This window comes from Enterococcus mundtii, from assembly GCF_013394305.1.
Lineage (GTDB): Bacteria > Bacillota > Bacilli > Lactobacillales > Enterococcaceae > Enterococcus_B > Enterococcus_B pernyi.
On sequence record NZ_AP019810.1, the window covers coordinates 1342501 to 1457843 of the forward strand.

The window sequence follows — 115343 nt, forward strand, 5'->3', positions numbered from 1 at the left end:
TAACATCCTATAAAAGATGCTGGGTTCCCCCATTCGGAAATCTCTGGATCATAGCTTACGTACAGCTCCCCAAAGCATATCGGTGTTAGTCCCGTCCTTCATCGGCTCCTAGTGCCAAGGCATCCACCGTGCGCCCTTATTCACTTAACCTTATCAACCTTACGGTTGGGTTTTGATCTTTCTTCTAGCGATAGAAGTCCAATCAAGAAAAATAAGCAATTGAACTTATTAAAAAACTCATTCAACGCGGTGTTCTCGGTTTGTATTACTTACATTTTTACTTCAATATCCAGTTTTCAATGAACAAAATTTTGAGAGTAGACCTCTCAAAACTGAACAAAGTATCGACAAACGTGTGTAGTCTCCGTGATATTCCTTAGAAAGGAGGTGATCCAGCCGCACCTTCCGATACGGCTACCTTGTTACGACTTCACCCCAATCATCTATCCCACCTTAGGCGGCTGGCTCCAAAAAGGTTACCTCACCGACTTCGGGTGTTACAAACTCTCGTGGTGTGACGGGCGGTGTGTACAAGGCCCGGGAACGTATTCACCGCGGCGTGCTGATCCGCGATTACTAGCGATTCCGGCTTCATGTAGGCGAGTTGCAGCCTACAATCCGAACTGAGAGAAGCTTTAAGAGATTAGCTTAGCCTCGCGACTTCGCGACTCGTTGTACTTCCCATTGTAGCACGTGTGTAGCCCAGGTCATAAGGGGCATGATGATTTGACGTCATCCCCACCTTCCTCCGGTTTGTCACCGGCAGTCTTGCTAGAGTGCCCAACTAAATGATGGCAACTAACAATAAGGGTTGCGCTCGTTGCGGGACTTAACCCAACATCTCACGACACGAGCTGACGACAACCATGCACCACCTGTCACTTTGCCCCCGAAGGGGAAGCTCTATCTCTAGAGTGGTCAAAGGATGTCAAGACCTGGTAAGGTTCTTCGCGTTGCTTCGAATTAAACCACATGCTCCACCGCTTGTGCGGGCCCCCGTCAATTCCTTTGAGTTTCAACCTTGCGGTCGTACTCCCCAGGCGGAGTGCTTAATGCGTTAGCTGCAGCACTGAAGGGCGGAAACCCTCCAACACTTAGCACTCATCGTTTACGGCGTGGACTACCAGGGTATCTAATCCTGTTTGCTCCCCACGCTTTCGAGCCTCAGCGTCAGTTACAGACCAGAGAGCCGCCTTCGCCACTGGTGTTCCTCCATATATCTACGCATTTCACCGCTACACATGGAATTCCACTCTCCTCTTCTGCACTCAAGTCTCCCAGTTTCCAATGACCCTCCCCGGTTGAGCCGGGGGCTTTCACATCAGACTTAAGAAACCGCCTGCGCTCGCTTTACGCCCAATAAATCCGGACAACGCTTGCCACCTACGTATTACCGCGGCTGCTGGCACGTAGTTAGCCGTGGCTTTCTGGTTAGATACCGTCAAGGGGTGAACAGTTACTCTCACCCTTGTTCTTCTCTAACAACAGAGTTTTACGATCCGAAAACCTTCTTCACTCACGCGGCGTTGCTCGGTCAGACTTCCGTCCATTGCCGAAGATTCCCTACTGCTGCCTCCCGTAGGAGTTTGGGCCGTGTCTCAGTCCCAATGTGGCCGATCACCCTCTCAGGTCGGCTATGCATCGTGGCCTTGGTGAGCCGTTACCTCACCAACTAGCTAATGCACCGCGGGTCCATCCATCAGCGGCACCGTAAAGCGCCTTTCAAAACGAAACCATGCGGTTTCGATTGTTATACGGTATTAGCACCTGTTTCCAAGTGTTATCCCCTTCTGATGGGCAGGTTACCCACGTGTTACTCACCCGTTCGCCACTCCTCTTTTCCCGGTGGAGCAAGCTCCGGTGGGAAAAGAAGCGTTCGACTTGCATGTATTAGGCACGCCGCCAGCGTTCGTCCTGAGCCAGGATCAAACTCTCATAATATGCTAGTTCCTCACAGCGAAAGCTGATGTGGAACTGTAGTTCGAAATTTACTTTCGAACATCATATAGTTCATTTGTTAAGCTCAATTGTTTGCTAGCATATTGCTTGCTTGTTAAAAATGTTTGTTGTCTTGAATTGAATCAAGACGCCCTACACATTTGGTTTGTCTTACTTTGTTCAGTTTTCAAAGGTCTACGTGATAATTGAAACACAACTGTCTCAGCTTATCATTTGTGATTGCCGTAGCAACTTTTATATCTTAGCAAACTCTCGGATGATTGTCAACTATTTTTTAAAAGTTTTTTTGAACTCGTTTTTCACGAGGTCGTTTTAGCAACTCACTTATCATAACTCATCGTTTGTTATTTGTCAACAGTTAATTTTGTTTTTTTCTTTGCGAAATCAACGTTTATCTATTGTCGTTCACAAGCGACTTGGTTATCTTATCATGTGTTGTCCCACACGTCAAGAACTTTTTTATGATCATTCAGAAGTTATGAAACTTAACTTTTGAACAAATAATAATATACCAACTAAAATCTTATTGGTCAACGAATTTTTTTGTGTTTTTTCAAGTTTTTTAGTTATACGATTAATATGATAAAAAGCGATATAAACATTCGTTTTTTACATGGTATAAAGAGATTGAAAACCTTTATCTATATAAATCATTCGCCATTGCAACTGTGCTGAAACTTCTATAAAGCAGACCCATTTCTAATGGTTCCGTTTTCTTTTTTTATAGCTATCTTATCCCTTGCCATAACTTTCTCTGAATTGGTTCATTGATACGCATTTACTTAAAAATTAGTTTCAATAAAGTCTTAAATATAGAACCAGATTTCAAGCAAAGTTATCTCATTTTTTCTCTAAAAAATAAACCGACAGCAGCTAGAAATAAAAATCATTTCTGGCTATTGTCGGTTTGGTTCCCTGAACAGGTTGTTTCTATTTATGTCTCAGATTTAACGCATGGTTGGGAACAGTAATACGTCACGGATCGATTGAGCATCGGTCAATAGCATGACTAGACGGTCGATTCCGATACCTAGTCCGCCAGTTGGTGGCATACCATATTCTAGCGCTTCTAAGAAGTCTTCGTCTAAACCATGTGCTTCATCGTTTCCAAGCTCGCGTTCTTTTTCTTGCGCTTCAAAACGTTCTCTTTGATCGATTGGATCATTCAGCTCAGTAAAGGCATTAGCAAATTCTTTACCTGTGATGAACAATTCGAAACGGTCAGTAAAACGTGGGTCTTCAGGATTTTTCTTCGCCAATGGAGAAACTTCTACTGGATGTCCATAGACAAAAGTAGGTTGCACTAAGGTTTCTTCCACAAACGCTTCAAAGAATTCATTGATGACGTGACCAACACCCATTGCTTCTGTCACTTCAACTTGGTGTTCTTTTGCAATCGCTAGTGCTTCTTCTAAGGTCATTTCTTTCCAGAAATCAACACCTGTATGCTCTTTGATTGCATCGACCATATGCACACGTTTGAAATCATTCTCTAAGTCAACTGCTTGACCTGCATAAGTGATTTTAGCTGTTCCTAATACTTTTTCAGCTGCATTACGGATGATACCTTCTGTCAAGTTCATCACATCTTGAAAATCAGTATATGCAGTGTATGCTTCAAGCATCGTGAACTCAGGGTTATGGGTCGTATCGATTCCTTCATTACGGAATACACGGCCGATCTCATAAACTTTTTCCATACCACCAACGATCAGACGTTTCAAATGAAGTTCTAGCGCAATACGTAGATATAGATCCATATCTAACGCATTGTGATGTGTGATAAACGGACGTGCTGCTGCTCCACCGGCTTCATTATGCAAGACTGGTGTTTCAACTTCGATATAGCCGTTCCCATCTAAATAGCGACGGATCTCACTAATGATTTGACTGCGTTTCATGAAGCGGTCAAAACTATCTCTATTACTTACTAAATCAAGGTAACGCTGTCTGTATCGTTGCTCGATGTTCGTTAATCCATGATATTTATCTGGTAATGGACGAAGTGCTTTTGATAAGATGACGATTTCAGAGGCTTTGATCGATACCTCACCTGTATCAGTTTTCATGATTTCTCCAGTTACGCCAAAGAAATCTCCTAAGTCAGCATGTTTGAATACTTCATAAGCTTCTTCACCTACTCGGTCTTTGCGTACGTAGATTTGGATTTGGCCTTCTCTGTCTTGCAGATGGGCAAATCCAGCTTTACCTTTTCCACGGCGTGTCATCATACGGCCAGCAACACTCGCTGTCAATGCCATCTCCGCCAATTCTTCTTTTGTACGTGGATCAAATAATTCGTGCAATTCTTGGGAATTATGTGTACGCTCAAATCGCTTACCAAATGGATCGATCCCATTTTCTCTCAATTGCTCCATTTTTTCACGACGAACAATCATTTGATCGTTTAAATCTTCTAATTGATTTTGTTGTTCCTCAGTCACAAAAGTTCCTCCATTCTCATCTTATTCTCTTCCTTATAATGCCAATGAAACGCAAAAAAAGCAAGCCGAACTTAGTGTTTCGGCTTGAATTTCGCAAAAAACTTAGAATAACTTCCTAAGATTGAAGTGATAATTTTTCACTTTTTTCAACCAATTGGTCAAGCAGTTCATTGATTTCATGCTGTTTCTCAGTCTTATTGATCGCTAATTTGATCTTGGCTGCACGTGAGATACCTTTTAGATAGTAGGAAGCGTGAGTCCGAAACTCACGACAGGCGATGGTTTCTCCTTTTAAATCAACTAAACGTTCTAGATGTAATTTTGCAGTAGCGATTTTTTCGCGTGCGGTTGGTTCCGGAATCAGCTCTCCAGTTTCTAAATAATGTTGTGTCCGATGGATCATCCAAGGATTCCCTAAAGCAGCGCGGCCGATCATGACGCCATCGGCACCCACGTATTCCAACATGCGTTTTGCATCTTCTGGCGTTTTGACGTCCCCGTTCCCCATAAAAGGGATCGTTAGATGTTTTTTGACTTCCTTTAACACTTCCCAATTGGCTTTTCCTTCATACATTTGCACACGTGTTCGTCCGTGCATGGCTACTGCACCGGCTCCAGCTGCTTGAGCGGCTAATGCGTTTTCGACAGCAAAAACATGTTCTTCGTCCCAACCAATACGCATTTTCACAGTAACTGGCACATCAACTGCCGATGCAACTGCATGAACCATTTCATAGACTTTATCAGGATCTAATAACCATTTTGCACCTGCTTCAGCTTTGATGATTTTATTGACTGGGCATCCCATATTGATATCAATGATATCTGCTGTAGTATGTTTCTCAACAAACTGTGCTGCTTCTACTAGTGTGTCTTTGTTCCCACCAAATATTTGCAAACTTAATGGATGCTCTGTTTCGTCGATATGCAGCATTTCCAATGTTTTTTTGTTGCGGAAATGAATACCTTGGTCACTGATCATCTCGCAAACGACCATTCCTGCACCAAATTCTTTGACGGTTACACGAAATGCGGCGTTCGTGATCCCTGCCATTGGTGCTACAACAACGCGATTCGGTATTTCAACGTTCCCGATTTTCCATGTGTGATCCACTTATAATCCTCCCAAGGCTTCTGTCTTCAATGCTGCTAGGTCATCTTCTGTGTAGGTATACTTACTATTACAAAATGAGCAAACTGCTTCTGCGCCATGGTCTTCATCGATCATTGCTTGGATTTCTGCTGCGCCTAAAGCAATGATTGCTTCGCCAAACTTTTCTTTCGAACAATCACATTTAAACTGCACAGGCATTTTTTCTAGTACTTGCAATTCGTCTGTTCCTAACAATCCATGCAAGATTTCTTCAGGTGTCAACCCTTCATCTAAGAGTGTAGAAATACGTGGTGTTGTTTTCAGTTGCTCTTCGATTTTCACAATCGTTTCTTCGTCTGCTCCTGGCATGATCTGGATCATAAAACCACCCGCTGTTTTGATGGTATCATCCGTATTGACTAAGACGCTTAGCCCTACAGCTGAAGGGATTTGTTCTGAAATCGCTAAATAGTACGTGAAATCTTCAGCTAGTTCACCAGATACAATCGGTGTTTGTCCTGAAAAAGGTTCTTTTAACCCTAGATCTTTTGTCACACTGAACATCCCTTGTGTCCCTACTGCTCCACGTACATCGATTTTTCCTTCTGCGTTCAGCGATAAACTCAGGTGTGGATTTTTGATGTACCCTTTGACATCACCTTTACCATTCGCATCAACAACGATCCCACCTGCAGGGCCATCGCCTTGGATGCGTACTGTTAATTTGTCTTCTCCTTTAACTGTCGCACCTAGCAGCAGACTGCCAACTAATGCACGGCCTAATGCTGCTGATGATGTATGCCAAGTATCATGGCGTTGCTGCGCTTCTGCGACAGTATTGGTTGCACGAACAGCATATGCTCGAACAAACCCATCATTGGCTAATGCCTTTACTAAATAATCTTCCATTTGTATGTAACCTCATTTCCCGATTTTAAAACTCATAGTGAATCATACTAGTAACTTCCAAATTTTTCAACTTTTGAATTTGTAAATTCTACGTTTCTATTTTAATTGTCAGACACAAAAAAAGAGCTGCGACTTTCGTCACAGCTGCTTTCTTTATCTATTTTGATCATCTGAATGATTTTGTTCATCCGTTGAAGTCGATTGATTCTCATCATTCAACTCTTTTTTCGCTTCATCAAACTCATGTTTTTCTTCTGCTTGTTTTTCCGCATCTTTTTCTTCTAGTGCACGTTTTGCTTCTTCAAACGTTTGCGCTTCTTTTTCACTAGGGAAGTCTGCCGATTCTGCTCCTTCAGGCATTACACCTTTTTCAAAGAGAGATTTGATTGCTTTGGCATCCAATGTTTCAAATTCAAGCAGTTTTTCTGCGATCAGTTTGTGTTGCGCACGGTGTGCTTCGATGATTTCATGTGCTTTTTGATGTGCTTCCATCAAGATCTTGCGTACTTCTTGGTCGATTTCAAAAGCAACTTGTTCTGAGTATGCTTTCGTTTGACCATAGTCACGGCCTACGAATACTTGGTGGTTTCCTTCATATTGGACAGGACCTAAGCGATCACTCATCCCATACTCTGTAACCATACTTCTTGCTAGTGCTGTTGCTTGTTCAAAGTCATTTGATGCACCAGTAGATTGAACGTTGAAGATGATTTCTTCTGCGGTACGTCCACCTAGTAATCCAACGATTTGTTCAAACATATCTTCTTTTGTCATTAAGAATTGATCTTCTTTTGGTAAAGCGATCATATATCCACCAGCACGTCCACGCGGGATGATTGTTACTTTATGAACGACACGGGCACGACTCAAGACAAGCCCAACGATCGTATGACCTGCTTCATGGTAAGCGACCATTTCGCGTTCGCGTTTGCTGATGACACGGTCTTTCTTGGCTGGTCCAGCAATCACGCGGTCTTCTGCTTCATCGATATCAGAAGCATCGATTTTTTTCTTGTTTCGACGAGCAGCTACTAATGCTGCTTCGTTTAAGACGTTTTCTAAATCCGCACCAGCAAAACCTGGTGTTTGTTGTGCTACGACTTTCAAATCAACATCGTCAGCAATTGGTTTGTTTCTTGCGTGAACTCGTAAAATCGCTTCACGGCCTTTGACATCTGGACGACCAACTAAAATTTGACGGTCAAAACGTCCTGGACGAAGCAAGGCTGGATCTAATACGTCTGAACGGTTTGTCGCTGCAATCACGATCACGCCTTCATTTCCATCGAATCCATCCATTTCAACAAGCAATTGGTTCAGTGTTTGTTCACGTTCATCGTGTCCGCCACCCATACCAGCGCCACGTTGACGACCGACAGCATCGATTTCATCAATAAAGATGATTGCTGGAGCATTCTTTTTCGCAGTTTCAAATAAGTCACGAACTCGGCTTGCACCGACCCCAACAAACATTTCAACAAAGTCTGAACCCGAAATAGAGTAGAATGGTACGCCAGCTTCACCAGCAACTGCTTTGGCAAGCAACGTTTTACCAGTTCCTGGAGGTCCTTCTAAGAGAACTCCGGCTGGAATACGTGCGCCTAATTCAATGAAGCGTCTTGGATCTTTTAGGAACTCAACGACTTCGACAAGTTCTTGTTTTTCTTCTTCCGCACCCGCTACATCAGAGAAACGAACGCGATTTGCTTTTTTGTCGGCTTCTTTTGCTTTGGATTTCCCAAAGTTCATCACACGGCCTCCGCCGCCTCCGCCGCCACCTTGTTGTCCCATCATCATATAGAAGAAGAAGACGATGATCACGATTGGCAAGAAGCTTAATAGGAGTGATACCCATACGCCGCTACTTGATTCTTCTCTGATCGTAGTTGCTACGTTGTTGTCTTTTGCCAACTCTGTGACTTGGCTCAATGTTGTATCGTTTGGCAAAATAATCGTAGTGAAGTGCGTAGTTGATGTCTCAGTAGTACCTAGAATCGATAGACCACCACTATTTGCAACTGTCTGTTGTTCTTTGTATTCACCTGAGATCTTATACACACCATTAGCAGGTTGCACCTCAAAGTTTTTGATTTTGCCTTCTTGTAATTGTTCAGTGAATTTTGAGTACTCGATATCTGACGACCGTTGGCCATTGTTACCAAAAATAAAGTAGACGACCATTACCATCGCTAAGATTACGAGGACATAATACAAGGCATTTTTCATCATGCCATTGTTTTTTTTGTTCATAGTTGTCCTCCCTATGCGTTATTTTTACTTGATAAATCTTTTATCAATCCTGACCATACTATTGTAACATAATTTATGAGAGATAGATGATTAATTTGATTGATAAACGCTCGGTTTTAGTACACCGATGTATGGAAGATTTCGATAGGCTTCTGCATAATCTAATCCATAACCTACCACAAACTCGTTTGGCACATTGAAACCAATGTAATCCGCTTCGATATCTACGACTCTGCCTTCGGGCTTATCAAGGAGTGTCACGATTTTGACTGAGTTTGCTTTACGGTATTTGAATAGATCGACTAAATAAGCAAGTGTTCTTCCGCTATCAATAATGTCTTCGACAATCAATAAATCACGGCCTTCCACATTCGTATCCAAGTCTTTTACGATTTTTACTTCACCTGATGAAACAGTTGCGTTACCGTAACTTGAAACATCCATAAAATCCAATTCTAGGTAAGCATCGATCGAACGGATAATGTCTGCCATGAATGGGACAGCACCTTTCAATACACCAACAACCAACGGATTTTTATCTTGATAATTTTCAGTTAACTCTTTTCCTAGTTCTTTACAACGAACTTGTATCTCTTCTTGCGTGATCAATACTCTCTCGATATCTTTTTCTAACATCAGGTTCTCCTTCCAATTGCTTCTTTTTGATATTTGTAAAGAAGTATGTAGTGTATTTTATCAGTTTCTACACCAATACTCAAATAAGAATGGACAAAAGGGACTAGACTCCATAGATTTCTCCCTTCATCTATAATAACCCATGAATTTTTTCGTTGTGCAACAGATATTTTTTTATCGATAAAATATCTTGACACTCTTTTGTTCAACGTCTCCGTCAATTGGATACGATCTCCCGGTTTTTGCCGATCGACCCAAAGCGATTGTTCGGCGGATAACCATAGATCATGAGTGAAGATTTCACCTGTTTCATCCAATTTCCAATCTGGAAGTTGGTCGGGTGTGTAGATCCCTAACCATTCCGACTCTCCTAACTGAATGGATTGATTCGGTATGATTTTTAACGGAGTATTTTGGTGGTTGGTTGATCGTTCCTTTTTTCTTTCATAAAGATAAAGTACTTCATAGGAACGTTCGATCACCCAGCGTTTGCCCAGATCAATCTGCCATTGTCCTGCGGCTTGTTCACATTGTTGTAACAACGTGTCAATCTGTTTTTCTTTGATCGTCACTTTCGTAATTGGAAAAACGTAATCAAAGAACGTGTAAAAGAAGAAGTAACGTTCAAAAGATTCCAAACTTTCGATCACCTTCCACGGAATAGATAAGCGCTCTTCTCTATACGTAAGATGTTCCGTGATCATCTGATGAGTATTTTTTCGGATAAATTGTTCTGCCCATTGGATTTGTTGCGAGAATTTTTGGAAATGAGCCATCGCTTGGATATTTTCTTTTTTCAATTGTGGTACGACTAAATGACGCAGTCGATTACGTTGGACAGTTAGTTCCTGATTGGTATGGTCCTCAAAAAAAGGTAAATCTTCTGCTTCCGCATACGCATACAATTGTTCTTTACTAAATGACAACAACGGTCGAATAAGTCGCCCACCAGCAAAAGGTTGCGTTTCCTTGATTCCCGCATACGTACCTAGCTGCCCACCACGAATGATTTTCATCAAAATCGTTTCCATTTGATCATCCCCATGATGCGCTGTCATCAATGTATCATAATGATAATCTCGTACGATCTCATCAAATTTCTCATACCGAAAAGCTCGAGCAGCCGTTTCAATTCCTTGTTCCGCGGGATTCTCCCATACTTTTAAGTGGAAAGTAAGATTGTTTTTATCGCAAAAGTCAGCAAGATAGGCTGCTTCATCCGCAGAAACGCTCCGTAAGCGATGATCGATATGGACAACCCCTAGCTGAAAGCCAATTTGTTTTTGGGCGGTCATTAAGCAATCGAGTAAAACCATCGAGTCTACCCCACCGGAAACAGCAACTAGTATTTTCGCATGTTCAGACAGATAGCCACGGCGTAAGCCTCTTTTTATAAATGCTTGTTTAAACTGACTTGCTCTTCTATCCATTGGTGTCACATCCTTTTACAAAATAAAAAGAGCGGACAAAAGTCTGTGACAATTGCCTGCCCTTCAATTTCGCTTAGCTTAGCTACGGCGACCGCCACGGCCTCCGCGTTTTCCTTCTGTGTTGCGTTTTAAGGAAGTCAATCGATCATCGCTATCTTTTAAAAATGAGCTCATCAATGAATCGAAGTCTTCTTTTGTATTGGAAGGTTGGCTGCGAGAAAAAGATTTTTTCTGCGGTGCGCGTCCTCGATTATCTCGAGTTTCTTTTTGTGGATATCTCTTTTGACGATTTTCATCATTAGTTTCTACTGGTTGCTCTTGTGCTTTGCGGATAGATAAACCGATTTTCCCATCATCATTGACTGTAATGACTTTGACTGTTACCTCATCACCAACGCTCAATACATCATGAATATCCTTGATATAACCGTTTGATACTTCACTGATATGAACTAACCCTGTTTTGCCAGCTCCTAAATCAATAAATGCGCCAAAATTTGTGATTCCTGAAACTTTTCCTTGCAGTTTTGCTCCTACCTCGATTGACATAAAAAAAATGTTCCTCCTAATTATTTCCCTTTTTTTATATTACTGCTTATTGGGCAGTTGTTGAACTCGTTGTTTGTTCATCGGTGTCTGCTGAATTATCTGTCGTAGATTCAAGTATCGGGTAGACTTGCTCCCCTTCTTTTGAATAGAAAAATTTGCTTCTAGCAAGTTTTGCTACGTAATCTTCATCTTTAAGCAATTTCACGTCTTCTGTGAGTTGGTCTACATCTTTATTGATTTGTTGTAACTCTGTATCTGCTTCGACTTTTAATTCATTTAAATGATTCATTCGTTGCATATCATTAAAAATTTGGAAACCTATTACAGCGAAAATGACCAAAGCACCTAAAAAGATGGCTGCTAACCTGCGTCTACGAAAAATCAATTGGCGTTGTTGTTGTTGAAATTCGACATATTTTTTCTTTGCATACTCTGTGTCTAGTGCAGCGATTTTATTGCTTTTGTTTGCCACCTGTATTCGCTCCAATCTTTTTTGATTGTCATTCTTTATTATACCAACATCCTGAATGCTTGTCTAATCTATTTCGCTTGTGTTTTGTACTCGTGTTTCTGACAAGACTTCATACATTTTTTGTGCATCTTCTTTTTTTGTTGACTCATGCAACTCTGCTACCTTGATTTCCATCGTCTTGTTGCCAAATTGGATGTCCAATTGGTCTCCAACCTTGACATCACTGGAAGATTTCGTTAGTTTGCCATTGATTTTGATTCGTCCTTTATCCGCCACTTCCTTAGCGACAGATCGGCGCTTGATGATTCGCGAGATTTTTAAAAATTTATCTAGTCGCATCTCATGTCCTCACTTTTCTTTTTTTATTTTTTTCAAACGTAAGATTTTCTTACCAAATGGCAGTAACAGCCATTCACGGATCGTAAATAATTTTGTCCAGATCACTGCATATACAAATGTGACTACGCCTATAATGACACCGCCTAGGCTGGCAAAAAGAGCAGTCGAGCGATGGCTCACTGGACCAAACAATAAGTTTAAGAAGCCATAATACACAAACAACGCTAAGACCATCCAACCTAAACATTGGATCAATTTCTTACCAAATTTTCGTTCGTGCCAAAAACTATTGATTGCTGGAGTTTCAGTACGGACAAAATACCATAAAGTCACTGATAGTCCAAGTAATGTCGATAAACTAGCACCGACTGTTCCTAAATAACTCGTGAGAAGCGGTGTAGCTAAAGCTTTAGCAAGCAAGCCCCAACCAGCACCCTTTAGTGAGGGGCGGAAAGAGTTTTTACTTTGAGCAATGCTTTGGTACGCTTGAATAATTGCAGTTAGTCCAATGGAAAAAACAAATAGAACTAGTGTCATATTCCCAGCATAATCTTTAAACAATGCGTAATTGATATAAGGCAACAATACAGCTAATCCTACTGAAGCTGCCAATGCTAATGCAGTCGTCAGACGCAAGTAAATTTTTGCTGTGGAATAAAATTGTCCTTTGACTGCACTCGTTAGGTAGCGTGTCAATGCGGGTAAGAACGTAGCACTTAAAGCTGTAGCAATAACTAATCCTAATTGAACTAACGGTTGCCCACGATCATATACTCCTTTAGCTATTTTAGATGCTTGCTCAGATAAACCATAGATTTGTAACGCATTCTTAACAAAAAAAGAATCAATCAATTGGAAGAAGATCAATAGACCACTATAAATGGAGACTAATCCCCCTTCAATCAAGAAACGGCGTACGAGTGATTTCGCTGGCCTTCTTAAAATCGGAAAGTGGCGGAAGCTCAATGCACCACCATGGATTTTTTGTTCATAATAGTACAGTACACCATATGCACATACGCCACCAAATACTGCGCCACTCATTGCCGCTGTGCCTGTTTGATAGACTGTCCAGCCTAATCGCTTAAAGGCAATTGCGCTAAAAACAATGATTGCTACACGAACAATTTGTTCCACGACTTGCGAAACCGCTGTGGGCTCCATTAAAAATCGACCTTGAAAATTCCCACGATAATAAGATAGTCCTGGCATCAACAAAAACGTGAAGGAGACGATCCGAATCAACGGCATCAGTTGTTGATCCCCCATCATAAGAGCGATCCAGTGACTAAATGAAAATACGAAGAGCCAGAGTAAAAAGCCTGACCAAAAAACAAGGGGATAAAGATTTTTCAATGCTTGTCTTTGTTCGAAAGGGTCTTTTTTTTCTGCTACATATTTAGAGATAAACTGGGGTAGCCCCGACAAAGCGAGTGTCATCGCAATACCATAAATAGGATAAACTTGTTGATAAACATAAAAACCTTCATCGCCCACTAAGTTTTGCAATGGAATCCGATAGAGTGCGCTGAGGACTTTTGCTATAAAGGAGGCAAGCGTCAACACAAAGGCACCATGCATCACTTGACGCATTTCTTTATGATCCAAAGGTTCAGCCCCTTCCTATGCAGTCGCATATTTCTGTTCGCGCAATGCTTTGACAAATTGTTGGATTTCTTGCAACCAAACAGCAGTCGTTGTTTGAGGTGGCAAGGTCAAACGAATCATCATTTGTTCTTTTTCCACACCAAGTCCTGCTTTTAATTTTGTGGCAGTCAGCGCTTCAAATAATTGTTCAACCGTGTAGCGTTTTGTTCCCACTTTGCTCAACTTGAACACGATGGTTTGTTGTTGCTTACGAATCATCTCTAGCAATGCACGATCGCCATCCATTTTGATTTGTCCAATCGTCAACAAATGCGCGACTTCTTCAGGATATTCACCAAAACGATCCAGTAGATCTGCTTCTAATTCTTCCAACATCTCTTGTGAATCCAATTCGCGAATCCGTTTATAGATTTCGATTTTTTGGCGTTGATCTGACACATAACTTTCTGGTAGATAGGCATCGACGCCTAGATCGATCTCCACAGAAGTTTTTTCTATTTGCTGATTTTTACCTTGTTTACGAGCGACTGCCTCACTCAACATTTGAGAGTACATATCAAAACCAACAGCATCGATAAATCCATGTTGTTGCGCCCCTAGCAAGTTACCAGCACCACGGATCGATAAATCTCGCATCGCGATTTTAAATCCTGAACCCAATTCCGTAAAGTCTTTGATTGCTTGAAGACGCTTTTCGCTGACTTCATTAAGGATTTTTTGCTGTTCGTACATAAAATAAGCATAAGCGACACGATTGCTTCGTCCGACACGTCCTCGTAATTGGTAAAGCGTAGAGAGCCCCATATAATCGGCATTTTCTACGAAGAGTGTGTTTGCATTTGGAATATCCACACCAGTTTCGATGATCGTTGTCGTCACTAAGACATCATACTGTCCCTCGATAAAGTCGAATAATGTGTTTTCTAGTTGGACTTCCGTCATCTGTCCATGCGCATAGGCGATTCTCGCTTCGGGAACTAATGCTTGGATTTCTTCTACTTTACGTTCAATCGTTTCTACACGATTATATAAGTAGAAAACTTGTCCCCCACGTCCCATCTCTCGCTGAATCGCTTCTCGGATCGCACCTGGATTTTTTTCCATCACATATGTTTGGATCGGATACCGATTCGCCGGTGGTGTTTCAATCACCGATAGATCCCGTACGCCTAGCATCGACATATGCAGCGTTCGCGGAATAGGTGTCGCTGTCAAAGTCAGCACATCCACTTGCGCACGCAATTGTTTCAAACGTTCTTTGTGTTTTACACCGAAACGTTGTTCTTCATCAACGATTAATAGTCCTAAATCACTAAATTCAATATCTTTTGACAATACACGATGAGTACCCACAACAATATCTAGTTGTCCTGTTCGTAATTCTTCGATCGTTTCTTTTTGTTGTTTCTTTGTTCGGAAACGACTCAGCAAACCAACATTCACTGGGAATCCCTCAAATCGTTCCAACATCGTTTCGTAATGTTGTTGCGCCAAGATTGTTGTCGGCACAAGAAATGCCACTTGTTTACTTTCTTTGACTGCTTTAAAAGCGGCACGTAGCGCAACTTCTGTTTTCCCATAGCCGACGTCCCCCACAAGTAAACGATCCATCGGTTTTTCTTTTTCCATATCTCGTTTGATTTCCGCCGCACTTCGGAGTTGGTCATCTGTTTCCGAATATGGAAAAGCATTCTCAAATTCTTTTTGATAAGAGTCATCCGGACCAAATGCGTATCCTTTTTCTGCTTCTCTGACCGCATACAATTGGATCAAGTCATCCGCAATATCTTCGATTTTTGAGGAGATCTTACGTTTCGTTTTCGTCCATTCACTACCACCGAGTTTGTTGATTCGTGGTGTTTTCGATTCCGAAGCTACATATTTTTGGATCAAATTCAACTGCGTGACAGGAATAAATAGCTTATCATCATTTTGATAAATGATCGTCATATAATCTTGGTGGACACCGTCGACCTCTAAGGTTTCCATACCGATATATTTCCCGATCCCATGATTCGCATGGACAACGTAATCTCCAGCTTTTAATTCGTTGTAGCTTTTTAGTCGTTCTGCATTCGTTACCGTTTGACGACGTGTCTGTTTTTTTGTTGTCTTTTGAAAAATCTCTTTTTCCGTGATCGTTACGATTTTTTCTTGCGGCAACTCAAAACCTGTCATCAATGCGCCTTCGACTAATTGGACTTGTCCTTTGATCAGTTGGTCTGCTTCTGTTTCTACCACTAATATGTCTTCGTCACGCAACATTTGTTCCGCCTTACGGATACGTTCTTTCGTTGGAATGAAGATGACGACTGTCTGCTCTTGTTTGCGCCAACGATCCATTTCCGTTTTCAGCAATGGCATTTGTCCAAAGAACTGTTGCATCGTGCGATACTGGAACTGGTAAAGTGCTTGGAACCTGAGATTTCCCATTCCTTTTTGGAATAAAGAGAAAAAAGTGGTCGCAAATTTTTCTTTTTGGATGATCCCATGTACGTCTGCCACAAATTGTTGTTCAGAGAATACGCGTAACTCACTGATTTTTTGTGTATGCCATTCCGCTGCTTCTCTCTCCATTTCGCGATTCGTTTCCATGATTCGTTGGTAATCGTCCACAATCAGCAAGCTATCTTGGGGAAAATAATCCAAAATCGATAAATGTTCAGGATACAAAAGATCCGCATAGAACTTCGCTTGGTCTGTCGGGACATTACGTTGCCACTCCGAGATCAACTGACCGAAATAGTCATGCAAAAATTGTCGTTCAGTAGGTTCTGCGGTCGTTGCTAATTTCTTTTCTAAGAGGTTTTCTATTTTGTTGATACCGTCAAGCAGATTCTCTTGAGAATAAATTTGTTCACTTGTTGGTGGCAACCACACTTCTTCGATCTTTTCAATCGATCGTTGCGTATCAGCTTCGAAGTATCTCATGGAATCAATTTCGACATCAAATAATTCCACACGAACAGGGTATTCAAATGTCAAAGGATAGATATCGACAATACTCCCTCGCATACTAAATTCCCCAGGTTTTGCGACCATCTCTGTCCGCTCATACCCCAACAAGACGAGTTGTTGCGGTAATGAGTCCACGGCGATCTCGTCGCCAATCTGCCAATGTAATTGGGCATTGCTCCATGTTTCTTTATCAGGAAGACGTTTGTGCAATGCTGCCACTGGAAGAAGATAGATTCCTGGCTCATCTTGTTGCAAACGATTCAACGTCGCTACACGTTCAGCCCGAGCTTCAGGAGAAGAAAAAGCCATTTCTGCGGAAAGCACTTCATCTACTGGAAATAAGTGGATACTTTCAGCTGGCAGAACGTGTTGCAGATCCTCTGCCAATTGGTTGACGTAATATAAATTTGGCATCAGGATAATCAGATTTTTATCCAGTTTTTTAAACGCATGTGCAAACAACAACGTCTTAGCAGATCCAGCTAAACCTGTAATCAACTGTCTAGACATCCGTTGTTCAAGATTCATGGACCATTCAGCCACTTGAGCATCTTTGCCAATCAATTGGATCATATCCATCGTTTCATTCTCCTTTCTTAATTAAATTGATTCATTGTATCTATAAAAGAATGGCCATCCAATAGAAATTCAACAGCAGCGACTGATTGATCGATGCTTTGTTCGATCAAGGGTTGCGTCTCTTTACTAAAGGGACTGAGAACATGTTGGACGACTGTTTTTTTACCTTCTGGTCGACCAATACCAACTTTTATTCGATCAAAGATCGTACTATCCAAATGAGAGATAATACTCTTGATCCCATTATGTCCGCCTGCACTTCCTTTTTGTCGTAAACGGATTTTACCGATTGCTAAATCTAGGTCATCATAAACAACCACCAACTCTTCTGGATAAATCCCAAAGTAAGTCATCAATGGACCAACCGCTCGGCCAGATTCATTCATAAATGTTTGGGGTTTGACTAATAAAATTTTCTCACCTTTGTGGAAAAATTCAGCTACTTCTGCTTCAAATGTGTTTTTCTTAAAGGTCGCTTGGTGTTTTTCAGCCAAACGATCCACCACCATAAATCCAACGTTATGCTTTGTATGTTCATATTTCGTTCCTGGGTTTCCAAGCCCTACGATCATTTTCATTTCTGCGCTCATCCAATCTTATAAACAGCACAAAAGGCTGGACTGCTCATAGGCGGTCCAGTCTTTGACTCGATTTTTTTATTATTTTAGCTCCTATTAGTATAACACACAATCCTTTGTTACAGCTAAAAAGAGAAACTTAATAAATGAAAAAATGATTAAAATTATAATTCAAAACTAATGAAATCATTGGTTTTGCTAAATAGTGAAATAACGCACATGTAAGCTTTTACATATGGTACAACCTTGTTATCTGTTATATTTTGTAACCAAATAGCGTGACAGCAGGCTTTTTCCATGTTAGCATAGGCATGGGAAAAACAAATCAATGGAAGGATTGATATAAATGACTGCAAACGCAGAAAAAAAAGATCATCAAAAAGTAATACTTGTTGGAGACGGTGCTGTAGGTTCTAGCTATGCCTTCGCTTTAGTTACACAAAATATCGCTCAAGAAGTTGGTATCATCGATATCAATACAGCAAAAACTGAAGGAGATGCGATCGACTTATCACACGCTCTAGCATTTACTTCACCTAAAAAAATCTACTCAGCATCTTATGCAGATGCACATGATGCAGACTTAGTCGTTATCACAGCTGGTGCACCACAAAAACCAGGTGAAACACGTTTAGATTTAGTAAATAAAAACTTAAAAATCAACCGCGAAGTTGTTACACAAATCGTTGACTCAGGTTTCAATGGTATTTTCTTAGTTGCTGCTAACCCAGTTGATATTTTAACTTACTCTACTTGGAAATTCTCAGGGTTCCCTAAAGAGCGCGTAATCGGTTCAGGAACTTCACTTGACTCTGCTCGTTTCCGTCAAGCACTTGCTGAATTAGTTGACGTTGATGCACGTAACGTCCATGCGTATATTTTAGGTGAACATGGAGATTCTGAGTTCCCAGTTTGGTCACATGCCAATGTTGCTGGTTTACAAATCTATGAATGGGTGAAAAATAATCCAGACGTGGATGAAGAAGCAATGGTCAACTTATTCTTCGGTGTACGTGACGCTGCTTATACGATCATCGAGAAAAAAGGCGCAACATTCTACGGTATCGCTGTAGCTTTAGCACGTATCACTCGCGCGATCTTAGACGATGAAAATGCAGTTCTTCCATTATCTGTTTATATGAATGGTGAATATGGACTAAACGATATCTATATCGGTGCACCTGCTGTCATCAACCGTCAAGGTATCCAAAAAGTCATTGAAATTCCATTAAGCGACAGCGAACAAGATCGTATGGCCGCTTCAGCAAAACAATTAAAAGATATCTTAGATGAAGCTTTTGCTAAATTGGATGCTGAATAATTAATTACTTGAGACGCTATCGTTCTCACTAAAAAAGAATACACGTTGTTCCAGAAGTAATGTCTTCGAAAACAACCTCATCTTCACAGGGAATCCTGAAAATCGACCTTCCATTTTCTAGGATTTCCTGTTTTTTTATACACTTCCGTATATAAAATCCTTGCCTAACTATCGTTATTTTTCTAAGCAGTATGTTAATTTTTATATAAAGAGGGACATCATTTCGTCTTTTACTGTAAATTATGCTATGATAGAGTCGTTACACCCTATAACTATTATTATTAAGGAGTTGCAGATATGACAAGATCTTCTCATCGAAAAAAATCAATGCGTATTGGTTTGCTTTCTGTTCTCGGTGTGATTCTAGTATTAATCGGCTTTTACACCTACCGTAGTACATATTACACGAATCGTTTTCTTCCTAAAACGGAAGTCAATTCGATCAATGTAAGTAACCTGACTATCGACCAAGCAAATGACAAGCTAAAAGAAGCTTATTCCAATAAGATGATTTCAATCAAAGAAAACGGAACGGTTTGGAAAGAGATTGCAAAGTCCGATCTTGGTTATAAAAAGGATTTTTCAACTGATCTAGCTTCCATCTTGAAAAACCAAAATGCTTGGACTTGGGGAATGAACTATGTAGCTGCGGCCGAAAAACAAGAAATCGATCCACTAAGTGCGGAACGGGAACAACTGGATCAAACGATCGAGACATTGTCTACGGAATTGACTGAATTGAATAAAGAACGTACGCCTACTGCCGATGCAACGATTGAAAAGTCTGGTGACTCATTTAAAATCAAGCCTGAAGTGAAAGGGAACACGGTCGATGTCGAAGCCGTTACGAAGGAATTGACAACTGTTGTCAATGATGGAAAAGATACAATTGATCTGACTGAGTTCCAAAAAGAACCAACGGTCACATCTACAGATAAAAAGTTGACTGAGCAGTTAACGACAATGAATAATATCGCTAAAGTAAAAGGAACTTACAGTATCAATGGTGAAACAGTTACGATCCCTTCTTCACTCATCGTTGAATGGCTCACCTATGAAGATGGAAAACCTGCGCTTGATTCAGAAAAAGTTCGTCAATATGTTAGTGAACTTGGCGAAAAATACAATACAAGTACGAATGATACTAAATTCAAAAGTACCAAACGTGGCGAAGTAACTGTTCCTGCTGGCACGTTCAGTTGGACGATCCAAACAGATAGCGAAGTAACAGCATTAACAGAAGCGATTTTAGCAGGACAAGATTTCAAACGTTCACCAATTGTTCAAGGTAGTACAACTGCCGACCACCCATTGATTGAGGATACGTATATCGAAGTCGATTTAGAGAATCAACATATGTGGTTCTACAAAGATGGGAAAGTAGCACTTGAAACAGATATCGTTTCAGGAAAACCTTCTACCCCTACTCCTCCTGGTGTCTTTTATGTCTGGAATAAAGAAGAAAATGCAGTATTAAGAGGAACGAACGATGATGGTACACCATATGAAAGTCCAGTGAACTATTGGATGCCAGTCGATTGGACAGGTATCGGTATCCACGATTCGGATTGGCAACCAGAATATGGCGGCGACTTATGGCGAACTCGCGGTTCTCATGGTTGTGTCAATACGCCACCAGGTGTCATGAAAGAATTATTTGGAATGGTTGAAAAAGGTACGCCTGTTTTGATTTTTTAATCGTAACTACTAGAGCACAGTTGCAGACACGCAACTGTGCTCTCTTTTTTACTTTTTCTTCTTTATAAAAGTAAATAAAATACATATAACAACTGCAGTCAATGCCCCCATCGAATCAAGCATGACATCTTGGAACATTGGTGAACGATCGCCTGTCAACATTTGATGGAACTCATCTAGACCGGCGTATCCTGTCGCAGATAACCAAGCAAGAACCCCCGTTAACCACCAGATTTTCATTTTCGGGAATACACCTAGATACAGACTACCTCCTAATAGAAAATAGGTACCAAAATGGGCGCCTTTTCTTAAAAAGAATTCAATGAATTTGCTGTATCCAGAATGGTCGATACTGATAACACTTTCTCCATAAGTAAACTGGATACCTGATAATGCTTCTTTAAAGGGTTGGTTTGGGAACCACGCATCAATTCTTGAAAGTTGCGATTGTTGTCCATAGGTTTGCGAGGAGCTATAAAATAAAATAGCCATGATCATTAATGCAAACACTAAATAAAAATTTCCATTTTTTCTTTGTTTTTTTAAAAACTCCATAAGTCACCTCTTCTTTCTATGATAGCTTTTTTTTCATAAAACAACAATAATTTCTCCAAGACTTATTCCTTCTTTAAATGCTATACTAGAGATAGTACCATAAATATGAGAGGGGTTTTTTGATGACTTATTCGCTTAACTGGGATTTAGATTCTATCTTTCCTGGAGGAAGTGCTTCAACTGAATTAAATGAACGTTTGGCTCAATTAGAACGACAAATAGAAACATATTACGAACAAATCAATCAATGGTCATTTTCATCCGAAGATATCGATTCTCTTGTGACGATTTTGGCACTTCAAGAAAAAGTAACCAATGGCTTCAGCCAATGTAATAGTTATATTACTGCTTTATTATCTGCTAATGTAAAAGATTCCGATGCAAAGATTTTGTCTGGTAAACTCTATGCTTCATTACCACGTTGGCAAGCAGCAGATACGATCTTATCGAAAAAATTTGCAGAAATATCTGACAATGAATGGACACACTTGATTGCTCAAGATCAATTAGCTCCGATTGCTTTTCGCATGAACGAAATTCGTCGCGATGGCGCACGCTTGTTATCTGAAAATGAGGAGCACATTATCAATACATTATCTTTGGATGGTTTGAATGCCTGGAGTAGTCATTATGATACGATTGTCGCTAGCGTGACTGTACCATTTGAACAAGAGGGAGAAATCATTGAATTATCTGCTGGTCAAGCATTCAATAAAATGATGGGTGATCCTGATCCAGAAGTCCGCAAACAATTATTTACAGCTTGGGAAACTGCTTGGCAAGAAAAAGCACCTTTATTTACAGACACTTTGAATCATTTAGATGGGTTCCGTCTATCCACCTATAAACTACACGGTACAACAGATTTCTTACAAAAGCCTTTAGAATATAATCGCTTGAAAAAAGAAACATTAGATGTAATGTGGGAGACGATCCAAAAAAATAAACAACCCCTTGTCGATTACTTAACAAGAAAAGCCAATCTTTTCGGTAAAGAAAAAATGGAATGGCAAGACCAAGATGCACCGATCATTCTAGGTGATATGAAAGAAAAAACCTTTACCTTTGATGAAGCGGCAGCATTTATCATTGAGAATTTCAATAAATTCAGTCCTAAAATGGCTGAATTTGCTCAAGACGCTTTTAACAAAAGTTGGATTGAAGCAGAGGATCGTCCTGGCAAACGACCTGGTGGTTACTGCACCGAATTGCCTGAAACACAAGAATCTAGAATCTTCATGACTTATAGTAATTCAGTCAACGAAGTCGCTACTTTAGCCCATGAGTTAGGTCACGCTTTCCATAGTAGTACGATGTGGGATCTTCCAGCGTTGAATCGTGAATACGCGATGAATGTTGCTGAAACAGCAAGTACCTTTGCAGAATTGATCGTAGCTGATGCAACACTTAAAGCGGCATCAACAAAAGAAGAAAAAATCAATTTGTTGGATACGAAACTACAAAATGCTCTGGCTATGTTCATGAATATCCATTCTCGTTTTATCTTTGAAAATCAATTCTATACTGCTCGACAAAAAGGACTAGTCGCAGAACAAGAGATCACTGATATGATGATCGAAGCGCAAAAAGAAGGATATGCAAATGCATTATCTACTTATCATCCTTATTTCTGGGCAGCAAAACTACATTTCTTTATTGATGATGTACCGTTTTATAATTTCCCTTATACCTTTGGTTACCTGTTCAGTTTAGGTATTTACGCCTATGCTAACGAGCAAGGTTCAAGTTTTGAACAAGAGTATATCGACTTACTACGCGATACTGCTTCGATGACAACGGAAGAATTGGCTCAAAAACACTTAGGTGTAGACTTAACGAAACCAGATTTTTGGCAAGCAGGTATCAACATGGTCTTAGAAGATATCCAAAACTTCATGGAATTGACGGAAGAATTTATTTGATCATGCTTTCTAAGCAAGAAAATTTTAAAGGATCGAACAGACAGTTACCAAAAACTGTTTGTTCGATCCTTTTTAGTTTCGTAAAAAAAGAACTAACTCACTTTAGAGTTAGTTCTTCATAAATTACATACTTACAGCAAAGTCAGGTGCATACCATTGAACTGAGCCAATTTTAACACTTTCGCCCGGTTGTGGTGCGTGGATGTATTGTCCGCCACCTAAAGAAATTGCTACGTGGTAAGTGCCACCAGCTGCTCCCCAGAATAATAAGTCTCCAGCTTTTGCTTGAGAAACTGAGATTCTAGCTCCTGCTGATTCTTGAGGTACAGTCCAACCACCGATGTCACGACCAGTTACTTGTAGGTACACATAGCGTGTAAATCCAGAACAATCAAATCCACTTGGATCTTTTCCACCCCATACATAAGGAGTCCCAATGTATTTCATCGCTTCAGCTACAATCGCTGCTCCATTAGTAGATGGAGCCGTTGGCGCTGGAATTGAGGGTGCCGGTGTTGATGGCTCCGGCGTTGATGGAGCTGGTGTTGATGGAGCTGGCGTTGATGGCTCCGGCGTTGATGGAGCTGGTGTTGATGGCTCCGGCGTTGATGGTGTTGTTGTTTCTGGAACAGATGGTGTAGTAGTAGATTCTTCTGTTGAAGATTCTGGTACACTGCTTTCAGTTGTTGAATCTTCTGTTGATGTAGATGATTCAGGAACTGAAGATTGTTCTGTTGAAGATTCAGCACTTGATGATGATTCTGAAGTAGCTGATTCAGAAACTTCTGTTGATTCTTGTACTGATGAAGAAGAAGCTTGTTCTTGCTCTTGTGCTGCTGCAGCGGCAACTGCTGCTTGTTCACGTGCTTCTCTTTCAGCTTGTTCTTGTGCTGCTTGTTGACGCGCTTGCTCTGCTAAACGAGCTTGTTCACGAATACGTGCTTGCTCTGCTTCAGCTTCTGCTTTTTGGCGGTTCAAGTCTTCTTTTTTATCTTCTGCTGTTGCTTGTTCAGCCGCTAAAGTAGTTTTTAGGACATTTAAATCAGCTTGTTTTGATAGTAAGTCGCCTTTTTGTGATTCTAAAGCCGCTTGGTTTTCTGCTAACTCTTGTAGCTTCGCTTCATTTTCAGCTTTTTTATCTTCAACTGCCTGTTTGTCTTCTTTTTGTTGTTTCACTAAGTCTTGGTTCGCACGTACAATTGATGACATTGCTTGAACGCGTCCGATAGCATCTGAGAATGACTCAGCATTCAATACTGCATCGATGTAGTTAGAGCTTGTACCTTTAACTTGTGTTTCACGTGCTTGCTCTTGGATCGTTGCTTCACGTTTTTCGATACGTTCTTGTAGATCAGCAATTTCTTGTGTCAATTGAGAAGACTCTTGACGTAATGTTGCTTGATTAGCTAATAAAGTTTCAGCTTTTGTATTGATGTCAGCGACTTGACCTTCTAATGCCTCGATTTGAGATTGGGCACTTGCTTGTTGGTTTTGTAATTCCGCAATTTTTTGATCTTGTTGTTGTATTTGAGAATCAAAATCTTCCGCCGCGGCTGCGATCGGTGATGCTACGGCAGTCAAGGCCATTGAACTTACCATTACTGCTGATATTAAACTCTTTTTCACTCTTCATTCCTCCGACTGGCTTAATTTAATAAATATCTAAAAATATTTAAGTCTTTCTTAACGATAACAAAATTGTACCATAGCTGTATGTCAATGAGATAATAGTTATGTTACAAAAACATTTCAAAACAACTGATTATAATGACAGAAATGTAAGATGACATGGTTATTTTCATAATACATTTTTCAATAATTAAATAATGTCCGTTTTAAATTAAATAAAAAAAGGCTGAGACATTGGGCCTCTCGCACCACCTAAAACAGATTAAATGGCGGGCACAGAAGTAACTTCTTCGGCAATAAGGCGCCATCCACAAAAATTTGAAAAACAATTTCCGTGGATGGCGCCTTATTTCTCGAGACTAAACACCTCTGTCCCGACCTTCTTTGAATAGCTTCTTTAATGGGAATACAAGTAGAGCGAACAATACCATATTCAATAATAATGTTGGGCCTAAATATTTAGTGATAAAGTACGTACTATCTACACTCGCAAGTTTGAATACCATTTGTACGATCAATGTAAACAACTCATAGCCTGTGATGAAAATGATGAGGCTAAAAAACTCAGTAAAAATATTTACATGGATGACCGATTTCATCCCATACATGATAAATACTAATAAAGGTAAAGCAACTGCGTAAATACCAATCACACCAATATAGTAAGAATCAAAGATAATACCTAAAACTAATGTCGTGATCAGTAAGTAGCGTTTGGAAAAACTCAAACTGCAAAATAGTAAAACCAATATCAAAAGATGCGCACTTGCCATGTAGTCACCGCTCGACCACCTGATCATCATTCGGGTAAAGTGCCCATCGATCAACATGAGTAGGAACAGGAGGATCGGCAAATAAATGGTCATTTTCTCTTTTTTCAGCATGGACTATTCCTCCACAAGACGTTTGATGATCGTTACTACTGGGAGATCATACATATCCGCATAAGGTTTGACATAGACTTCGCGATCTAGCCCATAACTATCTGGTTTTGTTCTGATGACTGTACCGATTTGTAGATCTGCTGGCGAGTTGCCTCCAAGACCTGATGTTTGTACTACGTCGCCCTCTTTGATTTCACTGTCACCTGTTAGCTGTGTCACAACTAGCGCTTGTAACTTCTCGTCATAATTCTTGAGTAAACCGAAAGATTCTCCGTTTCCAGAAGATACGCGGACAGGAAAATGGTTGGAACTTACATTTGATGAAGTCAGCAATTCTACTTTAGAAGAAGTGGCATTGACTTCAATGACACGTCCGACTAAACCTTTTTGCGCCATGACTGCCATATTGACTTCGATTCCATCATTTGATCCTTTATCGACGACTAATAGATCTTGCCATGAGTCAGGTGAACGAGTGATCACATTTGCTGTGACTCTTTCATAACTCGTCAACGTTTGGCTTAAATCGAGTTCGCTTTTTAGTGCATCGATTTCTTTTTGCATGTTCTTGTTTTTTTGAGCTATCTCATCATAGCTGTCGATTTTTTCTTTTAACCGTTCATTTTCTGAATAGGTGGTGAAAAGATGATGTACTGAATCCACGCCATTTTGGACCCATTTGACCGGAGCAGAAATCGTCCGATCGACAAAAGAGACACTGTCGTTCACAATAGATTGGAAGAAATTGGGCTTTCCTTCATTCGCTCGCTGGGCAGCTGTCACACTTAGGACCGTTACTACAATAATAACGATGACTAAGGTAATAATGATATTTTTATTAGGATTGAACTTCTTCACAAAGACACCTCGAATTAAATTAGACTCTTACCTGTAATTTTATCATTAAATAAGGGGAAACAAAAGGCTCGACCCTTCTTTTAAGCTTTTTTTAGCAAATAATTTAAACTGTCATTTTTCCGCTTCATTTCTTTTGCTACTTTGTCCTGAACCGATCCATCAATCTTTACTTTGGATGACTGAAATGATTCCTTCAGAGAAGCTGAAGGATGCTTTGTCAGTGACAAATTCATTGCTTGCATAAGAAGTTGGACGAGATACTTCCTCGTTTGATAGTTGATATTTGCTGTCAGATAGTGTCAATTGACTAACAGGTGTCAAACAACAGTAAGCCAAATACTTCATTTCAGGAATTTTTTTTATCTCGTAAGCTCCTGGTAGATAGTAAGTGATTACGTTTTGTTTGTCTTGTATTTGGATCTGTCGTATAAAGGGTTGAAACCGTGGTTCTAATGCTAACCATAGATTAGCTAATAAATGATCTAATCTTCCACCAGTTGCACCGATCAGTGTCACGCTTGCTTCTGGAAAGTGTTCGAATGTCTTTGCTAAACCTAGCTGAGTGTCCGTATCGTCTTTCTCTGCTGGCGCTTGGTGTACTTCGACAGCTTTATCGGATACTCGTTGATATTCCGAGGAAGACAATGAATCAAAATCACCGATTGCTAGATCTAATGAATAGCCTTTTTCAAGTAAATAGAGTGCCCCACGGTCAATGCCCACGTATTGATCAAATGATTGCTGTGACAAGTCTGGCCAATTTTCTGGTGATCCGCCTGCAACAAGTAATACTTCCATTAGCCTAATGCCTTTTTCAATTGATCGATTTGAGCTGCTGGATCTTCTGCACTATAGACATAGGAGCCTGCAACAAATACGTCTGCACCTGCTTCACGACAAATTTTTGCAGTTTCTGGAACGATTCCACCATCCACTTCGATTTGATAGGTCCAATCGTTCACCTTGCGTAATTCCGCTAACTCTGCGATTTTATCCACTGTTTCTGTAATAAAGCTTTGTCCGCCAAATCCTGGATTGACTGTCATCACTAACACTTGATCAACTAAAGGCAAAACATGCTTGATCATTTCGATCGGTGTACCAGGATTGATAACGACCCCTGCTTTGACATCTAAATCTTTGATCATCTGGATCGCACGATGGATATGTGGTGTCGATTCCACATGGACCGTAATGATATCTGAACCTGCTTTTGCAAAATCAGCAATATAATTTTCAGGATTGATGATCATCAAATGAACGTCTAAAGGTAGTTTTGTGACCGGACGGATTGCTTGCACTACATTCGATCCGAATGTAATGTTAGGAACGAATTGGCCGTCCATTACGTCCACATGGATATAGTCTGCTCCACCTTTTTCTACTCGTTCAATGTCTGCTTGGAGATTGGCGAAATCTGCGCTTAAAATCGATGGTGCTATTTTCATAAAAATACCCTCCTACTTTCTTCTAGTTTCTTTTTTGTTGTACATCGGTTTACGGTTTTCAACTTCTTGCAAAAATTGCAAGTAATTGTCATAGCGAGTCTGTGCAATTTCTTTTGCCGCTACTCTTCGTTTGACTTCACAATCTGGCTCTTTTACGTGCATACACTCTCTAAAGCGACAGTCTACAGAAGCATCGACAAATTCAGGGAATTGTTTGGATAACTCGACAGGTTCGATGACTAAGAAATCAATAGAACTGAAACCTGGTGTATCGGCAACCAATCCATCATAGAGTGGTAATAACTCGACATGTCTTGTCGTGTGACGTCCACGTCCCAAAGAATCAGATATTTCACCTGTTTCTAACTCAAGCTCTGGTGAGATTTGGTTGAGCAACGTCGATTTACCTGCACCTGACTGTCCCATGAAAACAGTCAGTCTTTCTGGAAAATAGCGAACTAATTCATCCGTGTCACCCTGTGTGCGAGGGACGATCACTGGATAGCCGATTTTTTCGTAAGTCTCTTTAATTTCTTTTATTTGTGTAGAATCGACAGCTAAATCCGTTTTCGTCAAATAGATCACTGGCTCGATCGATTCATATTCCAACATGACTAAAAAACGGTCGAGTAGATTATAAGAGAATGTTGGTTCGATCAAACTCGTCACAACAACTCCTAAATCAACATTTGCTACTGGTGGTCGTACTAATTGATTTTTACGTGGTAAAACTTCTAGTAGATAGCCATCGGTCTTGTTTTCACTTTCAAATATGACTTGATCGCCAACAAGGGGCGTGATCTTTCGATTACGAAAATTCCCTCGACCTCGTGTCTGATAGGTCTCTCCATCTTTATATACGTAATAAAATCCACTTATTGCTTTTCTGATTTGCCCTTTAATGAAACCCACCTCCATTTTTAGTATATTTTACCATAGGACAGCAGAAGTTAGGAGAAATCACCAAAAAATAGACCTAAGAATTTCCTCAAATGCCGCCGACATTTTGAATTCTCAGATCTATTTTTTTCATTATCGTTTTAGTTCTTTTAATTCTGTCTACTAGTCACTATCCGTCGAGGACGGTGTGGTGGTACTACTACTAGTTGTTTCGGAACTTGAACTACTGCTTGAACTGCTAGAAGAACTGCTGGAAGAATCTTTTTCAGAACTTGATGATGCTTTCGCTGGGTCTGGTCCTTTTGAGTAAATCACATTGACGATCGTTCCTGATGTGATTGATGCACCTACTCCTGGATCTGTACGGATCACTTTGTCTTTTTCTACTGTATCTGAAAACTCATACGTTTCATGACCAATGTAGTCGGCACCGATACCAGATAAGTAACTTTGCGCATCACTTTTCGTATAACCAGAAATGTCATTCAGTGTCTTCGCATCTGGTCCTTGACTCACCACGAAACTAATAAATGTCGCATCCGTCAATGGTTCCCCAAAACTTGGTGACTGACTGATGATTGCACCGGCTGGGACCGTATCACTATAATCATTCGTTGCACTGATATTCGTATAGCCATTCGTTCTCAAAATACTAAGAACTGTTTCATAGTTTTGTCCGGTGTAATCGCTCATCGTCGGCTGACTTCCTTTACTAACAGTAAAAGTAATCGTATCTGATGTGGGATCGACTTCTGTTCCTTCATCTTCTGATTGCGAGATGATATTTCCACTAGTGACCTCATCACTAAATTCTTCTTCTTTTTTGATTCTACTTGAAGAGAAACCTAAATCCAGTAGCTGCTTGCGCGCTTCATCGTAAGACATACCCGTAAAATCATCGAGTTGGATTTTCTTCTTACCTGTACTGATATAAAGCGTGACTTCACGATTTTGTTTCACTGTTGTTCCTGAGGCTGGATCTGTTTTGACCACATTTCCTTTCTCAATCGTATCGTCAGCAATTTCTTCAGTGTTCGTTGCTACCTTTAATTTTGCTTGTGTCAAAGCTTCTCTTGCTGAAGCTTCGGATTGACCCGAAACATCGGGAACCGTTACTTCTCCTCGTCCACCTGAAGCAAATAAAATCGCTGTCCCAATTCCTAACAAAGCAAGCAAGACCAGCAAAATGATCCACCATTTTTTTCTTTTTTTAGTCTTTACATCTGGCATTGTTTCTTCGGGATCTGGTAATTCTTCCGCTGGTTTCTCTTCGGGAAGAGGCATTGACTTAAAGGAATCTGGCATCGGTGTTTCTGCCGTCAGTGGTGTCAATACTCTTGTTTCGTTGTCCATCGCCTGGGGTTGCCATTTTTCTTCGTTTGCTCGTTCTAACGACAACACCGTTGCTAGGTCATCTGCCATTTCTTCTGCCGTTTTATACCGGTCGACAGGTTCTTTGGCTGTTGCTTTCAAGACAACATTCTCCAATGACTGAGGTGCCCCTGGATCTAACTCTTTGATTGAAGGCAAATCATCCTGAAAATGTTTCAGTGCAATGGTGACAGCTGATTCCCCATCAAAAGGAACGCTTCCTGTCAGCATTTCATATAAAATGATCCCTAACGCATAGATATCTGATTGTTTTGTCGCCATACTACCTCTTGCTTGTTCTGGTGAAAGGTAGTGAACCGAACCAAGCATCGTATTCGTTTGGGTGATCGATGTTTCCGATAAAGCAATCGCAATACCAAAATCGGTGATTTTCACAACACCTTCATTATCGATCAAGACATTTTGTGGTTTTAGATCTCGGTGGATGATTTGATGGCTATGTGCTAAAGAAATCGCAGACAAGATTTGTTGCATGATGTTTACTGCTGTTTCATAAGGAATCGGATAGTGCGTTTGGATATAACGTTTTAAATCCATTCCCTTTACATATTCCATAACTAAGTACTGCATGTTATCTTCTTCACCGACATCATAAACACTGACGATATTTGGATGAACTAATTCGGTTGCCGCTAATGCTTCTCGTTGAAAACGACGGATCGCCGTTTGGTCATTTTGGAAATCAAAGCGTAGGACTTTGATTGCAACATCTCGATCTAAAATCAAGTCATGGGCTAAAAAGACATTTGCCATACCGCCACTACCGATGTTACCGGTAATTTGGTAACGACCATTTAATTTTCTTCCTGGCTCAATCATGCAACATCCTCCTTGTATTCAATAAGAAGAACGCTGATATTATCTGCTCCGCCAGCTTCATTTGCTTGATCCACTAATTGCGTTACTTTTTCTGATAATGATCCTTCTTGATTGATGATCGTACCGATCGTTTCTTCTGACAGCATATTCGTCAAACCATCCGAACATAGAAGCAAACGATCTTGGAGTTGCCAAAGATACGTTGCAACATCGACTTCTAATGATCCTGGCATGCCGACAGATCGAGTCAAGATATTCTTACGTGGATGATTGACGGCCATTTCTTCGCTGATTTCACCAGATTTGACTAATTCATTTACTAAAGAATGGTCTTCCGTCAAGCGAATGATCCGATTATCGCGAAGCAAATACGCACGACTATCGCCAACATTGGCAATCGTGAAACGTTCCTCTGATAGGGCAGCTGCTACGATCGTTGTTCCCATTCCGTTATATTCAAGCTGTTCTTGTCCTAATTGATGAATCGCGCGGTTTTCTTCTTGGATCGCTTGGATAAACCACTGCGCGATTTTTTCGTCATCAAGTAACGCTTGCTCTTCCCAGGCTTTCCCTAAATTTGTGACGGCCATTTGACTAGCAATATCGCCTGCGCGGTGCCCACCCATGCCATCTGCTAAAACCGCCAGCGTGAGACCGACTTGGTTTTCAAATACACTGACATAATCTTGATTCGTATTACGTCTTCTTCCTACATCTGATTGATATTCAATCTGCATACTTTCACCTCATTACTTTTTGCGCAAACAACAAATGAAAAAGCCATCTGTATAAGATTGATGTGGATACAACGTCAACATCTTATCCTTGATTGATGATTGTAGCACAGGATCAACTAAAACATCAATCTTCTCAAAATCAGGATGTCGTTGTAAAAACGCTGAAACAACTTCTTGATTCTCTTCTTTCAAAATCGTACAAGTACTGTAGGTCAATATTCCTGAAGGTTTAAGAGCCGTAGCCACACTTTCCAAAATAGCTAGTTGGATAGCCGGTAAATTGGCTAATTCTTTTTCATTATTTTTATAACGAATATCTGGTTTTCGGCGTAACAAGCCAAAACCGGAACATGGAGCATCTACTAAAATACGGTCAAATTGTTCTGCTTCAAACTGTTCTTTGACTTCACGTGCATCCATTTTTTGTGCGAACACTGCGTTGGCAACTCCTAAACGGCGAGCGTTCTCTTCCACTAGTTTTACTTTGTGGTCATGGACATCTAGAGCCACGACTTCTCCTCCACAAGTTGGATCAAGGAACGTGGCGATATGGGTCGTTTTGCCACCAGGGGCAGCGCAGGCATCTAGTACATGATGTTCTGGCTCAATCTGCATCGCTGGTGCAACAAGCATCGAGCTTTCATCTTGGATCGTCATCAAGCCATCGTGAAAAAGTGTCGTAGAGGCGAGTCTGCCCTTTTCAGCAATCACACCATATGGGCTTATTGGACTTGCTTTTACATCTAGTCCTTCTTCTTTCAATTGATCCAGTGCTTGTTCACGCGAAAGTTTACGGGTATCAATACGGCCACTCACATGACTTGGTTGATACAATGAAAGACCTAACCTTTCTGTTTCCTCGTAGCCGATTTGGTCAATTAAGCGCTGTGTCAGCCAATTCGGCAGACTTAATTTAACGGCTAAACGTTCGACTTCATCTGTGATAGTTTCCAGATCAGGTTTTCCTTGACGTAAATAATTTCTTAATACACCATTCACAAATTTCCCTGTGCCGGGGTTACCTTTGATTTTTGCAATTTCTACTGCTTCATTCAAAATTGCATGATCAGGTACTTTATCTAAAAATTCGAGTTGATAGACAGACAAATACAGCAAAGTTTTGACCCAGTCATCCACTTTTTTTGCATTTGCAATCAATGGCGCAACATAAAATGCAATCAAACGATGGCGACTGATCGTTCCATACACTAGTTCTGTAAACAGACCGATATCTTTTTGGTTAAGGTCGCCTTGGTTGATCATCTCATTCAACAATAGATTGGAGTATGCTCCACCTTTGTTGACACGCTCTAATGTCATCAACGCCATAAAGCGAACCGAACGTTTCATTTTTTTTGGTATTTTCGCCATTATTTCACCTGCTGTCCTACAGCGACTTGTTGTCCACTGCCATTTAGGAATTCTTGTATTAGTTGTTTTGCTTTACCGGCAGGTTGTAGTTCTTTGATCGATAATACCGTCTGTTCCCCACAAGCTACCCATAATTGTTTTTTATCTTTATGGATGATAGTTCCTGGTGTTTCAGATGTCGTTTCATCTGCCAACACATCTACTGCCCAAAGCTTCCAGCGTGTTCCTTCATAGGTTGTAAAAGCAATGGGCCATGGACGCATGCCACGAACTTGGCAGTCGATTTCTTCTGCTGTTTTTTCCCAATTGATTGCTTCTTGTTCACGTGTGATATTCGGTGAAAACGTTGCTTGGTCCTCATTTTGAGGCGTAGGCGTCAATTCGCCAGAAATGATCTTTGGTAGTGTTTCTAGCAATAACTCTTTGCCTAATAGACTAAGTTTTTCAAACATCGTACCGACATCATCTTGTTTAGTGATTGGTAGGCTTGCTTGTGAGAAAATACCGCCCGCATCCATTTTCTTGATCATCTCCATAATCGTTACACCTGTCTCTTTTTCCCCGTTGATAATGGAATAATGGACTGGTGCACCCCCACGATATTTTGGCAACAAAGAGGCATGAACATTGATTGCTCCATGTGTTGGAACTTGCAATAGTTTCTCCGGTAAGAATTGACCAAATGCTGCTGTTACCAGCACATCTGGTTGCAAATCAATGATTGTTTGCATTTCTGGAGAACCCGTGATTTTTTCTGGCTGTAGCACAAGAAGATCGTGCTTCAAAGCCGCCACTTTCACAGGTGTTGGGGTAATGATTTTTTTTCTTCCCACTGGTCGATCAGGTTGTGTCACGACAGCGACGATCTCATACCCTTGGTCGATCAGCCCTTCTAGTACAGGAACTGAAAATGCTGGGGTTCCCATAAATACGATTTTAGTCATCTAAATGTTCCTCCATGTATTCTTCGAGTTTTTCTTCGGGGATTTGTTCGATCATTTTATCGATAAATAAAATCCCATCTAAGTGATCGATCTCATGTTGAAAGGCACGTGCAAGATAGCCAAACGCGGTAACTTCGATTTCCTCTCCGTCACGATCATAATATCGAACTGTTACTTCATCTGCACGTTTGACTGTACCGTAGACATGCGGAATACTTAAGCAACCTTCCACATCGATACTTTCTCCTTTTGCCTCGATGATCTCAGGATTGATGAGTTCAAATTTATCCCCTTCATCGACTTCAACAATAGCGATCCGTTGATTTTTGCCGACTTGCGGCGCGGCGATGCCGACGCCGTCATTTGCCACCATTGTTTCATACAAGTTATCTAACAAGACGATAGTCTCATCAGTGATCATATCGATTGGTTGGGCTTTTCGATTCAATTTTTTATTTGGGTGGATCATTATTGGATAACGCATAGTGTTTCCTTTCTTAAATAAAATGTAGCGGCTCGTTGTCGATCGCAACAAATAGATTTTGTCGCTGTTCTTTTTGACTTTGATCCAAAATTTCTTTCAGGACGTTAGGCAGTTCTGGTTCATGTTTATATTTGATGATCAGCTGATAGTAATAGCGATTTTTCACACGTAAAACGGTGCTAGGTACCGGACCTAACAGAAGGCTGTTCGTTCCTAATACTTGTTTTAATTGACTGGCGATCTGAAAGATTTTTTTGGCTGCGACTTGTTCTTCTGGATGACTCGTCGTGATTTTCACAGTGAAGTAATAAGGCGGATAGCCTCCACGATGGCGTACATTCATTTCTTGTTGATAAAAGCGTTCATAATTTTGTTCCTTTGCTAAAGTTACCGCATAGTGATTCGGATTAAATGTTTGGATCACGACTTCCCCAGCTTTTTCGGCTCTTCCTGCCCTTCCGGAGACTTGTGTCAATAATTGGAAGGTATGTTCACTAGAACGAAAATCTGGCAGGTTCAACGAAGTGTCTGCATTTAGAACGCCGACTAAGGTCACATCAGGAAAATCTAACCCTTTTGCGATCATCTGCGTTCCTAGTAGAATATCCGCTTGTTTGTCCCCAAATTTTTGTAAGATTCGTTCATGCGCGCCTTTTTTTCTGGTGGTATCCACATCCATCCGCAAGATTCTTGCTTGAGGATACAGTGCTTTTAACTCTTCTTCCACTTTTTGTGTTCCCGTTCCATAATACCGGATCTTGTTTTCCCCACAATTTGGACAACGATGCGGGATCGCTTCTTCATGTCCACAATAATGGCAACGCATCGAGCGAGAATCCATATGGAGAGTCAATGAGATATCGCAATTTGGGCAAGGCAAGACAAAGCCACAATCTCGGCACATCACAAAGGAAGAATACCCTCGTCGATTCAATAGAAGAACTGTCTGTTCTTTTTTCTCTAATCGATCTTGGATTTTTTCTTGTAATAATTGAGAGAACGTCGATGTCTGATTCTTTTCGAATTCTTCACGCATACCAACGACTTCGATCTCAGGTAATTGCGCACTCATTTTCGCACGCTGACTCAAATGCAACATGCGATAGACCCCTTTTTGTGCACGGGCTCTTGATTCGAGGGAAGGTGTCGCGCTCCCCAAAACGATCGGGCAATGATGGTAATTCCCACGCCATATAGCTAAATCTCTGGCATGGTAACGCGGGGTTTCATCTTGTTTATAGCTCGATTCATGCTCTTCATCAATGATGATCAACCCAATGTTCTCTAGTGGGGCAAAGATCGCTGAACGCGCACCGACGACGACCTGCGCTTCATTGCGCTCGATTTTACGCCATTCATCATATTTCTCACCTTGAGATAAGCCACTATGTAAAACTGCGACGGATTCTCCAAAGCGCCCTTTAAAACGTTCGACCATCTGAGGGGTCAATGCGATTTCAGGAACCAACATGATTGCTGTCTTCTTCTCTGCCAAGACATCAGCAATGGCTTGAAGGTAGACTTCCGTTTTCCCACTACCAGTAATTCCTTCAAGTAAAAAGGTTTCATTCTTTTCCTGATGACAGGCTTCAATGATCTGCTGAACCGCCGATTGTTGTTCTTCATTCAATTGTAAGGCAGTCGTTCGTTCAAATACCCGATCTTTATAAGGGTCACGATAACTTTCGACTTCTTCGATACGCAACCAACCTTTATCTCTACCTTGATTCAATACGGCAGAACTGACTCCTTTTTCTTTGAAATAAGCAATAGGCATTGGTTTTTCCATTTCTGACAAATAAAGAAGTAATTCTTTTTGTTTTTTCGCATTTTGCCTCAAGGTGCCCCAAGCTTCATCGAGTTGTCCTTTTGACAAAAGAGAGTGAACGACACGGATCGTTTTCACTTTGTTTTTTGTATGGACTTCGTAACGGATATCAACTAGCTTGTTTTTACGCCAACGGATCAATTGCGGTAAGATCCCAGTTTCTTCCGCTTCCTTCCAAGAAATCTCTTGTCTACCTGCGAAAAATGCAACGACTTCTGGTTCATCGGTCACTGGGTAAATGAGCTTATCGTATTCTGCTTTCATGACACTTGGTAGCATCGTTTGTAAACAGGTGATTTTAAAAGCATACGTAATGGTTTTCATATAGTCGGCTAACCTCATCAACTCTTGATTGACAACAGGTGCCAGGTCAAGTAATTGAAGGATTGGCTTTAATTCTTTTTTTATAGGTTGTTCGTTGGCTGTCAACGCCATCACAAAGCCTTGGACTTGGCGATTGCCGTTTCCAAATGGTATCGCTACACGCATACCGACTTGGATAGCCGCTTCCATTTCAGAAGGAACCAAGTAGGTGAATGCTTGGTCGGTTTGCATCGTTGGTACATCGACAATCACATCCGCAATAACAGTCATGGACTCCTTCTCCTTTCTTCATCTTGGTTTTAAACACAAAATGGCTCTTGCCTATTTTACTAGAGATTCCTTGTTTTGTCTTACTTTCTGCCAAATCCTAACAAAAAATTAACGCAGGAAAAAAAAGAGCCTAGGAACATTTCCCAAGCTCAAATCTTTTGCTATCCATAAGCTGAATAGTGAATTGATTTTATAGTTTTTGCTCGTCACGGATACGAGACTCTAATTCTTGTTGTGCACGGTCTTTTTGCGCACGACGTTCTTCGTCTTCCATACGTAGACGTTCACGTTTTAATTCAGGATGTGGATCACTGATCACATTTCCTGCTTCGATTTCTTCTAAAGCTTGTCCAACGCTTTTGACAGAATCAAATGAATCCATTGTTGGTTGTGCTTTTGCGTCTAATTCATGTGCACGTTTACTTGCTAAGATCACTAGAGAATATTTTGAGTTCACGCGATCTAATAATGAGTCGATTGAAGGTTTTAACATCATAAGACTACATCTCCTTTAACATTTTGATATATTTTCCGATGACACGATCGACACGGAAATGTTCACTTGCAATAATATCTTTGATTCGGTTGACCGCTAATGGAACTTCATCATTGACAACAGCATAGTCATACAGTGCCATCATCTCGATTTCTTCCTTAGCGACTTTCATTCGTTCTTCGATTACTTCATCTGCATCTGTCCCACGCCCAACGATTCGTGATTTCAATTCTGCTAAATCTGGGGGCGTCAGGAAAATAAATACGCCGTCAGGTACTTTTTCTTTTACTTGTTGTGCACCTTGGACTTCAATTTCAAGAAAAACGTCTTTTCCTTCGTCTAAGGTTTTGTTGACATACGATAGTGGTGTACCATAATAATTCCCGACATATTCTGCATATTCCAACATTTCGCCTTTAGCGATCATTTGTTCAAATTCTTCGCGGCTTCGGAAATAGTAGTCGACTCCTTCAACTTCTCCTTCACGCATCTTGCGTGTCGTCATCGAAATCGAATATTGGAAATCATTATCCTCACTCTCAAAAATTGCTTTTCGCACTGTGCCTTTTCCCACACCGGATGGACCAGACAACACGATTAATAATCCACGCTCTGACATGACGACGTCCTTTCAACTAGTCTTTTTTATACTATTGCTTATTTTGCACTTTTTTCTTGCAACTTTCAAGGCTATTTTTTTATTATAGCTAGAAAACCTAGAAAAAGCTAGTCTACTTCCCACTAAAGAGTCCGAGACAAAAGTAAAAATTACTTTTGTTGGATACCTAAAAAATGAATAAACGGCGGGAACAGGAGTAACCTCTTCGGAAATAAGCCTGCCTAACGGATAGGTCATCAATTAGACAGGCTGGACACTTATTCAATATTTTGGATTTGCTCACGTATTTTTTCTAAAATCGTTTTAGACTGAACGACATGGTTTTTGATTTCGATCGCGCTTGATTTTGAGCCGATCGTATTGATTTCGCGATTCATCTCTTGTAAAAGGAAATCTAGTTCTCTACCGATGGGGTAATCTGCTTCAAGTAACTCTTCCAATTTCTGCGTATGGATGATTAAACGGTCGATTTCTTCATGGATATCGCCACGCTCTAAAAGAATCGCTATTTCGGTCAATAAACGATCTCGCTCAACTTCTGCACCAAGAAAAGCTTCTAATTTTTCTTGGTATCTCGTCTGAAATTCTTGCTCATAAATCTCGACAAAGTTAGCTAATCCAGCAATATTTTGTTTTAATTCTGCGGTTTGTTGAAGTAACACGTTCGCCATGGCTTGGCCTTCTATACTCCGACTTTCTTCGATTGAACGAAGTGCTGTTTGCATCGTTTCTTTCGCTAATTGTGCAAGTAATTCTTGATCCTCTTCCGTTGCTTCAGCAATTGTCACAAACTCTTCGTTTAGTGCAAAACGTTCGATCAGTTTACCGATCGACAATGCGTTCGCTTCGCCATACCTTTCTTTAATACCGGTAGTCATCTGTGTATAGAGCGTATCGATCAGTTGCCAATTGATCGTCACTTTTTTATCTTGTTCACCTAAGTATGTTAAATTAATAAAGACATCGACACGTCCTCGACTTAACTTCGTTTTGATCAATTGTCTCAATTCATTCTCAACAAAGCCTAATACTTTAGGGCTACGTATCTGGATATCTAAAAACCGTTGATTGACGCTTTTGATCTCGATTTCAAGTTGATAGTTCTTTTTTTCGCGGATGGCATTGCCAAAGCCAGTCATGCTCTTCATGCGACAGAGTCCTTTCTTTTACATATTTTTAATTGCTTTTTGTAACTCTTCAAACTCTTCGTTCGTTAATGTTAGTCCCTTACCCATTTTTTCATGGTCCGGTGCCCAATCCCGCAAGTCAAATTTTGGTGGTCTGCCATTCCAACTCACTAAGTTCAATTCTTTGCGCCATCCCTTATTGTTTTCAGATAAAACTGCAATTTCTTCTACGATCTCATATGAGAATTCTTGTGCCATTTTTATTCCTCCTTTAGATGATAAAGATAGAGATACATCAAAGTTTCTACTGTATCTGCATTGAGTTGTCGTTGTAAGCGATCACTCTTTTTTTCTTTCACGTATTGATAGATCGCGTGTTCCTTCATTACGTGTATTTTAGCATTTCGTTCCAGTTTTCGAAACTTCAACCATTCGCTGGCATTTAATTGTCCAACCTTTTTTAAAAATGCTTCATCAATCTTACTTTCTTGGCAAATGAGCGGTAATATTTCTTCGACGGTATACACTTTATTCGGTAAGATCAATTTTTGTTTCGCTAGTAGCTCAAGCATCGCCAATCCGCATGTTTCACTTGTGACCCTGTCTTTATATACATTACGCAAGTCCCGCCAGAATTTTTCTTTGTAAAAAAAGGATACGTCTAAATCAAGTGTTTCGACTAAGAAACGTAAGAAACGTCGCCAATAACGTTCAGCTGGCTTTGCTGTTTCAAACGTATACCAGTTTCCTTGATAGATCCCTAAACATTTTTTAGCCTCTAAATAACCTAATTGGATATTCAATTGGTTTCTTTGTCGCTCAAAAACTAAGAAACCACCTAAAGACCAGTTTGAACAACATTTCCAGGTCACCAAAGCATCAGGTTCCTTGTATTTTTTTGTCATCCCAGGTCCTTGGACATCGACAATCAAGACTTCGGTTGCACCTTGTTGGATAGCAACATCTACTGGCACGTTATTTCGATAGCCCCCATCAACATATTTTGATCCGTCAATCTGACGATAAGCCATGGCAGGATAAAAAGAAGCAGAGGCGAGGACCCAATCGGCGATTTCTGTTGGTGCTAATGCTTGGATCCTTGTAACTGTTTCTTGAAATTCTGGGATTTTAGTTGCGATTGTATAGAGTTGCGGTTTTTCTGTACATTTGATTTTTTCCGCATCTAGGTACTGCTCTAGTAATGCTTCCAACGGTGCAATCGAGGTTCCTCCTTCGACTACTGCACGACGTGTCATCAAGCTGGCTTCTTGGATATAACGTTGCCTCAAATCTTCTGATAAGGCAACCTCTGGTAAAGCCAATACTTGATTGGTTGACAGTTCCTGCCACAAGTCAATGGCTTGTGTTAGTTGATCCTGAACGACCAAAGCCCCATTTAGCGCACCTACAGAAGTACCAGTAACGAGTGAAATCTCTAGATTTTCTTCTTTCAATGCTTTCCAAACACCTATTTGATAAGCACCATGAGCCCCTCCTCCGCCTAAGACAAGACCGGTATGATAGGATATTTCCTTCTCAAACGATTGCGTTCCCAAATAACCACTTTGGTGGAAAAGGTCGATCATGTTCGGTGAGATTGAATGATCAAAGCGGACGAGTCCGTATTTTTTGAAAAAATAACGAACCGTACTTTCTAGCAATAGGAAAATATCGGACCACTGCCAATATTCTTCTTCAATCAACACGTTGGTATAGATCAATTTTTCATTCGTTATTTCTGCAGTAAAGTAAATGTTCAGCCTTTTCGATACGATCTTCCATGCCTGTTGTTTTTTTGCCTGTTGCCAAAAATGTTGCCGGCTTTCTTGATGTGTAGTAAAAAAACTAAAAAGTTGTTTTGCTTGCTGCACTCGATTCTGCTGATAACGTTCCGACCAATAGACTTTTTGAACTTTCATAGACACCTCGGATTCTCTTTTTCTTTTATTATATCAGTAATCAGAAAAAAAGGGTGGGGGTGAATAGTCATCTGATAACAGTGTTATATATATATAAATTTTTACTCTATGTTCATCGTTTATTCATAAAAAAAAGTTGCTTTGTAATCGAATTTTAAAATAAAAGAAACAAGCTTTTTTTCAGTAAATGTTGTAAAATGAAAGGGATGAGATACAGGGGAGGAGGAGCATGATGAGTGATTCAGTATATGTACATATCGATACAACTAGTAACGCCGTTTTGACCAAAGGGCTGACTATCAATGATTTTTCAAATAGCATCGTGCATTTTCCTCAAAATCTACTTTTGTTGGACCCTTCCGCATCTGCTGGAGAATATGAATCACACACAGGCTTGAAGGTCATTCGTGGAACTGAGAATATCCAAAGATTTTTCCAAACCGTTCGCAGCCGTAACAACAGTACGGATCTTAAATGGATCGATTTTACGGATTTGACGATGTTAAAAGAATTAAGCCCTTTAGAAATCTCAGAGTTGCTTTATTTTGGTCATATGAAAACACATCTCCATTCACCTTTTTTCTATAAATTACAAAATAACTTTGTTTATTTTGATTTGAGCGATCATCTAGGTAGAACCTATTATCGTTATTTAGATGAATTTTATCGGATTTTTGCCAACAAGTTAAGCACGATCTTGGCGGGAAAAATCAACGAAAAAAAATCATTCTTTCGAAAAGAGATCCCTGTTGAAAAAATCAGTGTGGAGATACTGAAAAAGATGCGTAATTTGATGCAAGAAGGAATCATTTTTTCGTTTGATCAAGCAGGTTTGGTCGATGACAAGTATGAGATCCCGATTTATGTCATTGAAGATTACGTTTGGAAATTAAAAGGAACACGTTACTTGGAAGAAAAACCGGTAGCTGTTCTCGTCTATCATGCCACTCAACAACGTTGGCAACTAGACGGCAACGTTTCTGATTTTGTCTACAACACATTTGTATAATGACAGTCAACTCCACTAAAAAAGCGTAAAGGTCAGCTGCCTTTACGCTTTTTTTTAATTTTTACTTTTACGTACCTGCAACCCTTCGGCTACAAATAAAGAAGGAACGGTCTGTTCAATACCTAATAGGACAATAGTTGTTACAATCCCCGTAGCTAACCCACTAGCGCCATTCATGACTAAAGAGAACAACCATGGATTCATTCCCCATAGTGCGAAACTCCCCCAAAAAGCAACCCCAGCGACAAAATGCCAGAAATATCTGGCAGTCACACCAACGAATGTCGCTAAAATAATCGTTGAGGCCATTTTCTTACGATTGCCTTGCAGATAACTCTGTTGCATTCTTTGCGAAAAAATTCCTGCAACGCCAGCAAACGTAAACGCGATCGGATACTCGATCAACACTTGGATGACACTCAAGTAATAGACAGTCCCCATGGGAAAATGAAGGATTCCCCATAGAAAAGCCGATCCCATACCAGCTTTCCAACCCCTTCTCAAGGCAAATAAAGTTAAAGGGATTTGCCCGAGTGAGATTTCAAAACTACTACCTATTTGTAGAGGAATCATCGACAACACTAAAGATAATGCTGCGACGATCGTTCCCTCGCTCCAGACACGATGATTCTTATTCATAAAAAAGCTTCCTCCTTTATAATTGGACATCACAAAGGAGGAAGCAAGTTTGTTTTTTTACAAACAGCTTCGTGCTTTCACACTAGCTATTCATTCACAATTCCTACGCTCGCATAACCGAAACAGGTACGAAGGGTTTAGAATATATTCAGTCTCAGCCCAAAATGGACTCCCCTTTGTGATTGTAATTATTTAGTTTTTATTTTCCTTTATCTTTTTGTTTCAAATAAAGGACTAACTGGTTTGTTTTCATGGATACGTTTGATTGCGTCACCCATCAAGCCACCAACGCTTACTTCGTCAATCTTATCAATTTTGCGATCTTCTGGCAAATAGATTGAATCCGTTACAACTAAGCGCTCGATTGCAGAGTCTTCGATTCTTTGTAAAGCAGGTCCTGACAACACAGGATGTGTACATGAAGCATAAACGCTCACTGCTCCAGCTTCTTTCAAGGCATTAGCAGCCAATGTGATCGTTCCAGCTGTATCGATCATGTCATCGATCAAGACACACGTTTTGCCTTCTACTTGACCAATGATATTCATCACTTCTGCCACGTTTGCTTTTGGACGGCGTTTATCGATGATTGCAATTGGTGCTTTTAAAAATTCAGCCAATTTACGTGCACGAGTAACACCACCATGGTCAGGTGAAACAACGACAACATCATCGCCTTGAATCCCTTTTTCTAAGAAGTAATTCGCAATCAGTGGTGCGCCCATCAAATGGTCGACCGGAATATCAAAGAAACCTTGGATTTGGACTGCGTGCAAGTCAAGTGTCAACATTCTTGTTGCTCCAGCTTTTTGGATCATATTTGCCACTAATTTTGCAGTGATTGGTTCACGCGCGCGCGCTTTACGGTCTTGACGTGCGTAGCCGTAATACGGCATTACAACGTTGATCGTTTTGGCACTTGCACGCTTCAATGCATCGATCATGATCAACAGTTCCATCAGGTTATCATTTACCGGACTACTTGTTGATTGAATAACGTATACGTGTGAACCACGGATACTTTCTTCGATATTGACTTGGATCTCACCATCACTAAATTGAGTGACCGATGATTTTCCTAATTCAACCCCAACAGCTGCAGCAATTTTTTCTGCCAATGGACGATTTGAGTTTAATGCAAATATTTTTAATCTTGGATCAAAGTAATGTTTGGACATGAGGACCTCCGCTTTCTTTTTCACAACTCTACTACCTAATAAATACTAGTCATATTTGCCGAATAAATCAAGTGATTTTGCAAAAAGTATCAATTTGAATATGGGAGTTTCTTCGCGTGTCCTTCTTTATTGACTTGTCTAGCGCGTGCGATTGCCATCGCATGTTCAGGAACATCGTTAGTGATCGTCGAACCAGCAGCGATACATGTATTCTCTGCCACGTCTACTGGCGCCACAAGATTCGCATTTGACCCAATAAAACTATGGTCACCGACTGTTGTATGATGTTTTGCTTTTCCGTCATAATTGACAAAGACGACACCACACCCCACATTGATTTCTTCACCTAGTGTTGCATCCCCGACATACGTCAAGTGACCAACTTTTGTGTTTTTGCCTATTTTTGCATTTTTCACTTCTACAAAGTTGCCGATATGGACGCCTTCTGCAATTTCTGCTTTTGGACGTAAATGGGCATACGGTCCTACATCTGCTTTACTTTTGACCACACTGTGTTCGATCACTGAGTTTTCGATGACTACTTGGTCACCGATCTTGCTATCAACAATACGTGAATGTGCACCAATAAAACAATCTTCACCAATTTTTGTTTCTCCTTGGATCTGAACGCCCGCTTCGATCACTGTATCTGAACCAATCACAACATCTGCATCAATATACGTAGTTGCAGGATCAACCAAGCTAACGCCATTGACCATATGTTTTTTGTTGATTCTTTGGCGCATCAACTCGTTAGCTTTTGCTAGTGCCATACGATCATTGACACCCATACACTCATCGAAATCTTCCGTCTGATACGCAGCAACTGGATTTCCAGCATCTTTTAGGATCTCAACGATGTCTGTTAAATAATACTCGCCTTGTGCATTGTCTGTTCCTACTTTATTCAACGCTTCAAATAACGCTTTGTTATCGAAACAGTAAGTTCCTGTATTGATTTCTTGAACTAACGCTTCTTCTGGCGAAGCGTCTTTTTGCTCAACGATTTTTTCAACGATTCCTACATGGTCACGAATGATTCTGCCATAACCTGTCGGATCTTCTGCTTGTGCAGTCAAAATCGTAGCACTTGCATTTTTCCCTTGATGGTATTCAAACAAGTTGTTCAACGTCTCAGTTGTCAATAAAGGGGTGTCACCACTGATGACTAACGTCGTGCCTTCCTTACCTGCTAAAAATGAGGCTGCTTGTAGTACCGCATGACCCGTCCCAAGTTGTTCCGCTTGTAACGCATACTCGCTACGTTCGCCTAGCTGAGCTTTGACTTTCTCTGCACCGTGACCAACGATCGTCACGATTTGATCAGGGTTTGTCTCACTTACACGGTTGATGATGTGTTCGACCATCGGTTTCCCAGAAACAGGGTGTAGGACCTTGTATAGTTTTGATTTCATGCGAGTACCTTTACCCGCGGCTAATATGATTGCATAACGTGCATCCAAATGTGTCACTCCTAAATTACGATTTATTATTTTTAGTTTAGCCCAGTCGCTCTTTTTTTTCAACTAAACGTTCATTTTAGCAACCAGGACGCAAAAAAAGAAGAGACATCATCCATCGCCTCTTCTTTTTCCATAGCACCGCTATGTTCGTTGTTTTATTCTTCGAAATAGTTGCCTGGTACTACAGTGATATTTTTCGTTTTTGTATCCACATCTTTGACGTAAAGTAGCGACGTGTAGTCATTGATTGCGCGATGTCCGTTGAATTTTGACTCCGCAAACACAGTGATACCGACAAGCTCAGATTCAAATTCTTCAATCAAGCTCTTCATTCCGTTCACTGTTCCGCCGCCTTTCATAAAGTCATCGACGACAAGCACGCGAGAACCACGTTTCAAACTTCTTTTTGATAGTTCCATTTTTTCGATCCGTTCAGATGAACCTGAAACATAGTTCACACTCACTGTAGAACCTTCTGTAATCTTAGAGTCACGACGAACGATGACAAACGGTGCGTTCAAGTAATAGGAAACGGCTTGAGCGATTGGCACCCCTTTTGTGGCTACAGTCATTACAGCATCGATTTTTTCTCCTAAATATTTTGAGGCAATGATTTTCCCTACTTGACGTAATAGCTCAGGTTCTCCTAATAGATCAGATAAGTAAACATAGCCTCCAGGGAGTAAACGGTCTTGTTCAGACAAGCGCTCAGCTAGCGATTCAACATATTTCTTTGCTTCTTCGTAGGAAATCTCCGGAATGAATAGAACACCCCCGGCTGCACCAGGGATTGTTTCAAGCGTTCCGTAACCTCTTTCTTTAAATGTTTTTTTGATGATTCCCAAATCTTCACTGATCGAAGATTTAGCAGATTCATAACGTTCGGCAAAGCTTGTTAATGAAATCAATTCATGCGGATGATCTAATAAATACTGTGTCATATCGACAAGACGCTCACTGCGACGTACTTTCAAAAATTCCAGCTCCTTTTTCCAACAAATTTTATCGTGTTTCATTATATAAGTTTTTTCGGGAAAATTCGAGCATTTTATCCAAAATTAAGAAAATAGTTCGGTATTTATAAAAAAGCAGGTAACTATTTAAGACATTTGTTTGTCTCAAATAACTACCTGTTTTAAAAATAGTGGTCTATTTTTTCCTTCTAATTCCTAATAAAATACGTTTACTCAAGTTGACTAATAAGAATAAAAAGATAAATACTAATGTGATAGTTGCCCCTGGCGGTGTATCCAAGTAGAACGAACTAGTTAACCCAGAAAGCATACCAATAAAACCAACGATGATACTGATCAATATAACAATATTGAAGCTTTTCCCTAAACGCATCCCGATTGCTGCTGGTAAAACCATAATAGCAGAAATCAGCAACGCGCCTGCTATCGGGATCATGACAGCGATTGCTACCCCAGTAATGATATTGAACATCATTGACATCCAACGAACTGGCAGCCCATCGACATGAGCGGTGTCTTCATCAAAGGTTAACACGTACATCGGACGTTTGAATAAGAAAAACAAAAGACCGATTACTGCAAACAAAATACCTAGGAATAGAACTTGTGGCCAAGTGATCGTCACAATCGATCCAAATAAATAAGATTGGATGCTCGTGGCAGAATTACCCCCACTCAAATTCATCAAAACTAATGCAAGCGCAAGTCCTCCTGCCATTAAGATCGCAATGGAAATCTCTGAATACGTACGATACATCGAACGTAGGTATTCTAAAATGATTGCAGCGATAACGACTACCACCATTGTGGTCATCGTTGGATTGAGATTGAGGAAAAATCCTAAGGCTACCCCTGCTAAAGAAACATGAGACAGTGTATCTGCCATCAACGATTGCCGACGTATCACTAAGAATACTCCTAACATTGGTGCGATTCCTGCAATAAAGATCGCAGCAAGAAATGCCCGCCTCATGAATTCATATGAAAGCAACGCCATTGAGAATCCTCCTTTCTCACTAAACGGATTTGTCGATCCGCATATTGTTTGATGTCTTCGTGATCATGAGTGATCATCAATACAGCTTTCCCATGGTCGTGTGCGCTATGGCGCAACAAACGATAAAATTCATTTCGTGATTCTTCATCCATTCCAGTAGTTGGTTCATCAAGTACAAATAAATCTGGATCAGTCGCAAAAATACGTGCTAAACTGATTCGTTGCTTTTGACCACCAGACAGCTCACCGATCCGACGATGACGCATATCCCACATACCAACAGATTCTAAGGCACGCTTGACATGCTCATGGTCTTTTTCGCTTAACCGTTTGAACCAACGACCTCTCGGATATCTGCCAGAACGTACTAATTCTAAGACTGTACTAGGAAAACCCGCATTAAAGGAAGAAACTTGTTGGGGAATGTACCCGATACTTAATTTGTCTCCGTCCTGATTTTTTCCTGCAATTTTGATGGTCCCTTTAGAGGGTTTCAATAACCCCAAAGAAGCTTTGATCAATGTAGATTTTGCCGCCCCGTTTTCACCAGTCAAAATCACAAATTCACCGGCATCTACATGATAAGAAACACCTTCTAACACAGGTTCTTCATCATAATAGAAAGTAAGATCAGCTATTTCGATATAACGCACATAGAGGACTCCCTTCCTTTACTTTATGCTTTCTTTTAATGCCTCTAGGTTTTTCTCCATGGTAGAAATGTAGGTTTCACCCGCTTTGATTTGTTCATTCGTCAAACTCTCAAGAGGATTAAGTACTTCAAGTTTTACACCTGTTTCCTTTGATAATGTCTCTGCTACTTTAGATGACGCATTTTCTTCAAAATAGATAACTTCGATTTTATTTTGATCGACAAAATCTTTCAATTCAGCCAATCGACTAGGCGTCGGCTCTTGATCCGGTGAAACTCCTGAGATGGCTACTTGTTTTAGGTCGTAGCGATTTGCTAAATAAGCAAAGGCAGCATGTTGCGTCACAAATGTTCGATTGGTTGCACCTTTTAATGCTTCTGTATAGTTCTGATCCAATGCTTCTAATTTTTTGATATAAGCTGCGGCATTTTGGTCAAATGTATCTTTCTTATCTGGATATTTCTTGCCGAGCTCTGTAGCAATCGTCTGTACTTCTTGGATCGCTAATGTTGGATCTAACCAAACATGAGGGTCATAGGCATGATCATGCTGATGTCCTTCTGATTCTTCGTGCTCTTCTTGTGACTCTAGACGTTCAATTCCCTTAGCGGCTTCGATCATCAACGTTCGATCGGTATCGACCGTATCTTTCAATGAGTCAACAAAAAATTCCATATCTGAGCTGTTATAAACAAAAACATCTGCATCCGCAATGGTTGCACTTTGTTTGGCACTTGGCTCAAAATCATGGGGTTCCGTTCCTGCGGGGATCAATAATTCGACCTTCCCAGTATCACCAACGACTTCTTTCGTAAATTCATACATCGGGTAAAACGTTGCGACAACGTTCAACTCATCTTGTGCCGATTCTTGGGTTGTCTGTCCACACGCTGTAAATAGGAAAGCTCCTATTGCTAAAGATGCGGCTAATAAATATTTCTTCATATATGCTCCTTTCAAAACAAATCGTAATATTACGATTTATCAACGAGGATTAATGTACCAAATTAAAAAAAAACAGTCAATAGTTTAACCTGATTTTCTGATTTAAATGCAAACTTACCATGTAAATCGGAAAACAAATGAATTGCCCGTCATATCAACAACGAACGTAATTGTTTTCTTTCAACTTTGGTCAAAAAGTGGCGGTTCCACACTATTATTTTATGTCCCGAGAACAATGAACGATTGGTTGAGATTGATAACAAAAAAGAAGGTAACGATCCTTCATCTTCTAAAACGAAATCAGCGGGAAAGATGTCTGGAATATTAGTCCTCTCACATCTCCTAAAACTGAATAAACGGCAGAAACAGAAGTAACCTCTTCGAAAATAAGGCGCCATCCACAAAAATTTAAAAAACAATTTTCGTGGATGGCGCCTTATTTCTCGAGGCTAAACACTTCTATTCCGACCTCTTTTACCGCTTATTTTTCGAATCTGACTGCTTCCGTCATGACATCGTGTCTCTTTCATGCGTTTATAGCGTTCTGACAAGATAAACTTCCTCACAAAAACCTTTTAATCCGTTGTAGACGCGTTGTGCTCTGGAATAGTGTTGACAAAGGGCAAAAACAGTTGGTCCACTACCGCTCATCAGTGCCGCGTCTGCACCATATTTGATCATTCGCTCTTTGATTTGATAAATGACCGGATGGCGTTTTCCTGTCACATCTTCAAGACTATTCCCCATTTTCGTCAACATTTTTTGATAATCTTGTTGTCGAAGCGCATCAGCCAACCCAGGAATATCTTGATGTTGGATTTTTTGCGTATCGATTTCTCGAAAAACAGTTCGTGTCGAAACACTCATTTTAGGTTTTACCAAGATAATCCAGCAAGAGGGCATCGCTGGCAACAATTGGACGATTTCTCCCTTTCCGCCTACGTAAGCTGTTTGGCCATAAACACAGTAAGGAACATCTGTCCCCACTTCCAAGCCGATCTCTGCTAGTTCTTCTAAGCTACAGCCTAACTCCCATAACCGATTGATCCCTCGCAACGCGGCAGCACAATCTGTACTTCCACCACCTAGGCCAGCAGCGACAGGAATATTTTTTTTCACAACGATTTTTACGCCTTTTTTGATTTGATATTTCTTTTTCAACAACAAAGCTGCTTGATACACATTGTTACGCTGATCTACCGGTAAAAATGCTTTATTCGTTTCAACAATGATCCGATCTTCCGATAGCTCTTCAAAGAACAAGTGATCAGCTAAATCTACACTTGACATCACCATTTCCAACTCATGATACCCATCTGGTCTTTTATATAACACATCCAACCCTAAGTTTATCTTCGCTGGTGCTTTTTCAATCAATTCCATCCTCTCACCCATTCGAAAAGTCTAAGTCGAAAGTATTCTATCATAGGGGAAAATAAAAGTATAGCTTCCACCAACATGCGTAAACACTTTCCTCACAGCTTTACAATCATTTTTACAATTCTGTCAGAACTTCTTCTGCTAGACTTGTTCCTTTTTCTTTCCCTTTGCCAATCAATAAGAAAAGCTGCCATGTGGCTAAAGTAAAACTACTTCCTTTCATATATGCAAAATAACGGCCTTCCCAATGAGTAACATACCTTTGTTTTTCTTCGTAAGCTAATTGGAATGAGTAAAAGAAATTCCCGTAATTAAAGATGATCCTCATCACTTTTTCTTGTAAGAACGAGAAATCAGTTTCTCCGACATTTGCAAGTGGAGCCAGTCCCAGATTTGCTTCTGCATACCCATTTTTGCGATAGACATCCAATAGATTTGCAAGTAAGTAATCACCTAGACTATTCGGCTGGTTCGGCAGATACCGCAATAAATCATACCCCGCTTGGCGGTCATTGATTGGTTGAGATGTAATAAACCCAACGATTTTCTGCTCTTTCCGAACAATACCAATACCACTCATCAAGAGATAATCTTTCTCAAAATAACCAACAGAGAAATGCTTCTCACGAGAACCATCCAACCATTTTTGAGAAACTTCTTGGATCGGTTCGAGCAACTCTTCAGGTAATTGGTCATACCAAGTAAAATGGTAGCCCTCATTCGTCAAACGTTGTAATTCGATCTGCTTTGTGCGCCAGTGTAGCGCATCTGAAGAAAGATCAGTAATTGCTGCTTCGCCAACTTTTGCAAAGTGAAAACCCGCTTCGTGAAGCATGACGACATAACTTTCGGATACTTTATAAAAAGCTAATTCATAGCCAAAACAATCGGCTTTTTTCAAAAACTCATGCGTAGCTGTACGTATCTTCGTTGGATCACCAATCGGATCACCAAGAACAAAACATTTATTCCCTTTGATTTGGTAACCAAACACTACTTTATCTTGACCATTTTCCTGATAATAAAAATAAGTATATCCAGGTAAGTGCAGATAATGACTAGTTGCCGTTCCACCATAGGCGGTCAAAAGGCGATTTAAACGCATTTGATCCAGAGGTTCACCAAACCCTGTCTCTGAAGCTAAATATTGGTACAATGCAACTAACGCAAGTAATGAGATCCCTAAACCAATCAGTCCTGAAAACCAAACATCCTCAGATGGAAAGAGAATAAAGCGATTCGCAGTTAAATCACCTACCCAAAAACTTCCACGGTGATAGCCTGCGATTGCATAAACAATAAATAAAAAGCCAAACAAACACGCATCAAATATGATTGCTCCCCAAGAATAGACGAACTTTTCACGATAAAACTCTTTTCGGGATAACCACACCGCTAATAAAATCAAAAGGTATACAACAATCAATTCCCATGATAAGGTTCGCATCACAGTGTTGATGATGCCAAAAGCGAGTAAAGCAATCGTAGGAATAAATGCTTTTTTGACTTTCATCGCTAAAGCTCTAGCTAGTCCTAACAATAAGAACCCAACCAGCAGATTCAATGACTGATCTAAAAAATCAAACGAAAAGGGTAAGAGTATTTGAAACAACCGACTGACAGTCGAAAGATTCGTGATCGTTGAAAGTAAGACCATCATGATTCCCGCAAAATAAACGGCACACACTAACACCAAATGAGCAATTTTTTGAAAAAATAGTCGGGGAATATTATCTAAAAACCGATTGATTTTGACACCTGTGTGTGTCAAAAATAAAACGATCCCTGAAAGAAATGGTAGAACATAATAGAACAAACGATAATAAAGTAACCAAACAAGTGCAACATCTTGCCGCACGCCAAGTTGACTCATTCCTAAGATCATCAGCACATCAAATGTTCCTACACCACCTGGCACCATCGTCAACATCCCAATCAATGTGGCAATGATAAACATAGGGTACAAGGACCATACAGAAATATCTACAGCCATCAAGCGCCCAATCAACAAGAAAACCACTAAGGCACCGGTCCATTGTCCAAAGGAAGCCAGCAACAAGCCCAGTAAGCCTTTAGGATAAAATTCTACAAATAGCGTTTTACGTTTCAAATAGGCAAACAAAAAGATAAGCGGTGCCAAAAAGCTACCACCAAATAACCAAATCCAATAACTGCGAAATACACTATCTGTTTGAAGAAAGAAGACATTGATGAATGTCACTAATGACCAAATAGAAAGACCCGTCAATAGAAACAAAGCAACCTTAGAGACTGTTGCCAACACCATTTTCCGATTCGTGTGCTTGCCATAAAAACTGGCGCGCAAGCTTGCTCCGACAATCCCTCCGAATCCTGCCAAGTTATTGATCGTATTCGTGATCCATGCAGATAACAAAAAGTCTTTACGACTCATTTTGGGCTTGCCTTGTTTTTCCAATACTCGAATCGTTACCCAATCATAAAGTAACATCGGCATCACACCAATCAAACCTGCTAATATCATCCATGCTAACGTGACATGACTTTGTTGTTCCATCGTGTGCCAGACATCTTGCCAACTCATCCCATGGGCAATGTTTGCGACTTGATTCGCCACAAAAACAAGGATCGATCCAAAGAAAATCAGCTTCAAAATCAACTGATGTGCTTTCACCCACTGGATCATTATCTGTAATTTATTTTTCACCGGCACCCTTCCTCACCTGTAGACTTTCTAAACATATACACTCATGTTATCTTATTTACATTGATTTTTCCACTTTGGGCATTAGGTTGTGAAAAAGCCGTTAAGCTCCAAGTAGTAAGACAGAACGTGGGAAAATAGCTCCTCATATTTTTTCACGTTTTGACTTACTATTGAAAGAGCTGGCTTTTTAATCGCTTTTATTCCCCCAGAAAAATCCGCCATTCACTAGCTTCACACTCACTGTCCTCCCCTTATTTATACTCTCCTTGACTTCTTCAAAATCAGTTTGTCTCTCGACTTGCAGGTTATGAGAAAAAAAGCTATGCTAAAAACCAAAGGAGAGGATTACATGAAAATCGGATTTATCGGTACAGGAAATATGGCACAAGCAATTATTCATGGTATCTTAGCAAATAATCTAGTGGCTAAAGAAGATATTTTTGTTTCAAGCGGTCATTATGAAAATGCCCAACGCTTTGCTGGTAAAGTTGGGGTCAATGCTTGCCAAACCAATCAAGAGATTGCTGAAAAAGCAGAAATCGTTGTTTTGGCAGTGAAACCAAAAATCATCGAACAGGTGTTAAATGAATTACGCGACCATCGTAAACAACAGTTGTTTATCTCAATTGCTTCAGGAAAATCGCTTGCAACACTAGAACAAGCACTGGATCCAGAAGCTGCTATCATTCGTGTGATGCCCAATGTCAACGTGAGTGTTGGCGCGGGTGTTTCTGCAATCTGCAAAAACCAAGCAGCAACAAATGAACAGTTGACACAAGCGACACAAATCTTTGAAGCGATTGGTAGTGTCTACCCTTTAGCAGAAGATGATTTCAGTACATTTATCGGATTGGCTGGAAGCTCACCTGCTTTTATTTATATGTTGATCGATGCAATGGGACGTGCAGGTGTTTTACATGGACTACCTAAAAAAACAGCAACAGAAATTGCCGCTAAAGCGATTTTAGGTTCCTGCCAAAAGTTCCTAGCAAGCGATGAAAATCCTTGGGAATTAGTTGATCAAGTATCTTCTCCAGGCGGAACGACAGTTGCCGGTGTCGTCGCATTAGAAGAAGCTGGGTTTATCCCTGCAATCATCACAGGGATCACGAAAACAATCGAAAAAGATAAAGAAATGTTGTAAACGAAGAAGCGATGCAAGGATAGACTGAAAAAAATAAAATTTAATATTGTTAAAACAAAACAAGCCGAAGAATCCTAAAACGCCTGTGCCTACTTCTGGATTCTTCGGCTTGTTTATATTGAACAATTGCTATTATTTCTTGTTTCGCTGTGTAAACAAAATTACCCCATATAAAATTAGTATTCCTACAAGTATTAATATAGCGTACAAAAAACGTGTAATCTCAAATTTTTCAACCCCAAATGAGCTTACTATTTTAGGTGGTAAGTAAAAACACAAGAAGAGAAGAACCACATATTGGATTTTTCTTATCCTAGTTTCATTCTTAAACGGTTTAACGGATAAAAATGGAACGCCAAAAACATAGCCTAAACCACTGGTTGATATTAGTATGGATTTATTTCCTTTCAATAAAAACTCAACCAAGCCGATAAAGACTAATACAAGTAAAAATATAACTAGTAATTTAACGATGTATTTCTTCATAAGGTTAGTCACATCGTTCGATGCTGCGTTCCATGATATACCGTCCATGAGTCATTCCATACTTCTCGAACATATAATCCAATCCAACCATTACCACTAGTGTCTAAAGCCGATGCAATGGCTGCTCCACTAGATAGACCATATGCCCCCATATACTCAAGTAAAAATTCTGCTGCAATTGTTGCAATACCAAATACACCAGCTGTAAAAGTAATTAAAGACGCAATCCCTATATTTACTAGCGACCCAAATATATTTTTCCCTACAGCTAAATTCGTATAATTCCATGAGGTATATTTCAGCCTTAGTAGATTATTTGAGAGATCATCTAACCCATTTTTTTCACTATTTTCGACTATCAATGGGTATTTTTCAGTTATTTGTCTATATTCACCATCATTATTTTTTTCTTTTTTCTCGACAATCACTTCACTACCTGTTCTTGTTACAGCCATTGTTTCTAATGTTTGTAAATTAGTAACCTCTGCGGCCAATACATTATTGTTTCTATCTAGCAACTGAATAATATGCTCATTGTTTTCATCGAATTGATTAATCTTAGCAGTATTCTTATAAGTGATAACCGCATCATTAAATAAATCCGTTTGATAAGATTTAGCCTCTGTCGTTGTTTTTTCTTGATACTCCGAGGCAAATACTGACTCATTAACTCCTAAAACCGAAAATACTATAACACTAGCTAACGTACTGATTGTGACAGATAAGGTAATGATTTTAGATTTAATCATTTATACTCCTCCAACAATATTTTGTGAGAAATCTCTCTAAATATTAAACCACATATTTAAAGCCCTGCATTAAATAATTTATGTTTTTTTATTATTGACACAATAAACGCAATAACATACTGATAAAAAAAAACACTAAATCACTTGCTTACACCAGAAAAACAACTATAAAATAGTTATTTTAAAATTAAATAATAACAATAATATATAAAAATCCTTGTAAATTCACTTTTTTCTGTTACCTTAGAACTGAATAAACGCCGAGAACATCCGTAACCTCTTCGAGAATAAGACTGCACATTTTTATGCTTACTGTCTTAGTAATCGAAGAGGTTGTTCTTCATATTTTAGCTGATACTTACAGTAGTAAAATTATACTTTATCTCTATGCTATTTTTTTTGGCTAGTGTCCTTTACTGTTCGTTTTACAGACTAACCTGTTTTCCCTTCACGATAGACTGCTGGTAAGTGATTGTCGCGTTGATCTCTTTACTAACCTTTTTGCCATGTCTTATGATCTTTGCAGAATCTACCGCTCCATCTCTTGTTTGAGCAGGTACTTCTGTCGACATTTTGGTACTGCTTGTTTCTTTTCTAAACGTTTAGCTTGTTCAATCACTAAAAAAACACCTGTTTGCATCGTCGTTGCACCACTAAACAGCTTACTATCTCCTAATCCTTCTTCTTTTGTCTCTCTTTTGACGCGGGGGTTATCGTGGAACTCATTTTTATCCTCACCCCCTCTCATGATCCTTGCAAAATTCGCTACTTCATCTCTTATTTGAGTAGATCTTGTCGGCGTCATTTCAGACAATTCTTGCTTTTTTTCTAAATCTTTGGTTTGTTCTAAAACAAAGAAATTAACTGTTTGCATCATTGCTAACACAGTGAATAGCTTGCCATCTCCCATTTCCTCTGCCTTTGTTTTTCTTTTGACACACGGTTGGTTATAGAACCTATTTTGATTGGCAAAATCTCTTATAATCGTTGCAAGCAATTGAGCATCCGTCAATTTGAACTTAGTAAATAATAAAGGGTCTGTTTGAAATGCTTTGATGACAGTTTTTTTAGATGACTGAGGGGCATTTTGCTTTTTTGCTACCGCTGTAACAAATTGATCAAAATTAGGAGGTTCAAAATACTCTGCGTAGCGTGCAAGAAAATCATCTTTCACATTTTGTCCACTCAGCAAAAATCCAGTAGACGTTAGCCCATATTTAACAATATCATATGTTCCTGAAACAATATGTGTGGTTTCATGTGTGATCGTTCTCTCTGGAGGTACTGCCATTTGGATTCCTTGTAAAATTTCTGGTCTTTTATGGAAAGCATCCGCTACAATAACGATGCGACACTCAGCATCTTCTTTCAATACAAAGGCATAGGCTTTCGGATCATCATTACTAATGGAATAATAGGCATGTGTCTTCTCATCTAGCACAAAATCAGTCGAAACGACCCAAATATTTTCAAATCCCCAGTCTGCTGTTCGACGCAAACATTGTTCGCCTTTTGTTGCGATCGAAAGGAGTCGCTCGATTGATTCCTTTAAAATCTTCTCTTATTGAAAAGAAGGTGGTATATCAAGGAATTTTCTTAAGTATTGACCTTCGACTGTTTCTGCGATTTTATCTACTTTTAATAATTCTAAACACACATCTTTGACTAAAGTCAATAAAAAAAATGACCCAACAGACTAATCTAATCTGTTGGGTCATCCTATATTTTAACTATTTTTTATTTCGCATAATCGGTTGCACGAGTCTCTCGGATCACGATTACTTTGATGTGTCCTGGGTAATCCAGATCATCTTCGATGCGTTTACGGATATCGCGTACTAAGCGTACCGCGTCTAAATCAGAGATTTCTTCTGGTTTGACCATGACGCGTACTTCACGTCCGGCTTGGACAGCAAAACTTGATTCAACACCGGCAAAGCTGTTTGAGATCGTTTCTAGGCTTCTCAAACGACGGATATAGTTTTCCAATGATTCGCTTCTTGCACCTGGGCGAGCTGCTGATAATGCGTCTGCAGCGGCAACTAGGACGGAAATAACAGAAGTCGCTTCGACATCGCCATGGTGAGAGGCGATCGCATTGATCACAACTGGATTCTCTTTGTATTTCGCTGCTAGTTCTGCACCGATCTCAACATGTGAGCCTTCAATTTCATGGTCTAATGCTTTCCCGATATCATGCAGCAATCCCGCACGTTTCGCCAATTGGATATCTTCGCCTAACTCCGCTGCTAAGATTCCTGATAATTTCGCTACTTCGACCGAGTGTTTCAACACGTTTTGGCCATAACTTGTTCGGAAATGTAGACGACCCATGATCTTGATCAAATCTGGATGAAGCGTATGTGCGCCGACTTCAAAGGCTGCTTCTTCTCCATATTCTCGAATCCGTTCGTCCATTTCTTTGCGTGATTTTTCAACCATTTCTTCAATACGCGCTGGATGGATCCGTCCATCTTGAATCAGTTTTTCTAATGTCATTCGTGCGATTTCTCGACGAATTGGATCAAATCCTGAAAGAACGACTGCTTCTGGTGTATCATCAATGATCAAATCGATCCCTGTAAGGGTCTCAAGGGTCCGAATGTTTCGTCCTTCACGTCCGATGATACGACCTTTCATTTCGTCATTTGGCAATGTCACGACAGACACTGTCGTTTCAGAAACTTGATCTGCTGCACAACGTTGGATAGCCAATGAGAGCAAGTTCTTCGCTTTGCGATCTGCTTCTTCTTTTGCACGTTGTTCTGATTCTTTTACCATCAAGGTCAGTTCATGATTCAACTCTTCTTCGGTTGATTTCATGATTACTTCTCTTGCATCTTCTTTCGATAAACCAGCAATTTTTTCTAATTCTTTTTGTTGATCTTCAATCAATCTTTCAACGTCTTTTTCTCGCTCTTCAATTAATTGCTGTTTTGAACTAAGTGCCTCTTCTTTACTTTCAAGTGAGTTTTCTCGTTTTTCTAACGAGTCATCTTTACGATCTAACGTTTGTTCGCGTTGGATCAATCGATTTTCTTGAGATTTTAGCTCTAATTTACTTTCTCTCAGCTCACTTTCAACTTCAGAACGATATTTCTGATTTTCTTCCTTAGCTTCCAACAATGCTTCTTTTTTTAGAGTTTCTGCTTCTTTTTTTGCACCTTCAAGAATACTTGCAGCTGATGTTTTTGCACCAGCAATTTCTTTCTCATGACGTGACTTCGCAACCATAAACCCTAAACCAAGACCGACAATTAAACCGATGATAGCGAGGAGAATGTTGAGTCCCATTAAATCCACCTCCATACTATCTTTTCCATTTTTATCATCTACCAATTTCTATGATAAATTATTCTAAACTATAAATATGCTGTTGCATATGTGCATAAAAACCTGCACAAGTTTATTCTAATGTTTGTTTCCAGTAGTGTCAACTTTAAATACGAAAAGAAACGGCTTCCTCGTTTTTCAAAAAAGGGAGGTTTTGAGCGAGTGATGACTTATTTTTTTGTGCTTATTCTAGAGAAAAATAAAAAAACATCCGGTAGTTATTAGACTACCGGATATCCGCTTATTTCTTTATTCATCTAGTGGTAATTCTTCTTGTGCTTCTTCTGGTGCATCAACTGGTTCACCGATGCCATAAGCTGCACGCACTAATGTAGATACTTCAGCCATCATCTCTGGATGATTTGACATATAGATTTTCGCGTTTTCACGACCTTGACCAATGCGATCTTCTTTGTAAGAATACCATGCACCACTCTTGTCAACGATATCTTTTTCAACTGCCATATCCAATAGCTCGCCTTCTTGAGAGATACCTAAGCCATACATGACATCGACTTCAGCGATTTTGAATGGTGGCGCTACTTTATTTTTTACGACTTTGATCTTTGTACGGTTACCGACAATGTCCGTTCCTTGTTTCAATTGTTCAGCACGACGTACTTCCAAACGGATCGTTGCATAGAACTTCAGCGCACGTCCTCCTGGTGTGATTTCTGGATTACCGAACATCACGCCAACTTTTTCACGAATTTGGTTGATGAAAATCGCGATCGTTTTTGTTTTGTTGATCGATCCTGACAGTTTACGTAAGGCTTGAGACATCAAACGAGCTTGTAACCCTACGTGTGAGTCACCCATCTCACCGTCGATCTCTGCACGTGGTACTAAAGCTGCTACTGAGTCGATAACGACAATATCTACTGCACCACTTGATACTAAAGCATCAGCGATTTCTAATCCTTGTTCTCCTGTATCCGGTTGAGAAAGGAGTAATTCATCGATATTTACCCCTAATTTTTGGGCATATTGTGGATCTAAGGCATGTTCCGCATCAATAAAGGCGGCAGTCCCACCATTTTTTTGGACTTCTGCGATTGCATGAAGTGCAACCGTTGTTTTACCTGAACTTTCTGGACCGTAGACTTCAATGATCCGTCCACGAGGATAGCCACCTATCCCTAAAGCAACATCTAGTGCAAGAGAACCACTTGGAATTGTCGAGATTTGTTGGTCGATTTTTTCGCCCAGTTTCATGATCGAACCTTTCCCATAGTTCTTTTCAATTTTTTTCAATGCAGCATCTAAGGCTGCTTTACGATCATCTGCCAATACGATAATCCTCCTTATTTTTACGACTCAAAGTAACATTTCATTACGTTTATAATATCTTTTTTATTTATAAAAAGCAAGCGAAAACCGAACAAATATTCGCATTTATTTTTTTCTTAATAGTTGCTTTCTTAGCAGATCAAATCCTTGCATAATCGCGCTATTTCTGATTGCCGAACGGTCTCTTGTGAAGTGACATTCTTTTGTTTCTACGCCTTCTTTTGATGCAACGGCAAGCCAAACTGTACCCGCAGGATGTCCTTCTAATGTGTCGGGTCCCGCTACGCCAGTAAACGCTACGGCATAATCTGTACCAACGAGTTGGCGTGCTCGAATCGCCATTTGTTCGGCGCATTCTTTACTGACTGTGCCAAACTGCTCTAACAGGTCTGGATCGATGCCTAAGAGCTTTGCTTTGGTCTCTGCTGAATAAGTCACAAAACCACCAGAAAAGACTTGAGAGACGCCAGGAATCGCTCCTAGTGCGGATTGAAAGCCTCCGGCTGTCAAACTCTCAACTGCTGTGACTGTCTTCCCCTGTTCTTTCAGTAGATCCACGACGGCTTGTGGCAACGAATAGTCATCCCCATAGCCATAAAAATATTCACCGACACGGGCTTGGATTTTTTCTTCTAGTGCGTGCAACGCTTGATTCCCTGCATGGATGTCTGACGTTTTGACGGTCAATCTCAGTGTGACTTCATTTGGTTTGGCATAAGGAGCAATCGTGGGATTGATTTGTGTAGCAATCAAGTCTTTTAGATCGGTTACTAATTGTGATTCACCAATGCCATAGAAGCGCAACACTTTTGAGATCAGTTTTTCTTCTGAAGGGAATTGTTGTTCTAACAAGGGGCGTACTTGTTCTACAAACATCGGCTTCAACTCACTCGGTGGCCCAGGAAGTAAAAGATAGGCATTGCTTTTCGTTTGATAAAACGTGCCTAACGCTAAGCCAGTTCGATTAGGTAATGGTGTGCCACCTTCAATGATTTGGGACTGTTGTAAATTGTTATCCGTCATTTTTCTTTTTGTCGTTTCGAAAAATGCCAACAGTTTCTTGTAACCTTCTGTATTTTGGATCAGTTTTCTATCAAGGTGTTTTGCAACAACTTCTTTTGTTAAATCATCTTCTGTTGGTCCTAATCCACCACATAAAATGATTAGTTCACTTCTTGATTCAGCTAACTGGAGTAACTCCTCCAAACGAGTCGGATTATCCCCGACAACTGTGTGATAATAGACATCGATTCCTAGATCTGCTAACTGTTCTGATAAAAATGTCGCATTCGTATTCACGACTTGTCCAAGTAATAATTCTGTTCCTACTGCTATGATTTCAGATTTCATATTTGATCGCTTCCTTTAGTTGAGGTTGCTTTTGCAACATCTCTATTTATCTGTAAATCAGTCTTTGTTCGACTAATTATCTCTACCAAATAGTATACGCTATTTGCTGATAGAATCATTTCTCCTTGCTCAATTTATTCTTGTGATTGCGTCTATGTCAAAAAAATAAAAATCAGACCGGAAATGACCGATCTGATTGCAAGGTTCACTAAGTGACTCTATGATTTTACATGGATCCTTTGAATACGCCACGATTCTTGATAAAGTAATCGACACCTGAATAGATGGTAAAAATCAGACAAGCGTATAACATGATTTGATCAAGGGGTACATTGATCAAGTTGAATGGGATATTATTGATGAATAATAAAATGATCGCAATCATTTGAGTAGCTGTTTTTACTTTTCCAGGCCAAGCAGCTGCCATGACTTCCCCGTCCTCGACAAGCAATAATCGTAACCCTGTTACAGCCAACTCACGACAAACGATGATCGCAATCACCCATGCTGGCGCTCTTCCTTGACCTACCAACATGATAAAAGCTGTCATAACTAACATTTTGTCTGCTAATGGATCAGCAAATTTTCCGAAGTTCGTCACTAATCCTCTGGAGCGAGCAATTTTCCCATCTAGCCAATCCGTCACACTTGCTAAAGCAAAAATGATGGCACCTACTAGCTGAGTGATCGCTAATGACGTTGTTCCTACCGTTAATTGCCCCCAATCTAACGGAAGGCCGACGACTAAAATAAACACTGGAATCATACAGATTCTAAGTACAGTTAATTGATTTGGTAAATTCACAAGAACGACTCCTTTCTTTCCTATTTTACGTCAGTCCAGCAAAAGTTTCCACCAATAGTCTCTCAATTGCTAAACAAATCTTTCACTACATTATAACCTACTATCTAAACAAGAAAAGAGAGCCCAACACGAGATTCCGGCTCTCTTTTACACGGTTGATGTTTAAACTAGTTATTCTGCATACTGCAAGGAAAGTGAAATATTCTTCAGACTCGTATTATTTGGGCCTGCGTTGATAGGCAGTTCTTCACCATTTAATTTGACCGTTGCATTACTCGCTGCTCCAAGTGTGATCATTGCATTTGTCGTATTTTCTGGAAGTTCTGTTGTTTTTGTATCATTGGCAACCAAGGTTTCTTGATAGTGATAGTCAAACGTATTGTTCAATTGGACACCAATCCAGACACGTTCACTTGCTGTAAATTCCAATGTGATCGGTTTTTTCGCATCTTTTACCTCGATTGAAAGCGCACTTCCTGTGTCTTGTCCCGGTGTGATGATCATTTTTTTCTCTTCTTCTGTTGATTTTGTTGTCGATTCCACGGTCGATTCAACCGTTGATTCACTTGACTCCGGTTCTTCTTCCGTGATCGAACCATCGACAGATACCGTTGAAGCTGTTCCACCAATGATCGGCTCCGATTGACGGTCTTGCCATGACATATATGCCACTACTGTGATAATTGCTACAGCGACTAATCCTAATAAAATCACTGGCAGACTTGTCCAGAATTTTGTTAGATTCTTTTCTTCTTCGTGCATGGCTTTTCTTGAACCACTCACTGTTTCTGGTTCTGGTCGTTTTTTGATGGTCTCATCTGCGAAAGATTTTTTCCCATCAAAAACATCCACTAAATAATCACCATCTTCACCAACAGCTTCTGCATATTGACGAATAAATGCACGAACATAAAATTTACCTGGCAATTGATCAAATTCGTTTTGATCGATCGATTCCAAGTAACGTTTTTGGATCTTCGTCATTTGTTGTAATTCATCTAATGATATTTTTTTGTTTAAACGGGCTTGCCGTAATTTTTCCCCGATGGTTTCAAAAGCCACTCGTTCATCTTCTCCAGTCTGTGTATTCTAGTCAGAAGGTGCTTTCTCTACTGAGGATCGACCATTTTTTCTGACTGCTTCTCATTGAATTTTTGCTTTATTCATGCTCAATGTATAGTGTTCCCTCTATATTGATCAATCTTGCACTCAATCTACTTAAGAATACCACAAAGCGAACTTACTTTGGACAACATTTCATCTGTTTTAAAGTGAAATTTAAAACTTTCTTTTATTCTTACAAAAAGCATGACGAAACAGCGAGTATGTCCAATAAATTCAGAGTTTTTTTACTGTTTCACTTTTTTGGCTGCATATAAAATTCACTAAACACATCAGCATTGATAAAAGAGCGTCCTACTTGAAGAAGATCCGTCATCTGGATTGATTCAATGATTTCTGGCAAATCAAACAATGTTTGGTCACCAAATAGACTTTGTGTAAATTGATTGGCGATGTATTCGATGGAGTTCAATGATTGGAAATACTGCCCTAACATTTTCTTTTTCAATAAGTTCAAGTTTTCTTCTGTGATTCCTTCGTCATGTTCAAAGTTCAATAGAATCTCTTTTATTTTTTTTACTGCTAGTTTTGGTTGGTCCGAATCGCCACTGAAGTCAGCAAAATGAAATTCACGATCTAAACTAAACTCAAAGCCAAAACTATCATCAATAATTCCTTCGTTGTAAAGGGCTAAATAGTTTTGTGCAGTTGGGCCTAAAAGTAATTGTAGTAACAAACGAATCGCTGTTTTATATCTGAGCAATTCTCTCCCATTTTCAGGTAACACATCGATTCCTTTGATCCCTAACACAAATTTTTCTCGTGTGATCGCTGCTTCTAAGGTACTTATCGGCAGAACATCTGCTTGATTTTCGGGAAAGAATCGTTCGATTTTTTGAGCGGGTGGAAATTCTTTGGTAGCTTGATTGTGGCGAATTTGCTCCATCAACTGTTCTGGTTCCAAATTACCAACTACAAATAACACCATATTGCTTGGTTGATAAAAGGTGCGATAGCAAGTATATAGATCCTCTGCTGTGATGTCAGCAATACTTTCCACCGTTCCTGCAATATCGATGTGTAATGGATGATTGGGGTATAGATTGTTTAAGATACCAAAGAATAACCGCCAATTCGGATCGTCTTCATACATCTGGATTTCTTGACCAATGATCCCTTTTTCTTTGTTGACTGTTTCTTCAGTAAAATAAGGTGCTTGAACAAAATCAAGTAAGGTCAAAAGATTCTTTTCTACCTGATCTGTCGTTGAAAACAAATAGCTGGTTTTTGTAAAGCTCGTGAACGCATTCGCTGATGCTCCTTGTTGACCGAACAACTGGAACACATCGCCTTCTTCTTTTTCAAATAACTTATGTTCCAAGAAATGCGCGATCCCATCAGGAACTTTCACTTTTTCCGTTGCATCATAGGGAATAAATTCATTGTCGATCGACCCATAGTTCGTACTGAATAAACCGTATGTTTTGTGATAATCGTTTTTTGGTAACAAGTAAACCGTCAAACCATTCGGTAAGACTTCGTGATACAGTGTTTCATTGATTTGACTGTACTCTGCTTTATGCATTCTCTTCACCTCCAGCTAAAAAGAAAATTGCTTGTAATTCGATTTGGTTTGCCACTTCTTGAATATCTTCGATCGTTACACGTTCCATGCGAGCCAGCCATTCCTCGTCCGATAGTTCAGTATCAGGAAGCCAGTGTGCTAAATAAGCGGATTCGATTGCAGCTTGTGGCGAATCCAAAGACAACAAATAGTGATTACGTAACATTGCCTTGGTTTGTTCAAGCTCCAATTCAGTGACTTCGCCATTTTGTAAACTTGCCAGTTGTTGATGGATCAAGTGCAAGACTTGATTACGATTTTTGGTCTCAATGCCTGTTTGTACAGTCAATAACCCACGAAAAGTATCAACGTTGCTAGACGCATAATAAGCTAAGCTTTCTTTTTCACGTACATTCATGAAAAGTTTGGAGTGAGGGAAGCCTCCGAACAAGCCATTAAAGACCATCAATGAAAAACGTTCTGGCTGATCGTAATAAACATTGGTTTGATAGGCTAGGTTCAGTTTGGCTTGCACCACTGGTTCTTGGATTTGTCGTTCCTTGATCACGTTGTTTTGTGTTTGTTGATAAAAGATTTCTGGTCGTACCACTTTTCGCTCAGTGAAAGGAAGCTCTTTTAACGCTTCGATTGCCATTGTTTCTTCGATATCACCCACTACAAAAATATCCACTTGGTCTTCTTTGATCATACGTGCATAATATTCTGCTAAGGCACTTGATGTGATATTTTCGAGTTCTTCAACGGACCCCATACTTGGGATTTTTTGTGCATCTGACTGTTCAAAATATAATTCTTGTAATGCTAATGAAGCCATTGTTTGCTTATCTTCATTTAAGCTTTCCAAATATTGCTTTAAGTTATTTTTCTCTAAATCAAATGTTGCTTGATCAAATGTTTGATTTTTGATGTTAGGGTAGAATAATACCTCTTTTAAAAAGGAAACGGCATTCGTCAAAATCGTGCTGTCATTGACATACGCACCATTGACGAAACTGATTCCCGCATTCATCCAATGTAGATTGCCTTTTTTCCGAACAGAAAAACCGAAACCAGCTCCATACAAATCAGCTAATTTTGCACTTAATTGTGTCTGATCCGGATAGTTCAAGCTATTCGTCTCTAATAAACTACTCAGTAATGAACGTTTGGTGACGATGTCTTTTTCTAAGGCTGTGGTGAACCGTACAAAAATACGGATCGTTTTAAATTGTTTGGTTGGTAGCACATGAAGGTTGACACCTTCTGTCAATTGATAGGCCATAAATAACTACTCCTTTTTGTCATGATCCTTGGATCTCTTAGCGATGATCGTTGTTGTTTCAACGACATAAAAGTTCTCTTTTTTTGTCCAATTTTTTTAAAAGTCACTTTCTAGTATAGCATACAAGTGATTGAACGAACGTGTGGGGATATTATTAAGCGTGTTGTTTTTACATTTTTTTATTCTTCGATATACTAGGATTAACAAGAAAGGAGAAAAACAATGATCAAAGAATTTAAAGAATTTATCATGCGAGGTGATGTGCTAGATCTAGCTGTCGGTGTAGTGATCGGTAGTGCTTTTACGGGCATTGTGAATCAAATCGTGCAAGGTCTGATTACTCCCTTAATTGGTTGGGTCGTTGCAATGATCACAGGTACCTCTGATTTGGATGGTGCATTGTCTGTTCTTGATTGGTCACCTGCGAAAGGGGTCACCTTTTCTTTTGGGAATGTTATTAGTGCAATTATTACATTTGTCATTACTGGTTTTGTTCTATTCCTAGTGGTCAAAGCAGCCAATCATGCGAAAAACTTACGTCCAAAAGAAGAAGAAGTGGTGGAAGACAAACCCACTGCGGAAGATTATCTTAGTGATATTCGCGATCTATTGGCACAACAAACAGCTGAAAATAATGCACGCCCCACTGCCCAAGCAACTTCTGAGAGCACGGATCCTAAAGCGTGAGATAAAAAAAACAGAAGGAAATCCTTCTGTTTTTTTTATGCTTGTTTTCTCATGTCTAAGTGGGGGATTCCATCTTCTAAATATACTTCTGAGATTGCCTGAAAACCAAAGGATTCATAAAATGATTGTAGATATTCTTGTGCCCCGATCACGATCGGACGTCCAGGTGCATTGGCTTCGATCGCCGCTAATGTTTGTGCCACGATTTTTTGTCCTAACCCTGACTTGCGATGCGCCTGATTGACCAAGACTCGTCCAAAATGAACTGTGTCTTCTTCTGCATAAATACGTGTATATGCCAAAATCGTACCATCTTCATCTTTAAAATAAGTATGCCATGCGATTTCATCGATCTCATCGACTTCTTGGTAAGGACAATTTTGTTCAACAACAAATACGGCGATTCGCTCTTTCACGATTGCATAAAATTCTGCTGTTGTTAGTTCTGCAAATTTTTTTACATAATGCTTCATCATCAGGACCTCCGTTCTTTCTTGCTAATAGCATAACGAGTTAGATACAAAAAAGCAAACGAACCTCATATATAATCTAGGTCCGCTTGCTTTTTAAACTGCTTCAGTTAAAAATTCGATCTCAACTGTTCGAGTAAGTACATCTGAATAACTGTAAGATACTCGTTCAAATGAATTTTCTTCAGGATCTAAGTCTACGACAAATACTGAAGGATAGGTTTCTGTTAAAACGCCTCGGCGTTCCGTTTGACGCTTTCTTCCGGTCTGTGCAACCAACATGATTTGGCTGCCGATACGACCTTCTAAATCTTTTTTGATTGTAGCTAAAGTTAGTGGCATACAATTCACCTCAATTACTATCATACCATATATAGTAAAATTTTTCAAGTTTACCATATCAAAAAAAGAAATGCAATAGAAATAAGTAAGAAAAACATTAGTAATGCTATAAAAAATCACTCATTATAATCTTTCAGATGTTTTTTTATCTTATATTTCACTCGACCGTAAGCGCTTTTTATTTGCTTCAGATCCATTGATAATTCTCTCTCCATCTCGCTAAAATCATTGCCTTGCATGTAATGTTGAAAGATTTTTGCCTCTTTTGATGAGAATTTGATATCACAGTCCTCGAAAGCTTCTTTTAATAGTAATTGTTGCATCGCAACAGGTTCTTGGATGGTGATCTCGGCTAAAAAATCTGGTCCTTCTGTCGCTATTTTTTGTTCAATAGAAATTTCATTTTTTTGGTCTCGACGTTTTAGCGCGTTTTGCTTACGCAATAAAGAGTAGATTTGGTTACTGATAATACTTTTGTAATAACTCCCAAAACTGACACCTTTATTATTTTCGTACGTTTTAAGTGCTTGATATAGAGCAATCCTTGCTTCTTGTTCCCAATCTTCACTTACATAATTCCTTAGATAATAAATATTTTTCAACCGTAATAATAACGGGAAATATTTTTGATACAGCATAGAAAATGCTTCTTCATCTCCATTACGGGCGGCGCACAATAACTCCTCGGACATAAAATAATTCCTCCATAACTTTCGATTATGGAGGAATCTTACCATCAATTCATTGAATAACTAATCGTATCTGGCTGTTATTTTTCTTTTCTCATTAAATCGTCCAATTTTTGGGACAATTTTTCTAATTGTTCTTCATTCCACGGAGAATTTCGTCGAAAATCAATAAAACGCATATTTATATTATCTTGGGTAATATTTTTTTCTGTTTTTTTGATTGTTTTATATAATTCGTACGCGGAAGTTCGTAAGGCACCTTGTGAAAAAATCACCCATTGTTCCGCTAAGTCACTCGTTGCGACAGTCACTTGCGTCAAACGAGTATTCAACTCTCCAGCGATCCGCTCGATATACGTATCTGCCGTTTCATCCTCTTTTGTGAAAACAACTTCTAATTGGTATTTTCGATAATTTTGTTGGATACCCGGCACTAATTGTGCATCAAAGACAACGATTACTTCTAGGCCTTCATATTTTGCATAATTCGATAAACGATGCAACAAGGCTTCTCTGGCATCCGCCATTTTATCTTGCTTTTTCAGTGCCACTAATTCCGGCCAAGAACCGATCATATTATAGCCATCGACGATCAACAGCTGCTTCTTCATGCCTTATCCCCCCTGACGCTGAGAAAAAGCCTGATACATCAGTAGCCCAGCCGCAACACTCGCGTTCAAGCTTTGAACATGACCGACCATAGGGATCGTTAACAACTCATCCATTTCTTTCTTCAAGCCTGCACTCATGCCACGACCTTCGTTACCGATCACTAACGCTATCGATCCTTTTGCATTCCATGATTGGAAATTCGTTCCTTCCATATCCGTTCCGAATACCCAAAATTGTTGCTCTTTTAGCTGCTGGACAGTTTGAACTAAGTTTGTCACACGAGCCACTGGCACGTATTCAACGGCGCCTGTCGATGTTTTCGTCACGATTGGCGTGATTCCGACTGCGCGATGTTTAGGAATGATGACACCGTCCACCCCACTGGCATCTGCCGTTCGTAAAATCGAACCAAAATTGTGAGGATCTTCGATACTGTCCAAGATCAAGAAAAAGGGTGTTTCCGTTTTGCTCTTCGCCTGTTCCAATAGTTGATCCAACGTCAGATATTCATAAGGCGTGATGGCCAATACCACCCCTTGATGAACACCACGATCACTCAGTAGGTCTAATTTCTGCTTAGGCACCCACTTGACCGGCACCGATTGTTCTCGAGCAATATTTTTCAACTCTTCAACCTTGTCGCCCCGTGAATCTTCTTGGAGGAACAATTTATTTCCACGACCTTGTTGCAAAGCTTCGACTGTCGCATGATGACCAAATACAAAATTGTCTTCACTCGTTGTGTCCTCTTGACCAACATAAACTGTTTCCTTCTTGGCACTACGTTTCTCATTGCCTTTTGTAAAACGTTGAGAATCTTTTTTGTTTCGTTTTTGATAATTACGTTCTTTATTTTCTTTCCTCATGGGTTTCACCTACTTTCTCAATACACCAATTGATCAATTCTTCCATACGTTCGGTTTGTTTTGTTAGATGTAAGTAGCCCATCAAGGCTTCAAACCCTGTTGCAACGCGATAAGTGGTAATATCCGCATTTTTTGCACTCGTATGGCTTTTGGCATTTCTACCCCTGCGATAGTAAAGTTCTTCATTTTCTGTTAACAGGTTTTCTTGCAACATTTGTTGGATCAAAAAAGCTTGTGCCTTTGCCGAAACATAGTGTGTCGCTGCTCGGTGCAGTTTATTCGGCTTTGTTTCACCTTTTTCAATCAAGTAATCTCGAATATAGATTTCGTAGATAGCATCTCCAACATAAGCAAGTGCTAAACCATTTAGTTGTGTATGATCTCTCATGCTTCTCTTCTCCAACGAGTACCTTGTGGAGTGTCATCTAACAAGATACCTTTTTCTTTTAATTGGTCCCGAATTTCATCACTACGAGCGAAATCTCGGTTTTTTCTGGCTTGTGTTCGTTCTTCGATCAGTTGCTCGATTTCTTCATCCAACATTTCTGCTGTCGTAAATAAGATACCAAAGATCGACAACCATTGGGTAAATAGTGCCTCACTTTTGGATAGGATCGTTTTGGAGACAGTCGGTTGTTCCAAATACGTATTGATCCATTTTGCTAATTCATAGACAACTGTGATGCCGTTAGCCGCATTGAAATCATCGTCCATTTCTTTGATGAATCGTGTCTCTAATTGTTCCAGTTCTGTTACCTGTCTCTCATCTTCCGACTGGGCTGCTACCGCATTTTCAAAACGGAAGTTTAGATTATCAAACGTATTTTTCAATCGCTGTAAGTTTGTCGCTGCTTCTTTCATCGTTGCTTCACTATAGCGAATCGGTCGACGATATTGTGTGGTTGCCATAAAGAAGCGTAACACTTGTGGGTCTACCTCTTGGATCATTTCGTGGACAGTGATAAAGTTCCCTAAAGACTTACTCATTTTTTGATCGTCTTCACCAATCGTCACATAGCCATTGTGCATCCAATAGTTCGCAAATTTTTTACCTGTTTTCGCTTCACTTTGGGCAATTTCGTTCTCATGATGAGGGAACTCCAAGTCTTGTCCACCACCATGGATATCGATTGTCTCACCTAAATGTTTCGTTGCCATCACGGAACATTCGATATGCCACCCTGGACGACCTTCGCCCCATGGCGATTCCCATGAAATTTCGCCTGGTTTTGCTTTTTTCCACAAGGCAAAGTCTAAAGGATCTTCTTTTTGTTGCTGTTCTGCGCCAGTACGTTGACTTGCACCAATCTCTAACTCGTCTATTGATTGATCACTCAATTGACCATAATCAGTAAATTTACGCGTACGATAATAAACATCGCCATTCGATTCATAAGCAAAACCTTTGGCGATCAATATTTGGATGAACACACGAATATCTTCCATGTGATCCATTACTCTTGGATGGCTCGTTGCTGGCTGCACATTCAAGGCTTTCGTATCTTCTTCAAAAGCTTTGATAAAACGATCAGCAACTTCAGGCGCCGTGATCCCAAGCTCATTGGCAGCCTTGATGATTTTATCATCCACATCTGTAAAATTCGATACGTAGTTCACTTGATATCCACGGTATTCCAAATAGCGTCGAATCGTGTCAAATGCAATCGTACTTCGGGCATTTCCAATGTGGATATAATTATAGACAGTTGGTCCGCAAACATACATTGAAACTTGTCCTTCTTTTAAAGGAACAAAAGTCTCTTTTTCTCTTGATAGCGTATTATAGATTTTTATCATTCTCATCCCCTACTTTCTCTCCATTGATTCGGACAACTTTTGCTGGTATCCCTACTGCTGTTGCCCCATCAGGTATATCTTTTAAGACGACTGCGCCTGCACCGATTTTCGCATCTTTTCCTATGGTGATCGGTCCTAAGATTTGGGCATTGGCTGACAACATTGCGCCTTTTTTGACGGTTGGATGTCTTTTCCCCGTTTCTTTTCCAGTCCCCCCTAAAGTGACACCATGAAACAAGACGACATCATCTTCGATTTCTGCTGTTTCTCCAATAACGATTCCCATACCGTGATCGATAAATACACCCGTTCCAATCGTCGCTCCTGGATGTATCTCTATTCCCGTAATAAATCGCCAAAATTGGGCATTCATTTTGGCAATCAAATAGAGACGATGGCGATATAAATAATGGGAGAAACGATGCCAAAATAATGCATGTAGCCCAGGATAGGTCAAAATGACCTCTGCTGTGGTACGCGCTGCTGGATCATTTTTCTTTACGGCAATGACAGCTCGTTTGAACCATTCCATCGACTTCCTCTCCTTTCCTTTTTCGACTGTATGTAAGAACAACGAAAGACAACTAAAAAACGTCTTTTAATAAGTTTCCTTATTAAAAGACGCTATGAGGCGTGGTTCCACTTTTTTTCATAATCAAATGATTATCTCTAACAGGTAACGTCTGCTATTCGTTCTTCGCTACTTTCAAGGATTGAGATTGATCAACCCCCTCTTCGCAAAGACCACTCCCAGAGGCATTTCAAAAAAGAACAATTGACAACTTACACCACCCGTTGACTCTCTTGAAACCATTCTTTTTTTACTTCTTTCTGTTCATCGTGTTTAGTTCAATACTTGGTTTAAATGTGCTAAAGATTTTTCTTTTCCTAACAATTCGATTGTTTCTGGTAATTCAGGTCCATGCATTTGTCCTGAAACAGCGACACGGATCGGCATAAACAGGTTCTTTCCTTTTACCCCTGTTTCTTTTTGTACTGCTTTGATTGCTGCTTTGACTGTTGGTGCATCTACCACTTCCATTTGAGTAAGTTGTTCTTTGAAAGCTTTCAACACAGTCGGAACCGTTTCACCCGCTAATACTTCTTTGGCTGCTTCATCTAATACAGGATGTTCGTTAAAGAATAATGTTGATACTTCAACGATTTCCGCTGCATAACTCATTTGTGGTTGGTACAGACGAACAATTTTTTTCACCCATTCGATTGTTTGTGCATCTGGATTTTCTTGCACACGACCATCAGCGATCAAATAAGGTAAACACATTTCTGTCAATGCATCTAGATCCATTTCTTTGATGTAATGGTTGTTCACCCATTGTAATTTTTTTGCGTCAAATGCTGCTGGTGATTTGCTCAAGCGCTGTGGATCAAACATTTTGATCAATTCTTCTTGACTGAACAATTCATCTTCACCGACAGGCGACCAGCCTAGTAAAGCAATAAAATTGAACATCGCTTCTGGTAAGTAGCCTAATTCACGGTATTGTTCGATAAATTGTAAAATCGATTCATCACGTTTACTTAATTTTTTGCCCGTTTCAGAATTGATGATCAAGGTCATATGCCCAAATGTTGGCGCAGTCCAACCAAATGCTTCATAGATCATTAATTGTTTTGGTGTATTCGCAATATGATCATCCCCACGTAATACGTGAGTGATCTTCATTAAGTGATCGTCAACAGCTACCGCAAAGTTATAGGTTGGCATACCATCGCGTTTTTGGATGACATAATCCCCACCGATATTGTCTGATTCAAAGGTGATATCTCCTTTGACCATGTCGGTAAACGCATATTCTGTATTGCGCGGCACACGGAAACGAATCACTGGTACAATACCTTCTGCTTCTTTTTTCGCTTGTTCTTCAGGTGACAAGTTCGCACAAGTCCCAGCGTAGTGAGGCATTTCGCCACGCGCACGTTGCGCTTCACGTTCTGCTTCTAATTCTTCTTCTGAACAATAGCATTTGTAAGCACGATTGCTTGCTAATAACTGATCGATCCATGGTTGGTAGATTTCTTTTCTTTCAGATTGACGGTAAGGACCGTATTCACCTGGATTTTCAGGTGATTCATCCCATTCCATCCCTAACCATGCAAGATTCTCTAATTGGCTTTTTTCGCCATCTTCAATATTTCGTTTTTGGTCAGTGTCCTCAATGCGGATAATGAAATCTCCATCATTGTGACGGGCAAATAAATAATTGAATAATGCAGTTCGTGCATTCCCAATATGCAAATGCCCTGTTGGACTTGGTGCATAACGTACGCGTACTTTCGTCATTTTCTTCCTCTTCTTTCAAACTAGACTTTGAGACGCCAAAAACAACTGACAATACAATATCTTATCAGATTGTTTTGGGTTGGATCTCCTTTAGCGATAAATGTTGAAATTTAAAGCTACTCAGCACAAATTTTACCTTTTATACGTTAAATAGTAAAGAGATTATGAAAAAGTCATTCAAATCTACGTAAGAAGGCGGGAATCGAAAAAATAGTTTGGCCTACTTTTCAATCCTCGCCTACTCCACCTAAACTGAGGAAACAAAAACCATCTCTCTAAAAAATCTGACGATGTCTAATTGCCTCATATTTACCATATTGCGTTTTTATTTCGCTTTTTTCTCATTTTCACGCTTATTGTCGATTCCTCTACCCGCATGAGCAGGTTTTGCAAAGATCATTCGTCCAGCAGCTGTTTGTAGTGCACTCGTTACCACGACTTCGATCCGTTCATTCATGTAATGTTGCCCATCTTCCACAACCACCATTGTACCGTCATCTAGATAAGCCACTCCTTGTTGACGTTCTGTGCCTGCTTTGACCACTAGTACATTCATATTCTCACCAGGGATAACGACTGGTTTCACTGCGTTAGCAAGTGCATTGATATTGAGAACAGGTACATTTTGAAATTCAGAGACTTTGTTAAGATTATAATCATTGGTCACGATGACACCATCCAATAGTTTTGCCAATTTGATCAGCTTACTATCTACTTCACTGATGTCTTCAAAATCACCATCATACATCTCAACTGAAATACCTTCTTCTTTTTGTAACGCATTCAAAATATCTAGTCCGCGACGTCCACGTACCCGCTTCAGGCTATCGCCAGAATCAGCGATATATTGTAATTCATACAGGACGAAATTTGGGATCATCAAGGTTCCTTCTAGAAATCCTGTTTTTGTAATATCGTAAATACGTCCATCAATAATGACGCTTGTGTCTAAAATTTTATATTTATGAAAATGATCATCTAATTTGCGTTCTAATAACTGACTTTCCACCTGACTAGGTGTTTCTTGCTCCACCTTTTTACTTCTAGGTCCAAATATTTTCTTCCATTCTTCGATGCGGGTCGTTCCCATTCGCAAGCCCAAATAGCCAAGGATCACCATCAATAAGATGGGTAAAACACTGTTCACAAAAGGTATTTCAATATTGTAAAGCGGCGTTGAGATCACAACCCCCAACGTTAGGCCAATAATTGCACCGATTGCGCCAAATAAGAGATACGTCAAGCTGACTTCACTTAATTTTTCTTCAATTTGCTTGATGACTGCTGTTATATGTTTTGCCAATAGCAAAGATAATAGAAAGAAAATAAGTGCACCTAACAAGCTATTGGTAAAGGTGTTATTCAGCCATCCATTCGTCTGTTGACCGACCGCCTGCCAAGCTGTAGGTAAAAAAGAAATCCCTAAGCTGGCACCAACGATGATCATCAGTAAGGTGATGACACGTTTTTGCATCCTGTTTCCTCCATTTCATTTTGATTTTAGCGAAATACTCGTCTAAGAGTTTCATCAAGTGTAGCAACACCTACGACTTCGATACCCTCTGGAATATTCCAACCACCTAAATTATTTTTAGGTAAATATACTTTTGTAAAACCTAATTTTTGTACTTCTTTGACTCGTTGTTCAATTTGGTTGACTCTTCTGATTTCACCAGTCAGACCGATTTCTCCAATAAAACACTCCGTTGGTTGCGTTCCTTTTTCTTTGTAACTAGACGCAATACTGACTGCAATCGCTAAGTCGATTGCAGGTTCATTTAATTTTACCCCACCAGCTGCTTTTAAGTAAGCATCTTGATTTTGCAACAATAATCCTGCCCGTTTTTCTAAGACTGCCATGATCAATGACACCCGATTAAAGTCTAAACCAGTCGTTGTTCGTTTGGCATTTCCGAACATCGTAGGCGTGACTAAGGCTTGGATCTCAACCAAGATCGGACGTGTACCTTCCATGGCGACAACGATCGCTGAACCTGTCGCCCCATCCAATCGTTCTTCTAAGAAAATCTGTGAAGGATTGGCTACTTCTTCAAGGCCATGGGTGTGCATCTCAAAAATACCGATCTCATTGGTGGAACCAAAACGATTTTTGACGGCACGCAAAATGCGAAAACTATGATGTTGCTCACCTTCAAAATACAAGACCGTATCAACCATGTGCTCTAACATGCGCGGACCTGCAATCGAGCCTTCTTTCGTGACATGACCTACTATAAAGATAGCAATACCGTTTGTTTTTGCGATTTTCAATAGCTCAGCTGTGGTTTCTCGCACTTGACTAACACTACCAGCGACACTCGTAATATCAGGTTGAGTCATTGTTTGGATCGAATCGATGATGACATAATCAGGTGAAATTTGTTCGATGGCTCGACTGATTTCATTCATATCTGTCTCTGCATACAAGTAAAACTCTGTGTCGATCGAACCTAATCGTTCTGCACGCAACTTGATTTGGTCCGCACTCTCTTCTCCCGATACGTAAAGGACTTTTCCACCAATAGCAGCCAGTTGCTGTGATACTTGCAAGAGTAAGGTGGATTTTCCGATACCAGGGTCGCCACCGATCAAAACCATCGAGCCAGGGACCACACCACCGCCTAAAACACGGTTCAATTCTTCTAGCTTCGTCTTTACTCGTGGTTCTTTCTTAGGAACCACCTCAGCAATTTTTGTTGGCTTGGCTTTTTCTCCGGTCAAACTCGTTCGTACTCTGCGGTCCGTTGTATCTTGTTCGATTTCTTCAACCATGGTATTCCATTTACCACAATTTGGGCAACGTCCTAAAAATTTAGGCGACACATAGCCACAATTTTGACAAACAAATTGAACTTTTGCTTTTTTGGCCATTTCGGTGTACCACCTGTCTTTCATTTTACTTTTCTTGAGTTAAAGATAACTTAAATCTACTTTGCTTATTGGTTGGATGAACCAAATCCACCTTGACGAGCATTAGCGGTTTGATCTTGGTCCGCTTTTAAGAACGGTAGGAAGATTCCTTGCCCAATTCTTTCCCCTTTTTTGATCACTACATCTTTGAAACCAAAATTCGTGAATTGGAACATGATATGCCCTTCATTTGCTTCGTTATTATAATAGTCACTGTCGATCACGCCGACACCATTCGTCAAAATCAAAAAACGTTTTAATGGATTGCTCGAACGATTGGCTAATTGTAAGAATTCATCCTCACCCATATACGCTTTGATTCCTGTAGGCACTAAAACGGGTTTGATTTTCTTTTCCTCTGCTGACATTTCAGAGATCAGCGCATCTGATACAGCTGTTAGTCCTTGCTTGAACCCGGCTTTCCAAACACTTGGAATCACCACATCTTCTGCTGCTTCAAAATCATAACCGGCAGCGTGATGAGTCGCTCTTTGCGGCAATTGGATCTGTTGATCCTGATAACGTGTAATTACTTCAAAACCTCTTTTATTCACCGAATCCCTCCCAGAGTAAACTAGTTCTATTTTAACATACCAAGCGACTGAATACCCAAAGTTAACGAATTCTTCATGAAATTCCTTTCTCTATTTAAGAAACAAATTTATTGATTTTTTGAAAAAAAGTTTATTAAAACATGACTTTATGATTGAAAACAAGTAGAATAGAGCAAAATCATTTCTGTGTAAAAAAGATTAGTTGAGGTGCACCATGCGAAAAGAAATAATAGAAGCAAAACGAATCATTATAAAAGTAGGAACAAGTACGTTGATCTATCCAAATGGCAACATCAATTTGGGTGCGATCGATCAACTCGCTTTTGTTCTCTCTGACCTTCGTAATCAAGGCAAAGAAATCGTCTTAGTCTCTTCCGGTGCAGTAGGTGTTGGGATGCACAAGATGAATCTAGCAAAGCGTCCTAATACGATCCCCGCACAACAAGCGATTGCAGCAATTGGACAAGCTGAATTGATGAATATCTATAATCAACGGTTCAGTGCCTATGGTCAACAAACGGCACAAATCTTAGTGACGCGAGATGTTATCGATTACCCTGAAAGCCGAAAAAATGTTGTCAATACGTTAGAACAGCTACTAGCAATGGGAACCATTCCGATCGTCAATGAAAATGACACCGTCGCAGTGGATGAATTAGATCACTCCACCAAATTTGGCGACAATGATCAGTTATCTGCGATCGTTACCAAACTGATTGCCGCTGATCTACTCATCATTCTTTCAGATATCGACGGTTTTTATTCGGATAATCCAACCATCAATCCTGACGCTGAAATGTATCAAACAGTTACCGCGATCGACGATGAACTGATGGCCCAAGCAGGTGGTGCTGGTAGTGCCTACGGAACTGGTGGGATGGCAAGCAAACTAAAAGCAGCTTTAAGGATCTTTGAAGCAAATCGTCCGATGATCTTAGCAAACGGAAAAAATCCAGCAATCATTTTTGATATTTTAGCTGGAAAAGAAATCGGCACATTATTTAAGGAGGTTTTATAATGACTGATCTTAACCAACTTGGGATACAAGCAAAAAAAGGCGCGCGAGAACTTGCTTTGATGCCGACTAAACAAAAAAATGACTTATTGTTGCAAATGGCACAAACAATCAAGAGAAATCAACTAGCCATTCTTGAAGCCAATCAAAAAGACTTAGATCAAGCGACAGAAAATAATATTAGCGAAACAATGCAAGATCGTTTACGGCTAACACCAGAACGCATCCATACAATGGCGGAAGAAATCATTAAAGTGGCGCAACTAGACGACCCAATCGGAAAAGTTGATCACATGTGGCAAAACGAAGATGGTTTATTGATTGGCAAGAAACGTGTCCCTCTAGGTGTCATCGGCATGATCTACGAATCACGTCCGAATGTGACAACTGATGCGGCAAGTCTCGCATTTAAATCAGGAAATGCAGTGATTTTACGTGGTGGAAAAGAAGCCTTCCATTCCAATCAACTGTTGGTTGAATTACTTCAAGAAACATTGGGAAATGCTGAAGTTTCGCCTTACGCGATCCAATTCGTGGATGATACCTCTCATGAGACGGCTGCGGAATTGATGCGATTAACGGATTATTTAGACGTATTGATTCCTCGAGGTGGTGCTTCGTTGATCAAACGTGTGAAAGAGCAAGCCACTGTACCAATCATTGAAACGGGTACCGGCAACAACCATATCTATATCGATAAAGAAGCACAATTAGCCATGGCCGTGGATATCATTGTGAACGCCAAAACATCTCGCCCTTCTGTCTGTAACGCTGCCGAGACTTTGCTGATCCATTCAGAGATCGCACCTTTCTTCTTGCCATCTATTGAGCAAGCACTGGTTGAACATGGTGTCTCTCTACATGCAGATGCTCACGCGTTAGATTATTTAGAGACCGCAACCTTAGCAGACGAAACCGATTGGGATACAGAATATTTGGATTATATTTTAGCGGTTAAGATCGTTGATTCTTTGGACGAAGCAATTGAACATATCAACCGTCACAATACACAACATTCCGAAGCTATCGTGACGGACAGTTACACAGCAAGCCAACGCTTTTTAAATGAAGTTGATGCAGCTGCTGTTTACGTCAATGCGTCCACTCGCTTCACGGATGGTTCAGTATTTGGCTTCGGTGCAGAAATCGGTATTTCTACACAAAAACTTCATGCTAGAGGTCCAATGGGGCTAAATGAGTTAACAACGACGAAATACATCATCTATGGAGATGGACAAATTCGTAAATAATGTTTCACGGGAAACATTTTATGTGCGAGTTGTCTTTCATAATAAAGTTACGTAAAAATCAGATTATTCTTTATTAAAAGAAAAAAATAAGACGACATCCACAAAATTTTAAAATAAATTTCGTGGATGTCGTCTTGTTTCTAAAGAGTGCACACTATTAGTACATTCTCCCTTGATAGACTATTCTTCCGTTAATTGATCAAATAAAGAAAAGCCATCAAATGTTTCTCCATCGTAATAGCGCAATAATTGTTCACTCGTCAGATTTGTGGTAGTTTCTTTTTCCTCTTCTGATTCAAGAAGAAGTTGTTCACGATAGATTCGGTAGGTCTCTGCTAATTGTTGTTGCATTTTTATCCTTGAATTAGCCTCCGCATTGATCGTCGGAAGCTCCTTGATCAATCCCCGATAAATCAACTGTTCATCTACCCATTCAACAGGTAGTTCGACCATCGTCAAACCTACCTCTTTAAAATATTCTTCGATCATCATCTAAGCCTCACATTTATGTCTTGCTTGCATTTTAGCTTATCTAACTGAAAGTTGCTAGCGACAACATAGAGACTTCTTTATTTATTTTTGGATCGTCGCCAAAACTGCACGTGAAACTGGACCGACAAATAATAACTGTAACGGCAACGCCATGATCACATTCATTTTCCAAGCTGTAAGATAGGCAGAAAGAAATTGTTCTGGAATCCCTTGTTCAATAACAATACCGAATAATGACATACATGTCACCATACCTAAAACCATGAGACATGAAATCGTAAGGATCATTTGCATTTTATTTTGTTTATTTATAGGTAGTTTGAAAGCAATCTTTTTTGCGACTACTCCTACGATAAAAACATCTAAGATAAATGCCACGATAAATCCTGGTATAAGTCCTACGAATAAGTTTGATACATGCAACGCATTATGTAACCATAGATTATAGATACTCATCCCTAAAACCATCAGAAAACACATCATTGTTGTAAAAATAATTCCTTCTTTTTTGTTTGTTGGCACTTCAATCACTCCTTTTCATGAAAAACAGCATAGCATAAATGAAAATTTTTCGTAAGTTTTTATTTTATTTTTTTCATCGAGCTATATTTCTTGACTTAATTTAGAAAATATATTGGAAAATAATTAAATTTACGATAGAATAATATTAGTAACACCGAAATAAAAATAACATTTTCTTATCAATCAAATAAAGAAAAGATTATAACCAGGAGGATATTTGATGAAAGTAAGGATTTTGCTTGCATCGATAATGTTATTAAACGCATCATTGTCGCCATGTATTGCTTTAGCAGAAACAGTAACAAACAATAATCAGCAAACCGAAACCACCTCAAGTTCAATCACCGAAGAAAAAACAACGAATGTAATATCTCCAACTACCATTTCAACCACAAATGAAGAGATACCCCCACCCAGCACTGACACACCAACTATAATAGGAACTCCCCAATTAATAGGAGAAAGCTATAAGGATGGTGTCAGTAAACCGAAACGAATCAACGTATCAGCGACTGAAACTATGCAACAAACATTTATTGAAGATGAGGAAAACAAAAAAACAACACATAGCTACATTGGTGGAAACACAATCTATGAAATCAATTCCACAGATGTGCAAGTCCCTAACCCCCGAACTACTGATTCATCCACGATCCAGTTAGCTGTCTACACTGGAGATGTCTCACAAACCAAACAAACTTTAGCTTATTATCTTGCACAACAGTTTAAAACTTATCAACTCTCACTCGAAAATCTCACAGATATTCTTTCAATTGATCCAACTTTAGCGATCAATGAAGATAGTTTGTTTGCTTTGATCCAAGAGTATTATCCGCAGGTCACAGAAAAAACCACCATTCGAGAAATAGAAGATTTAACTGATCAATATGGGAGTGTGCAAGACACACCAATATTCCCCACTTTATCTCTTCAAGAGAATAGCGAGGTAGTTACAGGAAAAGTCGTTTTGGCTCAAAAAGCAGTTTTATCTGACCATACTACTTGGTTTTTTGCTCAAAATGCTAATCACCAAGGTTGGATAGCTGCAGAAGCTATAACAACCTATATCCCTCACTCAATTAGTGAAAGAGAAAAAAAAGGCACATTGACTTCAAATGCGAAACTTTATTCTAATTTAACCAACGCCTGGCTTGATATAGCCGATGAGTCGATTGATACCACTATAATTTATGATGTAAAAAATAGTATTGAAATCGATCAATCAACTTTTTATGAACTTTCACTAGATGGAGTAACAGCTGGTTATGTGCCAAAAGAAAACTTTCAATTAAATGATGGCGAAAAAGGTCTCGATGATATATCTAGGGGTGAATCTTCTATCATCACTAGCGATGTTCCAACTGACGCTCCTGAACTTTCTAGAAAAAGTAATCAAGATAGTTTTATTACAGAAAGAACAACTCAACAAGCTATCCTTACTTACGGCACACATATACGAAATATCGGATGGCTTCCTGAAGTAGCAGACGGTGAATTATCAGGTACAACCGGCAGAGTTCTCCCAGTTGAAGCCCTTCGCTTAAACTTAAACACTTCTTTACAGGGAGCTATTGAGTATACGTCTTATGTCGAACAAACTGGGTGGCAAAACTGGGTCACACAAGGAAATATTTCAGGAACTGTAGGTCAAGCGAAACAAATCGAAGGAATCAAGCTACGTCTGACAGGCCAATTAGCCAATCAGTTCAATATTTTCTACCGTGTTCACGTGAAAAACATGGGTTGGTTACCATGGACAAATAATGGGAGCGCTGCTGGATCAATTGGTTATAACTATCATATTGAAGCAATTGAGATACGTCTAATTGATCGATCACAGACAGGACCAGCTACGGGAGATTCTTATCGCGAAAAAGACCCATTCGTTTTAGCCCGTACTCATGTGACTAATCGTGGGTGGTTAAGTGAAAAAGATGCCAATACTTTTGTAGGAACGACGGGACAAAATTTAAGTTTACAAGCCATCCAGTTAAGATTATCAGAAAATACAATTGGTGGGGGAATCAATTACCAAACTCATGTGGCAAATCATGGATGGGAAACTAGTTGGCGTTCTAATGGCTCCACATCAGGAACTACTGGCTTACATCTGCCAATTGAGGCTGTAAGAATCAATTTAACTGGAGCAATAAGTACACGTTATGATATTTATTACCGAGTCCATGCACAAAATTTTGGATGGTTAGATTGGGCAAAAAATGGAGAGAATGCTGGGACTCAAGGATACGCGACACAGTCAGAAGCCCTGCAGATCCGCTTAATACCAAAAGGAGCGGCAGCACCAGGACCAACAGCCCGTGCGTTCCGTCTCGCCCCCCCTAAACTCACTTTGCAAGGACATCTGTCCACAAATGGATGGGTTAGCCGTACAGGACTGACTACGATGATCAATTTCGCAAACCAAGGACGTCAATTTGAAGCAATTCGGGCAACCTTAGCAAATTCTAACTACTCTGGAGTGATAAACTATGATTCACACCTTACTAATATAGGTTGGACAACACCTGTCTCAAATGGAGTAATATCTGGGACTACTGGTCAAAATCGTTCCCTTCAAGCTTTCTCTTTTAGCTTAACGGAAGAATTATCTGAAAAATACGATATTTACTATCGTTCATTCGTCCGTTCACGCGGTTGGTTAGGTTGGGCTTCAAATGGTCAAAAAGCAGGCTCAGTTGGAATGAGTCTACCTGTCGAAGCAATTGAAGTCACGATTGTAGAAAATGATCGAAAACCAGCGGGTTACCAAGCAAATCAACTGACCATATTAGGTCAAATTGACACTTCAACACCAGAAGGAAGATTTGTCAATTCTATTACACAAAGTGCAAATCGAGTTGCTCCAGCATACGGATTATACACTTCTGTCATGCTTGCTCAAGCAATTCTAGAGACCGGCTATGGCACTAGCTTCTTGGCACGCAATGCGAACAATTTCTTTGGAATGAAGTTCAAAGATGGGGAAGATGAAGGGAAATATGATTACGTTTGGCATGTATCCAATGAAGTTGTCAACGGGATCACGATACCTGTCAATTCTAAATTCCGTGTCTATCAAAGTACCGATGAATCTTTCATCGACAATGCTGTGAAACTGAAATATGGCGTACCTTGGGACCCTGTTCGCTATCGTGGAACTTGGAAAGTTAATACACGTTCTTATCGAGATGCGACCCAAGCCTTAACTGGAACATATGCAACTGATCCAAATTATGGAACAAAATTAAACAACATCATTGAACGTTGGCGTTTGGATCAGTTTGATTGATCTGATCTTTTATAAAAAATATCTACTTGACATTATTTAAAAATGCCAAGTAGATATTTTTTATTTATTAATTCGCGTAAAAACCGATTCCCTCATATCTCCAACCTAATGGTGTCAAAGAATCTCTTTCTACTGAACTTAATGTGTAATGATGTGTTCCGATAGTTTCATTTGGGTTAAATAGTCGATAAATTGGTTTAGAACCTCCAGAATAAAAACTTAGCCCTTCATATCTCCAGCCTAGTGGTGTAAGGAAGTTGATTTCTGACTGAGCCATTGTATAATGATGATCCCCATTATTTGGATTATACAGACGATACACCGGTTGACCACTATTTGGTGCTTGCCATGCAATTCCTTCGTATTTCCAACCAACTGTTGATAAATAGTTTTTCTCTCCCGCATTTAATGTGTACAAATGTTGCCCTGTACTTTTATTATATAAGCGATACATCGGTGAAGAACTAGAGTTTGGCGTATCATATTGTGTCAAATTATAGGTTTCAATAATACTATTCAATGTTGAACCATAGTTTGGTGCTGTCGCGTAACGACCTGTTAACCATGCTGTGGCATCTTTATACGAAGAGGTATTACTTTTCCAAGCACCTGAGTAATAATACACACCCGATTGGAACGAAGTTGTTTTAAGAACAGTTACATTATCCTGTAAAGATTCTGCGTACGAAGGATATTTACGAAAAGCGGCATTTACAGTGATCCATTGCCCATTTACAAACTCAGAAGTTGGCATTGTCACGGATTGCCCATTATAACTTCCCTTTATTCCAAATAAATTGTAGTTAGGTGCCGAAGCTAGCGTACTTTTCCCCCAGCCACTTTCAACAATCGCTTGAGCGATCATAACTGAAGCATATAAGTCATTCGCGCTTGCTAAGGTCTGTGCACTTGCAGCAATGCTATCAATGAACGCTTGTTGCGCATTTGAAGAAGCACGTGCTGAAAATGCTGCTATGCCAGGATTTTCAAATTGTGATAAATCCGCTTGATGTGTGTGTGTTAGTTCTTCCCCATTTGTCAGAGGATTCGTAATAGATTCAGTTTGTTCCACATTTTCCGTAGGCTGTTCTGTCACATCGTCTGCTTGTGTCGAAACGGTGGTTTCAACAGAATTATTTGTCCCTACTTCTTCTGCAAGTACAGTAAGGTTGGTAGTCACAAGACTACTCAGAACAATTGCACTAAATAATAAATTTTTTGCTTTCATTACTTCTCCTTTATTCTTAAAAATAAAATAATTTAATGTGTTGCATATGATAACAGAAATATACACTCTCTTTAAACATCATACACTTTTTAATTATACATAGATTTCAACATTTTTCAGTATATAAATTCTTAAGATTTAGAGGAGTCTTTATGCCATTTTGTAACTTTCTATTTTTGAAGTCGATGATTATTGGCTCAAATCAAAAAATAAAAAACTCTTAGAGGCTTGCCGGCATAGTTTAGAAATACATCTGCTATTTCCAAACCCATACGCGTGCTCTAAGAGTAACATTCCTATTAAATTCGGTAGAAAAAACTAGTCCTTAATTTAGATACCTAACTCCCTTAACCCATCTTCTATCGAAGTCAATTCGCGTCCTAATACTTTTGCAAAATCATCAGAAGTTACATCTAACTGATTATTGCGAATATCATTTTGGATTGCAGTCGTCATTTCTGCACCACCTTGAGAAAATCCCGAGGCTGTTAGTTTGTCTGTAAATTCATCTGGAGCCAACGAAAGGATGTCTAAAGGTTTCCCACTTACTTTAGCAACTTGTTCTGCCAAGGTTTGATAGGTGATTGGTTTTCCAGATAATTCTAAGAACTCAGGATAATCCATTCCTGCTAACACTTTTGCAGCTACTTCTGCATACTCTCTCTTTAACGCCCAACCGGTTTTCCCTTCGCCAGCTGCATAAACAAACTGACCAGTTTTCAATGCTACTCCAATCAATGGCATCTCATTTTCTAAGTACCAGTTATTTCGTAAAAAGGTATGTTTAATACCCGATTCTTTGATGATTTTTTCTGTAAATTGATGGTCTGGAGCCAGGATACTAGTCGAATGATCTGCATCCGCAAAACTAGTATAGGCAATAAAAGAAACCCCCGTTTCTTTTGCTGCTTCTACAACATGTTGATGTTCAGCTTGTCGGTTTCCCGGTACACCTGATACAAATAATAGACGATCGATGCCTTGTAGCGCCTGTACCATCGTCTCGCGATCAGCATAATCGCCGATGCGAACTTGAAGTCCTGCTTCAATTAATTTCTGTGCCTTTTCTTCATTACGAGCAAGGACATAGATCTCCTCCAATGGAACCAGCTTCTTTAATTCTTCTAAAGCGTAGTGTCCAAATCCTCCAGTTGCTCCTGTTACTAAATAAGTCATATTCCCACTCCCTATTGATTAATTATTTTTGTTCATATAGCTGTACATTTTTAAAATACACCATTATCATAAAGAGTATGCTAAGATAAGTCAAGAAATCAAGTTGAAAGGATGGATTTTAATGAAATATTCTCTACAATTAAGCGATGCGATCCACATCTTAGCTTATATCCACATATTTCAAGGAACTGATTTACTTTCAAGCGACATGATTGCAAGTAGCATTGAAACGAATCCAACAAATGTTCGAAAAATCATGAGTCAATTAAAAAAAGCAGATCTTATCCATACAACAAGTGGGAAACCAACACCCGTACTTGCGAAAGCTCCCGAAAATATCAATTTATTGGAAATTTATCGAAGTATTGAAGGCAACACAAATTTGATCCAAGTAGATCCAAAAACAAATCCGAATTGCGTGGTAGGCGCTAATATCCAAGAAGTCTTGGCTGCAACTTATTCTCGATTACAAAAAAAAGTGGAAGAAGAAATGGCAGTAATCACTTTAGATGGACTCATTAAACAGATTGCATTATCAGAAAAAGAGAAACGTCCAGAAAACCAGCCGCTCGTGGAAAAATTTCTTTAGTTTGATGTAAATCAGAGTCACTTTTAGTTATCTAAAAATTAAAATAACAGTTTTATATTATTATTAATTTTATAATAGATTAAATAATCTTCGTACTGGAAAAAAATTGCTGTTTTCTTTTTATTTATTCGGTAAAATTAAACTATGAAGATAACTAAAGGAGGAAATTTTATGAAAGATTGGAAAAACGATTTTTGGGAATCTGATTTAGATCATGGCTATGAAATGTTTATTGAAAAACGCGTTCATGGATGTTTGTTTACACAAGAAAAAATCATCGCAAAAGTCACAGAAGAAAACAAGAAGGAGTATGACATACTTATCCAATTAACAGATGACAACCAATTCTATGGTCTGTCTTGCAGTTGCTCCCACGAAGACACAGGTCATTGTCCTCATGTCGTGGCTACCTTATTCAAATATGAACAAGAAAAAGAGCAGAGAAAAGCAAATGAACTGGTCAAGTTGATTTCTTATGCAAATGAACAAGATATTCAAGACTTTCTATTAATTATTTTAAAAGAGAACCAAGAACTAGCTCAACGATTCCAAGAACATACTGCAATCAAAAATATGGACGATTACGATAAAATGATTGTTATTTTAGAAAAACATACCCATTATTCTGGAAGCAATATTCATGATCGTACACTTCAAAACATCAATAAAGAACTGTCTGAATTTTTAAACAGTCTTATTGATACATCCATCGCAAAAAAACAGATCCTTCATGCATTCGAATTAATGAACAGAATAGTTGAACACTTTGACTTAGCAAAGGTACATAATGTAGAAAATGATATCAGCCTTATCATGCATCAATGGTACTCTCTATGGAAAAAATTACTTAGACATGCGTCTGAGCAAGAAAAACAACGAATATATTCTAAACTTTCGGCTAAAATAAATAACGCAAGCCAATCTCGTTTTTATATCCAACAAATTTTACATGAAGAATTCCCTGAACAGTTCTCTGATCAGGATCAGCAAAAACTTGATCAAACATCTGAAAATAACGGACACTTAAACTATAAAAACAAACGACTGCTATCCATTCGCCAAATGGAAAATTTGAATTATACAGACAATCAAATTCATCAACGTGCACGCGAAAGCTGGCAATCTCCAACTATACGTTCACAATATATTGACTATCTGATGCAAAAGAAAGCATATGAAGAAGCAATCACTGTTTTGAATGAAAGTATTGTATTAGATCAACACTCTTCTGATATGGTCACCTTGCATCGCTATGCATTAAAAAATCTTTATCATAAACTAGGGGAAAAAGAGCTGTATGCGGAACAAGTCTTGCATCTTCTATTAGAGGGAGAGACCGTCGATATGAATTTGATCCATCAATTGAAAAAAACATATTCGATTGATCAGTGGGAAGAAGTACGTGAAAACTTATTTGAAAAATTAAAATATCGTACAGACGTTGGATTGTTTTATTCAAAAGAAAGACGTTATGATTTATTGTTGGATTATGTCCTCAAGTCACCTGGACTGGAAGAAGCAAGTCGCTATTTTTCTTTCTTGAGAAAGCAATTTCCAGAAGCGCTTCTTCAAAAATATGAATACGAATTACGGCGGATGGCTGCTGAGACAACTACACGTTTACGGTATCATAAAATGGCTTTGTTGATCGCCGAAATGGCCACCCTTCCAAGTAGCACCATCTCTGTTCAATTACTGATCAAAGAACTAAAAGAAAAATACCCACGCAGAAAAGCGATGCTAGAAGAATTGAGAAAATTAGAAAAAACGTATAAATAATGTAGCAATAGCGACCCTATTCACAGTCCGTACTTCAAAAAGCCGAATCAACAAGCAACGCCGTTGATTCGGCTTTTTTGAATAGACAATTACAAATTTGTCTATTTCCTATATTTTCCTAAAAAAGAAAAAGCATTTTAAAAACTTTTAAATAACATGATATCTCATCTGTCAATCAAATCCAATCGGAATTGATTGGGCTGATTTACTGGTTGCTTGCTTCACGTCAGTCTCCCACTTGCTATAGATCTCTAAAAATCTCACTTCTTCTTCATCACTATATCCTTCAAAAACAACTTTATCGATATTTTTATGATCAAAAAAAATAGTGGTCTCAGGATTTAATCCTGAGGGATAAAGTACTGCCATATAGTCTGCAAACGTATCTTTTTTCGACTGTTGATCTGTATATACAGCACCTCTTCCAACGATGACTAATTTTTGTAACCCTTCCTCAAGCAACACGACACTTCCTAATGGTAATAACTTTTTCCCCTCATTCATTATATATTTCCTCCTTATCAGTTCCTTTGATATGTTTGTTAAAATATTTCTCTCCATACCATTCTAATTGTGTTTTCCCTTCAAAATTACGGTATTCTTCTGAGTATTTGTGTTTATAATAACCGTGTAATAGATACGGGAAGAATAGATAGGCTTCGGCGAGAATCACTGCAATATTAAACGCTATCCACATAGCAAAAATATTAATAAAACCGATCATATCTGTTCGAGGTGTATTCCCACTAGGGAAAATGAATTTCCAAATCATGACTATTATGACCACTATCCAGCCATAGCTCATTACCATCTGAATGATTTTTTTTATAAAACCACCCACCTTATGTTTCTCTTTATCTTTTATATTAAGCATTTTTATATTTAAGGAATTACATTTACTTCTAATAACGATATAACCTACTATCGTTAATAAAATCAAAACGATTATCATCCCAATAGAAGTTAATAGTTTCAGAAACATAGTAATAAAAAATAAATTTACTGTCAGTATTAACCAAATAAGGTAATTGTTACAGGTGTTCATTGTAATAAAAATTCTTGTACTACTATTATTCCTATTTTTATATCTTGTATATAACCAGATAAATAAATAAATAAAAAGAAATATCCAAAAAAAACTTTCTGGCAAAAAATTTATATCTGGTTCAGGAACAAGGCTATTTCTATCAGGATCTTTTATCCCTAATTCAGTAAATTTAACAAAACCATATTGTCCCATTATTAAAATTATTGATATAGATATTAATAAAAAACGCTTTTTCCCATTATATAATCCTCTTTTTTCAGTATCTTTTATCATATAATCGACTAAACGATCATCCAACAAGTTTAAGCTTTGTTCAAACGTCGCATTGAATAATTTTTTCATATTCTTCACCAATTAAAGCTAATTTTTGGTATTTTTACCGAAAATAGCATCTTTCCTGTTGATTTACCTACTTGTTGAATATTTTTATACACATGTTTGACTGTATCAATACTTTGTTCAATCACCTTACCCACTTTCTCAACACTCTTATCGTATGCTTCATAAGCAACTTTTTTTCCATAATCGTACTTATTTGGAAAAGCAAACTGCAATATTTTATTTGAAAGTCCAAAAGCAACACCAAGTAAAGCACCCGGCGGCCCAGCGACTGCCGCACCTAATGTCATTCCCTCTAACGGTCCAATGCTCTTCACCATCTCTATTCCACCGCCTATTATTCCTTTGCCAACACTTCCTGTTTTTCCATATTCATTCACCGCATTGGCGGCGAAAGTGACGCCTAATTGCGCGTAAGTAGCTACTTGGCCTGCCGTTCCTAATCCTTTGGCAACACCCCAATTTTTAGCTCCTTGCACAAATTGAGATTTCTTCAAGGCTTCGCTGACATAGGTTTTTACGGGAGAGGTAAATTTAGTGAAATTTTGATAGGCCTTGCCTAGCGTATCGATTTTAGGAATCCATTTCCCTTGGGCAACGGCTTTACCGAACATTTCGTATTTTGCAAGACCGCTAAATAATTTATTTTTCATACCTGATGGTAGATGATTAGCAAGCATCCAAAATTCATCGTTGGATGCCAATTTGTTGACTAATGCATCCGGATAATTTTTGATCAACATTTCGAACCGCTTGACTGCATCGGTTTTCCCATCTTTCAAGGGTTGGACCAATTTTTCGATCTCCGCATACATTTCTAAGTAGGCATTATTTGAAGATTCTTCCAACAAAGCTTGTCCGTTTGGTTTGTACTTCTCAAACCAACTCCCATCCACTCCTTTCGGCAATACATAACTACCGTCTGCCTTGATGGTTGTTTGGTTCAAGACTAATACGCTTTGCATGGCGAGTTTCAATTCCAGTAGACTGTTATTGAACAGTCCACTGGTTTGGAAGTTAAAGGCATGCAGTTTTTGTTGTTTGCGTTGCAACTTGTAGATATCTTCTTGCAGGCTGTCCGCCATTCGCATCAAGTTTCGATGAAAATCACTGAGCATTTCTGTGATACCTGGTAATATGCTTGTATTGGCGATCTGCCTAATCGTCTGCGCGTGGTTATCGATTGATTGTTTAGCGAATGTTTTGGCACGAATCTGTCCGCTTAAATTCTCTTCATCCAAGTATCCTTCACTGGCAAGCATTTGATGTGCGGAAGAGTAAAGATTCAAGTCTGACTGAATCCCTTGTACCGCAGTGTTTACCCGATTGATCGTAGGAATGATCAACTCAGAAAACAGCCCTTTCCCAGCTTGATAAGCAGCTCCTGAGAGTTTTTTGCCATCAACCGCTTGAACAACTTGTTGACTACCTGTTCGTAGTTGGGTGATCGTTGTACGAGCAAGCGATAAATTAGTGGTCAGATTGCTCATTAAATTAGAAGACTCTGTGGCTGAATAAATTAGTCCCATCGTTTATTCCTTTCTTTCTGAAGTTCCGTACGTTCTTCTTCAAGTTTGATTACACCTTTTAAGTATTCTTGATCTAGTTGGTGCTGTTGGTTTTCTACCAACTGCGTGAAGTAAGTTGATTTCCCTTCATTCTCATTTTGCTCCCAACGAGCAACTTGGCTTCCTTGGGATACTAATTCTTCTGTGAATTGTTGGATTTCTCGAAAGCTTTTTCGCATGTCCATCTCTAAATAATACATACATTGTTTTAACTGCTGTTTTTCTTTACTCAGACGCTCCAATCGTTGTTCATTGTTGCTGATTTTACGCTCATATTCAGCGAGCAACTCTTCCTTTTCCATACTGACTCCTTACTTGAATCTTGTTTGACTGTCTCTGACTGCGATTGCTTGAGCAAGCTGAGGGAATTTGTTTGCCTGTTCATTGACACAAGTAACTAGATTTGAAATATCGGTGAGTAGGTTGTTACTGACCTCTACTCCTGTTTTCATACTGCTGATCGTGCTCTTGCTTAAAGAACTTGTTTTACTACTACTAACAGATACATTTTTTATTCCTGATACGGCTGCTGTTGCAGTGGATTCCTGAGAAGCGATTTTCGGCATCTTTTTTCTCCTTATCTGAATTGATAGAATGGGTCTTCTTTTAATCTCTCTTCTTCATTGATTTTTATAGTTTCTACAATCTGTACAGGTTTCTCCTCTTGCACGAGTGGTGGTCTAGTTGGCGCATCCCTAAGTTGCTTCAGCAAATCGTCTAAAAATTCTTCATCGTCTTGGTTTTGGAAGCCTTCGAACAACACTTCTGTGATTTGATCGGCATGGATAGAAAAGACTTCTTGGCTCGGTACATCTCCAAACGGATGGGGGGCTACTCGATATCTCGCTATCACTTTTTCTTCTTCATTTTTAGCGATGGCACGAGCAACGACAAAATAGAGCAGTTGGTCATCCTCTGTCCCAACTAGTCTTAAGATACTACCTAGTGGCAAAAACGGTGTGATCATTTCTTCTCTCATGCTTCTTCCTCCGTAGGAAACACCAAAGCTTCCAAGTGTTCATCCTTCAAACTGTGTAGGACGTTTTTAGCAACTATTGCGTTTTTTTCTTGATAAGAAAGATTTTCAATAAATAATTGATTTTGTAAGCTTCCACCAAATAAAATATGATCGATATTTTCTTTTACGAACATAGTGATTCCGCCAAAGGTATTACCCACTTTCGTCATATGATCGAGAAAAACAAACTGTAAATGCTCGTTTCCTCCACTTAGCAGAGCGGTAACTTCCTCAGGGTTCAATGTTAATTTATCGACCAAGTCTGCGATACCATTGATAATGATGATTCTCTTGCCAGTTTCATTTGTTAAGAGAGCTTCTAAAGCCCCTTTTAGGGCTGTTACTTTTTCACTAAGACATGAACGGTCCAAATATAGTGAAACTTTCGGCTTTGCTGGTTCGAGTGTTCCATTTGCATCGATCAACACCACTTCTTCTTGTCTTTCTTGACAAATTTGTTGAAGCAGCCAAGGCATCATCGCACGAAGTTGCTTATTGGATTTGAAAAAGATCCCTAATCTCATGCGCTGGAACAAGTCGAACGATTCTACTGAAGAAGTGGCTTTGTTTAATCCCAAATACAGTGTGTGGCTGTCGTCTTGTTCAAGGTAAGAAGCAAAACTTTTTTGCGTTAGGTTTTCTGGTACCATTGGAATTTTATCTGGGCGTTCGCCTGTCCAAGCTTGATTGATTTCTATAATTTCTTCTTCCAGATTTTGGAGTAGTTCCGCATCATTTTTCCCGTTAATCGGCAGATAAAACTGAATGGTAGTTGGCGTAGAGAGTAAGACTTGTCCGCGCCCATTGATTGCTTCAGGTGACAAAGCATTTCTGCCCATGACCATATTTATTTCATTTTCATCGTTTAAATATAGCGTTATCTTAGTGGCAATATTGCTCATCATGTTAGTCCGAATACTTCCTACACGATTCGCGGTCATCACAAGAAAGATACCCAAACTGGCACCATCTCTTAGTAGTTGAAGAAGCACTTCGTCGATTCTATCTTTGCGCTTATCTTCCAAGCTCAGGCCATCATAACTATCAAGAATGATTCCTAAGATCGGTAATTTTTCTCTTGTTCTTGTTTCGTATTGCGTTAGATTCGCGACACCAGCTTGCTTGAACAAATTTTTGCGTGCTGCCAATAATTTTTCGATGCGATCAAGCATTTTTTGCAGTTTTTCATCTTCTTCCAAAGTCGCTATATCCGCAATATGGGGTAATTCCTTGAGTACTAATAAACCATTATTCCCAAAATCAATTAAATGAAACTGAATCGTTGCAGGGGTGTTTTGACGGGCAAGGTTCATTACAAGAGTTTGCAACACTGTCGACTTCCCATAGCCTGGACTAGCTACGATCAATGTGTGACTCGCTTCTTCGAGATTGAAGGTATAATTCATTTGTTTTTGTTCAGAAGGAATATCTAAACAACCAAATGGGATAGCTAGATTACGAACTTCTGACTGTTTTATTTTTGGCGCCATAATCTGCTTATTTAAGTTCGGTAGCCATGGCTTATCCGGCAATTTGTAGGTAGAATCGGCAAAGATTGTCTTGATCTTATCAATCACTGCTTCTAATTGTGTCGGCAAATCTCGTGTATCTTTTCCTTGAATGATTTCGATATCTGGATCATAGAGTAATTCTAACTGGCCCAATTCGTTGATTTTGAATACCCGTTCATCAATCACTTCTTCGATCAATTGTTCTGGATCATATGGAACCCCCGCATAGCCACTTTGAAATAATTCATATACCTCATTTTCGCCAACTTTCAAATAGCCTCGTCCAGGATTCGTGATTTGTGCGGCATCTGGCGTTTTGAGTAACTCATTCGAGTCTTGGACACTCGCCATTTTCAAGGCAATTTTACTCGTACTATTGGCTTCGATCTGGTCATTGACTACCCCAGAAGGTTTTTGGGTGGCTAAAATCAAATGAACACCTAATGAACGTCCGATTCGTGCAACAGAAGTGAGCTCATCTAAGAATTCTGGAACATTGGCTTTAAGCTCCGCAAATTCATCCGAAACTAAAATCAAATGGGGCAAAGGTTTTTGTGGATAAACAACGTCTGGTTTTGGGGTATTTCTTTGTTTATACAAGGTCATGTAGCCGTTGATATTATTTACACCATATTTGGCAAACTCTCTTTGACGTTTCGCTAGCTCTGCTTTGATGCTTGCTAAGGCTCGCGCAGTTCCAGCACCATCCAAATTAGTGATTGCGCCCATAAAATGGGGCAAATGATCTAAGGTATTGGCTATTCCGCCACCTTTCCAGTCAATAATCAACATGCCGATATCTTCTGGCGAAAAATTGATTGCTAAGCCGATCAAATAAGTCGTTAAAAATTCAGATTTCCCGGAACCAGTCGTACCACCAACTAAGGCGTGTGGTCCATGGACTCGTTCATGTAGATCCCAGTAAACTAAATCTTTTTTTCCACGCCAACCAATTAATGAACGAATCGATTTATTAGGTTCCGCAGTAGCCCAGCGATTTGAAATCGCTAGTTCTTCAACTGTCTTGACCTCATATTGATCCAATAGACTCAAGCTGTCAGGTACGGCATTTTTCTCTACTTCCACATGATGAAGATTCGCCAAACGCCGAATGGCTTTTTCGATTGGATAGGTTGTCGGCAAATGATTGGGAATAAAACGCTGGTTCACATATTCATTGTCCTGATTGATCAACGTTGCTGCTTCATTGCTTTGATATTCAATTAAAGTAGTCGTTGTTTCTGGCAACATATTCAACGTTTCTTTTCCCCAAATGACCGTCATTCCATAGTCTCCTAAGTTTTCGGCTAAAAACTCGTTCAATCCATGACCTGCCAACCAACTTTCATCCAAAATCGAAAAAACATACTGTGGCTGAAAGTGTACCTTTTCATTTCCCGCTTCACGGACTTGTTGTTTTCTTTTTGCCACTATTTGATAAAAAGAATTCAAAATTATGTCTCGACTTTGGGGGTATGCACCATTCCTCTTAGATTTAAAGAACGGATTTTGTTATGAGGTAACCAACGCCATTCTCGCCAATGTTGTTCGTACTCTTCCGACGGGATCAGTGTAATGAATTCGACGTCTCGATAAGAATGCAACACACATAACTGAAATAATAGGAGTTGTAATGCTGTTCGTAAAACACTAGGTGTTCCTGCTAAGCCAACCGTCTGTTCCAGAAGTGAAACGATGATCGGGGCATCTCCAAGTTGTTTATAGGGACTATTAAGATGCTCAAACGCTTCATTACTCAGTTCATCCTCTTCTACCGGCTGAAAGTTTGTTTGAAAACTAGCATTGATTTCGCCGATTCCTAGGCGGACAGTCAAAAAATCTTCGTTCACTGTCATGCGTTCATAAATCCTCGCATGATAATCTTTAGCCATCAATGCTAATTCATCCAGTGAAGGATTCATATATTCTAATGCTGTTTTTTGTGTTTGCTGTAAGACATTAAGCTCTGACTTTTTTTTGATCATATACTGACGGAAATGCTCTTCTCTCATATGATTTTTTCTGTTGATTTCTTTTTTGTTTGTAAAATAACTCGACACAGAAAAACCTGTTGTAAGTAAACTAGCACCTCCCATACTGATCAACATAACTGGATTGCCCCCGCTCAAAAAACTTGTCGCACCGCTCAAAACAACCATACCTAACGGTGGAACGATAGTTTTCAACCACTCATTCTTTCCTTCATTAGATTTCTGCTTAGGCGCTTGGATCTCTATTTTTTCTTTTGGCTCCTTTAAATGGATTCTTGGACTACGCCTAAATGCTGGAAAATTTTCTGGATACTCGGGAATGTAGGGTTCTTCGAGCAACTGCCAGGGGTCCAACTGTAGCTGATTTTTTAAATCTGAGATCTTTAATTGTTTCTCACGCATCTCAATCATGAGATAATCAATGATCAATTGATCGCCTACAGAAAATGGAAAGACACCTTTTTCTACACGTTGGTGATTGTAATAAATCTTGGCCTTACTAGGATAGATTTTTATTTGATAGTCATCAGTACTATTACGATGAATAAAAATCAACGCATCCGAATCAATACGGATCGCCGAGTCTTGTGTATTTGATAGATAGACGCTTTCCCTTGGCTTATTGACGATTACCGTTTTCAAATTTTCATGATGAACGAGGAGAAACTTTTCATCCTTGACTAATTCTCCTCCACAAAAAAGCTGTCCGTCTTCACAGGAAAGTGTTCGATTGTCCAGTATTACTTGATTGTTTTTTTCTGTTATTTGTTTATGAATAAACGTCGAACCAAAGTAAAAAAGATCATAAAGAACTGAAACGGAATGTTGGATTTGATCAGTTATTGAATTTGGCTTAGTTTGCTTCATTACTATCCGTCTCGCTTTCTAAGATTTCTAAGTACTTATTGATTTCTTCCTCATAACTTGTTAATAACTCTTGCTTCTTCTGTCCACTCATCTTGTTGTTTGCTCGCGTCGCGTCGTATAGTTTGGTGTAGGCATGTAAAATGTATTGATGATCGCCGAGGTTTTGTGCGATATCTAATGATCGTTCAAAATTCCCCCTTCCAATATAGATCCAGTAAAGCAAAGTATTCTCATTTGATTTTTGAGAAATGTTATTTAAGATTGCTGTCTTTTGCTCATTCGACAAATTATCCAGCTGTACCGCGCTGACTGCAGCGACATATTGGGCACCAGAAGGGAGATCTTCGGGTTTATCATCTTTTAATGTGGTCAAAACACCAGCATAATTATTAGCAATATATTGCGTTTCAGCAGAACTGATCCGTTCTTGTGCGGGAAGTTTATCAAACGCATAGATACCTGTTGTAAGCGCCAAACCCATTGTTGAAATACTTAATAAAAGCGTGCCCCACTTAAACATAAAATAGCTTCTTTTGTTCACCATTTGAATTTCTGATGCACGTTTCGTTTTCTGCTGTACGACTTGTTCGCCAATCATGCGGTCGATTTCTGCGACACTGTTTGCTCTTTGGATTCGTTTAGAAAACTCGTCCTTCAATGTGCCATTTCCTTCAATCAGTTGCTCATAATCGAACTTAGGATGTAAAATTGTCAGGATCAAGGCACGATATTGCTTCAAAAATTCTTCTTCGGTTATTTCATAAGGAATAATTGAATGCGCAAAACCTCTATGTGCTACGATGATTTCTTCTCCAAATAGAAATAGATTGGCTGGATGGATGAACGGCTGGATCGGGCTACTCAAAAACTCGGATAAGAAATTGATTTTTTGTGCAAGTAATAATCGTTGAAAAAGTTCTGTTCGTTTAAGGTACTCTTGCAAAGAATACATTTGTTTACTTTTCTGGTATTGAATGACGAGTTTTTCCTCTGAAGATTCTACGATCTGTCCAGAGAGCAAGTGTTTTTTCTGTGTTAAGAATAGTTGATACTGTTCTAAACGATCGAGTTGGTATTGCTTAGCATTCAGTGTCACTTTGACAGCATCAGTTGTTGTCTCAATCATGATCGTTTCAGAAATATCTTTTATGTGGGTCACGTTCGTTCCTCCGATTTTTGTTGAGATTCATGGATCAGTAAATGATCGCCTTCACTTAATGGATAGTCTGCCACATATGCCTCTTCCTTTAAGCGGATCGGTTTATTCAATACCACTAAGTCGAACACCTCTGGCAAGGACGAACCATTTTGTATGAAAGATTCCTTCAGTAATTCTTTTAATCGTGTAATCGTTACTTGGGTCGGGATCTGTAAGTCAATGATTTCTTCTTTGACTTGTAAACTTATCCCAATTGCTTGATTTCTATCCAACTACAACAGTCCTTTAATCATTTTTGTATTTCTGCTGTGAAAACTTTTTACCAAGATAATTGCCTCCAATAGTCAGTAAAATACTTCCTAGTAGAAGTAAGATCCACAAAACAATTCTTCCCTGGATAGCTGTGTGATTTGGGTTAGCTGACACCTGATGTCCTACAGACATTTGCCCTTCTTTGAATAATTGGGGTGTAATTGTTTGCTCAAAGACCTGTGGCTGTGGAGTTGCTTCCGACACAAAGACGAGGTTGTGAGCAGTAGAAATCTGTTGTCTTTGTTGTTGGACACGTTCTTGGTCTAATTTTGTTTTATCTTCTAAAAATAAATCTTGCACTATAAATGTTGTTTCATGATCTTCGATGCCTTCCCTTTCTTGGTAGATCACATGGTTATTGATAGTGAGTGTGCTTGCAAAGACTGTGACATTCGGGTGACTTAAAAATAGTAAAACTACCAACAAAAAGAAAAGCCCCCCTATTTTTTTCTGAACCATTTTATACCTCCGTTTATTCATTTGACCGTTCTTTTTTCTCTTCTGGTCGGACAATAAAATTCAGTATCACTCCAAATATCAGGAATAGAACGAGCATGAGATAACTTCCCCAACCGATGACACCCTCATTCATCAGCACATTAAACCCGTTTTGAATATTCTGTAAAGGTGACAGACGATAGAGCCATTCTGTCAACGAGCCATTTTTGATTGCTACGCCCAACAAAGGAGTCAACATGAAGAACAAGCCAAAAATCCCACCACATAAATACAACGTGATTTTTTTGAATTGGCGCATGAACCCTAAAAGAATCAATTGACCACTAGCAAAGACTAAAAATGCATAAACGAACCAAACAAAAGAATGCGCGACTCCTGATACTATGGTCGTTAAAACGCTATAAATAAGTGACAGAACTAACGTTACACTGAGTACCGCCACCATATTAGGCACGTTTTTCCATATACGGTTCGGTGTGACTAACAAATCGACAGAAGTCACTACACGTTTTTTCATCACGCTAGACAATTGAAAGGATACTAACAGAATCATAAAGCCACCGATCAATGTCACATAGTAAGGAGTCAATGAGCTTTGTCTTGTTTGACCAAAGCTTCCTTGTCCTAAAATTGGACTTGCTAAAAAATTAAAGACATGTGGATTGTCTGCCCCTCCATTCTTTGTATTCGAAAGGACTTCACTAAATGATTCGGCATATGTTTGATTTTCAGAGACAGTCTGTGCTGATTCATCAAGAGAGGTACTTAGATTACTTAAAATAGTGGTGGCATTCTCTTGTACTTCGATGGTCGATTCTTTTAGCTGATCGATTGTAGGTGTGATATCAGCTACTTCTGCCGCAGATTGACCGGTAACTTCAGCTGCTGCTTTTGAACTTGCCATCAATCCTTGCATCGTTTCGATCAGACTGGCTGTTTGAGCTTCAATCAGAGCGTATTCATTTTCTTTAGGATGTGGATTTTCTTCTGAGATGACGGATTCCGCTTCTGTTTGTGCCGTTTGCTGCCAACTGTCGTATACTGCATGGATTTGTTGATTCGCAGAGGCGAACCAGTGGTTTAATTTGTCCGCTTCTTCCATAAATGTCTGTGGTAATGTCATTAATTGCAAGGTACCGTACAAGGTTGGTTTTAGTTCTTCAGGTTCTTTAGTCCCAGGAGAACCAATGACTGCTTGTAATGCAATGATTTGATTCTCGGTATCGCTATACAACTGATCCCCTGTTTTTTTGTATTCCTGATACAGTTGTTCACTGATCATCGAAGGTTTGTCGCTTTCCTGAAGATTGTTATATAGCCAATAGATCGAACGAGAATCAGCTAATTCAATAAGGGATCTCCCCATATTTTCTGGTTGATCGATCATCTGTCGATATGCGGGAATCGTTATAGAATGGTGTGGTGCACCAAATAGCGTGACGATTTGTTGCGCAGTCGTACTTAATAGTTGAAACTGTTCCAAGATTTGTGGCACATCATCAATCAATGGCTGATCCATTGGAAGATATACCGAGAATTCACTCATTGGTTGTTCGCGTTCATTGATCATCCATGTGTAAAACACCTGATTGTATGAAGTAGTTTGTTGTTCTGGAGTCAACTGCCACTTTAAAGGAATGCTTACTTCAAAGTTCAATTTATCTGATAGCGAAGGATATTCTATACGCTGGTATGTCTCTTCCGTTTCCTCCTCCGGTTCAATCGTCCAAGGTTGTACGATTGTGAATGATTTGTATCTACTCGGATTGCTGTTTCATAGTTGTAGGGGGCTAGTAACTGATTCAATTGAGTTTCCATTTCTATAAAATCATATGTTGGATCAAAAAAGAGCATTCCTTGCTGCTCTTCTTCTGCTTGTATCGAGAGGAACGTATCTTGATTTAACTCAATTGACATCTGTTGATTGGTGGTGGGTAAAGAAATCATTGCATCATGTTGTGCGTTCGGTTCAAGATAAGCAAAAGAGGCTTCACTTCCGATTGGTCGGTCAAAATCATGGGCATAGCGTGTAACAATCGCTAGCTCATCATTGAAAATGGCGGCCTGATCCTGACTGATCACTGCTTGATTTTGTAATTCAGCTAATAATAGAGCTAAACTATCCACCGAGATCCGGGGCAATATCTCCTCGATAACTGATTGGTACGCCCCATCTAATTTGGGTTCATTCCTTTGATTTGTCATCAATTTGATAATCGCATTTTTCACTTGAACTTCTGTCGCAGTTGCGGGTGTACTTGTCGGATCATTATAATACGCATTGGCAATTTGACCTTTTAAGCGTTCTAGCTGTTCTACTTGACTCTCCAACTCAGTAATTTGTTGTTGGATCTCTTCGATGCGGGTTTGTTGATTGGTTTGAAACGCCGTTGCCTGAGCCAAGAAATCCCAATAAATACCGAAACTATTTTGTTCATTTGGTGTATAAAAGTTACTAAATTGAGCTAAAATCGCATCATTGAATAAGTCGTATTGATTTCTATAATCAGTTGTTGCGTTCTCCCACTGAGTGGTTAATTGATTTTTTTGTAAGATGACTTGTTGATTGAATTGATCGATCGCTCCAGTGATTTTTTCATTCGTTTCTTTTGTATAATCAACAATTGTCTCCTGAACATTTTCTGTCTCTTTGTGAGTCTCTTCTAAACTTGTATTATTGCGCTCCAAAAGAGATTGTACCGAATCAACAAAGGCCTGTTGTTGTGCCTTGAATGCACTATTTGTTGTATCTAAAATACTAGTTGAGTCTAATACACTCGCATAGTTGTCTGAAATATTTTGGAATGGCTGATAGATACTATTTTCTAGATTTTGCTGATAATTGCTATGTGTATTCGTCATTTTATTCACGTTTTGCTGCGCTTCAGAGAGATTTCCTACAATACTAGAGAAATACATCTGCACAACACGCTGATTGAAGTTTGTTAAAATCTGATTCACTTGTTCTTCGATCATTTGGTTAGTTATCTCATTTTGACCATCTCGAACTTGGTATTCGATGATCGCTTTTTCTGGATTGATACTTTGTAAAGATAATAGTTTTTCCGAAAAATCTTGGGGAATAATGATTTTTGCATCGAATTGGCCGTTCTCTAGTCCTGCTGTTGCAATATTACGCGTAGTCGTTTCCCAACGATTGGCAGTATCTTTATTGATCAGTGTCACAAAATCGGTTCCTAACAAGTACTGCTGACCTTCAAAATCTGCTCCTCGATCCTCATTTACCAAAACATATTGCATTTTTGTCGTCGGGCTGGCGGTGCTCGTGATGATACTCTTTTCTTTAAAGCCAATATAAGCAAAGAAAAGAAGCAAAGATAAACTTGCGATGATCGCAAGGATAAATGGCTGCTTTTGCTTCAGATGGTTTTTCAAGTTGTTCTCCTCCTTCTAAAAGAGCATGGGGTCAGAAGTGACTTGTCTGTATTTCTACCTTTCAAAATAAGCGTCAAAATCCAAAAATAGCTAGCTGATTTCGGATTTTGACGCTTATATCATGGCGATGTGCACTTCTGTCATATCCTCTTTTTAGGCTATAGCTGAGATGCTCTGTTTTACATTGTGTATTGTTGCACATGTGATTCGTTTAAGAAAATCTAGCAAAGTGACTTCTGTTTGAACATCAAGTTAAAATCCAAACGAACCTGCATCTTGACGATCGCGTTCTGCAACCGTATCAGCATACTTGTTCAACTGCTGATTGATGCGCTCAAGAAGTTCTTCCATTTGACGAACATTACCTTCTAATTGGTTGTATTGTTCCAAATAAGCTTGAAATGCTTGTCCTTTCCACTGTTGACTGATTTGTTGGTTCATTGCATTTACTTTACGGATCGCCTCTTGGATCTGAGAGGCTGCCTGTGAATAAACCTGTGCTTGTGACTTCAGTTGTTCGGGGGTGACTGCAATTACTCCTGCCATTTTTGTACCTCCTAAAATTTTTTTGACTAGTTTATCATACTTGATTTTCAACTGGTCAAAATAAAATACGCCGAATAAGGTTGATCTTCGTCGTATACGCACAATTCTTTTCGTATAAGATTAGTTATTTTAAGATAGCATTCAATTACTAGCGGGGGGAAACTCATTCTTGAGTTCAAAATCCACATGGTACGCCTGCTCCACGAAGCGTAACAGTTCGTATTTTTTTTGATATTGTTGCTTTGAATCCAAGTAGCAACTGACTGCTAAAGCGTTTTTTATGTGATACTTCCCTTTCTTATTACCTTTGATCACATACCAGACGCCTTGCAAAAACAATTGCAAGTTACGCTCATAGTATAGTTCTTCTTCAAGGAAATACTCTTCTAACTTCGCACCATATTTCCAAACCAGGCGGAGATCCTGATTTTTAATAAATAGAATGAGGCCATTTGCCAACATGCGAAATGTCTCACTTTGCCCGCTGCGGTTTTCTTCGTAGACCGCCAAACTAAGAAACGACTTTTCTAAAATCAAATCGATAAATTTAGGATGGAACGCATACATACAATTAGTAAACAAAAAAATTTCGTAGCGAGTCCATGTTTGTGCCTTCATTAAATACTGATAAACCTCTGAAGATAGCACATCGATTTTTTCCTCTTTTAATTGAGCGATCATCAAGCGACACAGACTGATTAGATGACGTTCTCTTTGAGAATCAGGTTCTTCTGTTTCATACAACATGATAATACTATGTAATTCTAAACTATCTTTCTTTTCAAAAGCGACTACCGCTTCTTGCATCAATCGATTGACCTCGGATAAATCATTTGGAAAATTAAATAACTGCAATTCATCATAGTCCAAATTTAGTTTTTTCAAAAAATAAGTCAACTTACTGACTGTCGTATCTGCTTTATTTTGAATAAAACGTTTATATACAGAACGACTAGCTTCCTCTCCACAAAGTTCTGCAATCGTTATTCCTTTTTGCTTTCTGACAAATTCAACGATCTCCCATACTTCCATTTTTTCACTCCTGACCTCTTTCACTGAATCTTGAACTCAAAGATTTTATAGAAAGAGCTTCTATGATTGAAATTTGATAAAGCTAAAAATCCCCGTTTATTATAATCTTACCATCATTCTCGTTTGAATATTACATTTATTTATAATAACTGTTGTTTTTAAATATAAAGACTTTACTAATAAATACAAAAAAACAGAACAGAAAAACATTGATGTTATTTATAAGAGCGATAATAATGGAATAAACAATGTATTTTTTGTTCAAAATGTCATGATAAACAAAGAATGAGCACTCGCAACGGTACTTTCCGCGAGTGCTCATTCCGTTTTCTGATACATCAGATTATCAATGCTATCATACCAATTATAATGTTGATTGTTGTGGACTATTTATTAGAGTTTCTACATATTTTTTGGCTTTTCTCAGCAGTTGGATTTTTCTTATCTGGCTGACATAGTTTTTACGATCTAACATGAAATAGTTATTTTCTCTGATTACGCTTAATTGCTCTCTATAGATCATTGCAGCAGCAGTTAATGCGAGTTGACAATTTCGGTCAATAAACGGCAGCATCGTAAAAGAAGTTTCATATTTTTTCTCTGCTTCATTAGCTATCGCTTCCCATAGATCAATCAATGGCTTCGCAGGTTTATCTGCTTGCAACATGGTTTCAGTCACACCATGGGCACGCATCATTTCCTTTGGTAAATAAATTCGTCCCATTTTATTATCTTCACCGATATCTCGTAAAATGTTAGTGAGTTGCATCGCTTCACCCAGCCTTTTTGCCTGTGACTGGATTTTTTCTGCTTGGTCAGATAATAAAGGTAACAACATCAAGCCGACACTACCTGCGACATAGTAACAATAGTCTTCTAAGTCAGCCAATGTTTCTGGCTGTGTAAAGACTAAATCTTGCTTTTGACCTGCGATCATGTCGTAGAACGGAGACAAGGTCATGGGATAAACGGAAAAAACAACCGACAAGGCACGCCAAATTGGTTCATCAGGAATTTTACCCATGGAGAAAGCATCTAGTTGGTGTTTTAGTGCCAACAATTCTTCCTCACTATGGGCTAAGTCAACTGTATCATCTGCCAAGCGACAAAAAGCATAAATGGCATAGACACTTTTTGCTTTTTCTTCAGGAAGTTGAGAAAACGCAGCGTAAAACGATTTTGAATATTTTTTTATCACAGTTTCACAATAGGCAAAATCGTCTGCGTGTTTTTCAAACAGTTCCTGATTAGTTTTTATCATCTTTAACCAACTCCTCTACCGCAAGCTTAGCACTTTGCATCACGATTGGTACACCAGCTCCGGGATGTGTGCTGCTACCACAGAAATAAAGATTCTCAGCAGAAGCAAATTTATTATGAGGTCGATAATAGTTACTTTGTTTTAAGGTTGGTTTCAACCCAAATGTTGCACCATTATAGGCATTGAAATGTTGTTCAAAGTCTTTTGGTGTATAAAAACTTTCTGAAACGATATGCCCTTCAATATCAGTAAAGTCTGTCTTTTCTTTTAATAATGTCAATACTTTTTGACGATATTCTTGGACTTTCGCTTCTGACCAATCTTCGTATTTTGAAAGTTCTGGAACTGGTACTAATACATATAATCCTTCATGGTTTTCTGGGGCTAATGATTCATCCATGATCGTAGGACGGTATAGATAAAAGGATGGATCTTCCGGTAAACGACCATCTTCAAATAAATCATCCACATTTCGTTTGAAGTCATCTGCAAAATAGATGCTGTGGAGATAATCCCCCGGATATTTTTTATCTAGACCTAAATATAGTAAGAAACAAGAACAAGAGTATTCCATCTTATCGATTTTCTTATCCGTATATTTCCCACGATTCTTTTCATCAGGAATCAACTCTTTCATTGCATAAGGAAAATCAGCACCACAAACGACCGCATCTGCTTCTATTCGTTCTTGTCCGATTCGAACACCTTTTGCCACTTTATCTTCAATGATCAATTCATCAACGGGTGTATTATAATGGATCGTTCCACCTAATTCTTCTAATAAGTTAGCTAGTGAGGTTGCTAAAGTATACATACCTCCTTTGATAAAATGAACGCCATATAAAAGTTCGATCATCGGGATAATCGTGTATAACGATGGACCTTGATATGGGGAAACACCGATGTATAAGGTTTGGAACGCCAATGATTTTCGCAAACGTTCATCTTTAACAAATTTAGCAATCGATGAATACGCATCACTAAATGTTCTTAGACGAATCCCTGCCCATAGTGATTTAGGATTATAGAAATCCCAAAAACCACGAAAGGATTTAGTAATAAATGCTTCTTTGGCTATGTGATAACGCTTGTAGATATCCGCTAGAAACGCATAATAGCCTTGCGCATCTTCTTGGGAAATCGCTTCGAGCGTTTTGGTCAATTCAATGAGATCATTTGAAAATTCGATTGGTTCTTCTTTATTGAAATAGAGTTTCAACATAGGATCGACTTTTTCCATCGGAATGTAGTCATCCGGATCTTTCCCACAAAATTCAAATACTTCGCGATAGATTTCAGGCATCATCACGATCGTTGGCCCCACATCAAACGTGAACCCATCTTTTTTGATTTGATTCATCTTGCCGCCAGGGCCACTTTCTTTTTCGTACAATGTTACTTCATAGCCTAATTTTTGCAAGCGTACAGCTGCACTTAATCCCGCAACTCCTGCACCTGTTACAATGACTTTTTTCATGACATCCACCTACTCAATTCTTGTTCTATAAATTTTTATCATCTGATAAATTTTAGGATATCATTAAATCCGTTATGTCATAAAATAAAACGCTCAAATAACATACGTTACATTAAATTTTCTTCATTTTTCTTTGTTTTTAATTCATTTTTTATCATTTTTCACTCAGTATTATTTACACGTGAAATATACAATCTAGATAGCCATTGTCAGCTAAAACTGAATAAACAGCCTTCAAAAGTCAATTCATTAAAAAAAGCCATGACATCCGAAAATATTTTCATATTTTTTAGATGTCACAGCTTTTTTGGCTGATTACTTTGTGAAAACTTAGACAGTTTATTCAGTTTTATGTTGAAATTCATCTAAACGTGCCCGAACTTCATCAGTGGATTTCGTGTTCATCAATTGCACACGCAAATCGTTGGCTCCTGGAAATCCTTTGACGTAGATTTTGAAGAAACGATGTAAGCCTGTGATCGAACGTGGGATCTCTTTTGCATAGTGGTCTTGTAAATCTAGTTGCAAACGCAGTAAATCAATAAGTTCTTCTGCTGAATGCTCTTTCGGTTCTTTTTCAAAGGCAAATGGATTTTTAAAAATACCTCGGCCGATCATGATGCCATCTACACCATATTTTTCCGCTAATTCAAGCCCTGTTTGGCGGTCAGGGATGTCACCATTGATCGTCAACTTCGTTTGTGGGGCAATTTGGTCACGCAAGGCAACGACTTCAGGAATTAGTTCCCAATGTGCCGCCACTTTACTCATTTCTTTGCGTGTACGTAAATGAACAGAAAGATTCGCGATATCTTGCTTTAGTAAATGACTGATCCAATCAACCATTTCAGCTTGCTCTGTGTAGCCAATACGTGTTTTTACACTTACCGGTAACCCTCCAGCTTTTGCAGCTTCGATCAATTCTGCCGCAACCTCAGGACGTAGGATCAAGCCACTACCTTTTCCACGTTCTGCCACATTCGGTACCGGACAACCCATATTGAGGTCTATTCCTTTAAAACCCATCTCGGCTAGTTGAATACTCATCTCTCTGAAAAATTCCGGTTTATCTCCCCAGATATGTGCCACCATCGGTTGTTCATCTTCAGTAAATGTCAAACGTCCTTTGACACTTTCTTTGCCATCTGGATGACAAAAACTATCTGAATTAGTAAATTCGGTGAAATACACATCCGGCGCACCGGCCTTTTGGACAACATGGCGAAAAACCACATCTGTCACATCTTCCATCGGTGCTAATACAAAAAAGGGCGTAGGTAGTTCAGCCCAAAAATTATTCTTCATCAAGTACACTCCATTTCGCTATATAAAAAGTTCCATCAAAAACATTGTTGCCATTATACAAGGAAAAAGAAAAAGAAGCAAAGTAGAGGTTGTGAAAGGAGCGATCAGCACTAAGGCATAAGAAAGGAAAATCGAAAATGGTTGTTTCATTTTTGATTTTCCTGGCTTATGTCCGAAGTGTTGCTCCTTGAACACCGTTTATCATAGGTTGTGAAAAAAGCGTTTTGACCTGAGCAGTAAGATAGAAAATTGTAAAATAGCTTTTCATATTTTGCAATTTTTTAGCTTAATGTTGAAGGTCAGCTTTTTGAACACCGTTTATCGAGGTTGTGAGAAAGCCGGTCAGCTCCGAATATTAAGGCGGAAATTGGGAAAATAGCTTCTCATATTTTTTCAATTTCCGCCTTAATATTGAAGGAGTTGGCCTTCGAACACCGTTTATCGAGGTTGTGAGAAAGCCGGTCAGCTCCGACTTACTATTGAAGGAGTTAGCTTGCCTCGTTCGCTTAACTTCTTAACCCTCTACCTTTATTGATCAAGTACCAACACGTTGAATAAAGCACTACAATGAACAGTACAAGGATCGCAATCGAAATGAAGATTGGCACATCGGTGGTGCCTAAGAAACCATAACGGAAACTTGAGATCATATAAACAATTGGATTTACTTTTGAGATGGCTTGCCAAATCGGTGGTAACATCGAAATTGAATAAAACACCCCGCCAAGATAAGTCAAAGGTTGTAACACAAACGTTGGTACAATGGACACATCATCATAAGATTGGGCGAAAATCCCATTGATCAAACCAGCAAGCGAGAATAAGATAGCGGTCATCAATAGTGTTAATACAACGATCGTCCATGAATAGACATGTAATGGCACAAAAAATAGAGAAATCATTGTGACTAATGCACCGACCAAGACACTCCGTCCCAACCCACCGATCACAAATCCCCAGATGATGACATGTGTTGGTACAGGGGCAACTAAAATCTCTTCGATATTCTTTTGGAATTTTTGTGAAAAGAATGAAGAAGAAACATTTGAATAAGAGCTTGTGATGGCGGACATCATGATCAATCCGGGAACAATAAATTCCATGTAGGAGAAACCACCCATATCACCGATTCGTCCCCCGATCATTTTCCCAAAAATGATAAAATACAAAGACGTAGTGATCACTGGTGGTACTAGCGTTTGTACCCAGATACGCATATAGCGATTGGTTTCTTTGATTGCTAAACTTTTTAATGCAGTAAAATAAAGATTAAACATTTTTCTTCGTTGCCTCCATATGATAAGTTTCTTCCGTAATTTTCAAGAAAAGTTCTTCTAAGCGATTGGATTTATTGCGCATAGACAAGACTTTGATCCCTTGCGCACTTAACTGTTCAAAGATCCCATTCACTCCTTGATCACGCTCCACTTCAACCGCAAGTGTGCGTTCATCTTCTAAGATACTTGTATAGCCAATGATCTCTGGCTTTTTATCATAAGGTGCTAAGTCAAAGATAAACGTTTCAAATTGTAATTTGGAAAGCAAGGCTTTCATAGAGGTATTCTCAATCAGTTCACCCGATTGGATGATTCCAATATTTCGACAAAGCATTTCTGCTTCTTCCAAATAATGAGTCGTCAAAATGATCGTTGTTCCTGCGTGATTCAATTCACGTAGAAATTCCCACATTTCTCTTCTTAATTCAATATCGACACCCGCTGTGGGTTCATCTAGAATCAATAATTTGGGTTCATGCATCAATGCACGGGCAATCATCAATCGTCGTTTCATCCCACCTGAAAGCATCCGCGCACGAACATTGCGTTTCTCCCACAAATTAGATTGTTTAAGATATTTTTCACTACGTTTCAATGCTTCATTACGGGACACGCCATAGTAACCCGCCTGATTCACGACGATTTGTTGCACTGTTTCAAACGGATTGAAGTTGAATTCTTGGGGCACTAAGCCGATTTGTTGTTTTGCTCGTACTAAATCTGTATCCAGATCATAGCCAAATACTTTCACTTTTCCCGATGTCTTATTCACTAATGAAGTGATGATCCCGATCGTTGTTGATTTCCCTGCACCATTTGGTCCCAATAATGCATAAAAATCTCCTTCTTCAACCGTCAGATCGATGCCTCGGAGTGCTTCCACACCTGTCCCATATATTTTTCTTAACTCATTTATCTCAAGAGCATATGTCATTTTTTACTAACTCTCCTTATTTTGTCTGATTTACTATTTTAGCATGTAAAGAGGTTGTGAGAAAGCCGTTAAGCTCCGAATAGTAAGGCGGAAATTGAGAAAATAGTTCCTCATATTTTTTCAATTTTCGACTTACTATTGAAGGAGTTGGCTTTCGAACACCGTTTATCTAGGTTGTGAGAAAGCCGTTAAGCTTCATGCAGTAAGATGAAAATGAAAAAACCACAAGTCCTTCCAGAAAATAATTCTGTCGTCTCTGTGGTTTTCATTATCAATGATGGTTATTGACTAAATACTTTCAGCTTGGGCTTATTTCTTACTCCACTACCCGCCATTGGCGATGTTGATCAAAATAGGCGGCTTCTGCTTGTGCCTCTTTCACGATTGCTGTAGGATACTTCAGCACATCTAATAATGCGATGGCATTTCTTGTCTTAGCAGGTCCTTGTTTTAATTTAAAGTCAAAGCTGATCCCCTTCTCAGGCGTCACTTGCTCTTCAAAATGGACATTGGCACAATCTTTTTTCAAGATCTCTGTCAGTTCGATATCATGTGTTGCGACAAAGGCTAAAGAAGGGTAATCACTCAACCAATTCACGATAGCTGCTGAAGACGCGATCCGTTCAATCGTATTTGTCCCTTTCAAGATCTCATCGACAAAGCAATAGCAACGTTCTTTTGTTTCCACTTGCTGTAATAAGCGCTTGATCGATTTGATTTCTGAAACAAAGTAACTATCGCCTTCAAACAAATTATCTTCGATCGCCATCGAGGTCAAGACATGACCGGGTTGGATCGTGAAAGATTCGGCTAAAGCAGTTTGGATCGTTTGCGCTAAGATACAGTTGATGGCAATACTTTTGACGTACGTCGATTTTCCTGAAGCATTCGAGCCTGTGACCAATGTGTTCTGTTGCCAATCGATGGGATTGACGACTGCCTCTGCAATCAGAGGGTGATACGTATCCTCTGCCATAATCCCGCCTTCTGCAAAGACTGGTTGACAAGAATAGGGCATGTAGGTGCGATAATTCAATACTGCCGCAGCTACTTCTAGCTCTCCGAGTAATTGCCATAATTCAATCGCTTGTTCCGTTTTCTTTTCCAATCGGCTAATGACAAAATGATACGAAATAAATGGCAACATGAACATCATATTCAAGTAGTCAAAAAACAACTCCGCTTCTGAGCCATTTTTCACTCGAAATGAAAAACCGAACTTAGGGATTTCTTTTAAAGGCTGAACATTTTTTTGTAACTCTGCTTGTAACGGTGTGGCAAACGTAGCTATTTTTTTCGCCGCAGAAATCGTAGAAACAAGATAGCTCATACTATTAAGTTCTGTTTCGAGTGTTTGCTTTTTTATCAAGTAATAAACCGTATTGAATAACACACTAATGATCGCGAGATAAATGCCGATCACTTGTCCAAGTAAAAACAAGCCTAAACCAATGAGTGGTAACATGCCTAAAAAGGCAAATAGCCCAATATGACCAATTCTTTTGCTTTTGCCATCTGCTAAGTATTGTTTGGCAAAATTCCGGTCTTTTTTTCCAATTCGTGCAAATTGATATTGGATTTCTTCTCTCAACTTAGGATTTTCTTGATAGAAAGTAATCAACTTTTCTAGACGCTGATCTTGTCCAAAATCAAAATTACGCAGTCGCTGATAAAGCGCTTCTGAACCCACACTTGAATACGTATGATTGAGCGTTTCGAATACTTCAAACATATCTAGGTCATACCAAGTCAAGTCATCGACTTCACTGTCCCACGTGCGAAACTTTTTTTCTGTCTGCCAAGCTTCTTTTAAGCTCTCCTCCTTATCAAATCGTACTTGATATGGAAGCTTCCCCCATTTGTAACGGATATCTGCTCTTAATTTTTTTCGCGAATTGATTTCTAAGACAATTAAGATTCCAATGATGCCGACGATCAGGAGCATGATAAATTCTGTTTGACTCATAAATTTTCTCCAATCTATTGAATACTTTAAGTATAGCACTGATTGGAAACATAAATGGACTTATAAAAAAACTATCCTTCTTTTTCACCGTATTCATGTTGATTCTAGACACCAACTAATTCCATCGAAAAGTACCATTTGATTTCCTTCATGTTGCAATCCTTCTGAAAAATGTGCAGGAGTCATACAAAAAACTTTACCTTTACCATACAGATGTCGCCAAGCAGCAATCGATTCACCATAGTGAGAAAAGCTGTGCATCAGAACTTCCGTTTCGCCTATAGCTACCTCAGTGAAATAGTGTTCGTCCCATATTTTATAAGACTTACCATTTGGTTCTCGATAGGTTACTTCTGTAGGTTTGGGATGATGAAGGAAGCGCCCCCGCAACATCTCACTAAACGCAGAGTGGATCGGGTAGCTAGAAAGTCCTGAATGATACGCAATCAGGCTTCCGCCACCCGCTACATACTTGGTGATCAACTGATCGTATGTTTCATTTAACCAAAAAGCGTCATTTGTTTTGGGTGCTAACCGATTTTCCTTTGAAAGGAGGAATAAATCAGGTTGCTCATGTAATGCTTTGGTTAGTTGCTCGATCGTCAGATCAGTCATCTTTAGTTCTTGTGGGAAGTGCTTAGCGATCCCCTGAAAATAGTTGACTAACGGATCATGCGGATGGTAAAAATCGCCTAACAACGTGATCATTTTTTTCACTAGGAACACTCCTTTCACTTAGGTACTCGTTTATTATTTTTCGTACATGTGACAAATTTCCTTTGTACATTCGTATACTTTACGATAACGCGCATACACCTTTTGGTAAATTTCCACTTGTTGCGGGTTCGGTTGCACAGGGGATTGGTAGGAAACAAAAACACTTGCACATTCGTTCAAATCAGTAAACCAGTCACAGCCTACTGCTGCTAACATAGCGGCGCCAAGCCCAGGTCCTTGTTCGGTGGTTAAAGTAACGATCGGTCGATTGAAAATGTCCGCTTGCATTTGGAGCCACGTCTGATTTTTTGCGCCGCCACCGACTGATACGATTGTTTCGATTTTTTGTTGGGTCATCTCTTCCATGATCGCTTGGGAGTCCTTTAGAGAGAAGGTAATCCCTTCTAGCACGCTACGGGTAAAATGTTTCAATTCGTGTTGCGTATCTATCCCAATAAAGCTTCCTCTGATTTGACTATCACTGTAAGGCGTCCGTTCCCCTACGATATAAGGAGTGAACAATAAGCCATTACTGCCTGCATCAACACTTCCGATTTCTGATAGCAACTCGCTGAAGGAACGATTAGGAGCAAAGCGCTGTTTGAACCAACTCAAGCTGTCGCCAGCTGCTAAGGTCACACCCATGGAATACGCGGCACCTGAGGCATGTTGGAAGAGATGGAGCTTCCCTTGATAGTCTCTATCCACATTTTTTTCGTAACGAAGGAATACTCCACTTGTGCCGATGGAACATAATCCAAGACCTTCTTCTAAAATACCAGCGCCAACAGCGCCACAGGCATTGTCGGCACCGCCTGCAATCACTTTGACTGGCTTGGTAAAGCCGTATCTTTCTTTTAATTCCTCTTTCAATGTCCCCACCACGTCAGTAGAAGCCACTAAAGGAGGTAAGATGGCTGGATCGATCCCAAATTCTTCTAAGATTTCTTCATCCCACTGCTTCGTTTCTTGATCCAGCAGTAGTGTGCCAGCCGCATCTGACTCGTCCATATGATACGAACCAGTCAACCAGAATCGTAAATAATCTTTCGGTAATTGAATGTGTTTGACCTTTTCCCAACTCGCTGGTTCGTGTTCTTGGACCCATAAGATTTTCGGTAGTGTAAATCCTTCTAACGCTTTGTTTTTCGTGTGCTGTAACAACTTATCCCCCATTATTTCAGTGATTCGTTGACATTGTGGTGTCGTACGAACATCATTCCATAAAATAGCTGGTCTTACAACTTGATCGGCTTCATCCAAAAAAACTAAGCTGTGCATCTGTCCAGAAAAACTGATGCCTGCCAATTCATCTTTAAGATCAGTCACTTTCCCTAATAATTCTTTCAATATTTGATCTGCTGCTTTGAGCCAATCCGCCGGTTGTTGCTCGCTATACCCCATCTGTGGATTGCTCATAGGGTAAGAAGCAACTGCTTCTGCCACTAACTTTCCTTTTCGATCAAACACTAGGCCCTTCAAGGCACTTGTTCCTAGATCTAAACCTAATACATACATGAATCGTTCCCCTTTCCGACAAAAACAAGCGAAAGAAACAGTCCGTTCCATCAAGACACCACCTGTTCCTTTCCACTGATTACATACGCTTTTTATTCTGTTTCTTCTGTACTTTCTACTGAAGAATCTTCTACTGAGTCTGTTTTCACTTTACTTTTTTCTTTTCCATACTCTTCTAACTCTTCAGCTAACACATAGTTGACATCGATCGGAATTGTTGCGTCAATTGTTTCACCGTCGATTGCTTTCACTAAATTCTCGATCACTTGATAGCCGATTTGGTACGCATCTTGGTCAACGATCGCTGTGATTCGTTCGTCCGCTACTCCGCTTAACCAAGTGTCCGTATAATCAAATCCATAATGAAGCACCTGTCCTGCTTTTCCTTGAGATTCTAATGCACTCATCACACCGACATTCGGCCCTTCTGAACCTAATGAAAAGACAGTGACTAAGTCTCTATTCGCCGCAATGTAGCCTTCTAATTGTTTTTTAGATTCTGATGGTTGATCATTGTCTTGGATCGTCGCTAAAAACTTAAAGTTCTCAGCATCTTTTCCATAGATCTCTGCAAAACCTTCTTTCAGTCCTTTTTCACGATCGATCATAGTTGGTTGTGCGACGTCCACACAAACGATGGCGATCGAACCACCGGTAATGCCTTTTGCCTTCATTTCTTCAGCCGCACGTAACCCTAATTCTTTTCCAGCTGAGACATTGTCTGTACCGACG

General features: G+C 39.4%; 98 protein-coding genes, 2 rRNA genes, 1 pseudogene, 1 riboswitch and 1 other annotated feature (2 of these 103 only partly in view). Of the genes and pseudogenes, 11 read left to right on the forward strand and 90 right to left on the reverse strand.

The features are described 5' to 3' along the window. The 14 genes from HZ311_RS06425 to pth all read right to left on the reverse strand — a co-directional run. Window positions 1-150: ribosomal RNA gene (locus HZ311_RS06425) — 23S ribosomal RNA — on the reverse strand; it reaches 2765 nt to the left of the window's first position. A 230-nt stretch (window positions 151-380) separates the two neighbouring features. Further along, window positions 381-1941, reverse strand: a 16S ribosomal RNA gene (locus HZ311_RS06430). Together the 16S and 23S rRNA genes form the textbook arrangement of a ribosomal RNA operon. 965 nt (window positions 1942-2906) lie before the next feature. After that, on the reverse strand, window positions 2907-4403 hold the full coding sequence (gene lysS / locus HZ311_RS06435; RefSeq protein WP_137072947.1) for a lysine--tRNA ligase: 1497 nt from the start codon (window positions 4401-4403) through the stop codon (window positions 2907-2909). Window positions 4404-4518: 115 nt separating this feature from the next. Next, complete coding sequence (gene dusB / locus HZ311_RS06440; RefSeq protein WP_010734125.1) at window positions 4519-5517, reverse strand: tRNA dihydrouridine synthase DusB; 999 nt, start codon at window positions 5515-5517, stop codon at window positions 4519-4521. After that, window positions 5518-6405 carry an Hsp33 family molecular chaperone HslO gene (hslO, locus tag HZ311_RS06445; protein ID WP_137072949.1) on the reverse strand — a complete coding sequence of 296 codons (888 nt, stop codon included), beginning with the start codon at window positions 6403-6405 and terminating at the stop codon, window positions 5518-5520. A gap of 153 nt (window positions 6406-6558) precedes the next feature. Then, window positions 6559-8655, reverse strand: a complete 2097-nt coding sequence (ftsH, locus tag HZ311_RS06450; RefSeq protein ID WP_010734123.1) for an ATP-dependent zinc metalloprotease FtsH — start codon at window positions 8653-8655, stop codon at window positions 6559-6561. 90 nt (window positions 8656-8745) lie between these two features. Further along, window positions 8746-9291, reverse strand: coding sequence for a hypoxanthine phosphoribosyltransferase (hpt, locus tag HZ311_RS06455; protein WP_010734122.1), 546 nt, complete (start codon window positions 9289-9291; stop codon window positions 8746-8748). Next, the gene (gene tilS, locus HZ311_RS06460) at window positions 9291-10721 is read right to left on the reverse strand and encodes a tRNA lysidine(34) synthetase TilS (RefSeq protein WP_023520495.1); all 1431 of its coding nucleotides are present in this window, start codon (window positions 10719-10721) and stop codon (window positions 9291-9293) included. The genes hpt and tilS overlap by 1 nt, the downstream gene beginning before the upstream one ends. A 78-nt stretch (window positions 10722-10799) precedes the next feature. After that, window positions 10800-11270, reverse strand: a complete 471-nt coding sequence (locus HZ311_RS06465; RefSeq protein WP_010734120.1) for a S1 domain-containing RNA-binding protein — start codon at window positions 11268-11270, stop codon at window positions 10800-10802. 46 nt (window positions 11271-11316) lie between these two features. After that, a complete protein-coding gene (locus HZ311_RS06470; protein WP_010734119.1) occupies window positions 11317-11742 on the reverse strand; it encodes an FtsB family cell division protein in 426 nt (141 codons plus the stop codon). Window positions 11743-11805: 63 nt separating this feature from the next. Then, window positions 11806-12081 (reverse strand): RNA-binding S4 domain-containing protein, encoded by a 276-nt coding sequence (locus HZ311_RS06475; RefSeq protein ID WP_178946542.1) that lies wholly within the window; start codon window positions 12079-12081, stop codon window positions 11806-11808. 9 nt (window positions 12082-12090) lie between these two features. Beyond that, window positions 12091-13689 (reverse strand): putative polysaccharide biosynthesis protein, encoded by a 1599-nt coding sequence (locus HZ311_RS06480; RefSeq protein ID WP_023520496.1) that lies wholly within the window; start codon window positions 13687-13689, stop codon window positions 12091-12093. Window positions 13690-13704: 15 nt separating this feature from the next. Further along, a complete protein-coding gene (gene mfd, locus HZ311_RS06485; protein ID WP_023520497.1) occupies window positions 13705-17226 on the reverse strand; it encodes a transcription-repair coupling factor in 3522 nt (1173 codons plus the stop codon). Window positions 17227-17243: 17 nt separating this feature from the next. Then, window positions 17244-17804 carry an aminoacyl-tRNA hydrolase gene (pth, locus tag HZ311_RS06490; protein WP_010734115.1) on the reverse strand — a complete coding sequence of 187 codons (561 nt, stop codon included), beginning with the start codon at window positions 17802-17804 and terminating at the stop codon, window positions 17244-17246. A gap of 346 nt (window positions 17805-18150) precedes the next feature. Between pth and HZ311_RS06495 the strand changes: the two genes are divergently transcribed. Beyond that, complete coding sequence (locus tag HZ311_RS06495; RefSeq protein WP_019722338.1) at window positions 18151-19125, forward strand: L-lactate dehydrogenase; 975 nt, start codon at window positions 18151-18153, stop codon at window positions 19123-19125. Window positions 19126-19422: 297 nt separating this feature from the next. Continuing rightward, window positions 19423-20823, forward strand: a complete 1401-nt coding sequence (locus tag HZ311_RS06500) for a L,D-transpeptidase family protein (protein ID WP_178946543.1) — start codon at window positions 19423-19425, stop codon at window positions 20821-20823. A 48-nt stretch (window positions 20824-20871) separates the two neighbouring features. Here HZ311_RS06500 and HZ311_RS06505 read toward each other — a convergent pair whose 3' ends face one another. Continuing rightward, window positions 20872-21378, reverse strand: coding sequence for a VanZ family protein (locus HZ311_RS06505; protein WP_010734112.1), 507 nt, complete (start codon window positions 21376-21378; stop codon window positions 20872-20874). Window positions 21379-21500: 122 nt separating this feature from the next. On the opposite strand from HZ311_RS06505, the gene HZ311_RS06510 reads away from it, so the two are divergent. Next, a complete protein-coding gene (locus HZ311_RS06510) occupies window positions 21501-23300 on the forward strand; it encodes a M3 family oligoendopeptidase (RefSeq protein ID WP_010734111.1) in 1800 nt (599 codons plus the stop codon). Between the two features lie 123 nt (window positions 23301-23423). Here the strand turns inward: HZ311_RS06510 and HZ311_RS06515 are convergent, their stop codons facing one another. From HZ311_RS06515 to HZ311_RS06595, 17 genes are all read right to left on the reverse strand, one after another. Beyond that, window positions 23424-24926: a C40 family peptidase gene (locus tag HZ311_RS06515; RefSeq protein ID WP_023520500.1), complete on the reverse strand. Its 1503-nt coding sequence runs from the start codon at window positions 24924-24926 to the stop codon at window positions 23424-23426. Window positions 24927-25288: 362 nt separating this feature from the next. Beyond that, a complete protein-coding gene (mreD, locus tag HZ311_RS06520; protein WP_010734108.1) occupies window positions 25289-25813 on the reverse strand; it encodes a rod shape-determining protein MreD in 525 nt (174 codons plus the stop codon). Window positions 25814-25816: 3 nt separating this feature from the next. Continuing rightward, complete coding sequence (gene mreC, locus HZ311_RS06525) at window positions 25817-26671, reverse strand: rod shape-determining protein MreC (protein WP_023520501.1); 855 nt, start codon at window positions 26669-26671, stop codon at window positions 25817-25819. A 159-nt stretch (window positions 26672-26830) separates the two neighbouring features. Next, the gene (locus HZ311_RS06530) at window positions 26831-27469 is read right to left on the reverse strand and encodes a thiamine diphosphokinase (RefSeq protein ID WP_010734106.1); all 639 of its coding nucleotides are present in this window, start codon (window positions 27467-27469) and stop codon (window positions 26831-26833) included. Next, a complete protein-coding gene (rpe, locus tag HZ311_RS06535) occupies window positions 27469-28119 on the reverse strand; it encodes a ribulose-phosphate 3-epimerase (protein WP_010734105.1) in 651 nt (216 codons plus the stop codon). The genes HZ311_RS06530 and rpe overlap by 1 nt, the downstream gene beginning before the upstream one ends. Before the next feature lie 12 nt (window positions 28120-28131). Beyond that, window positions 28132-29031, reverse strand: coding sequence for a ribosome small subunit-dependent GTPase A (gene rsgA / locus HZ311_RS06540; RefSeq protein ID WP_029593934.1), 900 nt, complete (start codon window positions 29029-29031; stop codon window positions 28132-28134). Window positions 29032-29181: 150 nt separating this feature from the next. Further along, window positions 29182-31230 (reverse strand): Stk1 family PASTA domain-containing Ser/Thr kinase, encoded by a 2049-nt coding sequence (gene pknB / locus HZ311_RS06545; protein ID WP_010734103.1) that lies wholly within the window; start codon window positions 31228-31230, stop codon window positions 29182-29184. Then, complete coding sequence (locus HZ311_RS06550) at window positions 31227-31967, reverse strand: Stp1/IreP family PP2C-type Ser/Thr phosphatase (protein WP_010734102.1); 741 nt, start codon at window positions 31965-31967, stop codon at window positions 31227-31229. The genes pknB and HZ311_RS06550 overlap by 4 nt, the downstream gene beginning before the upstream one ends. 12 nt (window positions 31968-31979) lie before the next feature. Next, window positions 31980-33338, reverse strand: a complete 1359-nt coding sequence (rsmB, locus tag HZ311_RS06555; RefSeq protein ID WP_023520503.1) for a 16S rRNA (cytosine(967)-C(5))-methyltransferase RsmB — start codon at window positions 33336-33338, stop codon at window positions 31980-31982. Then, window positions 33338-34282 carry a methionyl-tRNA formyltransferase gene (fmt, locus tag HZ311_RS06560; protein WP_010734100.1) on the reverse strand — a complete coding sequence of 315 codons (945 nt, stop codon included), beginning with the start codon at window positions 34280-34282 and terminating at the stop codon, window positions 33338-33340. Before fmt ends, rsmB begins: the two co-directional genes overlap by 1 nt. Further along, complete coding sequence (gene def, locus HZ311_RS06565; RefSeq protein ID WP_019722350.1) at window positions 34275-34766, reverse strand: peptide deformylase; 492 nt, start codon at window positions 34764-34766, stop codon at window positions 34275-34277. The genes fmt and def overlap by 8 nt, the downstream gene beginning before the upstream one ends. Before the next feature lie 13 nt (window positions 34767-34779). After that, entirely contained in the window at window positions 34780-37188 is a 2409-nt protein-coding gene (gene priA / locus HZ311_RS06570) for a primosomal protein N' (RefSeq protein ID WP_178946544.1), read from the reverse strand. A 190-nt stretch (window positions 37189-37378) separates the two neighbouring features. After that, a complete protein-coding gene (gene rpoZ / locus HZ311_RS06575; protein WP_010734097.1) occupies window positions 37379-37684 on the reverse strand; it encodes a DNA-directed RNA polymerase subunit omega in 306 nt (101 codons plus the stop codon). Between the two features lie 4 nt (window positions 37685-37688). Continuing rightward, window positions 37689-38303, reverse strand: coding sequence for a guanylate kinase (gmk, locus tag HZ311_RS06580; protein ID WP_010734096.1), 615 nt, complete (start codon window positions 38301-38303; stop codon window positions 37689-37691). Window positions 38304-38560: 257 nt separating this feature from the next. Then, window positions 38561-39451, reverse strand: a complete 891-nt coding sequence (locus tag HZ311_RS06585; protein WP_010734095.1) for a YicC/YloC family endoribonuclease — start codon at window positions 39449-39451, stop codon at window positions 38561-38563. An 18-nt stretch (window positions 39452-39469) separates the two neighbouring features. Continuing rightward, window positions 39470-39688, reverse strand: coding sequence for a YdbC family protein (locus HZ311_RS06590; RefSeq protein ID WP_019722353.1), 219 nt, complete (start codon window positions 39686-39688; stop codon window positions 39470-39472). Between the two features lie 2 nt (window positions 39689-39690). Continuing rightward, entirely contained in the window at window positions 39691-41349 is a 1659-nt protein-coding gene (locus HZ311_RS06595) for a patatin-like phospholipase family protein (RefSeq protein ID WP_178946807.1), read from the reverse strand. 232 nt (window positions 41350-41581) lie between these two features. On the opposite strand from HZ311_RS06595, the gene HZ311_RS06600 reads away from it, so the two are divergent. Beyond that, the gene (locus HZ311_RS06600; protein ID WP_010734092.1) at window positions 41582-42358 is read left to right on the forward strand and encodes a hypothetical protein; all 777 of its coding nucleotides are present in this window, start codon (window positions 41582-41584) and stop codon (window positions 42356-42358) included. Window positions 42359-42412: 54 nt separating this feature from the next. Here HZ311_RS06600 and thiT read toward each other — a convergent pair whose 3' ends face one another. The 9 genes from thiT to mprF all read right to left on the reverse strand — a co-directional run bounded on the left by thiT (window position 42413) and on the right by mprF (window position 53273). After that, window positions 42413-42997 (reverse strand): energy-coupled thiamine transporter ThiT, encoded by a 585-nt coding sequence (thiT, locus tag HZ311_RS06605; protein ID WP_178946545.1) that lies wholly within the window; start codon window positions 42995-42997, stop codon window positions 42413-42415. Between the two features lie 83 nt (window positions 42998-43080). Further along, window positions 43081-43183: riboswitch (TPP riboswitch) on the reverse strand. Window positions 43184-43206: 23 nt separating this feature from the next. After that, a complete protein-coding gene (locus HZ311_RS06610) occupies window positions 43207-44175 on the reverse strand; it encodes a ribose-phosphate diphosphokinase (RefSeq protein ID WP_019722356.1) in 969 nt (322 codons plus the stop codon). Between the two features lie 89 nt (window positions 44176-44264). Next, entirely contained in the window at window positions 44265-45638 is a 1374-nt protein-coding gene (gene glmU, locus HZ311_RS06615; protein ID WP_137072951.1) for a bifunctional UDP-N-acetylglucosamine diphosphorylase/glucosamine-1-phosphate N-acetyltransferase GlmU, read from the reverse strand. 155 nt (window positions 45639-45793) lie between these two features. Beyond that, a complete protein-coding gene (purR, locus tag HZ311_RS06620; protein WP_010734088.1) occupies window positions 45794-46612 on the reverse strand; it encodes a pur operon repressor in 819 nt (272 codons plus the stop codon). Between the two features lie 175 nt (window positions 46613-46787). Beyond that, window positions 46788-47609 carry a metal ABC transporter permease gene (locus HZ311_RS06625; RefSeq protein WP_019722358.1) on the reverse strand — a complete coding sequence of 274 codons (822 nt, stop codon included), beginning with the start codon at window positions 47607-47609 and terminating at the stop codon, window positions 46788-46790. Further along, complete coding sequence (locus HZ311_RS06630) at window positions 47582-48262, reverse strand: metal ABC transporter ATP-binding protein (protein ID WP_010734086.1); 681 nt, start codon at window positions 48260-48262, stop codon at window positions 47582-47584. The genes HZ311_RS06625 and HZ311_RS06630 overlap by 28 nt, the downstream gene beginning before the upstream one ends. An 18-nt stretch (window positions 48263-48280) precedes the next feature. Continuing rightward, window positions 48281-49207 carry a metal ABC transporter substrate-binding protein gene (locus tag HZ311_RS06635; protein WP_137072953.1) on the reverse strand — a complete coding sequence of 309 codons (927 nt, stop codon included), beginning with the start codon at window positions 49205-49207 and terminating at the stop codon, window positions 48281-48283. Between the two features lie 534 nt (window positions 49208-49741). Beyond that, a complete protein-coding gene (gene ispE / locus HZ311_RS06640; protein WP_019722360.1) occupies window positions 49742-50590 on the reverse strand; it encodes a 4-(cytidine 5'-diphospho)-2-C-methyl-D-erythritol kinase in 849 nt (282 codons plus the stop codon). A gap of 112 nt (window positions 50591-50702) precedes the next feature. Beyond that, entirely contained in the window at window positions 50703-53273 is a 2571-nt protein-coding gene (gene mprF / locus HZ311_RS06645; protein WP_178946546.1) for a bifunctional lysylphosphatidylglycerol flippase/synthetase MprF, read from the reverse strand. Window positions 53274-53622: 349 nt separating this feature from the next. Between mprF and proC the strand changes: the two genes are divergently transcribed. Then, window positions 53623-54417 (forward strand): pyrroline-5-carboxylate reductase, encoded by a 795-nt coding sequence (proC, locus tag HZ311_RS06650; protein ID WP_010734082.1) that lies wholly within the window; start codon window positions 53623-53625, stop codon window positions 54415-54417. A 132-nt stretch (window positions 54418-54549) separates the two neighbouring features. On the opposite strand, the gene HZ311_RS06655 is transcribed toward proC, so the two are convergent. The 10 genes from HZ311_RS06655 to yfmF all read right to left on the reverse strand — a co-directional run bounded on the left by HZ311_RS06655 (window position 54550) and on the right by yfmF (window position 66338). Next, the gene (locus HZ311_RS06655; RefSeq protein ID WP_034691573.1) at window positions 54550-54903 is read right to left on the reverse strand and encodes a hypothetical protein; all 354 of its coding nucleotides are present in this window, start codon (window positions 54901-54903) and stop codon (window positions 54550-54552) included. An 8-nt stretch (window positions 54904-54911) separates the two neighbouring features. Continuing rightward, a complete protein-coding gene (locus tag HZ311_RS06660; protein ID WP_010734080.1) occupies window positions 54912-55652 on the reverse strand; it encodes a hypothetical protein in 741 nt (246 codons plus the stop codon). 529 nt (window positions 55653-56181) lie between these two features. Next, complete coding sequence (locus tag HZ311_RS06665) at window positions 56182-57150, reverse strand: hypothetical protein (protein WP_137072960.1); 969 nt, start codon at window positions 57148-57150, stop codon at window positions 56182-56184. Window positions 57151-57389: 239 nt separating this feature from the next. After that, window positions 57390-58946, reverse strand: a complete 1557-nt coding sequence (rny, locus tag HZ311_RS06670) for a ribonuclease Y (RefSeq protein WP_010734077.1) — start codon at window positions 58944-58946, stop codon at window positions 57390-57392. Between the two features lie 288 nt (window positions 58947-59234). After that, window positions 59235-60275 carry a recombinase RecA gene (gene recA / locus HZ311_RS06675; protein ID WP_178946547.1) on the reverse strand — a complete coding sequence of 347 codons (1041 nt, stop codon included), beginning with the start codon at window positions 60273-60275 and terminating at the stop codon, window positions 59235-59237. A gap of 105 nt (window positions 60276-60380) precedes the next feature. After that, window positions 60381-61625 (reverse strand): competence/damage-inducible protein A, encoded by a 1245-nt coding sequence (locus tag HZ311_RS06680; RefSeq protein WP_023520517.1) that lies wholly within the window; start codon window positions 61623-61625, stop codon window positions 60381-60383. A 226-nt stretch (window positions 61626-61851) separates the two neighbouring features. Continuing rightward, entirely contained in the window at window positions 61852-62430 is a 579-nt protein-coding gene (pgsA, locus tag HZ311_RS06685) for a CDP-diacylglycerol--glycerol-3-phosphate 3-phosphatidyltransferase (RefSeq protein WP_178946548.1), read from the reverse strand. A gap of 171 nt (window positions 62431-62601) precedes the next feature. Further along, window positions 62602-63492 carry a helix-turn-helix domain-containing protein gene (locus HZ311_RS06690; RefSeq protein WP_010734073.1) on the reverse strand — a complete coding sequence of 297 codons (891 nt, stop codon included), beginning with the start codon at window positions 63490-63492 and terminating at the stop codon, window positions 62602-62604. Window positions 63493-63787: 295 nt separating this feature from the next. Further along, entirely contained in the window at window positions 63788-65077 is a 1290-nt protein-coding gene (yfmH, locus tag HZ311_RS06695; RefSeq protein ID WP_023520520.1) for an EF-P 5-aminopentanol modification-associated protein YfmH, read from the reverse strand. Then, window positions 65070-66338, reverse strand: a complete 1269-nt coding sequence (gene yfmF, locus HZ311_RS06700) for an EF-P 5-aminopentanol modification-associated protein YfmF (protein WP_010734071.1) — start codon at window positions 66336-66338, stop codon at window positions 65070-65072. Before yfmF ends, yfmH begins: the two co-directional genes overlap by 8 nt. Window positions 66339-66560: 222 nt before the next feature. On the opposite strand from yfmF, the gene mscL reads away from it, so the two are divergent. Beyond that, window positions 66561-67025 carry a large conductance mechanosensitive channel protein MscL gene (gene mscL / locus HZ311_RS06705; RefSeq protein WP_010734070.1) on the forward strand — a complete coding sequence of 155 codons (465 nt, stop codon included), beginning with the start codon at window positions 66561-66563 and terminating at the stop codon, window positions 67023-67025. A 35-nt stretch (window positions 67026-67060) separates the two neighbouring features. On the opposite strand, the gene HZ311_RS06710 is transcribed toward mscL, so the two are convergent. The 12 genes from HZ311_RS06710 to HZ311_RS06765 form a co-directional block, all read right to left on the reverse strand. Then, window positions 67061-67498, reverse strand: coding sequence for a GNAT family N-acetyltransferase (locus tag HZ311_RS06710; protein WP_023520523.1), 438 nt, complete (start codon window positions 67496-67498; stop codon window positions 67061-67063). 93 nt (window positions 67499-67591) lie between these two features. Then, entirely contained in the window at window positions 67592-67837 is a 246-nt protein-coding gene (locus HZ311_RS06715; protein WP_010734068.1) for a Veg family protein, read from the reverse strand. Window positions 67838-67953: 116 nt separating this feature from the next. Then, window positions 67954-68529, reverse strand: a complete 576-nt coding sequence (locus tag HZ311_RS06720) for a sigma-70 family RNA polymerase sigma factor (protein ID WP_019724411.1) — start codon at window positions 68527-68529, stop codon at window positions 67954-67956. A 77-nt stretch (window positions 68530-68606) separates the two neighbouring features. Further along, window positions 68607-69137, reverse strand: a complete 531-nt coding sequence (locus HZ311_RS06725; protein ID WP_010734066.1) for an NYN domain-containing protein — start codon at window positions 69135-69137, stop codon at window positions 68607-68609. A gap of 3 nt (window positions 69138-69140) precedes the next feature. Beyond that, entirely contained in the window at window positions 69141-70004 is an 864-nt protein-coding gene (gene rlmB, locus HZ311_RS06730; RefSeq protein ID WP_023520524.1) for a 23S rRNA (guanosine(2251)-2'-O)-methyltransferase RlmB, read from the reverse strand. Continuing rightward, a complete protein-coding gene (locus HZ311_RS06735; RefSeq protein WP_010734064.1) occupies window positions 69988-70392 on the reverse strand; it encodes a Mini-ribonuclease 3 in 405 nt (134 codons plus the stop codon). Before HZ311_RS06735 ends, rlmB begins: the two co-directional genes overlap by 17 nt. Continuing rightward, window positions 70389-71801 carry a cysteine--tRNA ligase gene (gene cysS / locus HZ311_RS06740; RefSeq protein WP_023520525.1) on the reverse strand — a complete coding sequence of 471 codons (1413 nt, stop codon included), beginning with the start codon at window positions 71799-71801 and terminating at the stop codon, window positions 70389-70391. The genes HZ311_RS06735 and cysS overlap by 4 nt, the downstream gene beginning before the upstream one ends. Continuing rightward, window positions 71785-72333: a serine O-acetyltransferase EpsC gene (gene epsC / locus HZ311_RS06745; protein ID WP_010734062.1), complete on the reverse strand. Its 549-nt coding sequence runs from the start codon at window positions 72331-72333 to the stop codon at window positions 71785-71787. The genes cysS and epsC overlap by 17 nt, the downstream gene beginning before the upstream one ends. Window positions 72334-72415: 82 nt before the next feature. Continuing rightward, window positions 72416-72649 (reverse strand) — a binding site (T-box leader). Further along, window positions 72646-74106: a glutamate--tRNA ligase gene (gene gltX, locus HZ311_RS06750; protein ID WP_010734061.1), complete on the reverse strand. Its 1461-nt coding sequence runs from the start codon at window positions 74104-74106 to the stop codon at window positions 72646-72648. It overlaps the preceding feature by 4 nt. A 325-nt stretch (window positions 74107-74431) precedes the next feature. Beyond that, a complete protein-coding gene (locus tag HZ311_RS06755) occupies window positions 74432-75580 on the reverse strand; it encodes a PIN/TRAM domain-containing protein (protein WP_010734060.1) in 1149 nt (382 codons plus the stop codon). A 26-nt stretch (window positions 75581-75606) separates the two neighbouring features. Further along, the gene (gene radA / locus HZ311_RS06760; RefSeq protein WP_010734059.1) at window positions 75607-76977 is read right to left on the reverse strand and encodes a DNA repair protein RadA; all 1371 of its coding nucleotides are present in this window, start codon (window positions 76975-76977) and stop codon (window positions 75607-75609) included. Between the two features lie 65 nt (window positions 76978-77042). After that, the gene (locus HZ311_RS06765) at window positions 77043-77570 is read right to left on the reverse strand and encodes a dCTP deaminase/dUTPase family protein (protein ID WP_010734058.1); all 528 of its coding nucleotides are present in this window, start codon (window positions 77568-77570) and stop codon (window positions 77043-77045) included. A 214-nt stretch (window positions 77571-77784) separates the two neighbouring features. Here HZ311_RS06765 and proB point away from each other — a divergent pair, with 214 nt between their 5' ends. Both proB and HZ311_RS06775 read left to right on the forward strand, forming a co-directional pair. Then, window positions 77785-78588, forward strand: a complete 804-nt coding sequence (gene proB, locus HZ311_RS06770) for a glutamate 5-kinase (RefSeq protein WP_010734057.1) — start codon at window positions 77785-77787, stop codon at window positions 78586-78588. Continuing rightward, entirely contained in the window at window positions 78588-79835 is a 1248-nt protein-coding gene (locus tag HZ311_RS06775) for a glutamate-5-semialdehyde dehydrogenase (RefSeq protein WP_010734056.1), read from the forward strand. The genes proB and HZ311_RS06775 overlap by 1 nt, the downstream gene beginning before the upstream one ends. A 180-nt stretch (window positions 79836-80015) precedes the next feature. On the opposite strand, the gene HZ311_RS06780 is transcribed toward HZ311_RS06775, so the two are convergent. Together HZ311_RS06780 and HZ311_RS06785 are read right to left on the reverse strand one after the other, a co-directional pair. Further along, window positions 80016-80324: a hypothetical protein gene (locus HZ311_RS06780; protein ID WP_175401350.1), complete on the reverse strand. Its 309-nt coding sequence runs from the start codon at window positions 80322-80324 to the stop codon at window positions 80016-80018. Between the two features lie 84 nt (window positions 80325-80408). Continuing rightward, window positions 80409-80849, reverse strand: coding sequence for a DUF2798 domain-containing protein (locus HZ311_RS06785; protein WP_019723030.1), 441 nt, complete (start codon window positions 80847-80849; stop codon window positions 80409-80411). Window positions 80850-81069: 220 nt separating this feature from the next. On the opposite strand from HZ311_RS06785, the gene HZ311_RS06790 reads away from it, so the two are divergent. Then, window positions 81070-84138 carry a glucosaminidase domain-containing protein gene (locus tag HZ311_RS06790; RefSeq protein ID WP_137072966.1) on the forward strand — a complete coding sequence of 1023 codons (3069 nt, stop codon included), beginning with the start codon at window positions 81070-81072 and terminating at the stop codon, window positions 84136-84138. Window positions 84139-84205: 67 nt separating this feature from the next. On the opposite strand, the gene HZ311_RS06795 is transcribed toward HZ311_RS06790, so the two are convergent. Then, window positions 84206-85366 (reverse strand): glycoside hydrolase family 73 protein, encoded by a 1161-nt coding sequence (locus HZ311_RS06795; protein ID WP_010734052.1) that lies wholly within the window; start codon window positions 85364-85366, stop codon window positions 84206-84208. Between the two features lie 330 nt (window positions 85367-85696). Further along, a complete protein-coding gene (locus tag HZ311_RS06800) occupies window positions 85697-86542 on the reverse strand; it encodes an SDR family oxidoreductase (protein ID WP_023520531.1) in 846 nt (281 codons plus the stop codon). A gap of 121 nt (window positions 86543-86663) precedes the next feature. On the opposite strand from HZ311_RS06800, the gene HZ311_RS06805 reads away from it, so the two are divergent. Then, entirely contained in the window at window positions 86664-87131 is a 468-nt protein-coding gene (locus tag HZ311_RS06805) for an Rrf2 family transcriptional regulator (RefSeq protein WP_019723027.1), read from the forward strand. A gap of 171 nt (window positions 87132-87302) precedes the next feature. Then, the gene (locus HZ311_RS06810) at window positions 87303-88910 is read left to right on the forward strand and encodes an SWIM zinc finger family protein (RefSeq protein WP_023520532.1); all 1608 of its coding nucleotides are present in this window, start codon (window positions 87303-87305) and stop codon (window positions 88908-88910) included. Between the two features lie 171 nt (window positions 88911-89081). Here the strand turns inward: HZ311_RS06810 and HZ311_RS06815 are convergent, their stop codons facing one another. From HZ311_RS06815 to HZ311_RS06920, 23 genes and pseudogenes are all read right to left on the reverse strand, one after another. After that, complete coding sequence (locus HZ311_RS06815; RefSeq protein ID WP_010734048.1) at window positions 89082-89414, reverse strand: DUF4176 domain-containing protein; 333 nt, start codon at window positions 89412-89414, stop codon at window positions 89082-89084. Continuing rightward, entirely contained in the window at window positions 89407-90300 is an 894-nt protein-coding gene (locus tag HZ311_RS06820) for a hypothetical protein (RefSeq protein WP_023520533.1), read from the reverse strand. The genes HZ311_RS06815 and HZ311_RS06820 overlap by 8 nt, the downstream gene beginning before the upstream one ends. A 5-nt stretch (window positions 90301-90305) precedes the next feature. Continuing rightward, complete coding sequence (locus tag HZ311_RS06825; RefSeq protein ID WP_023520534.1) at window positions 90306-91826, reverse strand: transposase; 1521 nt, start codon at window positions 91824-91826, stop codon at window positions 90306-90308. After that, complete coding sequence (locus HZ311_RS06830; protein WP_010734045.1) at window positions 91817-92167, reverse strand: hypothetical protein; 351 nt, start codon at window positions 92165-92167, stop codon at window positions 91817-91819. Before HZ311_RS06830 ends, HZ311_RS06825 begins: the two co-directional genes overlap by 10 nt. 9 nt (window positions 92168-92176) lie before the next feature. Further along, window positions 92177-92431: a hypothetical protein gene (locus HZ311_RS06835; RefSeq protein WP_010734044.1), complete on the reverse strand. Its 255-nt coding sequence runs from the start codon at window positions 92429-92431 to the stop codon at window positions 92177-92179. 11 nt (window positions 92432-92442) lie between these two features. Further along, complete coding sequence (locus HZ311_RS06840; RefSeq protein WP_010734043.1) at window positions 92443-92844, reverse strand: DUF4176 domain-containing protein; 402 nt, start codon at window positions 92842-92844, stop codon at window positions 92443-92445. Next, a pseudogene (gene essC / locus HZ311_RS06845) lies at window positions 92841-97252 on the reverse strand (type VII secretion protein EssC). Before essC ends, HZ311_RS06840 begins: the two are co-directional and overlap by 4 nt. Then, a complete protein-coding gene (gene essB, locus HZ311_RS06850) occupies window positions 97239-98411 on the reverse strand; it encodes a type VII secretion protein EssB (RefSeq protein ID WP_137072972.1) in 1173 nt (390 codons plus the stop codon). The pseudogene essC and the gene essB overlap by 14 nt, the downstream one beginning before the upstream one ends. Then, window positions 98408-98683 (reverse strand): hypothetical protein, encoded by a 276-nt coding sequence (locus HZ311_RS06855; RefSeq protein ID WP_010734040.1) that lies wholly within the window; start codon window positions 98681-98683, stop codon window positions 98408-98410. The genes essB and HZ311_RS06855 overlap by 4 nt, the downstream gene beginning before the upstream one ends. A 13-nt stretch (window positions 98684-98696) precedes the next feature. Next, complete coding sequence (locus HZ311_RS06860) at window positions 98697-99182, reverse strand: hypothetical protein (protein ID WP_010734039.1); 486 nt, start codon at window positions 99180-99182, stop codon at window positions 98697-98699. 13 nt (window positions 99183-99195) lie between these two features. Beyond that, the gene (locus HZ311_RS16045; RefSeq protein ID WP_414458092.1) at window positions 99196-100839 is read right to left on the reverse strand and encodes a TIGR04086 family membrane protein; all 1644 of its coding nucleotides are present in this window, start codon (window positions 100837-100839) and stop codon (window positions 99196-99198) included. Between the two features lie 23 nt (window positions 100840-100862). Beyond that, window positions 100863-102578 carry a type VII secretion protein EsaA gene (gene esaA, locus HZ311_RS16050; RefSeq protein WP_414458093.1) on the reverse strand — a complete coding sequence of 572 codons (1716 nt, stop codon included), beginning with the start codon at window positions 102576-102578 and terminating at the stop codon, window positions 100863-100865. Between the two features lie 252 nt (window positions 102579-102830). Beyond that, on the reverse strand, window positions 102831-103124 hold the full coding sequence (locus HZ311_RS06870) for a WXG100 family type VII secretion target (RefSeq protein ID WP_023520541.1): 294 nt from the start codon (window positions 103122-103124) through the stop codon (window positions 102831-102833). A gap of 141 nt (window positions 103125-103265) precedes the next feature. Beyond that, the gene (locus HZ311_RS06875; protein ID WP_023520542.1) at window positions 103266-104156 is read right to left on the reverse strand and encodes an Rgg/GadR/MutR family transcriptional regulator; all 891 of its coding nucleotides are present in this window, start codon (window positions 104154-104156) and stop codon (window positions 103266-103268) included. Window positions 104157-104520: 364 nt separating this feature from the next. Next, window positions 104521-105417 carry a phytoene/squalene synthase family protein gene (locus HZ311_RS06880; RefSeq protein WP_023520543.1) on the reverse strand — a complete coding sequence of 299 codons (897 nt, stop codon included), beginning with the start codon at window positions 105415-105417 and terminating at the stop codon, window positions 104521-104523. Further along, window positions 105404-106894: a phytoene desaturase family protein gene (locus tag HZ311_RS06885; protein ID WP_178946549.1), complete on the reverse strand. Its 1491-nt coding sequence runs from the start codon at window positions 106892-106894 to the stop codon at window positions 105404-105406. Before HZ311_RS06885 ends, HZ311_RS06880 begins: the two co-directional genes overlap by 14 nt. A 339-nt stretch (window positions 106895-107233) precedes the next feature. Next, the gene (locus tag HZ311_RS06890) at window positions 107234-108199 is read right to left on the reverse strand and encodes a tRNA dihydrouridine synthase (RefSeq protein WP_137072974.1); all 966 of its coding nucleotides are present in this window, start codon (window positions 108197-108199) and stop codon (window positions 107234-107236) included. Between the two features lie 506 nt (window positions 108200-108705). Beyond that, window positions 108706-109476, reverse strand: a complete 771-nt coding sequence (locus HZ311_RS06895) for an ABC transporter permease (RefSeq protein WP_010734031.1) — start codon at window positions 109474-109476, stop codon at window positions 108706-108708. Next, window positions 109469-110410: an ABC transporter ATP-binding protein gene (locus HZ311_RS06900; RefSeq protein WP_010734030.1), complete on the reverse strand. Its 942-nt coding sequence runs from the start codon at window positions 110408-110410 to the stop codon at window positions 109469-109471. Before HZ311_RS06900 ends, HZ311_RS06895 begins: the two co-directional genes overlap by 8 nt. Window positions 110411-110726: 316 nt before the next feature. Further along, window positions 110727-112376 carry a MutS-related protein gene (locus HZ311_RS06905; RefSeq protein ID WP_137072976.1) on the reverse strand — a complete coding sequence of 550 codons (1650 nt, stop codon included), beginning with the start codon at window positions 112374-112376 and terminating at the stop codon, window positions 110727-110729. Between the two features lie 93 nt (window positions 112377-112469). Further along, window positions 112470-113084: a ThuA domain-containing protein gene (locus HZ311_RS06910; RefSeq protein ID WP_153830580.1), complete on the reverse strand. Its 615-nt coding sequence runs from the start codon at window positions 113082-113084 to the stop codon at window positions 112470-112472. A 42-nt stretch (window positions 113085-113126) separates the two neighbouring features. After that, window positions 113127-114611 (reverse strand): xylulokinase, encoded by a 1485-nt coding sequence (gene xylB / locus HZ311_RS06915; protein WP_137073095.1) that lies wholly within the window; start codon window positions 114609-114611, stop codon window positions 113127-113129. Window positions 114612-114703: 92 nt separating this feature from the next. Further along, window positions 114704-115343, reverse strand: the 3' portion of a protein-coding gene (locus tag HZ311_RS06920; RefSeq protein ID WP_010734026.1) for a sugar ABC transporter substrate-binding protein. 410 nt of this gene lie beyond the right edge of the window; 640 of the gene's 1050 nt are visible here — the last part of the coding sequence; its start codon lies beyond the right edge, outside the window; the stop codon is at window positions 114704-114706.

Coding starts and splice junctions, on each gene's coding strand:
- HZ311_RS06585 (WP_010734095.1), bottom strand. CDS start 39,451: ATGAAGAGCATGACTGGCTTTGGCAATGCCATCCGCGAAAAAAAGAAC.
- thiT (WP_178946545.1), bottom strand. CDS start 42,997: ATGAATAAGAATCATCGTGTCTGGAGCGAGGGAACGATCGTCGCAGCA.
- rny (WP_010734077.1), bottom strand. CDS start 58,946: ATGGGACTCAACATTCTCCTCGCTATCATCGGTTTAATTGTCGGTCTT.
- rlmB (WP_023520524.1), bottom strand. CDS start 70,004: ATGAGGAAAGAAAATAAAGAACGTAATTATCAAAAACGAAACAAAAAA.
- yfmF (WP_010734071.1), bottom strand. CDS start 66,338: ATGGCCTATCAATTGACAGAAGGTGTCAACCTTCATGTGCTACCAACC.
- HZ311_RS06820 (WP_023520533.1), bottom strand. CDS start 90,300: ATGAAAAAATTATTCAATGCGACGTTTGAACAAAGCTTAAACTTGTTG.
- tilS (WP_023520495.1), bottom strand. CDS start 10,721: ATGGATAGAAGAGCAAGTCAGTTTAAACAAGCATTTATAAAAAGAGGC.
- mscL (WP_010734070.1), top strand. CDS start 66,561: ATGATCAAAGAATTTAAAGAATTTATCATGCGAGGTGATGTGCTAGAT.
- HZ311_RS06465 (WP_010734120.1), bottom strand. CDS start 11,270: ATGTCAATCGAGGTAGGAGCAAAACTGCAAGGAAAAGTTTCAGGAATC.
- HZ311_RS06735 (WP_010734064.1), bottom strand. CDS start 70,392: ATGAGAGATCATACACAACTAAATGGTTTAGCACTTGCTTATGTTGGA.
- HZ311_RS06780 (WP_175401350.1), bottom strand. CDS start 80,324: ATGATCGAAGAATATTTTAAAGAGGTAGGTTTGACGATGGTCGAACTA.
- HZ311_RS06495 (WP_019722338.1), top strand. CDS start 18,151: ATGACTGCAAACGCAGAAAAAAAAGATCATCAAAAAGTAATACTTGTT.
- HZ311_RS06755 (WP_010734060.1), bottom strand. CDS start 75,580: ATGCAAAAACGTGTCATCACCTTACTGATGATCATCGTTGGTGCCAGC.
- epsC (WP_010734062.1), bottom strand. CDS start 72,333: ATGGAATGGTTCAAACGAGCTGTCATTGCCGTAAAGAAAAATGATCCA.
- fmt (WP_010734100.1), bottom strand. CDS start 34,282: ATGACTAAAATCGTATTTATGGGAACCCCAGCATTTTCAGTTCCTGTA.
- HZ311_RS06815 (WP_010734048.1), bottom strand. CDS start 89,414: ATGAATGAGGGGAAAAAGTTATTACCATTAGGAAGTGTCGTGTTGCTT.
- HZ311_RS06600 (WP_010734092.1), top strand. CDS start 41,582: ATGAGTGATTCAGTATATGTACATATCGATACAACTAGTAACGCCGTT.
- HZ311_RS06880 (WP_023520543.1), bottom strand. CDS start 105,417: ATGATAAAAACTAATCAGGAACTGTTTGAAAAACACGCAGACGATTTT.
- pknB (WP_010734103.1), bottom strand. CDS start 31,230: ATGATTGAGCCAGGAAGAAAATTAAATGGTCGTTACCAAATTACCGGT.
- HZ311_RS06900 (WP_010734030.1), bottom strand. CDS start 110,410: ATGACATATGCTCTTGAGATAAATGAGTTAAGAAAAATATATGGGACA.
- HZ311_RS06800 (WP_023520531.1), bottom strand. CDS start 86,542: ATGACTTATTTAGTAACAGGAGCAACTGGAGGATTTGGACACTACGCT.
- gmk (WP_010734096.1), bottom strand. CDS start 38,303: ATGTCAGAGCGTGGATTATTAATCGTGTTGTCTGGTCCATCCGGTGTG.
- HZ311_RS06655 (WP_034691573.1), bottom strand. CDS start 54,903: ATGAAGAAATACATCGTTAAATTACTAGTTATATTTTTACTTGTATTA.
- priA (WP_178946544.1), bottom strand. CDS start 37,188: ATGACTGTTATTGCGGATGTGATTGTCGATGTACCAACGATGCAAACC.
- HZ311_RS06840 (WP_010734043.1), bottom strand. CDS start 92,844: ATGAGAGAAGAAATGATCACACCGTTTTTGCCACTAGGTAGTATCTTA.
- HZ311_RS06610 (WP_019722356.1), bottom strand. CDS start 44,175: ATGTCCAAACATTACTTTGATCCAAGATTAAAAATATTTGCATTAAAC.
- HZ311_RS06885 (WP_178946549.1), bottom strand. CDS start 106,894: ATGAAAAAAGTCATTGTAACAGGTGCAGGAGTTGCGGGATTAAGTGCA.
- HZ311_RS06895 (WP_010734031.1), bottom strand. CDS start 109,476: ATGTTTAATCTTTATTTTACTGCATTAAAAAGTTTAGCAATCAAAGAA.
- radA (WP_010734059.1), bottom strand. CDS start 76,977: ATGGCCAAAAAAGCAAAAGTTCAATTTGTTTGTCAAAATTGTGGCTAT.
- HZ311_RS06830 (WP_010734045.1), bottom strand. CDS start 92,167: ATGGAAAAGGAAGAGTTGCTCGCTGAATATGAGCGTAAAATCAGCAAC.
- HZ311_RS06660 (WP_010734080.1), bottom strand. CDS start 55,652: ATGATTAAATCTAAAATCATTACCTTATCTGTCACAATCAGTACGTTA.
- yfmH (WP_023520520.1), bottom strand. CDS start 65,077: ATGCATAAAGCAGAGTACAGTCAAATCAATGAAACACTGTATCACGAA.
- HZ311_RS06825 (WP_023520534.1), bottom strand. CDS start 91,826: ATGGGACTAATTTATTCAGCCACAGAGTCTTCTAATTTAATGAGCAAT.
- HZ311_RS06595 (WP_178946807.1), bottom strand. CDS start 41,349: ATGAAAGTTCAAAAAGTCTATTGGTCGGAACGTTATCAGCAGAATCGA.
- ftsH (WP_010734123.1), bottom strand. CDS start 8,655: ATGAACAAAAAAAACAATGGCATGATGAAAAATGCCTTGTATTATGTC.
- HZ311_RS06905 (WP_137072976.1), bottom strand. CDS start 112,376: ATGAGTCAAACAGAATTTATCATGCTCCTGATCGTCGGCATCATTGGA.
- proB (WP_010734057.1), top strand. CDS start 77,785: ATGCGAAAAGAAATAATAGAAGCAAAACGAATCATTATAAAAGTAGGA.
- gltX (WP_010734061.1), bottom strand. CDS start 74,106: ATGACGAAAGTACGCGTACGTTATGCACCAAGTCCAACAGGGCATTTG.
- HZ311_RS06590 (WP_019722353.1), bottom strand. CDS start 39,688: ATGGCACAAGAATTCTCATATGAGATCGTAGAAGAAATTGCAGTTTTA.
- HZ311_RS06795 (WP_010734052.1), bottom strand. CDS start 85,366: ATGAAAGCAAAAAATTTATTATTTAGTGCAATTGTTCTGAGTAGTCTT.
- HZ311_RS06910 (WP_153830580.1), bottom strand. CDS start 113,084: ATGATCACGTTGTTAGGCGATTTTTACCATCCGCATGATCCGTTAGTC.
- HZ311_RS06715 (WP_010734068.1), bottom strand. CDS start 67,837: ATGCCACTAACTTTAGCTACAATCAAAAAAGATTTAGAAGGTCGTATC.
- ispE (WP_019722360.1), bottom strand. CDS start 50,590: ATGGAATTGATTGAAAAAGCACCAGCGAAGATAAACTTAGGGTTGGAT.
- HZ311_RS06505 (WP_010734112.1), bottom strand. CDS start 21,378: ATGGAGTTTTTAAAAAAACAAAGAAAAAATGGAAATTTTTATTTAGTG.
- HZ311_RS06510 (WP_010734111.1), top strand. CDS start 21,501: ATGACTTATTCGCTTAACTGGGATTTAGATTCTATCTTTCCTGGAGGA.
- HZ311_RS06805 (WP_019723027.1), top strand. CDS start 86,664: ATGAAATATTCTCTACAATTAAGCGATGCGATCCACATCTTAGCTTAT.
- def (WP_019722350.1), bottom strand. CDS start 34,766: ATGCGTTATCCAATAATGATCCACCCAAATAAAAAATTGAATCGAAAA.
- HZ311_RS06790 (WP_137072966.1), top strand. CDS start 81,070: ATGAAAGTAAGGATTTTGCTTGCATCGATAATGTTATTAAACGCATCA.
- HZ311_RS06710 (WP_023520523.1), bottom strand. CDS start 67,498: ATGAAGCATTATGTAAAAAAATTTGCAGAACTAACAACAGCAGAATTT.
- xylB (WP_137073095.1), bottom strand. CDS start 114,611: ATGTATGTATTAGGTTTAGATCTAGGAACAAGTGCCTTGAAGGGCCTA.
- HZ311_RS06810 (WP_023520532.1), top strand. CDS start 87,303: ATGAAAGATTGGAAAAACGATTTTTGGGAATCTGATTTAGATCATGGC.
- cysS (WP_023520525.1), bottom strand. CDS start 71,801: ATGATAAAAATCTATAATACGCTATCAAGAGAAAAAGAGACTTTTGTT.
- HZ311_RS06875 (WP_023520542.1), bottom strand. CDS start 104,156: ATGGAAGTATGGGAGATCGTTGAATTTGTCAGAAAGCAAAAAGGAATA.
- HZ311_RS06775 (WP_010734056.1), top strand. CDS start 78,588: ATGACTGATCTTAACCAACTTGGGATACAAGCAAAAAAAGGCGCGCGA.
- rpe (WP_010734105.1), bottom strand. CDS start 28,119: ATGAAAATAGCACCATCGATTTTAAGCGCAGATTTCGCCAATCTCCAA.
- rsmB (WP_023520503.1), bottom strand. CDS start 33,338: ATGGCGAAAATACCAAAAAAAATGAAACGTTCGGTTCGCTTTATGGCG.
- HZ311_RS06860 (WP_010734039.1), bottom strand. CDS start 99,182: ATGGTTCAGAAAAAAATAGGGGGGCTTTTCTTTTTGTTGGTAGTTTTA.
- hpt (WP_010734122.1), bottom strand. CDS start 9,291: ATGTTAGAAAAAGATATCGAGAGAGTATTGATCACGCAAGAAGAGATA.
- HZ311_RS06500 (WP_178946543.1), top strand. CDS start 19,423: ATGACAAGATCTTCTCATCGAAAAAAATCAATGCGTATTGGTTTGCTT.
- mreD (WP_010734108.1), bottom strand. CDS start 25,813: ATGCTGAAAAAAGAGAAAATGACCATTTATTTGCCGATCCTCCTGTTC.
- HZ311_RS06475 (WP_178946542.1), bottom strand. CDS start 12,081: ATGCGACTAGATAAATTTTTAAAAATCTCGCGAATCATCAAGCGCCGA.
- HZ311_RS06530 (WP_010734106.1), bottom strand. CDS start 27,469: ATGGAAGTATTACTTGTTGCAGGCGGATCACCAGAAAATTGGCCAGAC.
- HZ311_RS06550 (WP_010734102.1), bottom strand. CDS start 31,967: ATGCAGATTGAATATCAATCAGATGTAGGAAGAAGACGTAATACGAAT.
- mfd (WP_023520497.1), bottom strand. CDS start 17,226: ATGGATATGATCCAATTGATTGGCAAAGATGCTCAAGTGGCTGAATGG.
- rpoZ (WP_010734097.1), bottom strand. CDS start 37,684: ATGATGTTAAAACCTTCAATCGACTCATTATTAGATCGCGTGAACTCA.
- pth (WP_010734115.1), bottom strand. CDS start 17,804: ATGAAAATGATCGTAGGGCTTGGAAACCCAGGAACGAAATATGAACAT.
- HZ311_RS06625 (WP_019722358.1), bottom strand. CDS start 47,609: ATGGCGTTGCTTTCATATGAATTCATGAGGCGGGCATTTCTTGCTGCG.
- hslO (WP_137072949.1), bottom strand. CDS start 6,405: ATGGAAGATTATTTAGTAAAGGCATTAGCCAATGATGGGTTTGTTCGA.
- HZ311_RS06835 (WP_010734044.1), bottom strand. CDS start 92,431: ATGCCGAAAATCGCTTCTCAGGAATCCACTGCAACAGCAGCCGTATCA.
- HZ311_RS06890 (WP_137072974.1), bottom strand. CDS start 108,199: ATGAAGAATAATTTTTGGGCTGAACTACCTACGCCCTTTTTTGTATTA.
- HZ311_RS06680 (WP_023520517.1), bottom strand. CDS start 61,625: ATGAAATCTGAAATCATAGCAGTAGGAACAGAATTATTACTTGGACAA.
- HZ311_RS06635 (WP_137072953.1), bottom strand. CDS start 49,207: ATGAAGAAATATTTATTAGCCGCATCTTTAGCAATAGGAGCTTTCCTA.
- proC (WP_010734082.1), top strand. CDS start 53,623: ATGAAAATCGGATTTATCGGTACAGGAAATATGGCACAAGCAATTATT.
- HZ311_RS06870 (WP_023520541.1), bottom strand. CDS start 103,124: ATGGCAGGAGTAATTGCAGTCACCCCCGAACAACTGAAGTCACAAGCA.
- HZ311_RS06725 (WP_010734066.1), bottom strand. CDS start 69,137: ATGAAGAAGCAGCTGTTGATCGTCGATGGCTATAATATGATCGGTTCT.
- HZ311_RS06720 (WP_019724411.1), bottom strand. CDS start 68,529: ATGTCCGAGGAGTTATTGTGCGCCGCCCGTAATGGAGATGAAGAAGCA.